This window comes from Kitasatospora sp. MMS16-BH015 (assembly GCF_002943525.1).
Classification (GTDB): Bacteria; Actinomycetota; Actinomycetes; order Streptomycetales; family Streptomycetaceae; genus Kitasatospora.
On sequence record NZ_CP025394.1, the window covers coordinates 8,825,656 to 8,938,587 of the forward strand.

At 73.5% G+C, this 112,932-nt stretch carries 100 protein-coding genes and 1 pseudogene (2 of these 101 cut by a window edge); 52 read left to right on the forward strand and 49 right to left on the reverse strand.

Going from position 1 to position 112,932, the window contains the following annotated elements; all coding sequences use genetic code 11:
* On the reverse strand, positions 1-1,946 hold the 5' portion of the coding sequence (locus CFP65_RS37975) for a M60 family metallopeptidase (protein WP_104820431.1). Its footprint begins 526 nt before the window's first position; 1,946 of the gene's 2,472 nt are visible here — the first part of the coding sequence; it begins with the start codon at positions 1,944-1,946; its stop codon lies off the left edge, out of view.
* A gap of 123 nt (positions 1,947-2,069) precedes the next feature.
* On the reverse strand, positions 2,070-3,026 hold the full coding sequence (locus tag CFP65_RS37980; RefSeq protein ID WP_217368232.1) for a hypothetical protein: 957 nt from the start codon (positions 3,024-3,026) through the stop codon (positions 2,070-2,072).
* Between the two features lie 211 nt (positions 3,027-3,237).
* On the opposite strand from CFP65_RS37980, the gene CFP65_RS41705 reads away from it, so the two are divergent.
* Together CFP65_RS41705 and CFP65_RS37985 are read left to right on the forward strand one after the other, a co-directional pair.
* Complete coding sequence (locus tag CFP65_RS41705) at positions 3,238-3,627, forward strand: hypothetical protein (protein WP_254552784.1); 390 nt, start codon at positions 3,238-3,240, stop codon at positions 3,625-3,627.
* A complete protein-coding gene (locus tag CFP65_RS37985) occupies positions 3,537-10,208 on the forward strand; it encodes a LamG domain-containing protein (RefSeq protein ID WP_254552785.1) in 6,672 nt (2,223 codons plus the stop codon). Before CFP65_RS41705 ends, CFP65_RS37985 begins: the two co-directional genes overlap by 91 nt.
* 73 nt (positions 10,209-10,281) lie before the next feature.
* Here CFP65_RS37985 and CFP65_RS37990 read toward each other — a convergent pair whose 3' ends face one another.
* Positions 10,282-12,237, reverse strand: a complete 1,956-nt coding sequence (locus CFP65_RS37990) for a protease pro-enzyme activation domain-containing protein (RefSeq protein WP_104820432.1) — start codon at positions 12,235-12,237, stop codon at positions 10,282-10,284.
* A gap of 322 nt (positions 12,238-12,559) precedes the next feature.
* Positions 12,560-13,489 carry a helix-turn-helix transcriptional regulator gene (locus tag CFP65_RS37995; protein WP_104820433.1) on the reverse strand — a complete coding sequence of 310 codons (930 nt, stop codon included), beginning with the start codon at positions 13,487-13,489 and terminating at the stop codon, positions 12,560-12,562.
* A gap of 162 nt (positions 13,490-13,651) precedes the next feature.
* Here CFP65_RS37995 and CFP65_RS38000 point away from each other — a divergent pair, with 162 nt between their 5' ends.
* Positions 13,652-14,431 (forward strand): NAD(P)H-dependent oxidoreductase, encoded by a 780-nt coding sequence (locus CFP65_RS38000; protein WP_104820434.1) that lies wholly within the window; start codon positions 13,652-13,654, stop codon positions 14,429-14,431.
* A gap of 78 nt (positions 14,432-14,509) precedes the next feature.
* On the opposite strand, the gene CFP65_RS38005 is transcribed toward CFP65_RS38000, so the two are convergent.
* From CFP65_RS38005 to CFP65_RS38015, 3 genes are all read right to left on the reverse strand, one after another.
* Entirely contained in the window at positions 14,510-14,977 is a 468-nt protein-coding gene (locus CFP65_RS38005; protein ID WP_104820435.1) for a calmodulin-binding protein, read from the reverse strand.
* 343 nt (positions 14,978-15,320) lie between these two features.
* A complete protein-coding gene (locus CFP65_RS38010) occupies positions 15,321-15,728 on the reverse strand; it encodes a ribonuclease domain-containing protein (RefSeq protein WP_104820436.1) in 408 nt (135 codons plus the stop codon).
* Between the two features lie 128 nt (positions 15,729-15,856).
* Entirely contained in the window at positions 15,857-18,217 is a 2,361-nt protein-coding gene (locus CFP65_RS38015; RefSeq protein WP_104820437.1) for a hypothetical protein, read from the reverse strand.
* A gap of 257 nt (positions 18,218-18,474) precedes the next feature.
* On the opposite strand from CFP65_RS38015, the gene CFP65_RS38020 reads away from it, so the two are divergent.
* A complete protein-coding gene (locus CFP65_RS38020; protein WP_104820438.1) occupies positions 18,475-19,131 on the forward strand; it encodes a tetratricopeptide repeat protein in 657 nt (218 codons plus the stop codon).
* Between the two features lie 53 nt (positions 19,132-19,184).
* Positions 19,185-19,448 carry a hypothetical protein gene (locus CFP65_RS38025; protein ID WP_104820439.1) on the forward strand — a complete coding sequence of 88 codons (264 nt, stop codon included), beginning with the start codon at positions 19,185-19,187 and terminating at the stop codon, positions 19,446-19,448.
* Between the two features lie 48 nt (positions 19,449-19,496).
* Here CFP65_RS38025 and CFP65_RS39545 read toward each other — a convergent pair whose 3' ends face one another.
* On the reverse strand, positions 19,497-20,702 hold the full coding sequence (locus CFP65_RS39545) for a streptophobe family protein (protein WP_158702578.1): 1,206 nt from the start codon (positions 20,700-20,702) through the stop codon (positions 19,497-19,499).
* 140 nt (positions 20,703-20,842) lie between these two features.
* Between CFP65_RS39545 and CFP65_RS38040 the strand changes: the two genes are divergently transcribed.
* A complete protein-coding gene (locus CFP65_RS38040) occupies positions 20,843-21,055 on the forward strand; it encodes a DUF2277 domain-containing protein (RefSeq protein WP_104820440.1) in 213 nt (70 codons plus the stop codon).
* Positions 21,056-21,134: 79 nt separating this feature from the next.
* On the opposite strand, the gene CFP65_RS42310 is transcribed toward CFP65_RS38040, so the two are convergent.
* The 3 genes from CFP65_RS42310 to CFP65_RS38055 form a co-directional block, all read right to left on the reverse strand.
* On the reverse strand, positions 21,135-22,607 hold the full coding sequence (locus CFP65_RS42310) for a copper resistance protein CopC (protein ID WP_158702579.1): 1,473 nt from the start codon (positions 22,605-22,607) through the stop codon (positions 21,135-21,137).
* Between the two features lie 11 nt (positions 22,608-22,618).
* A complete protein-coding gene (locus tag CFP65_RS38050; protein ID WP_104820442.1) occupies positions 22,619-23,104 on the reverse strand; it encodes a hypothetical protein in 486 nt (161 codons plus the stop codon).
* Positions 23,105-23,190: 86 nt separating this feature from the next.
* On the reverse strand, positions 23,191-23,904 hold the full coding sequence (locus CFP65_RS38055) for a hypothetical protein (RefSeq protein ID WP_104820443.1): 714 nt from the start codon (positions 23,902-23,904) through the stop codon (positions 23,191-23,193).
* Positions 23,905-24,394: 490 nt separating this feature from the next.
* Here CFP65_RS38055 and CFP65_RS38060 point away from each other — a divergent pair, with 490 nt between their 5' ends.
* The 8 genes from CFP65_RS38060 to CFP65_RS38095 all read left to right on the forward strand — a co-directional run bounded on the left by CFP65_RS38060 (position 24,395) and on the right by CFP65_RS38095 (position 32,478).
* Complete coding sequence (locus CFP65_RS38060) at positions 24,395-25,693, forward strand: cytochrome P450 (RefSeq protein ID WP_158702580.1); 1,299 nt, start codon at positions 24,395-24,397, stop codon at positions 25,691-25,693.
* A 93-nt stretch (positions 25,694-25,786) separates the two neighbouring features.
* Complete coding sequence (locus tag CFP65_RS38065; RefSeq protein WP_168219656.1) at positions 25,787-26,917, forward strand: acyl-CoA dehydrogenase family protein; 1,131 nt, start codon at positions 25,787-25,789, stop codon at positions 26,915-26,917.
* 4 nt (positions 26,918-26,921) lie between these two features.
* Positions 26,922-28,148 (forward strand): GNAT family N-acetyltransferase, encoded by a 1,227-nt coding sequence (locus tag CFP65_RS38070; RefSeq protein WP_254552786.1) that lies wholly within the window; start codon positions 26,922-26,924, stop codon positions 28,146-28,148.
* Positions 28,135-28,587, forward strand: coding sequence for a type II toxin-antitoxin system RatA family toxin (locus CFP65_RS38075; RefSeq protein ID WP_104820446.1), 453 nt, complete (start codon positions 28,135-28,137; stop codon positions 28,585-28,587). Before CFP65_RS38070 ends, CFP65_RS38075 begins: the two co-directional genes overlap by 14 nt.
* On the forward strand, positions 28,584-29,855 hold the full coding sequence (locus CFP65_RS38080) for an aspartate aminotransferase family protein (RefSeq protein WP_254552787.1): 1,272 nt from the start codon (positions 28,584-28,586) through the stop codon (positions 29,853-29,855). Before CFP65_RS38075 ends, CFP65_RS38080 begins: the two co-directional genes overlap by 4 nt.
* Positions 29,856-29,902: 47 nt before the next feature.
* On the forward strand, positions 29,903-30,157 hold the full coding sequence (locus CFP65_RS38085; RefSeq protein WP_104820447.1) for an acyl carrier protein: 255 nt from the start codon (positions 29,903-29,905) through the stop codon (positions 30,155-30,157).
* Positions 30,154-31,401, forward strand: coding sequence for a beta-ketoacyl synthase (locus CFP65_RS38090; protein ID WP_104820448.1), 1,248 nt, complete (start codon positions 30,154-30,156; stop codon positions 31,399-31,401). Before CFP65_RS38085 ends, CFP65_RS38090 begins: the two co-directional genes overlap by 4 nt.
* A gap of 54 nt (positions 31,402-31,455) precedes the next feature.
* Positions 31,456-32,478: an SDR family oxidoreductase gene (locus CFP65_RS38095; protein WP_104820449.1), complete on the forward strand. Its 1,023-nt coding sequence runs from the start codon at positions 31,456-31,458 to the stop codon at positions 32,476-32,478.
* A gap of 80 nt (positions 32,479-32,558) precedes the next feature.
* Here CFP65_RS38095 and CFP65_RS38100 read toward each other — a convergent pair whose 3' ends face one another.
* Positions 32,559-33,305, reverse strand: coding sequence for a FadR/GntR family transcriptional regulator (locus CFP65_RS38100; RefSeq protein WP_254552788.1), 747 nt, complete (start codon positions 33,303-33,305; stop codon positions 32,559-32,561).
* A 177-nt stretch (positions 33,306-33,482) separates the two neighbouring features.
* Between CFP65_RS38100 and CFP65_RS38105 the strand changes: the two genes are divergently transcribed.
* The 5 genes from CFP65_RS38105 to CFP65_RS38125 are packed head-to-tail and all read left to right on the forward strand — an operon-like array spanning position 33,483 to position 39,237.
* Positions 33,483-35,012 carry an amino acid permease gene (locus CFP65_RS38105; RefSeq protein ID WP_168219657.1) on the forward strand — a complete coding sequence of 510 codons (1,530 nt, stop codon included), beginning with the start codon at positions 33,483-33,485 and terminating at the stop codon, positions 35,010-35,012.
* Positions 35,009-36,367, forward strand: a complete 1,359-nt coding sequence (locus CFP65_RS38110) for a glutamine synthetase family protein (RefSeq protein WP_104820452.1) — start codon at positions 35,009-35,011, stop codon at positions 36,365-36,367. Before CFP65_RS38105 ends, CFP65_RS38110 begins: the two co-directional genes overlap by 4 nt.
* Positions 36,364-37,062, forward strand: coding sequence for a gamma-glutamyl-gamma-aminobutyrate hydrolase family protein (locus tag CFP65_RS38115; protein ID WP_217368233.1), 699 nt, complete (start codon positions 36,364-36,366; stop codon positions 37,060-37,062). Before CFP65_RS38110 ends, CFP65_RS38115 begins: the two co-directional genes overlap by 4 nt.
* A 28-nt stretch (positions 37,063-37,090) precedes the next feature.
* Positions 37,091-38,464 carry an aldehyde dehydrogenase gene (locus CFP65_RS38120; protein WP_104820453.1) on the forward strand — a complete coding sequence of 458 codons (1,374 nt, stop codon included), beginning with the start codon at positions 37,091-37,093 and terminating at the stop codon, positions 38,462-38,464.
* A 5-nt stretch (positions 38,465-38,469) separates the two neighbouring features.
* Positions 38,470-39,237: a 3-oxoacyl-ACP reductase gene (locus CFP65_RS38125; protein WP_104820454.1), complete on the forward strand. Its 768-nt coding sequence runs from the start codon at positions 38,470-38,472 to the stop codon at positions 39,235-39,237.
* Positions 39,238-39,258: 21 nt separating this feature from the next.
* Here CFP65_RS38125 and CFP65_RS38130 read toward each other — a convergent pair whose 3' ends face one another.
* Both CFP65_RS38130 and CFP65_RS38135 read right to left on the reverse strand, forming a co-directional pair.
* A complete protein-coding gene (locus CFP65_RS38130) occupies positions 39,259-39,945 on the reverse strand; it encodes a triacylglycerol lipase (protein WP_104820455.1) in 687 nt (228 codons plus the stop codon).
* 68 nt (positions 39,946-40,013) lie between these two features.
* Positions 40,014-40,934 (reverse strand): oxidoreductase, encoded by a 921-nt coding sequence (locus CFP65_RS38135; protein WP_104820456.1) that lies wholly within the window; start codon positions 40,932-40,934, stop codon positions 40,014-40,016.
* An 81-nt stretch (positions 40,935-41,015) separates the two neighbouring features.
* Between CFP65_RS38135 and CFP65_RS38140 the strand changes: the two genes are divergently transcribed.
* Positions 41,016-41,612, forward strand: a complete 597-nt coding sequence (locus tag CFP65_RS38140; protein WP_104820457.1) for a TetR/AcrR family transcriptional regulator — start codon at positions 41,016-41,018, stop codon at positions 41,610-41,612.
* Here the strand turns inward: CFP65_RS38140 and CFP65_RS38145 are convergent.
* A complete protein-coding gene (locus CFP65_RS38145) occupies positions 41,609-42,394 on the reverse strand; it encodes an SDR family oxidoreductase (RefSeq protein ID WP_104820458.1) in 786 nt (261 codons plus the stop codon). The genes CFP65_RS38140 and CFP65_RS38145 overlap by 4 nt on opposite strands.
* Before the next feature lie 184 nt (positions 42,395-42,578).
* On the opposite strand from CFP65_RS38145, the gene CFP65_RS38150 reads away from it, so the two are divergent.
* On the forward strand, positions 42,579-43,421 hold the full coding sequence (locus CFP65_RS38150) for a helix-turn-helix transcriptional regulator (protein ID WP_104820459.1): 843 nt from the start codon (positions 42,579-42,581) through the stop codon (positions 43,419-43,421).
* Between the two features lie 30 nt (positions 43,422-43,451).
* On the opposite strand, the gene CFP65_RS38155 is transcribed toward CFP65_RS38150, so the two are convergent.
* Positions 43,452-47,183, reverse strand: coding sequence for a SpoIIE family protein phosphatase (locus tag CFP65_RS38155; protein WP_104820460.1), 3,732 nt, complete (start codon positions 47,181-47,183; stop codon positions 43,452-43,454).
* A gap of 129 nt (positions 47,184-47,312) precedes the next feature.
* A complete protein-coding gene (locus CFP65_RS38160) occupies positions 47,313-48,236 on the reverse strand; it encodes an ROK family protein (protein WP_104820461.1) in 924 nt (307 codons plus the stop codon).
* 115 nt (positions 48,237-48,351) lie between these two features.
* Between CFP65_RS38160 and CFP65_RS38165 the strand changes: the two genes are divergently transcribed.
* Together CFP65_RS38165 and CFP65_RS38170 are read left to right on the forward strand one after the other, a co-directional pair.
* Positions 48,352-49,578 carry an MFS transporter gene (locus CFP65_RS38165; RefSeq protein ID WP_104820462.1) on the forward strand — a complete coding sequence of 409 codons (1,227 nt, stop codon included), beginning with the start codon at positions 48,352-48,354 and terminating at the stop codon, positions 49,576-49,578.
* 403 nt (positions 49,579-49,981) lie between these two features.
* Positions 49,982-50,776 (forward strand): transglycosylase family protein, encoded by a 795-nt coding sequence (locus tag CFP65_RS38170; protein ID WP_104820463.1) that lies wholly within the window; start codon positions 49,982-49,984, stop codon positions 50,774-50,776.
* A gap of 73 nt (positions 50,777-50,849) precedes the next feature.
* On the opposite strand, the gene CFP65_RS38175 is transcribed toward CFP65_RS38170, so the two are convergent.
* Positions 50,850-51,374, reverse strand: coding sequence for a GNAT family N-acetyltransferase (locus CFP65_RS38175; protein WP_104820464.1), 525 nt, complete (start codon positions 51,372-51,374; stop codon positions 50,850-50,852).
* 92 nt (positions 51,375-51,466) lie between these two features.
* Here CFP65_RS38175 and CFP65_RS38180 point away from each other — a divergent pair, with 92 nt between their 5' ends.
* Entirely contained in the window at positions 51,467-52,285 is an 819-nt protein-coding gene (locus tag CFP65_RS38180) for a hypothetical protein (protein ID WP_158702581.1), read from the forward strand.
* Positions 52,286-52,292: 7 nt separating this feature from the next.
* On the opposite strand, the gene CFP65_RS38185 is transcribed toward CFP65_RS38180, so the two are convergent.
* Positions 52,293-53,879 carry a M1 family metallopeptidase gene (locus tag CFP65_RS38185; protein ID WP_104820466.1) on the reverse strand — a complete coding sequence of 529 codons (1,587 nt, stop codon included), beginning with the start codon at positions 53,877-53,879 and terminating at the stop codon, positions 52,293-52,295.
* A gap of 194 nt (positions 53,880-54,073) precedes the next feature.
* Positions 54,074-54,238: a hypothetical protein gene (locus tag CFP65_RS39550; RefSeq protein WP_158702582.1), complete on the reverse strand. Its 165-nt coding sequence runs from the start codon at positions 54,236-54,238 to the stop codon at positions 54,074-54,076.
* A 215-nt stretch (positions 54,239-54,453) separates the two neighbouring features.
* On the opposite strand from CFP65_RS39550, the gene CFP65_RS38195 reads away from it, so the two are divergent.
* Together CFP65_RS38195 and CFP65_RS38200 are read left to right on the forward strand one after the other, a co-directional pair.
* Complete coding sequence (locus CFP65_RS38195; protein WP_104820468.1) at positions 54,454-54,981, forward strand: gamma carbonic anhydrase family protein; 528 nt, start codon at positions 54,454-54,456, stop codon at positions 54,979-54,981.
* Positions 54,982-55,133: 152 nt separating this feature from the next.
* A complete protein-coding gene (locus CFP65_RS38200; protein WP_104821419.1) occupies positions 55,134-56,030 on the forward strand; it encodes a diiron oxygenase in 897 nt (298 codons plus the stop codon).
* A gap of 142 nt (positions 56,031-56,172) precedes the next feature.
* On the opposite strand, the gene CFP65_RS38205 is transcribed toward CFP65_RS38200, so the two are convergent.
* The 5 genes from CFP65_RS38205 to CFP65_RS38225 form a co-directional block, all read right to left on the reverse strand.
* The gene (locus CFP65_RS38205) at positions 56,173-57,129 is read right to left on the reverse strand and encodes an SMP-30/gluconolactonase/LRE family protein (protein WP_104820469.1); all 957 of its coding nucleotides are present in this window, start codon (positions 57,127-57,129) and stop codon (positions 56,173-56,175) included.
* A gap of 50 nt (positions 57,130-57,179) precedes the next feature.
* The gene (locus CFP65_RS38210; RefSeq protein ID WP_104820470.1) at positions 57,180-57,710 is read right to left on the reverse strand and encodes a DUF4231 domain-containing protein; all 531 of its coding nucleotides are present in this window, start codon (positions 57,708-57,710) and stop codon (positions 57,180-57,182) included.
* A 136-nt stretch (positions 57,711-57,846) separates the two neighbouring features.
* A complete protein-coding gene (locus tag CFP65_RS38215; protein ID WP_104820471.1) occupies positions 57,847-58,629 on the reverse strand; it encodes an SGNH/GDSL hydrolase family protein in 783 nt (260 codons plus the stop codon).
* A gap of 134 nt (positions 58,630-58,763) precedes the next feature.
* Positions 58,764-61,610 carry a penicillin acylase family protein gene (locus tag CFP65_RS38220; protein WP_104820472.1) on the reverse strand — a complete coding sequence of 949 codons (2,847 nt, stop codon included), beginning with the start codon at positions 61,608-61,610 and terminating at the stop codon, positions 58,764-58,766.
* A gap of 149 nt (positions 61,611-61,759) precedes the next feature.
* Positions 61,760-62,692: a pseudouridine synthase gene (locus CFP65_RS38225; RefSeq protein ID WP_104820473.1), complete on the reverse strand. Its 933-nt coding sequence runs from the start codon at positions 62,690-62,692 to the stop codon at positions 61,760-61,762.
* 488 nt (positions 62,693-63,180) lie between these two features.
* On the opposite strand from CFP65_RS38225, the gene CFP65_RS38230 reads away from it, so the two are divergent.
* A complete protein-coding gene (locus tag CFP65_RS38230) occupies positions 63,181-63,714 on the forward strand; it encodes a DoxX family membrane protein (protein WP_104820474.1) in 534 nt (177 codons plus the stop codon).
* Between the two features lie 152 nt (positions 63,715-63,866).
* On the opposite strand, the gene CFP65_RS38235 is transcribed toward CFP65_RS38230, so the two are convergent.
* From CFP65_RS38235 to CFP65_RS38245, 3 genes are all read right to left on the reverse strand, one after another.
* Positions 63,867-65,396 carry a UDP-N-acetylglucosamine 1-carboxyvinyltransferase gene (locus CFP65_RS38235; protein ID WP_104821420.1) on the reverse strand — a complete coding sequence of 510 codons (1,530 nt, stop codon included), beginning with the start codon at positions 65,394-65,396 and terminating at the stop codon, positions 63,867-63,869.
* A gap of 296 nt (positions 65,397-65,692) precedes the next feature.
* Complete coding sequence (locus CFP65_RS38240; RefSeq protein WP_104820475.1) at positions 65,693-66,889, reverse strand: cytochrome P450; 1,197 nt, start codon at positions 66,887-66,889, stop codon at positions 65,693-65,695.
* A gap of 140 nt (positions 66,890-67,029) precedes the next feature.
* Entirely contained in the window at positions 67,030-67,221 is a 192-nt protein-coding gene (locus CFP65_RS38245) for a ferredoxin (protein ID WP_104821421.1), read from the reverse strand.
* 202 nt (positions 67,222-67,423) lie between these two features.
* Between CFP65_RS38245 and CFP65_RS38250 the strand changes: the two genes are divergently transcribed.
* Complete coding sequence (locus tag CFP65_RS38250) at positions 67,424-67,870, forward strand: TIGR03618 family F420-dependent PPOX class oxidoreductase (protein WP_104820476.1); 447 nt, start codon at positions 67,424-67,426, stop codon at positions 67,868-67,870.
* Positions 67,871-67,910: 40 nt separating this feature from the next.
* Here the strand turns inward: CFP65_RS38250 and CFP65_RS39555 are convergent, their stop codons facing one another.
* Positions 67,911-68,051: a hypothetical protein gene (locus tag CFP65_RS39555; protein WP_158702583.1), complete on the reverse strand. Its 141-nt coding sequence runs from the start codon at positions 68,049-68,051 to the stop codon at positions 67,911-67,913.
* Between the two features lie 189 nt (positions 68,052-68,240).
* Here CFP65_RS39555 and CFP65_RS39560 point away from each other — a divergent pair, with 189 nt between their 5' ends.
* Positions 68,241-68,798, forward strand: coding sequence for a hypothetical protein (locus tag CFP65_RS39560; RefSeq protein WP_158702584.1), 558 nt, complete (start codon positions 68,241-68,243; stop codon positions 68,796-68,798).
* 65 nt (positions 68,799-68,863) lie between these two features.
* On the opposite strand, the gene CFP65_RS42315 is transcribed toward CFP65_RS39560, so the two are convergent.
* Genes CFP65_RS42315 through CFP65_RS38270 form a run of 3 tightly spaced genes read right to left on the reverse strand, consistent with a single transcriptional unit; the run spans position 68,864 to position 72,689 of the window.
* Positions 68,864-71,374 (reverse strand): ABC transporter permease, encoded by a 2,511-nt coding sequence (locus tag CFP65_RS42315; protein ID WP_158702585.1) that lies wholly within the window; start codon positions 71,372-71,374, stop codon positions 68,864-68,866.
* Complete coding sequence (locus CFP65_RS38265) at positions 71,371-72,165, reverse strand: ABC transporter ATP-binding protein (protein ID WP_104820479.1); 795 nt, start codon at positions 72,163-72,165, stop codon at positions 71,371-71,373. Before CFP65_RS38265 ends, CFP65_RS42315 begins: the two co-directional genes overlap by 4 nt.
* Positions 72,165-72,689, reverse strand: a complete 525-nt coding sequence (locus CFP65_RS38270; RefSeq protein WP_104820480.1) for a PadR family transcriptional regulator — start codon at positions 72,687-72,689, stop codon at positions 72,165-72,167. The genes CFP65_RS38265 and CFP65_RS38270 overlap by 1 nt, the downstream gene beginning before the upstream one ends.
* 225 nt (positions 72,690-72,914) lie before the next feature.
* Here CFP65_RS38270 and CFP65_RS38275 point away from each other — a divergent pair, with 225 nt between their 5' ends.
* Positions 72,915-73,124: a hypothetical protein gene (locus CFP65_RS38275; RefSeq protein ID WP_158702586.1), complete on the forward strand. Its 210-nt coding sequence runs from the start codon at positions 72,915-72,917 to the stop codon at positions 73,122-73,124.
* A 246-nt stretch (positions 73,125-73,370) separates the two neighbouring features.
* Here CFP65_RS38275 and CFP65_RS38280 read toward each other — a convergent pair whose 3' ends face one another.
* Positions 73,371-74,315, reverse strand: coding sequence for an ABC transporter substrate-binding protein (locus tag CFP65_RS38280; protein WP_254552789.1), 945 nt, complete (start codon positions 74,313-74,315; stop codon positions 73,371-73,373).
* Between the two features lie 369 nt (positions 74,316-74,684).
* Between CFP65_RS38280 and CFP65_RS38285 the strand changes: the two genes are divergently transcribed.
* The 3 genes from CFP65_RS38285 (at position 74,685) to CFP65_RS38295 (ending at position 77,329) form a co-directional block, all read left to right on the forward strand.
* On the forward strand, positions 74,685-76,070 hold the full coding sequence (locus CFP65_RS38285; protein WP_104820482.1) for an amidase: 1,386 nt from the start codon (positions 74,685-74,687) through the stop codon (positions 76,068-76,070).
* Positions 76,071-76,141: 71 nt separating this feature from the next.
* Positions 76,142-76,702, forward strand: a complete 561-nt coding sequence (locus CFP65_RS38290) for a DUF4240 domain-containing protein (protein WP_254552790.1) — start codon at positions 76,142-76,144, stop codon at positions 76,700-76,702.
* 123 nt (positions 76,703-76,825) lie between these two features.
* Positions 76,826-77,329, forward strand: coding sequence for a hypothetical protein (locus CFP65_RS38295; protein WP_104820484.1), 504 nt, complete (start codon positions 76,826-76,828; stop codon positions 77,327-77,329).
* Here the strand turns inward: CFP65_RS38295 and CFP65_RS38300 are convergent.
* Entirely contained in the window at positions 77,316-78,200 is an 885-nt protein-coding gene (locus CFP65_RS38300; RefSeq protein ID WP_104821423.1) for an IS5 family transposase, read from the reverse strand. The two genes, CFP65_RS38295 and CFP65_RS38300, sit on opposite strands and share 14 nt — an antisense overlap.
* A 92-nt stretch (positions 78,201-78,292) precedes the next feature.
* Here CFP65_RS38300 and CFP65_RS38305 point away from each other — a divergent pair, with 92 nt between their 5' ends.
* Positions 78,293-79,546, forward strand: coding sequence for a hypothetical protein (locus CFP65_RS38305; protein ID WP_104820485.1), 1,254 nt, complete (start codon positions 78,293-78,295; stop codon positions 79,544-79,546).
* Between the two features lie 21 nt (positions 79,547-79,567).
* Complete coding sequence (locus CFP65_RS38310) at positions 79,568-80,434, forward strand: alpha/beta fold hydrolase (protein ID WP_104821424.1); 867 nt, start codon at positions 79,568-79,570, stop codon at positions 80,432-80,434.
* A gap of 33 nt (positions 80,435-80,467) precedes the next feature.
* Here CFP65_RS38310 and CFP65_RS38315 read toward each other — a convergent pair whose 3' ends face one another.
* Complete coding sequence (locus CFP65_RS38315; RefSeq protein WP_158702587.1) at positions 80,468-81,172, reverse strand: transcriptional regulator; 705 nt, start codon at positions 81,170-81,172, stop codon at positions 80,468-80,470.
* A 218-nt stretch (positions 81,173-81,390) separates the two neighbouring features.
* Here CFP65_RS38315 and CFP65_RS38320 point away from each other — a divergent pair, with 218 nt between their 5' ends.
* A complete protein-coding gene (locus CFP65_RS38320) occupies positions 81,391-82,074 on the forward strand; it encodes a DUF6445 family protein (protein WP_104820487.1) in 684 nt (227 codons plus the stop codon).
* Positions 82,075-82,160: 86 nt separating this feature from the next.
* The gene (locus CFP65_RS38325; protein ID WP_104821425.1) at positions 82,161-83,162 is read left to right on the forward strand and encodes a YdcF family protein; all 1,002 of its coding nucleotides are present in this window, start codon (positions 82,161-82,163) and stop codon (positions 83,160-83,162) included.
* 38 nt (positions 83,163-83,200) lie between these two features.
* On the opposite strand, the gene CFP65_RS38330 is transcribed toward CFP65_RS38325, so the two are convergent.
* Positions 83,201-86,062 carry a hypothetical protein gene (locus CFP65_RS38330; protein WP_158702588.1) on the reverse strand — a complete coding sequence of 954 codons (2,862 nt, stop codon included), beginning with the start codon at positions 86,060-86,062 and terminating at the stop codon, positions 83,201-83,203.
* Positions 86,063-86,299: 237 nt separating this feature from the next.
* Between CFP65_RS38330 and CFP65_RS38335 the strand changes: the two genes are divergently transcribed.
* Entirely contained in the window at positions 86,300-87,862 is a 1,563-nt protein-coding gene (locus CFP65_RS38335; RefSeq protein ID WP_104820489.1) for a hypothetical protein, read from the forward strand.
* Between the two features lie 7 nt (positions 87,863-87,869).
* Here the strand turns inward: CFP65_RS38335 and CFP65_RS38340 are convergent, their stop codons facing one another.
* Genes CFP65_RS38340 through CFP65_RS38350 form a run of 3 tightly spaced genes read right to left on the reverse strand, consistent with a single transcriptional unit; the run spans position 87,870 to position 90,323 of the window.
* On the reverse strand, positions 87,870-88,580 hold the full coding sequence (locus CFP65_RS38340; protein WP_371682507.1) for a rhomboid-like protein: 711 nt from the start codon (positions 88,578-88,580) through the stop codon (positions 87,870-87,872).
* On the reverse strand, positions 88,577-90,046 hold the full coding sequence (locus CFP65_RS38345; protein ID WP_371682508.1) for a chloride channel protein: 1,470 nt from the start codon (positions 90,044-90,046) through the stop codon (positions 88,577-88,579). The genes CFP65_RS38340 and CFP65_RS38345 overlap by 4 nt, the downstream gene beginning before the upstream one ends.
* 43 nt (positions 90,047-90,089) lie before the next feature.
* A complete protein-coding gene (locus tag CFP65_RS38350) occupies positions 90,090-90,323 on the reverse strand; it encodes a hypothetical protein (RefSeq protein ID WP_104820491.1) in 234 nt (77 codons plus the stop codon).
* A 16-nt stretch (positions 90,324-90,339) separates the two neighbouring features.
* Between CFP65_RS38350 and CFP65_RS38355 the strand changes: the two genes are divergently transcribed.
* Positions 90,340-90,993 (forward strand): HAD family phosphatase, encoded by a 654-nt coding sequence (locus CFP65_RS38355; RefSeq protein WP_104820492.1) that lies wholly within the window; start codon positions 90,340-90,342, stop codon positions 90,991-90,993.
* 131 nt (positions 90,994-91,124) lie between these two features.
* A complete protein-coding gene (locus CFP65_RS38360; protein ID WP_104820493.1) occupies positions 91,125-92,603 on the forward strand; it encodes a bifunctional phosphatase PAP2/diacylglycerol kinase family protein in 1,479 nt (492 codons plus the stop codon).
* 6 nt (positions 92,604-92,609) lie between these two features.
* Here the strand turns inward: CFP65_RS38360 and CFP65_RS38365 are convergent, their stop codons facing one another.
* From CFP65_RS38365 to CFP65_RS38380, 4 genes are all read right to left on the reverse strand, one after another.
* Complete coding sequence (locus CFP65_RS38365) at positions 92,610-93,857, reverse strand: cytochrome P450 (protein ID WP_104820494.1); 1,248 nt, start codon at positions 93,855-93,857, stop codon at positions 92,610-92,612.
* 235 nt (positions 93,858-94,092) lie between these two features.
* Entirely contained in the window at positions 94,093-95,187 is a 1,095-nt protein-coding gene (locus CFP65_RS38370; protein ID WP_104821427.1) for a Gfo/Idh/MocA family protein, read from the reverse strand.
* A 35-nt stretch (positions 95,188-95,222) separates the two neighbouring features.
* A complete protein-coding gene (locus tag CFP65_RS38375) occupies positions 95,223-95,885 on the reverse strand; it encodes a ThuA domain-containing protein (RefSeq protein WP_104820495.1) in 663 nt (220 codons plus the stop codon).
* Positions 95,886-95,962: 77 nt separating this feature from the next.
* Entirely contained in the window at positions 95,963-96,619 is a 657-nt protein-coding gene (locus tag CFP65_RS38380; protein ID WP_104820496.1) for a MerR family transcriptional regulator, read from the reverse strand.
* A 107-nt stretch (positions 96,620-96,726) separates the two neighbouring features.
* On the opposite strand from CFP65_RS38380, the gene CFP65_RS38385 reads away from it, so the two are divergent.
* Positions 96,727-97,227 (forward strand): DUF4188 domain-containing protein, encoded by a 501-nt coding sequence (locus CFP65_RS38385; protein WP_104820497.1) that lies wholly within the window; start codon positions 96,727-96,729, stop codon positions 97,225-97,227.
* A gap of 68 nt (positions 97,228-97,295) precedes the next feature.
* Here the strand turns inward: CFP65_RS38385 and CFP65_RS38390 are convergent, their stop codons facing one another.
* Positions 97,296-97,649 (reverse strand): VOC family protein, encoded by a 354-nt coding sequence (locus CFP65_RS38390; protein WP_104820498.1) that lies wholly within the window; start codon positions 97,647-97,649, stop codon positions 97,296-97,298.
* A 36-nt stretch (positions 97,650-97,685) separates the two neighbouring features.
* Positions 97,686-98,219, reverse strand: coding sequence for a GNAT family N-acetyltransferase (locus CFP65_RS38395; RefSeq protein WP_217368234.1), 534 nt, complete (start codon positions 98,217-98,219; stop codon positions 97,686-97,688).
* Between the two features lie 136 nt (positions 98,220-98,355).
* Here CFP65_RS38395 and CFP65_RS39565 point away from each other — a divergent pair, with 136 nt between their 5' ends.
* The 7 genes from CFP65_RS39565 (at position 98,356) to CFP65_RS38425 (ending at position 106,059) form a co-directional block, all read left to right on the forward strand.
* Positions 98,356-98,640: a hypothetical protein gene (locus CFP65_RS39565; protein ID WP_158702589.1), complete on the forward strand. Its 285-nt coding sequence runs from the start codon at positions 98,356-98,358 to the stop codon at positions 98,638-98,640.
* A gap of 52 nt (positions 98,641-98,692) precedes the next feature.
* On the forward strand, positions 98,693-100,006 hold the full coding sequence (locus tag CFP65_RS38400; protein ID WP_104820499.1) for a hypothetical protein: 1,314 nt from the start codon (positions 98,693-98,695) through the stop codon (positions 100,004-100,006).
* A 114-nt stretch (positions 100,007-100,120) separates the two neighbouring features.
* Entirely contained in the window at positions 100,121-101,395 is a 1,275-nt protein-coding gene (locus tag CFP65_RS38405; protein WP_104820500.1) for a MoxR family ATPase, read from the forward strand.
* Positions 101,392-102,741 (forward strand): VWA-like domain-containing protein, encoded by a 1,350-nt coding sequence (locus tag CFP65_RS38410; RefSeq protein ID WP_104820501.1) that lies wholly within the window; start codon positions 101,392-101,394, stop codon positions 102,739-102,741. Before CFP65_RS38405 ends, CFP65_RS38410 begins: the two co-directional genes overlap by 4 nt.
* An 80-nt stretch (positions 102,742-102,821) precedes the next feature.
* Entirely contained in the window at positions 102,822-103,700 is an 879-nt protein-coding gene (locus CFP65_RS38415; RefSeq protein ID WP_104820502.1) for an NAD(P)-dependent oxidoreductase, read from the forward strand.
* A complete protein-coding gene (locus CFP65_RS38420) occupies positions 103,697-104,464 on the forward strand; it encodes a metallophosphoesterase (RefSeq protein WP_104820503.1) in 768 nt (255 codons plus the stop codon). Before CFP65_RS38415 ends, CFP65_RS38420 begins: the two co-directional genes overlap by 4 nt.
* 119 nt (positions 104,465-104,583) lie before the next feature.
* The gene (locus CFP65_RS38425) at positions 104,584-106,059 is read left to right on the forward strand and encodes an MFS transporter (protein WP_104820504.1); all 1,476 of its coding nucleotides are present in this window, start codon (positions 104,584-104,586) and stop codon (positions 106,057-106,059) included.
* A 33-nt stretch (positions 106,060-106,092) separates the two neighbouring features.
* On the opposite strand, the gene CFP65_RS38430 is transcribed toward CFP65_RS38425, so the two are convergent.
* Positions 106,093-106,584 (reverse strand): DUF5709 domain-containing protein, encoded by a 492-nt coding sequence (locus tag CFP65_RS38430; protein ID WP_104820505.1) that lies wholly within the window; start codon positions 106,582-106,584, stop codon positions 106,093-106,095.
* A 275-nt stretch (positions 106,585-106,859) separates the two neighbouring features.
* On the opposite strand from CFP65_RS38430, the gene CFP65_RS38435 reads away from it, so the two are divergent.
* The gene (locus tag CFP65_RS38435) at positions 106,860-107,135 is read left to right on the forward strand and encodes a hypothetical protein (protein WP_104820506.1); all 276 of its coding nucleotides are present in this window, start codon (positions 106,860-106,862) and stop codon (positions 107,133-107,135) included.
* 23 nt (positions 107,136-107,158) lie between these two features.
* Here the strand turns inward: CFP65_RS38435 and CFP65_RS38440 are convergent, their stop codons facing one another.
* Together CFP65_RS38440 and CFP65_RS38445 are read right to left on the reverse strand one after the other, a co-directional pair.
* A complete protein-coding gene (locus CFP65_RS38440; RefSeq protein WP_104820507.1) occupies positions 107,159-108,151 on the reverse strand; it encodes a TIGR01777 family oxidoreductase in 993 nt (330 codons plus the stop codon).
* 143 nt (positions 108,152-108,294) lie between these two features.
* Positions 108,295-109,362 (reverse strand): annotated as a pseudogene (locus CFP65_RS38445) (family 2 encapsulin nanocompartment cargo protein terpene cyclase); the annotation flags it as partial.
* An 894-nt stretch (positions 109,363-110,256) separates the two neighbouring features.
* On the opposite strand from CFP65_RS38445, the gene CFP65_RS38450 reads away from it, so the two are divergent.
* Positions 110,257-110,973, forward strand: a complete 717-nt coding sequence (locus tag CFP65_RS38450; RefSeq protein ID WP_104820508.1) for a hypothetical protein — start codon at positions 110,257-110,259, stop codon at positions 110,971-110,973.
* A 105-nt stretch (positions 110,974-111,078) separates the two neighbouring features.
* On the opposite strand, the gene CFP65_RS38455 is transcribed toward CFP65_RS38450, so the two are convergent.
* The gene (locus tag CFP65_RS38455) at positions 111,079-111,543 is read right to left on the reverse strand and encodes a MarR family winged helix-turn-helix transcriptional regulator (protein WP_104820509.1); all 465 of its coding nucleotides are present in this window, start codon (positions 111,541-111,543) and stop codon (positions 111,079-111,081) included.
* 115 nt (positions 111,544-111,658) lie between these two features.
* On the opposite strand from CFP65_RS38455, the gene CFP65_RS38460 reads away from it, so the two are divergent.
* Together CFP65_RS38460 and CFP65_RS38465 are read left to right on the forward strand one after the other, a co-directional pair.
* Positions 111,659-112,519, forward strand: a complete 861-nt coding sequence (locus tag CFP65_RS38460; protein ID WP_104820510.1) for an SDR family NAD(P)-dependent oxidoreductase — start codon at positions 111,659-111,661, stop codon at positions 112,517-112,519.
* A gap of 68 nt (positions 112,520-112,587) precedes the next feature.
* Positions 112,588-112,932: the 5' end (the start) of a glycosyltransferase 87 family protein gene (locus tag CFP65_RS38465; RefSeq protein ID WP_104820511.1), read on the forward strand. The gene runs 939 nt beyond the window's last position; only the first 345 of its 1,284 coding nucleotides appear in the window; its start codon is at positions 112,588-112,590; the stop codon falls past the right edge of the window.

Consider the following 112,932-nt stretch of genomic DNA (forward strand, 5'->3'; position numbering starts at 1 on the left):
CCCATGTACCGGTCGGTGGCGAAGGCACCGCCGACCCGGCGCTCGACCTCGACGTAGTGGAACGGGAAGACGCCGGGGGAGTCCGGCCCGGGGGCGGTGGTGGCGTCTTCGGCGGTGGGTGCGGCGAGTCCGTTGACCGCGTCCTCGACGGCCCGGGCGCACTCCAGGTGGCGCAGCACGGCCTCCGGCGAGCTGTAGGCGTAGCGGGCGGCGGAGTCGCGCGAGAGCGTCACCACCGTGCGCCCGGCCAGGAGTTCGGCGTAGCGGGTGGGCCGCGCGGCCAGGTCGGCGCGCCACTGGTCGGGGGTGGAGCTGCCGAGGACGAAGACCGGGGCGAGCTGGGTGTCGCCGCTCAGGGTGAGGGTGACGCGGTCGGTCGGGGCGCCGTCGAAGACCAGGTGGACCATGCCGCCGCGGTGGTCGGTGATCCGGGTGCCCGTACCGGTGGTGACGATGGGGTAGCGGCGGGCTGCGGCCAGGCCGCCGGCGCCCACCGGCGGACCGATGAGCACGGAGAGCGCGCCGGTGCCGGCGGCGCCGGTGGTGGTCGCGGTGAGGAGGGCGTCCGGCGGCAGGTAGAGGCCGGTCGGGCGGATGTCGGAGGGGAGTTGGCGCAGGCCCTGGCGCTGCTGCTCGCGCTGGGCCGAGGGGCGCCCGGTCAGGGTGAGGGTGTAGGGCTGCCCGGCCACGGGCGGGAGGAAGGGGGCCGTGCCGTCGGGCCCGGTGGGCCGTGGGCAGGCCGGGGCAGTGAGCACGGTCTCGGCGCTGGGGGCCGATTCGACGCCGTCGGCGGAGATGGCGGTCACCCGGTAGCGGTGGAGGCCGCCGGGGCCGAGGCCGGGGTCCTGGTAGCTGGTGGAGTAAGTGAGGGCGATCCGGCCGCCGTCCTGGTAGACGGCGTAGGTGGCCGGGGCGGGGCCGGTCGGGGCGGTCCAGCGGAGGGTGGCGTCGGCGGGGGAGGTGGCGGTGGCGCTCACCGGACCGGGGGCGGCCTGGGTCCTGGCCGGGCCGGCCTGGTCGGCCACCGGACTCTGGGTCCAGAGCTGGTTGGGGCCGCCGTGTGAGCGGTAGAGGCCGGCGAAGGCAGTGGTGCGGGAGTGGTCGAGGGCGAGGGTCGGGTCGGCGGCCCAGAGCAGGGTGTGGGCGGTCGGGTCGTACTGCCAGCGGGAGCGGTCGGTGCCGTTGCCGACCGGGCGGGCCACCACGTACCGCGAGCCGGGGTCGCCCTGGACGTCCAGCACCGGGTACGGGGCGGCCGAACTCTGCACCTGGCCCTGGGCGGTGACGGTCCACCGCTGGGTGGCCGGGGTGGGGCGGCCGGCGGTGGAGGCGCAGGGCTCGACGGTGACCGAGCGGTTGGGGGTAGTGACTTGACTGAGCGTCAGGCACTGCCCTTCGGTGCGGAGTTCGGCGGCATCGGCTCCGGATGGGGCGGTGGTCGCCGTGTAGCCGGGGTCGAAGGACCACTTCTGGTTGTCGCCGGTGCCGGCCGTCCAGAGGGTGGCCAGGTCGGTACCGGTGTTGAAGTCCAGGGTGTAGCCGCCGCCCCGCCAGACGAGGTGGCCGGTGGCGGAGTCGTAGGACCAGGCACCGCTCGCGGTGGCCTCCGGGACGGCGGCGAGGCGGGCGCCGTTGGCGGCGGTGGCGCCGGGCGGGAGGCCGAGGGCGAGGCTGCCCGGCAGGGCACTGCGGAGCGTGCCCTGTCCGTCGAGCTGCCACCGTTGCCCGGCCGGGGTCGGCTCGCCGAGTTCGGAGGAGCAGGAGCGCAGGCGCACCTCCTGCGAGTCCCGCGCCGTCAGGCACTGGCCCAGGACGCGGAGTTCGGACCAGGTGCCGCCGGCCCGGCCGGGCGGGTGCGCGAGCGCGGGCGGGGCGCCGGTCAGCGGGAGGAGGAGGGCGGAGAGGGCCAGCGAGGCGGCGGTGCGCAGGGTGGCGGGGGAGGGCATGATCCGTCGGTCGCCTTCGGGGAGGGGGTCGGGCGACCAGGATGCGCACGTGGGTACGGGTACGAAGCGACTGCCACGCTGAGGGCGGGCCGCACAGTCACCTCGTTGGGGGTCGGAGTCGTGTCAGCTCGGCGGGGAGACGTCGGCCAGACGGTCTAGGCCGAAGCCGCCGATCAGCAGGCGCTCCTTGCGGTTGCCGGTGAGCTGCCGGGTCCAGTCGGTGAAACCGCCGTCGGCGATCTCGATCGGGAGGCCGTCCACCACCGCGTGGATCTTGTAGCAGAGGTCGGTGTAGTAGCCGCGGCCGGTGGCGCGGTCGGGGTCCTCGAGCAGGTCGAGCCCGGGGGAGTCGGCGAGTTCGGTCTGCAGGTGGGCCAGGACGGGAGCGGCGGACGGGTCGAGGGCGGTGAGGCGGAGCTCGGTGCGGCTGACGCCGGCGGCGGCCAGGGCCCGGAGGGCGAAGCGGAGGTGTACGAGCAGGTGGTGGCGTTCGAAGGCGTGGGTGCCGGTGTCCCGGCCGGCGGTGACCAGGCCGAAGAGCTGGAAGTGGGCGAGCCGGCCGGGCCCGGTGAACCGCTGGGCCCGGACCACGCGCTGGCTCGCGGCCAGCCGGACCGGTGCGGTGGAGCGCGGGTCGGCGGCCAGGGCCGCGGCGCGGCGGTGGGCGGCTTCGAGGGCCAACGCGTTGGTGGGGTCGGCGGCGACCTCGGTGCCCCGGATGGTGGCGACCACCTTGCGCGGGTCGACGGTGGCGACGGCCGTGTGGGCGGCAAGCGGGACCAGCGGGGCGAGGGTCAGCAGCTCGAAGCCGGCGGGCAGCGCGGCGATCAGCGCGTCCTCCGCGCGGCGCAGCCGGGCGTGGTCGGTCGGGGCCGGGGCCACGAAGCGGTCGGTGCGGTAGCGGCGGAGCACCTCGGCCGGGGCGAGGCGTTCGGCGCGGCGCCGGAAGACCTCCAGCAGGAGGGTGGTGAGGTCGGCGCCGCTCAGCTCCTCGGCGAGCAGGTCGAGCAGCTCGGGGCGGCCGGGCGTGGCCAGGATCCGGCGCAGGGCGGGGCCGGTGGGGTGATCGTCTTCCGTCATGGTGGGCCAGTGTGGCTGGTCCGGCGGGTCCGGGGCCAGCGGAAATTCCCCGGCGACTTCGCTCCGTACACATGATCGATACGTACGGTAATCAGCCTACTCTGGTGATGATCAAGCCAGTCTGATCACCGGGCGGACTCCGCTGGGGCGGGGGTGGGCAGTGTGGACCGCGCGACGGCCGTGGGTGCTGTTGCGGGAGGGGTATCCGTACATGTCCGCAGAACGACCCGCCGGCAGTCGGCTCAAGACGTACAGCGACCGGAAGTACCTGCACACCACCCTGGTGCGCCACCAGGGCACCACGGTCTCGCTCGCGCTCGACGAGGACCGGCGGATCTTCTACAGCGTGCTCGACTTCGACGCCGCCGTGACCGCGCCGAAGGACGGCGACGAGGAGAGCCGCGCCGATCTGGACGTGCACCACTGGTCGGAGGACCCCAAGGAGTTGGCCTTCCCCGGGAGATCACCCGGGCCGGGTACGCGCTGCTGGGGGCCGACGAGGTGCCGAGGGTGCGCCGCGGCGGGCGGGCCGAGGAGGGCCCGGAGGACGTGTTCCGGGAGGAGGAGATCGACCCGTTCCTCTCCGGCACGGCCCGGTTGACGGCGGCGGTGCCGTTCCAGGCGGTCTCGGACGGGCGGCACATCTTCGTCTTCCGCCAGGCCGTGGACGCCGGGCACGCCGACGCGCTGGTGTGGGACGAGGACGGGCAGCTGACCGGCAACGGCGCTACCGGCACCGCGGTGGCCGACGGCGCGCTGCTCTGCGACCGGTTCGTGCTGGCGGGGGGTGAGCTGCGGCCCGTCCTGGAGGTGCGCTACCGGCGCAGCCGGCACCGCACGCAGCCCGAGTCCGCCAAGGACAGCCTCGGCATCAAGGACATGGACGAGAAGCCGTTCCACGAGCCCACCCTGGAGCTGGCCTTCGCGGGGCGCCCCCGGGAGGGGCGGTTCAGCGTGCTGCTGCTGCCGACCGGGGTCACGGGAGTGAGCCGCTGGCAGTTCTTCGTGCACGGCAAGGCTTCGGGCGCGGTCGAGTCGATCAACGTGGAGCAGGGCGAGGACGGCCTGTTCAACACCCAGGGCAGCCGGCTCTGGACCAGCCCGGACCCGGCCTACCGACCGTCGGTGCTCGAACGCGAGCCCGGACTCTGCCCGTTCACCAAGGCGCCGCTGGTCCCGGTCGAGCCGGAGGCCGCGTACGCCGAATCCGCGCTGAGCCTGCCCGGCGGCACCGGCAAGGGCTACGGCGAGGCGGCGGCGCCGAGCGGGCTGGGCGCCACCGCGTACACCGTCGAGGCGTGGATCAAGCCGCAGGCGGCCGGCGGCACGGTGCTCTCGACCGGTGCGACCGGCGTCGGCCTGTCCGTCACCGACAAGGGCGCCCTGGTGCTCGCCCACGACACGGCCACGCTCAGCACCGCGGAGGGGCTCGTCAAGGCCGGCGACTACACCCACGTGGCCGCCGTCTACGACGGCAGCGCGGCGAGCCTGCTGGTGGACGGCGAGAGCGTCACCTCGGGCACCCTGGCCGCCGCCACGGCGCCGGGTGCCGCCGGCAAGCTGCTGCTCGGCGCGCGGACGGCGACCACCGGTCACTTCGCCGGCGTGCTGGACGAGGTGCGGCTCTGGGCCCGGGCCCGCCGGAGCGCCCGGATCGCGGCCACCCGGGGGGAGCGCCTGGTCGGCGACGAGCCGCAGCTGGTCGCGTACTACCGGTGCGACGAGGGCACGGGGACGACCGCGTACGACCAGAGCGCCAACAGCGCGCACGCGGCGCTGCGCGGCACCGTCGCCTGGGTCACCTCCGACGCGCCGGTGGCCGACCACCCGGGCATCCGCCGCGACGTCTTCCGGGCGACCGGCTACCAGGTCACCGGCGGCCTCTCCGCCGTGCTGCTGCACCAGCAGGAGGAGGGCACCGTCGGCGGCGGGGAGATCCGCCCGCTCAAGCGGCAGGCCCGGGTGCTGCTCACCTGGGCGGCGACGGCCACCGGTGCGACCACCGGTCGGATCGCCGCGCTGGACCTGGCCGTCGGGCGGGACGGGCGCCTGGCCCAACTGCCGGACGTGCTCACCCTGCCGGTGGTCGGCAGCGCCGTCCCGACCGCCGACCCGGCCCGGGAGAACGCGCTCGCCACGGCGATCGCCGCCGACACCGAGGCGGTCGCCGCCGTCCGGGTCCAGCAGCAGAAGCTGCTGAGCGACGCGCGCGGGCGCCGGGGGCTGACGGAGGAGCTGGCGAAGGCACGGCGGAAGTGCACCTCCGCCCTCTTCCGGGCCGACCTGGGCACGACCCCGGTGGTCTGCGAGATCTACACGACGGACGGCAAGCGGCTGGTCGTGGAGAAGGACGGCAAGGGCGTCTACCGTCCCGCGCTCACCTCCGCCGTGCCGAAGGCGGGTGACAAGACCGCCCAGTGGACGGTCAACGGAGCGACCTTCAAGAACCTCCAGACCGGTACCTTCCTGACCGACCAGGGCACCGACAAGGCTCTCGTCCTCGGCAGCTCCAGCAGCCTGACCCTGTGGCGGGAGGGCGGCAGCCCCTTCCCCCGGGACTACCGGCGACCGGGCAGTGCGCAGGAGGACGACGGCAGCTCGGTGTGCTTCCATGCTCCGGGCAAGTACGGCTGTGTGACGGTCGACCTCAAGAACGGCGTCCGGTGGGTGGACACCGCCAACCTCCTCAGGTTCCAGCTGGTGCCCGTCAAGCCCACCGGTGACGCCGTGCTCAAGGCCGTCGCCGACATCGCGACGGTCGCCGCCCGGATCAGGGCCGTCGAGAACTACACGACCACCCAGAAGGCGTTCAACGAGGAGATCACCCGCCTCACCAGCTCGATCCGGAGCAACGAGGAGGAGCTCGGCCGGATCACCGCCTACACCAAGGGCCGCAGCATCCACACCGAGCCGATGAAGCGGCTCGGGCAGGACCGCCTCGGCCTCGGGTACTCCGGCGCGGTGCTCGACTTCGCGGCGGCCAAGGGCTCGCCGTTCCTCGCCGAGAGCGGCACCGGGCACCTCGGCCTGTACTACCGGGACGACCAGGACCGGCTCACCGGGCTGTTCTACGACACCAACGTCGACCGCTCGACCAAGACGGTCACGGCCGCCGACAGCACCGAGGTGCTGCTGACCACCCGGGACGCGGGTGTGGACCTGGCGGACGTCACCGTCACGGTCGCCGCCGGGTCGGTGGCCGGCCGCTGCACGCTGACCCTGGCCGTCCAGGACGGGGACACCGAGACCTGGGCCGAACTGCCGCGCGACGCCGAGCAGTTCGCGGCCGCGCTGAACGGGGTGCGGGAGGCTCCGGTGGCCGTCGCCACCACCGCCTCGTTCAAGGACGGGGTGCTCACCCTGGCCGCGCCCGGCACCGCGCGGGCCCTGGAAGCGGGGGCGCTGCTGGACGTGGGCGGCAGCGTCTACGTGCTCTCCGCCGCCGTGGAGAAGGCCGCCACCGAGCTGCGACTGGTGTACGGCTCCCGGACGGCGACCATCGCGGCCGGTACCAGCGTGAACCTGCTCTCGTACACCCCGGCGCTGGTCACCCACACCCGGCCCGGCGCCGCCGCCCAGTACGGCTCGCGGTACGTCAGCGCCTCGGTGGTCAGCGAGGTCGGCTCCACGATCGGCGCGGTGGCCGACGGCGCGGCCACCACCACCGGAGCCGTCCGGCTGCCGCGCTGGTGGGCCGACCTGCCGGGCCGCGCGCTGACCTTCGCCGCCACCACCGAGCCGCCTGCCCTGCCGGCCGCCAAGCTCAGCCAGGCTCGGCAGAGCGACGACCTCACCATCGAGGCCTGGCTGAAGCCGGCGGCGGGCAGCACCGCCGAGGACACCCGGCGGATCCTGCACGCCAACACCGGGACGGCGGCGCTCGATTCGCAGTACGTGCTGGCGCTCGGCGGCACCACCACCAAGACCACGGCCGGCGAGCGCCCGCTGGTCGTCGGGGTCGGCAACCGCTTCGTCACCTCCAAGGCCACCGTGCCCGCCGACAAGTGGACCCACGTGGCCGCCGCCTTCGAGCAGTCCTGGGCGCTGCGGTTCGCGGACGGGGTGTACGCGCAGGCGCCGCACGCCGACGACCTGAACGTCGGCCGGGACCTGACGCTGGAGGTGTTCCTGCAGACCGACGCGCTCGGCAAGGCCCAGGGCGTGCTCGCCAAGGGCCGCACCGGCGACGGCCGGGGCAGGAGGGTGCCGTACCAGCTGGGCATCGGCACCGACGGCAAGCTGGTCTTCACCTTCGAGGACCGCGACGGCAACGAGGTGCGGTACAGCTCGACCGGCGCGGTCCGGGCCGGCACCTTCCACCGGATCGCCGTGGTGCGCAAGCTCGGTGACTCCCGGGAGGAGAAGAAGGGCACCAAGCAGCTCTCGGTGCTCGACGCGGCCGGCAAGGCCACCTCGATCACGGTGGACGCGATCGAGTCGTTGGTGGTGAGCCGCTGGTCCGACCTGACCTTCTACATCGACGGCGCCGAGGCGGGCAAGGTCCGCCACAATGACGCCGCCGACCTCGGCACCCCCGGCCCACTGGACATCGGCCGGGCCCGGCGCGGCACCGCCACCGAGGAGTTCACCGGGGTGATCAGCGAGGTGCGGGTCTGGAACACCGCCCGCCAGCTGAAGGACCTCGGCAAGGACCTGCCGGTGGTGCCGGAGCGCAGCCCCGCCGACACCAGCGTCGAGGCGCAGCTGCGCCCGGAGGGCCTGGTCGCGCACTGGCGGTTCGAGGAGAACGAGGGCAACGCCGCCCGGGACGAGTCCGGCAGCCACCCGGCCCGGCTGCACGGCCCCAAGTGGACCAAGAACCCCGACCCCAAGGGCAGCCGCTTCCGGCTCTACGTGGACGGGCGGCTGACCGAGGCGACCCCGCTGACCACCGCCCTCGCCTACGGCAGCACGGCCCAGTTCGCGCTCGGCGGCCGGACCGAGGGCTCGACCACCACCGACCGCTACCTCGGCGTGCTGGAGGAGGTGCGGCTCTGGCGCACCGCCCGCAGTGAGGAGCAGATCCTCGACAACCTCTTCGGCCGGCTCACCGGTGACACCGCCGATCTGCTCGGGTACTACCCGTTCGACGACGAGTCCACCGACGCCGCCGCGACCGAGCTGCGCGACCACGGCCCCCGCCGACTGCACCTGCCGCTGGGCACCGACGCAGCCAAGCGGCCCCAGCCGGGGATGTCCACCGCGCCGATCTCCTCCGAGACCCCCGAGGTGCGGCCGGCCTTCGCCACCGGCCAGCCCAGGTACGTGCAGACGATCGCGGGCACGCCCGCCGCGACCGAGTACGCCGACCTCCAGCGCGGCCGGGACGGAGTGAGCCGCGGGGTGCTGAAGCGCGCCTACGCCTACCTCCAGGGCGGCAGCTGGAACCTGATCACCGGCTACAAGCTGGGTGACCTGACCACCGAGTGGGTCGGCCAGGTGCAGTTCGCCCCGCAGCTGGTCGGCTACATCGAGGGCGCGCCGCCGGTGCCCTCGGAGAACCTGATCGCCACCCGGCGGCCCAGCTCGCTGAGCTACATCAACACCACCCAGGTGGAGTTCCAGCAGGCCGACCAGGTGGTGCAGACGCTCAGCTCGGGCAGCGAGTCCACGGTGGACACCGAACTGGCCTTCCGGTTCTCCAACGCCGCCGACGCCGAGACCCTGCTGATCGCCGCGCCGCTCGGCTTCGGCACCGCCAAACCGATCGTCAAGGGCGGCCACAACGTGTCGGGCGGCGGTTCGTTCGAGTTCTCCAACGCCTGGAGCAGCCAGACGGAGGTCTCGGAAGGGGTGAACACCGAGCGCTCCACCTCGATCGGGCTCAGTGGCGGCTGGGAGACGGACGACCCGGCGAAGCAGATCCACGCGGCCGGCGGCCGGCGCTTCCTGCCCGCCAACACCGGCTACGCGCTGGTGCAGTCCGAGACTGCCGACGTGTTCGCGCTGCGGGTGGCGCACTCCGCCGCGGTGGTCGCCTACCGGATGCTGCCCAACCCGGACATCCCCCGGGACTGGAACATGCTGCCGTTCGCGATCAACCCGCGGTACGTGAAGCAGGGCGTGCTGGACGGCATGGTCGGCTACGACGAGACGGTGGACCCGACCACCAACAAGGCCAAGGGCAAGATCCTGGACAAGGACTACCCCCAGGCCAAGGACTACGGGGAGTACAGCTACTTCAAGCCCCGCGAGGCCTACGCGCTCAAGCGCCGGATCACCGAGGCGATGCAGCGCCGGCAGGCGTTCTACGCGGGCGTCTCCACCGAGACCGCGAAGGCCGGGTCCTTCCCGGCGCAGGAGCGGGCGCAGAAGCTGCTCGACCGGTTCACCGGTCCGGTGCCCGGCAACGGCAAGGAGGAGCAGACCCGGAAGCAGGAGGCCGAGGGCTTCGCCCGCCGCGACCTGGTCAACACCTACGTCTGGACGGCCGACGGCGGCTTCTTCGCCGAGACCACCGCGACCACCGACGTGGTGACCGAGACCACCGCCGGCTCCTACCGCTTCCACGGCATGGCGGAGGCCAGCTTCGACACCAGCTTCAAGGTCTTCGGTATCGGCATCGGCTTCCAGCTGGACGGCGCGCTCGGCGGCGGGATCACCAGCACCCGGTCCAGGGCCAAGGAGGCGACCCGCTCCTTCAGCCTGGACGTCAAGGTGGACACGCCCGGGGACATGCAGAGGTACGACGAGCAGTCGAACCCGCTGTTCAACAAGGACGGCAGCCCGGTCGAGGTGCCGGGCCGGGTGGACGCCTACCGGTTCATGACCTTCTACCTGGACAGCGACAAGGCCAACTTCGAGGACTTCTACGGCAAGGTGGTGGACCCGGAGTGGCTGGCCGGCTCCGACCCCAACGCCATGGCGCTGCGGCAGGCCGACCAGGGCGAGCAGAAGCCGCCGTGCTGGCGGATCCTGCACCGGGTCACCTTCGTCAGCCGCAAGCTCCCGAAGGTGACCGGCGAGGCGGACGGCCCGCTGGAGCAGGCCATGCGCAGCGTGGACGTGGGCAGCAACTACGAGCTGCTGCGCCGGCTTGAGCCGCACGTGGATCCGGCGGTCACCGACCGGGACGGGCTCGCCGAGCAGGTGGCGGCGGCGATCGAGCTCGAACTCCCGGGCCTGAGCGCGCACGTGGAGACGATCACGGAGTACTTCGCGGCCTACTACGGGATCAAGTGACCCCGGTGGCATGACGGAGCGCCCGCCCTGACCTCGCGGTCGGGGCGGGCGCTGCGCGGCACCGGGGCTGGGGTCAGCCGCGGAACGGGTTGGCGAAGGAGGCGACGTAGCCGGGGGCGGGGGTGCCGACACCGGTGACGTCGTCGTAGCCCTTGGTGGCGCTCAGGGAGCTGTCGTGGCCGGCCGTGCGGACGGAGGTCACGGTGCCGCCGGAGGCGTCGGTGCCGTTGGCGAAGTCGACCCGGGCCTGGGCGATCGGGTGGTTCGCGCCGAGCGGGGTGTCGGTCACGTCGTGGATCACCCGGCTGTTGGCCCGCTCGTAGATCGAGGGGTTGGCGAAGCCGATCGGACGCTGCTTCGCCTGCTGCGCCAGCGCCTGGACGCCCGCGATGACCGGAGCGGCCAGCGAGGTGCCACCGATGCGGTACTGGTCGTAGCTGACCGACCCGTCGGCCCAGGTCTGGGTCTGACCGACCAGGAAGCCGGTGTTGGGGTCGGCGACGGCCGCGATGTCCGGGATGGTGCGCATCGCGGTCGGGCCGTTGGCCTTGGCGAGCGAGTCCGGCACGATGCCGCGCTGGTAGAACGGCTGCTTGACCGAGGTGCTGGTGCCACCGCCGGCGCCGCCGTTGAAGGCACCCGGCAGGTTGTCCCAGCCCTTGCCGTCGGCCGACAGCTTGGCCTTCAGGGTGCCCCAGCCGGTCTCGAACAGGTACTTGTCGTTCTTGCCGACCGCCAGCGAGGTGCCGCCGACCGCGGTGGCCCAGACCGAGTTGGCCGGGGTGGCGATCTGCTTGGTGCCGGTGTTGGCCGCCTCGTCGCCGTCGTCGCCCGAGGAGAAGTAGAAGCCGATGCCCTGGATCGCACCCATCATGAAGGTGTGGTCGTAGGCGGCCGCGGTGTCCGCGGTCTCGTTGGCCTCGACGTCGGCCCAGGAGTTGGAGACGATGTCGGCGAGGTGGTTGTCGACCACCTTGTTGAGGGCGTCCAGCAGGTCGGGGTCGTTGCAGGAGGCACCGGCCACGTAGACGATGTTGGCGTCCGGGGCCACCGCGTGCACGGCCTCGACGTCCAGCGACTCCTCGCCGTACCAGCCGGAGGCACCGCAGTCGGTGGTGCTGTTCCAGGCGGCCGGGAGCACCTCGGTGTACTGGCCCTTGCGGTAGGCCTGGTCGCCGTTGTTCTTGGCGTACTGGGCCGCGTCGGCCGCCATGGTCGGCGAGGCGTAGGCGTCCGTGATCGCCACGGTCACGCCCTTGCCGGTGAACTTGCCCGCGCCGTAGGCGGCACGGAGCTGCTTGCCGGTGTAGCCGTGGATCGCGTACGGGATCTTGGAGCCGTAGGCGTCCGGCAGCGTCTTGGCGACGTTCTGGCCGAAGTAGCTCGAGAACGGGCCGGAGTTGCGGAAGCCGGCGCCCGGGCCGGGCAGGGTGTCCTGCGGCTTGGCGGCGTGCGGCGTGTTGTCCAGGCCGGTCACGGTCAGCACGGCGTCGGCCAGCGCGGCCGGGGCCGAGGCGGCCTGGGCCGGGGCGTGGTAGGTGCGGCCGTTCTTGCGGAACTGGTGCAGCGTGGTGGCGAAGGCCGTGTGCACGGCGGCGGCGTCACCCGTCACGGATATGTAGTGCTGGTTGGTGCCGGTGACGGTCAGGCCGGCCGACTTGAGCCAGGCGGTGACGGCGTCGATCTGCTGCTTGGAGGCCCCGAAGCGCTGCTGGGCCTGGTCCGCCGACAGGTACTTGCCGTAGTGCGGCGAGTTCGGGTCGGAGACGGCCTGCGCGTAGGCGGCGAGCCCGGCGGCGTCCCGGCCGGCCAGGTAGACCCGGGCGCTGACCTGGGTGGAGTCGGCGGCGGCGCCCTGGTCGGCGGCGGCGTCGGTCCAGGCGGGCTTGGTACCGGCCAGCGCTGCGCGCCCGCCGGGCACGGTCTGTGCCTGGGCGACGGGAACGGCGGCGAGGGTGCCGACGAGCAGCGAGACGGTCGCGACCGCTGCCCGGATGCCCAGCTGGTGCCGGCTATGACGGTTGGACAAGGAGTCCCCCCTCAGGATGGACACACGGTGGTTCGTGCGTCTGACTGGAGCGGATCATAGCGGCGGGACAGGTGTGGTCAACAGGTATGGATCGGCTGAGTGTTCGGACTCAACCCGACGGTATGCAGAGGGTATTCCGACGCTTTGCATCCACTTGATGCTTTGTCGATAAAGTCCGCCGAATCGCTGCGTCGGCTGGGCCCGCAATAGCGCCCTTCCGGAGACCCTGCTGCTTCTTCACCGGAAGGGTCCCCGTTACGGTCGTCAGGAATCGCGGCGCCGCCGGTGTCGGCCGACACCGTGACCCCCACCGCCGCCACGCTCAACGTGCTGCCGGGGGCAGTACTCCGTCGCCCGCACCCGGGTCCTGGACAATGCCCGGATCCCCGCCGACGGTTCGCTCACGGTGAAGGCGGCCGGAGCATCCCCGCCCTGCCCCGCCGGTCTCCGCGCCGAGGGCGGCGAGCAGGCGCAGGCCGTCTTCGGCGGGGGTGCCGGGGAGGGCGGAGAGGACGACCAGCTCCAGGCCGGAGCCGTCGGGGAGGGAGAAGTTCTCCTGGTGGAGTTCGAGCCGGCCGACCATGGGGTGGTGGTAGGTCTTGCGGCCGTGGGTGCGCGCGCGGACGTCGGCGCGGGCCCAGAGGCGGCGGAAGCGGTCGCTGCCCATCGCCAACTCGCCGATCAGCGAGGCGAGTTTCCGGTCGTCCGGGTACTGGCCGGCGGCGAGCCGGAGGTGGCCGACCACGTCCAGGATGCAGTCGTCCCAGTCGGCGTAGATGCCGCGGTCGGCCTCCTCCAGGAAGATGTGCCGGGCGATGTTGAGCCCGGGCAGGTGCGAGCGGCTGTAGAGCAGCCGGGCGAGCTGGTTGCCGGCCAGCACGTCCAGCCGATGGTCCATCACGAAGGCGGCCGCGCTGGGCACCAGGTCGAGCACCCGCAGCAGCTCGGGCCGGACCCGCCCGCTCGGGGCCTTGGCCCGGCGGCGGGGCTGGCGGGCCAGCCGGTGCAGGTGCCCGCGCTCGATCTCGTCCAGGCCGAGGATGCCGGCCAGCGCGTCCAGCACCTGCTCGGAGGGCTGGGTGGCCCGGCCCTGCTCCAGCCGCACGTAGTAGTCGACGCTGACCCCGGACAGGTGCGCGACCTCCTCGCGCCGCAGCCCCTCGACCCGGCGCCGGCTGTCGGTGGTGATGCCGACCGAGGCCGGATCGACCCGAGCACGCCGGGTCCGCAGGAAGCCCGCAAGATCGTCCATGCGCTCCAGTATGACCGCGAACGGCCCCGCCGAAGGTGGCCCTGCCAGTACCAGGAACCCGGGTCCGACGGAAGCGGCGCCCCTGAACGGCGAGCCCCTCGGCACGAAGAATCGGAGCCGTCCTCGGAACGCTCCGGGGCCGACCCTGCGAAGGAGCCAGTCGTGAAGACCCTGATCGTGTACGCCCACCCCGAGCCCGACTCGCTCAACGGAGCGCTCAAGGACCTGGCGGTGAGCACCCTGGAGGCTGCCGGCCACGAGGTGCGGGTGAGTGATCTGTACGCGATGGAGTGGAAGGCGGTGGTGGACGCGGCGGACTACGGACCGTCCGCCTCAAGCCCGTTGAAGGTGGCGCGGGATTCGGGCCGGGCCTTCGACAGCGGCACGCTCACCCCCGACGTGCTGGCCGAGCAGGAGAAGCTGCGCTGGGCCGACACCGTCATCCTGCAGTTCCCGCTCTGGTGGTACTCGATGCCCGCGATCCTCAAGGGCTGGGTGGACCGGGTCCTCACCCGGCAGTTCGGCTACGGGGTGGGCGAGTACAGCGCCACCAAGTACGGCGAGCGGTTCGGCGAGGGCGCGCTGGCCGGGCGCCGGGCCCTGCTCTCGGTCACCGTCGGCGGCCCGGAGTCGCACTACGCCGCGCGGGGCATCAACGGCCCGATCGACGACCTTCTCTTCCCGATCCAGCACGGCATCCTCTACCACCCGGGCATCGAGGTGCTGCCGCCCTTCGTGCTCTACCGCGCCGACCGGCTGACCTCCGAGGAGTACCGGGACGCGGCCAAGGCCTGGCAGGAGCGGCTGCTCACCCTGGAGACGACCGAGCCGATCGCCTACCGGCGGCAGAACTTCGGCGAGTACGAGATCCCCGCGCTCACCTTGAAGGAGGGACTGGAGTCGACCGGGCGCAGCGGATTCGGGCTGCACGTGCGCAGTTGAGGGGTGGGGACGGGGGACGGGTGAGACGGCGGGCGGGTCCTTGGCCGGCACCGGTTCCGGCCAAGGACCCCGGCGGGATTACGGGTTCTTGATCTCGCGGGTCACCTTCGAGCCCCACGGGCACCAGCGGTTGCCGGGCAGCAGGGCGCCGCCGACCTCGCTCAGGTGGTCGTTGACGTAGGAGATGCTGGCGTCGCAGACCTCGGTGGCCATGCTGAAGAAGGAGATCGAGTTCGGGGCGAGCTGGTACTTCCAGGGCGAGTTGTACCAGGCCGGGGTCTTCACGACCGTGCCCATCACGCTGACGGCCTCGGTCTCGGTGCCGTTGACGATGTTCCGGGCCTGCTGGATCTTGGCCGGGTCGGTCAGCTTGATGACGAACGTCTCGGGACCGTCGACGAATTCGAAGTAGGCGGGCGCCGCGGTGGCGGCCGGCTGGGTGGTGGCGTTGGTGCTGGTCTGCGCGGCGATGGCGGGTTGCGCCAGCGCCAGGGTGACCATCGAGACCGCCGCGAGGGTACCGGCCTTGGTGAGGGTACGTCGCATTGTCTGGACCTCCTGTGAGTGGCGGGCCGCGTCCACGACCCGTCTGCCACGAACCGTAGGCAGCTCGGAGATCGAAATGCGAGGGAGATCGCCAAGACTTCCCCTCCGTACGCCAATGCCTTGGCAAAGCCTGCCCCATCGGGCCGTTGTCACCGGAGTCGGAAACCGGCGGAGCTGACCGGACGTCAGTAGTCGTTGGGGTGGAGTCCATCGTGCCCGGGCGACAGGAATTCACTTCGCGGACGAGCTGTGGCCACCTCCCTTTCACGGCACTGCCCGCCGACCGTGGTCGACGGGCAGTCACCGCGCGTAGAATCGAGCGCCGAAGAAATCAGGGCCGAGATCAGAGCTGGTAGAAGTCGGCGTAGTGGTCCGGGGAGTAGTAGACGGCGCCGGTGGTGAAGTCGACGACGATCCGGACGGCGTCGCGGTGGGCGCCGCAGCTGCGGGGGTAGACGTCGTACTCGTAGTAGGTGTCGCCGGAGGGGAGTTCACCCTCGTAGTTGGAGAACTGGCCGCCCGCGTAGCTGCACTGGCCGTTCGGCCAGTCGTACCAGCCGCGGCTGGTCGGGTAGCCCAGGTCGGACCAGGTCGAGTTGGCGTTGGCGGCAGTGGAACAGCCGGAGACGTTGCAGGAGCCGTAGACGGCCGCGTTGGCCGCCGGGCTGGCGATCACCGAGAGGCCGAGTACGGACGTGACGGCGGCGAGCATGACGCCGGCGCGCTTGGACCAAGAGAGCTGGGTGGACATCTGTACCTCCGAGTAGCTTTGCGGACTGACCGTCACCCTCCCGGCTGATTCTGGCCTTTCGATGTACCGCCGGTTACCGGTTGCGGTCGGTTGGCCCTCGAATTCGCCATGCTCATGCCGCGATCTGGTCAACGGCGGGTGGGCGGCCGTGGCTGCTGCTCGTTCTGGTCGGTGGCGAAGTGCCGCTTCGAGCCGCGGTGCCAGAGCAAGAGGAGAGCGGTGAGCGCGGTGAGGGCGAGCACCGCGCAGCAGGCGGTCAACGGGAGGTCGGCGGGTGTGAGCAGGGCCCGGAGTGAGGCGGCGACCGTCATCAGGCTGCCGGTGACCGTGGCGGCCACCCGGCCCCGAGGGTGGCCGCGCCGGCACTGCGTGGCCACCCAGACCCAGCAGGCCAGCGCGATGACCGCCGTCAGCGCGACGGCGACCGCACCCAGGGCGCTGGACGTCTGCCGGAGTTGCCCGTTGATGTCATCCGTGGAGGCGGCGGGGGCCTGGGCCGCGTGCAGGAGGCGGAAGGTGAGCAGGTACCCGGCCAGCGTGAGGGCCGCCATCCCGGCGGCCATCAGCAGGACGGCGGCCTGCACCGTCCGGGGCACCTCTCGCCAGCTGGTCCGGTGCCGCTCCGGTCCGAGCTTCGGCAGGGTGCCGGGCGGCGGCTCCTCGGCAAGTGGTGGCGGCTCCGCGGCGGGTGGGGGCGGAGCCGTCGGCGGCGGCTCCCGGGTCGGATCGAAGTACCTCAGGGACTCGCCGCGCCAGAGCAGGACGACCGAGGCGAGGGCGGGCGCGAGGAAGAGGACAGTGAGCGCGCGCGGGCCGGCGCCCTGGATCCGGCCGATGACCAGCAGCGTGACCAGGAATCCGATGCCTAGCGCGACGGTGGCGGCGCTGCGGGCGCGGGCGCTGCCGCGCGCGCAGAGCCAGGTGATCGGCAGCCAGCCCGCGAAGGAGACCGTCAACTCCACGGCCAGCAGCGCGGCGAAGGAGTCGACGGTCTGCGGGTAGGTGGCCAGTTGCTCGCTGCGGCGGACCAGGTGGGCGAGCTGGACGGTCGCGGGGAGGTAGAGCAGCATCGCCGACACCATGAGGCCGATCGCCCAGCGGACGGTGGCGGGAGTGGCCGGCCGGTGCGGTGCCGTCGGCTGGATGGCGGGGGAGACTTGCCGGTCCGGGTAGCCGCGCTCGGCGTGCGCCATCGCCCGCATGATCGCGACGGCGTACGTCCACTCCGTGCGCTGCGCGGCGCCCCAGACCGACCAGCCCTCGTCGGGGAGGTACAGCAGTACGTGCGCCGCGCCTGTCGGGTTGAGTTCGTAGATACCCTGGAAGACGGGCCAACCATTGACGAAGCAACAGAACTCGCCCCACCGTTCGGCGACGTCGGCCTGCGGCGGGCGACGCAGCAGGAGGCTGCGGATCGTCGTCCACGGAGTCCACGGGCGGTCCGGCGGGACGAGCAGGACGAGGGGGTGCGGCGGCATCCGCTCACCGATCATCTGTAATTCGTACTGGAAGCCGTCCCCCAGCTTCACCGGCGCGGCGGAGAGCACCACGGCACGGCTGGCTCGCGCGTACTGCTCGATCTCCACCTTCCACCGGTCTCGTGGGAAGGTGGAGAGGAACAGCTTGGCTGCGCCCAGGCTGGCCAGCCCGGCGGCGCTCGGGTCGTTGCCGGCCACCAGGGGGCCGAAGTGCTGGAAGCGCCAGGCGACCACCTCCTCGAACGGGAGCCGCCGCCGGAAGGACAGCGCGGTGATCAGGCCGCGCCGGTTGACCGGCCCGGCCCGGAGCTCGACGGCGTCGTCCTGGAAGGTGCGCAGGTAGAGGAAGTAGGGCCGCGGATCGGCGGCGAGCACCGCCGTGACCTGGGGCGAGCGGTGCCGGAGGGCCCACTGGTCGATCCGGCGGAGGACCCGGGCGTAGGCGAGGAGCAGCAGCCACCCCACGGCCACCGCGAGCAGGCCGAGGAGGTCGAGTGAGCCGCTCAGGAGTCCCAGGACGGGGACGGCGGTCAGGGCCGCCACGACCGGCACCAGGTAGACGAGCACCGGATAGAAGATCAGCCCGGCACCGGTCCGGGCCAGTGAACCGCTCAGGGAGTGCCGGTCCCGTGCCCCGCTGCCGCGCGGCGGGGAGTACATGGGGTGGGCCAGCCGGCGGCAGAGCGGCGTGAGGGCGAGGCCCAGCACCACCGAGCCGGGCACCAGCAGGTACCACGCGCCGCTGCCGTCGCCGTCCGGCTCACGGAGCCGGGTGACCAGGAAGAAGAAGGCCAGATAGCCCCCGGCGATCAGCAGCCCCCGCCGGGTCAGCACCACCAGACGCCAGCGCCGGGCCCGGCGTCGCAGCTCTGCCGCCTCGGGTCCGACGTCGTGCCAGTGGGGGGCGGGCCTGGGCACGTACCTCACCCGGTGCCGGTAGCGGCCGCCGGCGTAGAAGAGCAGGATCCCGGCCGACAGCGCGGCCGTGATCACCCGGCTGATCACGGCCACCCGCCGCTCCCCGGGCGCCCGGCCCGGGGAGGAGCAGTACGCGGAGCCCGTCTCGGCACATCGGCAGTCTCGCAGCGGCCGCCCGGGGCTGACAAGTATCAACTTCCCCGGAGGCAGGGGGAGATGGGAGTCTCAGAGGGCGAGGACCGGCCGGGTGGAGAAGTCTTCGTACATGCTCTCGCGGTCGGGCCCGTGGACGAAGTGAGCGGTGGGAAACGGCTCACGCTGAAGGTGAGCTGGCTGGATATGATCAAGGGATGACGACTGATCAGCGCCTCAAGGAAGCCGAACTCCACTACCACCGGGCCGTGTTCGGCGGTGAGAAGGCGGCACTGGCCTCGGCCGAGCGGCGGCTCGACGAGGTGGAGGCCGAGCTCGCGCTGACCCGGGGCAAGGTGGTGCACGCCCGCTTCCTCGCGGAACGGGTCGAGGATGCACGGGAGTTGGAGCTCTTCGAGCGGGCCGCCGAGCTGTATGCGCAGGTGGGTGACGTGCGGGGCGAGGGTGAGGCGGTCCTCTGGATCGGCATGTTCCACCAGGTCGTCCGGGACGCGGAGGAGCTCGCGCTGCCGTACTTCCACCGGGCACACGAGCTCGCCGAGGCAGCGGGGGACGACCTGACCCGGTCCTACGTCCTGCGACACCTCGGCTTCGCCGCCCACATGGCCGGCCGCCTGCCCGAGGCCCGCGCCCACTTCGAGGAGTCCACCCGGCTGCGCCGCGAGCTCGACTTCCCCGCCGGAGTCGCCGCGAACCTGATCGGGCTCGCGTACCTCGCCGCCCAGGAGGATCGCCGGCCGGAGGCGGCGAGGCTGCTCGCCGAGGCCACCGAGTTGGCCACCTCGGCCGATGCGCACGGCGTCCTGGGATGGATCGCCGGAGCCCGGGAGGAGCTGGGCCTGGCGGCCGGCTGAGCAGCGCGCTGCGGTTGGATGGACGGATGGGACGTGAACGGGGAGGTAAGCGGGTGCCGTTCGGCAGACCGGCGTGGATCGTGGTGCTGGCCACGCCGGACGGCTTCCGTCAGAGCATCCGGACCGTGGACGGCGGGTTGGTCTGCGGGAAGCTGCCCGGGCTGCCGGTGGACGCGGCGGAGGTGCTGGTCCTGGAGACGGCTGCCGCGATGGTGCGGGAGCTCGGGACGGAGTTCCACGGGGAGGTGCTGGACGTGGTCTGGGAGGCGGACTCGGCACCCGGCTACTGGCGCGGGCAGGTGCGGCAGCGTTCCTGACCCCGGGAGGTGTCGCTCGGCGGGGTGCCGGGACGAGCGTTCCGCCGGTCAGGGCTGCTTCGGGCGGGTGAGGAGGCGGCCGGCCAGACCGGCGGCTGCGCCCCAGAGGGCGGCGAGGGGGACGGTGATCAGCAGGTCGGGGGTGAGGGAGAGGCCGCCGGTGCCGCCGAGGCCGAGGAGGGAGAGGCCGACGGCGGCGTGGAGGCGGGTGAGGTGGCTGATCAGGAGCATGGCGAGGGCGAAGGCTGCCGCGAGGTGGGCCGCGTGGCGCCAGTGGGGGAGGGCGAGGGGGCGGGCATGGCGGGCGGCGGCCAGGCCGGTGAGGAGGAGGGCTGCGGCGGCGAGGGGGAGGAGGAGCCAGGTGCGGGCGTCCTGCTGGGTGAGGGTGGCGAGGTCGAGGGTGACGTCGCGGGAGTCGGAGGTGTGCAGGACGGCGGCCAGGGCGTGCGGCATCGGCAGGCCGAGGGCGTCGTCCACGTGGCCGTGCCAGGAGCCGCCGAGGCCCAGGCCGAGGGCGAGCCAGACGAGGTTGGGCAGGCCGAGCAGGAGGACGGCCAGGGTCTCGCGGGGGTGACCGTCGACGGCCATCGAGACCAGCCCGGCCAGCAGGCCGAGGCCGCAGTAGGCCAGGAGGAGCTGGAGCACCGCCCGCCCGGCCGGCTGGACGGCCGGCCGATGGTGCACCCAGCCGACCGGCAGCCCGGCCCGGCGGCTGACCGCGAGGGCGAGCAGCAGGACGACGGCCAGCCAGAACAGGCCGTACCCGAGTGTGGCCGGGAGGCCCACCCGGAAGCCGACCACGGGCGCTGCGCCGAAGGCGCCGCCGAGCAGGTCGAGCAGCTGGTCGCCGGTGGAGATGGTGAAGCTGTGGTGGGCCGGGAGGCGGAGCAGCAGGAGCAGGGCCAGCCAGAGCAGGGCCGTGCGGGCGGCGCGGAGCGCCAGGTCGCGAGGGGGGACCACGGCGTGCAGGCGGAGCGGGCGGAGGAAGAGCGCGCCGGCGGTGAGGGCACCCGTGAGGGTGACGGAGAGCGGCATCGCGGTCAGCCCGCCGTTGGCCGAGGCGACGAAGGCGGCCGAACCGGTCACGTCCACCGGCACCCCGAGCGCGGTCAGCACGGTGGTGGCCAGCATCGCCGGGAACGCGCCGCCCGGTAGCTCCCCGGCATGGGCGGCCCACAGGCCGAGGGCGGCGACGGCGGTCATGGCCAGCAGCGCACCGAGGGCGGTCAGGAAGGCATCGGCCCAGGCTCTCACCCCTCCAGCCTGGGCCAGCGCCGGTCCGTCGGCGACTGGCGGGGGTGAGGAGGGGGCGTTCGGCTGGCGGTGGTCCCGGTTGTCGGTGGCTCTGGCTGGCGGTCGTCCCGGCTGTCGGTGGTCGGGTGGAGACTGGGGGCATGTGCCGGAGCATCAAGACCCTCAGACCGCCGATGGCCCCCGAGGTCACCGAGGATGACATTCACGCGGCGGCGTTGCAGTACGTTCGGAAGGTGTCCGGCTTCCGGGCGCCGGCCGCGCACAACCAGGAGGCCTTCGACCGGGCGGTCCTGGCCGTTACGGACGCGACGCGGGAGCTGCTCGCCGATCTGGTGGTGCGGGGCGCCTCGTAGCGGGCGGCGGCGCCGAGGGCCGCAGTCGGCTCCACCGACCACAGAGGTGTGGGCGGTGAGCCGGCTGCGGCCTTTGGCGTCATGGGCCCTGGGAGTGGGGGACGGTGCGGGCGGCGCCGGGCGAGGGGGCCGGGGTGGTGGCCGGGGCCGTGCCGATCAGGAGGACGGTGGTGATCAGGACGGCCGTCACGCCCAGGAGTTCGAGCAGGACGGCGCGGCGCAGGGCGTCGACGCTGCGCCGGCGGGCGCGGTTGGCGCCGGCGGCGGCTGCGGCGAGGAGAAGGACGAAGAGGGCGGTTTTGAGCAGGAGCAGTCGGCCGTAGGGGGTGTCGGCCAGGTCGGCGGGGGCGCCGACCTCGCGGAAGGCCTGGTAGAGGCCGGTGACGGCGAGGGTGGTGACGGCGCCGAGGGCGAGCAGCGAGAAGCGGGGGGTGGCGGTCGCGGCGGCGAGGGGGTGGTGGCGGAGTAGGGCAAGGGTGCCGTAGAGGCCGCCGGCCCAGAGGGCCATTGCGGTGACGTGGAGGGTGGTGGCGACCAGGGCCGGGGTGTTCGAGGCGTGGCTGGTCGCGCTCCAGGTGCCGGCCAGGGCCAGGGCGAGCAGGCCGGTCGGGAGGAGGCCCCAGCTATGGCGGAGCAGGGGTTCGCCGCAGGCCGCGACGACGGCGAGCAGGAGGATCCGGACGGCCAGGGTGTGGCCCTCGTGGGTGGCGAGGGTCGCGGCGAGGGGGCTGCGGTCGGTGAGGTGGGCGAGGGAGAGCCCCTGGGTGGCGGGGCCGTGGAGGAAGAGCTGGAGCAGGGCGCCGAGGAGGGCGGCGGCCCAACCGACGGCGGCGGCTCGGTGGAGGGGCAGCAGGCTGGGGGTGAGGCCGGGGGCGAGTGGCTGGGCGGTGAGGGTGCAACCGGAGTGGTCGGGCGTGCGGGTGTGGGGTGGGGCGGGGGCCCGGTCGGGGTGCCCGGGGGTGGGGAGGCAGAGGCGGCGGAAGGCCGTGGTGCCGAGGAGGAGGGCCAGGCCGGCTAGGCCGAGCCAGGTGGCGAGGTCGAGGGTGGCGTTGGTGAGGCGGTTGCGCGGGGTGTAGGTGGCGGTCTTGGTGGGCGGAGCGGAGCCGCCGACGGAGAAGACCACGGCGCCGGAGGTGGCGTGGCCGTCGTCCTCGGCGGTGACCAGCCAGTCGACGACGAAGGTGCCGGGGCGGGCGCCGGGGGAGAGCGGGACGGCGAGGGTGGTGCCGTCGGAGCCGGTGGCGTGGGCCGGTCCGGTTTCGACGCGGCGGCCGTCGGGGCCGATCACCTTGATGCTGCTCAGGCGCAGGGTGACCCGCTCCGAGAAGTGGAGGGTGATCTGCTGCGGTCGGACGGGGACCACGGTGCCGGCGGCGGGGGTGGCGGAGAGCAGGTCGGCGTGCGCCGAGGCGGGGAGGGCCGGGAGGAGCAGCGCGGCGAGAGTGAGGCCGAGGGTGAGGAGGGCGCGCAGGACGGAGCGGGGCAGGTGGGGGCGAGCGGGGTTCGGGGCCTGGCTGGGCGGGCGTGGCGCTCCAAGTACGTTCTGCTGCACGGCAGATGGGCTCAGTGGCATGAGCCTGCGGCCCTTCGCTGACTGATCAGCTGGTCGACGCCGAGGCGGTATGAGGTGAGGGTGGCCGGGTCGGGGGTGAAGTGCCAGCGGCCGTCCTGGTGGACCACGGTGTTGCTGCCGGTGGTGTCGGCCCGGTGCCAGTCGACCCGGACGGTGTCGGGGTCGAGCTTGGCGGTCTGGTCGATCACGTAGGGGAGGCCGAGCAGGGGGCGGCACTCGGTGTTGAGCCGGATGAACTCGGCCTGAGAGAAGGCCTGTTGAGCCGTGGTGGGCCAGAGGTTCCAGGCGGCGGCCCAGCCGCCGCCGGCGAGGAGGCCGAACTCCTGGGTGGCGACGGCCTCGGCGGCGAGGGTCTGCGGCATGGGCGGGGCGGCGGCGCGGCGCGGGGCGGGCGCGGCGGAGCAGCCGACGGCCGCCGTGAGGAGGGCCAGGGCCGCCAGCCGCGGAAGGGAACGCCGGTGGGGGTCGCGGCGCAACGTCCGCTCCGTTCTTGGTCGTTGCAGGAGGCCTGGGGGAGGGGCGGACGCCGGTGGGAGGCGCCCGCCCCGGGGGTGCGGGTGGGTCAGTTGGTCAGGCGGTTGGTGCCGTAGTGCGCGACCAGGGAGTCGTTCGCCGCGAGGGTGAGGTCGGCGGTGAACTTCAGCGAGTCGCGGATCTGGGTGAGCGAGATCGCGGAGTTCGGGGTGCCGCCGAGCGAGTAGGTGAAGGACTGGCCCGGCGCGACCTGACGCTGCGCCAGCGGCACGTCGTGGAAGTCGACCCGGGCGATGTAGAAGGACGTGCCGTCGCCGCGCGGCACCTCCAGGTAGTCCTGCTGCGGGTGGCCGTACTGCTGGGTGGCGGTGTAGCCGTGGTTGTCCGAGCCGGACGGGGCGCGGAAGACCAGCACCGCGCAGTCGGTGGAGAGGGTCTGGGTGGAGGTGTTGGTGAAGACGAAGTTCCAGTTGCCGTAGTACTGGTTGCCGTTGAAGGTCACGTACTCCGACAGGCCGACGTTGCTGGCGAACTGGGTGGTGACGGGCTCGCTGAGCACCGGGTTCGCGCCGCTGATCGGGTGGTTGACGCCGTTGGCGCAGCGCTCCAGCGGGGCGTTGTACTGCGAGGGCTGCCCGGTGGGCACCGCCTGGGTGAAGGTGGCGGGGCCGGCGCTGACCGCCGTGGTGGTGTTGGGGTCGGCGACGGCCGGGCTGCCGCCGGCGAAGGCCGCGGCGCCGGCGAGCAGTAGGACGGTGGCGAGCCCGGCACCTAGGCCGCGCTTGCTGTGCTTCACGTGCATGGTGGTTCGGTCCCTTCGGTCGCGAAACAGGCCAACGACCCACGGCGGGCCCGGTGTTCGTGCCGGAGGGAGGCGCGACGGAGCGGCACGCGCCGCATCGTTGCACCTTGCTGACACGTCGGCTCGGGACAGTGGGGGGACGCGCCGAGACGACACCTTCGGGATGCCCGCAGAGGGCCGGGTCTCACGGTGGCACCGGCGCCTCGCCGGGTCAAGGGTCTGGACCAATAAGGTCTAGTCCACCAGCTGACAGTCCGTCGGGCGTGGCGGGTCCCGGCGGGGTGGGTGACTGACTGGCGGTCAGGTCTGGAGGTGGGTGGCCAGTATGGTAATCGGCGGTCATTACATCTGGTAATTCGTATGGACAGATGGATGCTTCATTGAATGCACGGTGCGCACACGATTCGGGATCGGGTAGTCTCCGATTGAACGGTTCGGAATTCGCGATCGAGAGCGGGTGAGATCGGTGAGCAGTTCGACGGATCATCAGGTGAATGCCGAGCAGCTCCTCTGGTCACTGTTCGCCCCCGAGGCGCGGGAGGATCCGTATCCGCCCCTGGCGGCGCTGCGCAGGGTGGCGCCGGTGTACCACCAGGAGGAGTTGGACACCCGCTTCCTGACCAGGTACGCGGACTGCCAGGCCGTCCTCACCGGCTCGGCGTTCGTGGTGCCGGACGGGGCCTGGCTGGCGCGCGAGCGGCCGGAGTGGCTGGCGCATCCGGCGGCGGATTTCTTCTACGCCTCGCTGCTCGGTACCAACGGCGCCGCCCACGAGCGCCTCCGGCGCCCGCTCGCCGGGGCGTTCGGGCCACGGCGGGTGGCGGAGTTCGCGGCGGGGGTGGAGAAAATCGCCGAGGAATTGCTCGACCGGTTTGCCGATGCCACCTCGGACGGTGGATCAGCGGATTTCCAGGCGCTGGTCGGATATCCCCTCCCGGTGGCGGTGGTGGGCGAGTTGATCGGCGTGCCCAGGGAGGACCAGGAGCAGTTCCACCGGCTCGGGCAGGGTGCCACCCGGCTGCTCGAACCGGTCCGCTCGGCCGAGGACTGGCGGCGGGCGGACGAGGCGGTGGTCGAACTGCGCGCCTACTTCGCCGAGTTGCTGCGCGAGCGGCGGGCCCGGCCGAGGGAGGACCTGGCCTCGGCGCTGCTGGCTCAGGTCGAGGCGGCTGGGGGTGAACCGGCTCGTGCCGAGCCGGCTCGTCCCGAGGCGGCCCGGGGTGGTGCGGGCCAAGTCGGGTCGGATCGTCATGAGTTGACCGAGCAGGAGCTGGCCGACCTGCTGGTGCTGGTGTTCGTCGCCGGCTTCGAGACCACCACCGGGCTGCTAGGGCTCGCGGTGCACGCGCTGCTGACCCACCCCGAGCAGGCAGAGCTGCTGCGGGAGGACCCGGGGTTGGTGCCCGGTGCGGTGGAGGAGTGCCTGCGCTGGGACGGGCCGGTGCTGATGACCGAGCGGTTGACCGTCCGGCCGGTCGAGGTCGGCGGGGTGCTCGTCCCGGCCGGGGCGAGCGTGACGACGGTGCTCGGTGCGGCCAACCGTGACCCGGAGCGGTACCCGGACCCGGACGCCTTCCTGGTCCGGCGCAGACCCGAGGCGCGGGGGCTGAGCTTCAGCAGCGGTCCGCACTACTGCCTCGGCGCGGCGCTCGCCCGGCTCGAAGGGGCGGCCCTGCTGGGGGCGCTGCTCGACCGCTTCCCCGGGCTCGCCCTCGCCGGGCCGCCGGTGCGGCGCGATTCCGCCTGCCTGCGGTCCTTCGATGCACTGCCGCTGAGCACCAGAGGCTGAGCACCAGCGGCCGATTACCAGCGGCCGAGAAGCTCCGATTGTGGCCGGTCCGGCCGCCCCACCACGTACCGTCACCTTCCGAAGGACGTGCCCGTGAAGTTCCTGCACCGTGAACGCGCCGAACTCGAAGCACTGATGCCCGGGTTGGACGAGGCCCTCGCGCAGTACCCGCTGGCCGAGCTGGAGCGCACGCCCAGCCCGGCGATCGCCGAGTTCAGACGGGCGGGCGGGCCCGGCCTGCTGGTGCCCACGGCCAACTCCGGTGCCGGGGCGAGTACGTTGCAGGCCGTCCGGGTGCAGCGGGCGGTCGGCGCCCGCTGCCCCTCGCTGGCGGTGGCCACCACGATGCACCACTTCTCGATCGCGGGCCTGGTCGAGGCCGCCAAGTACGGTGGTGGGCTGGAGGGTCTGCTCCTCGAAGCGATCGCCAAGGACCGGATGCTGGTGGCCTCCGCCTTCGCCGAGGGGCGGCCCGGGCAGAACATCCTCACCCCGCACATCACCGCCCGGCGGCGCGGCGACCGGATCGTGCTGAACGGCAGCAAGATGCCGTGCAGCCTCTCGCGCTCGATGGACCTGCTCACCGCCTCGGTCGCGCTGACCGGGGAGGACGGGCTGGAGCGGCTGGCCGTGGCGCTGATCCCGGCGGCCACCCCGGGGGTCTCGGTGCGTCCGTTCTGGGGCACCCCGATCCTGGCGGGCGCCGAGAGCGAGGAAGTGATCCTCACCGAGGTGGAGCTGGACCCGGAGATGGTGGTGCCCACGGAGGTCACCGCCGATGCCGTGCCGGACGCGCTCAACCTGGCCGGGTTCCTCTGGTTCGAGGTGCTGCTCACCGCCGGGTACCTCGGCGTGGCGAGCGCGCTGGTGGAGCGGACGCTGCACCGCCAGGCCGGCGGCGAGGAGGACCCGACCCCGTACCTGGTGCCGGTCGAGGCCGCGATGCTCGCCGTGGAGGCGGTGGCTCGGGCGATGGCCGAGGAGGAGTGGAGCGAGGCACTGCTGGTCCAGGCGCTGACCGCGCGGTACGCCGCGCAGGAGGCGATCGACCGGACCACCGGGGCCTGCCTGGCGGCGCTGGGTGGGATGTCCTTCATCGGCTCCCCGGACGCCTCCTACCTCGCCTCGGCCGCCGTCGGCCTGACCTTCCACCCGCCGGCCCGCGCCAGGATGGCCCGCCCGCTGCGGGAGTACCTGGACGGCCGTGCGCTGCGGATCGGCTGAGCCGGTGGGGTCGGGCGAGCGGGTGGAGATCCTGCGCGGCAGCGGGGGTGAGAGCGTCGAAGTGCTGCGCAGCGTCGAGGAGTTGCCGGACGGGGTGTGGGAGCGGCTGGCGCCGGCGGAGGACCCGATGTGGGCGCGGGGCGTGTTCACCGCGCTGGAGCGCAGCCGGGTCGGGCCGGAGGGCTACGCGTATCTGACGTTACGCCGGCGGGGCGAGCCGGTGGCGGTGCTGCCGCTCTGCCTCTTCCGCGAGCTGCGGCTGGACCGGATCGTCGGGCCGCGCGAGCGGCGGCTGCTCGACCCGGTGCGCAGGCTGGCGCCGCGGCTGCTGCGGGTGCCGATGCTGTTCTGCGGCCACCTGCTCGGGCAGGGGCACGTGTTGGCAGCCGAGCTGCTCGGGCCTCGGGCCGGGCGGCTGCTGGTCGCGGCGGTGCTGGAGTTCGCCCGGCGCGAGCGGCTGGGCACGGTGGTGTTCAAGGACTTCGCCGGGCCGGATCTCGCCCCACTGCGGGAGTCGCTGTCGGCCGCCGGATTCTTCCCGGTGCCCAGTCTGCCGGACACCGAACTCGACCTGAGCGCAGGGTCGTTCGAGGCGTACCTGGCCGCGCTGCCGGCCAAGCCGAGGCGCAACGCCCGGGCCAAGCAGCGCCGGTTCGCGGCGCAGCCCGGGCTGCGGATCGAGGTGCTGACCGAGTTCGAGCACCTGCTGCCGGAGCTGCTGGCGCTCTACCGGCAGGTGATGGACCGGGCCGATCAGACGCTCGACCTGCTCGACGGGGCCTTCCTGGCGGAGCTGGCGCGCGGGGAGGGCCTGGACCGCCGGTTGGTGGTCTGCTTCGAGCAGGAGCGGCCGGTGGGATTCCTGCTCTGCCTGTTCGCCGGCTCGGGCGCGATCGGGGCCCGGATCGGGCTGGACTACCGGATCGCCCACGAGGCCGCGCTGTACCACAACCTGCACTACGCCGCCGTCCGGCTGGCGCTGGAGCGCGGCTGTCGGCGGATCCGGTTCGCCCAGACCGCGTACCGGCCGAAGACCGAGCTGGGCTGCGCGCTGGTCGAGCAGTGGTACGCGATGACCCACGTCCGGCCGCTGCCCCGGGCCGTGCTGCGGCGGGTGCTGCCGCCGGCGCTGGCCACTGCGCGGGCGGAGGCGCTGGCCGAGCACAGTCCTTCCAGAGCAACAGAACTGACTATCCGTCAGAGAATGGAGTCGCGCCATGCCCCGTGTTGAGGTGGAGTTGCCGATCGCCGTGGCGCCGGAGGTGGCCTGGGCGGCGGTGGTGGACGTGCTCGGCTACCCGGAGTGCATGGAGAGCGTCGACTCGGTGGAGATCGTCGAGCAGACGGACGAGCGGCACCGGACCACCGCCTGGTCGGTGCGGCTCAAGGGGTCGGTGCTGCGGTGGGTGGAGACCGAGGTGATCGACCACGCCGGGCGCCGGTTCGACTTCGAGCAGATCAGCGGCGACCTGGGCGCGTTCGTGGGCCACTGGGCGGTGGCCGAGGCGCCCGGCGGGGGCAGCACGGTGGAGCTGCACGTGGACTTCGACATCGGCATCCCGCTGCTGGCCGAGATGCTCAACCCGGTGGCGGCCGACGCCCTGCGGGAGAGCGCCGCGCAGATGCTCGGCTCACTGGAACAGCGGCTGCTCGAGGGGGCCCTCCGGTGACCGCCGTGACCGAGGGCAGCGCGATGGACACCGCCGAGGTGTTCGACCGGCTGCGCCGGCACTTCTCACCGAAGCTCGCGCTGACCGGCGGCTTCGCCGGCCGGGGTGCCGTGGAGGTGGCGGCGGAGGGCTGCCGGGTGCGGCTCTCGGACGGCCGCAGCGCGCTGGACTTCGGCTCGTACGCGGTGACCCTGCTCGGCCACCGGCACCCGGCGGTGGCCGAGGCCGTCCGGCAGCAGCTGGAAGCGATGCCGACCGCCACCCGGAGCCTGGCCAACCCGGTGGCCGCCGGGGCCGCTGCCCGGCTGAGCGGGTACCTGGGCGATGCGCTGCCGAAGGTGTACTTCGGGCTGAACGGCGCCGACGTGGTCGAAGTGGCCGTCAAACTGGCCCGGTTGGCCACCGGCCGGAGCCGGGTGGTGGCGGTGCGCGGCGGCTTCCACGGCAAGTCGCTCGGTGCGCTGGCGCTGACCCACAGCCCGCTCTACCGAGCCGGGCTGCTCGGCAGTGCGGTGGACGTGGTGCACGTGGCAGCGGACGACCCGGCGGCGGTCTGGCGGGAGGTGGCCGGCGGCGAGGTGGCGGCCGTGGTGTTCGAGCCCGTGCAGGGGGAGAACGGGGCCGTGCCGCTGGACGGCGCGGTGCTGCGGCAGTGGTGCGAGGACGCGGCCCGGCACGGCTGCTTCGTGATCGCGGACGAGATCCAGTGCGGACTGCGGAGGTGCGGGGAGCGGTCGGTGGCGCTGGCCGACGGGCTGCCGGTGGACGCCGTGCTGCTCGGCAAGCCGCTGGGCGGCGGGGTGGTGCCGCTCTCGGCGTTGCTCTGCAGCGAGCGGCTGTACGCGCCGCTGGCTGCAGACCCGTTCCTGCACTCGGCGACCTTCGGCGGCCACCCGCTGAGCTGCGCGGCCCTACCCGCCGCGCTCCACGCGATCGAGGAACTGGCCGGTCACGGCGAGGAGTTGGCTGGTTGGCTGGACGAGATGCTGGACGGACTACGGGCCCGGCACCCCGAGGTGGTGCGGGCCGTGCGCGGCCGGGGGCTGCTGCGGGGGATCGACTGCGGCTCGCCGCAGGCGGCCGGCTCGATGGTGGTCGAGCTGGCCGGGGCCGGGCTGCTGGTCTCGCCCTGCCTGAGCCGCCCGACCACCATCCGGCTACTGCCGCCACTGGTGGCCGGCCCGGCCGAGGTGGCGGAGGCGGCGGAGCTGCTGGACGCCGCGCTCGCGACGACCGGGCGCACTCTGCGGCGAGGTGGCGCCGGCTGACCACGGCCGGTGCGAGGGCCGCTGCGGCGGCGGAAGGAGTGAGCCACGTGCCCACACGCGAAGAACTGGCCGAGACGGTCCGCACGGTGATCTCGGACGTGCTCGGCACCGAGCCGGACGAGGTGCAGGAGCGCACCAGCCTGGCCGAGGACTACGGCATCGACAGTCTCGAACTCATGGAGATCGGCGCCCGGTTGGAGCGGACCCTGCAGCTGCGGATCGAACTGACCGACCTGACCTTGGCCCGGGACGTCGGCCATGCCATCGACCTGCTGACCACCCGGCTCGGCGGTGCCGGGTGAGCGCCCGGCACCGCTCGGGCGGCCACCGGGTGGCCGTCACCGGGATCGGGGTCAAGTGCCCGGCGGGCAACGGGATCGAGGAGGTGTTCAAGGCGCTGCTGACCGCCAGCCCGGCCGCCGCCCGGGTGGAGCGACTGGTGGAGGCCGACCTGCCGGTCCAGATCGCCTGCCTGGTCCCGGAGTTCGAGGTGGACGCGTACCTGAGCCGGCGCGAGTCGCGGCAGATCGACCGCCCGGCCCTGCTGCTGGTCTGCGCGGCGGCGGACGCGGTGGCCGAGGCCCGGCTGCCCGCCGACCTGCGCGGCGACCGGGTCGGGGTGCAGATCGGTACCGGGATCGGCGGCCTGACCAGCATGGAGGAGGCCACGGTCGGCTACGCGCACCAGCCGAGGCTGCTGCCGGTGCACACCGTGCCCCGGACGATGGCGAATTCGGCCGCCAGCCGGCTCGCGCTGCGCTACGGCTTCCAGGGCGCCTGCACCACGTACGCGAGCGCCTGCGCGAGCGGCGCCACCGCGCTGGGCGCCGCGGCGCGGAAGATCCGCTACGGCGAGCTGGACGTGGCGGTGGCGGGCGGGGTGGACGCGGCGGTCAGCACGGTGGTGGTCGGCTCGTTCGCCCGGATGCGCGCGCTCTCCACCCGGAACGAGGCACCGGAGCTGGCCAGCCGCCCGTTCGACTCCGAGCGGGACGGGTTCGTGATGGGCGAGGGCGCGGCCGTCCTGGTGCTGGAGCGCTGGGACCTCGCACTGGCGCGCGGGGCCGTGATCCACGGCGAGATCGCCGGGTACGCGGAGAACTGCGACGCGTTCCACATCGTGGCCCCGCACGAGGACGGCGAGGTGGCCGGTCGGTGCATGCGGGAGGCGGTGGCCGACGCCGGGCTGGCCTTCACCGACATCGCCCAGGTCAGCGCGCACGGCACCTCGACCGTCCCCGGCGACCAGGCGGAGGCCCGGGCGATCGAGCGGTGCTTCGCCGGGCAGTCGCCGCCGGTCACCGCGGTCAAGGGCGTGACCGGTCATCTGATCGGCGCCGCAGGCGCGTTGGAGGCCGCCGTCGGCCTGCTCTGCGCGGCCCGGGGCGTGGTGCCGCCGATCGCCAACCTGCGCAGCAGCCCCGAGGCCGACCGGCTCGACCTGGTCGCCGGAGTGGCGCGCGGGGTGGCCCCCGGGCCGGTGCTCTCCAACTCCTTCGGCTTCGGCGGGCAGAACGCCTGCCTGGTGCTCGCCCCGCCGCCGTGAGAGCCATCAACTCGGGTGTAGGGGAACAGATTTGTTGATCCAGGAGAGGTGACCATGCGAGTCCTGCTGACCGGGGCGACCGGAGTGGTCGGCACCGAGCTGGTCCGGCAGCTGGGTGCCGCCGGGCAATCCGTGGTGCCGGTGGCCCGGCGCGGCGAGGGGGTGGTGCGCTGGCGGATGGGCGAGGAGCCGCCGCCCGCCGAGCTGGGTGGGCACTGGGACGTGATCGTGCACGCGGCGGCCAGCACCCGGTGGACGCTGGGGCGGGCCGAGGCGGTGGCGGCGAACGTGGACCCGCTGCGGGCCGTGCTGGCGCTCGCCGACCGGGAGACCCACCTGGTGCAGGTCTCCACCGCGTACGTCGGCGGCAGCCGGAACCCCGAGGACCTGCGCGGCGCCGAGTTCGAGGGCTACCGCAACGGTTACGAGTGGTCGAAGGCCCGCTGCGAGGGGCTGGCGCTGGCCGAGCACCCGGGCCCGCTGACGCTGGTCCGCCCGCCACTGGTGGTCGGCCGGCGGGGGAGCGGGGAGATCTCCCGGTTCTCCGGCCCGTACACGATGTTCCAGGCGCTGGTCTCCGGCACGGCCGCCGTGGTGGTGGGCGACCTGGCCGGGTACGCCGAGATCAGCCCGGTGGACGAGGTCGGCGCGGTGCTGGCCGGGGCCGTGCTCGGCGCGCCGCCGGAGCGGCCCCGGACGGAGGTGATCGCGGGCGGGGCGGGCAGCCTGAACCTCGATCAGCTGCTGGAGGTGGTCTGCGGCACGCTCAACACCTTCCGCGCCGAGCACGGGGCGGACCCGATCGCCCGGCCGCCGCTGGTCGCGGTGGACAGCTGGAACCGGTTCTTCCTGCCGCTGGCGGACGAGTGGCTGTCGCCGGTGCAGAGCCAGGCCGTCAAGCTCCTCGCGATGTTCCAGAGCTACACCAGCATGGCCCGCCCCTTCGACCCGACCCACCCGGTGGCCGACCCGGCGGCGGTGCTGGCGGCCTCGGTCCGCTACTGGGCCGAACGCAAGCCCCGGCTCGCGCTGGCCCGTCCCCAGCCGTGGACACTGCTGACACCCGTCGGGGTCTGACCACCCGAGTCGCCGGCGCTGCTGACACCCGTCGGGGTCTGACCACCCCGGGGGGCCTTGGTGCCGCCCGTCGAGCGCGGTCAGCCCAGGAAGCCCCGGAGCAGCGCGGCCGTGGCCTCCAGGTGCTCCTCGGTGGCGCGGCGGGCGGCCTCCGGGTCGCCCGCCAGGATGGCCTCGGCCATCGCGCGGTGCTGCTCGCAGGCGTGCTCGATGTTGCGCTCCAGCATCGGGATGGCGTTGAGTAGGTCGTTGAGCCGCATCCGGCTCTCGGCCACGCCGGCGGCCAGCGAGTGCGAGCCGGTGAGCTCGGCGATGGCCAGGTGGAAGCGGGAGTCGAGCTGGCGGTACTCCTCGGGGGTGGCCCGGTCGAGGTCGGTGAGGCGCTGGGTGAGGTGGGCGCGCTGCTCCTCGGTGAGGGTGCGGCGGGCGGCGGCCTCGGAGGCGCCTACCTCCAGGGCCTGACGGTACGTCAGGGCGTCCTCCAGTTCGGCGCCCATGTCCTGGACGGCGCGCCGGAGTTCGCCGAGATCGGGCGGCGGCAGTCGGTAGGTGACGAAGGTGCCGCCGTAGCGTCCGCGCCGGGATTCGACGCAGTGCGCCTGCTGCAGCGAGCGGATCGCCTCGCGCAGCGTCTCCCGGCTCACGTGCAGCCGGGTGGCCAGCTCCCGCTCGGCGGGCAGCCGGTCGCCGTACCCGAAGACGCCGAGCTTGATCGCCTCCAGGATCCGCTCCACCGTCTCCTCGAAGGCGTTGCCGGTGCGGACGGGCCGGAAGATCGCGCCGCCCTGCCAGTCGATCTGCGTCTCGTGCTCCGCTGCCTGGTCCACGGGGGAATCGTAGCGAGGTGTGGTGGCCCGGCCCGGGAGGCGGGTACCCCCTTGACGGGGGGAGCGCCCGGGGTGAAACATGCACACCACGTCAATGGTCTGGTTCCGGTCCATTGGTGGACCACAGTGTCGTGGGCGCACGTTTCGGCCTCCCCCACCGAACCCCCAGGGGTGCGCATGTCCGCAGTACCGACCTCCGCAACACCGACCTCAGACGAAGAGCGCCTGCGCGAACTCGGCTACACCCAGGAGCTCGCCCGCTCCATGTCCGGGTTCTCCAATTTCGCCGTCTCCTTCTCGATCGTCTCCATCCTCTCCGGCTGCCTCACCCTCTACGGCTTCGGCATGACCACCGGCGGCCCGGCCCTGATCACCTGGGGCTGGCCGGTGGTGGGCGCGATGACGCTCTGCGTCGCCCTCGCGATGGCCGAGATCTGCTCCGCCTACCCCACGGCCGGCGGGCTCTACTACTGGGCCGCCAAGCTCTCCCCGAACCCCAAGCACGGGCCGGCCTGGAGCTGGTTCACCGGCTGGTTCAACTTCATCGGCCAGGTGGCCGTGACGGCCGGCGTCGACTTCGGCGCCGCGTTCTTCACCAACGCCTTCCTGGAGATGCAGTGGGGCTTTGCCGCCACCCCGGCGCACACCGTGATGATCTTCGCGGTGCTGCTGGTGGTGCACGGCCTGCTCAACACCCGCGGCGTCAAGCTGGTGGCGCTGCTCAACACCGTCAGCGTCTGGTGGCACGTGGTCGGCGTGGCCGTGATCGTCGGCGCGCTCGCCCTGCTGCCGAGCCACCACGCCTCCGCCTCCTTCGTGTTCACCAAGTTCGTCAACGAGACGGGCTTCCACAACTCCGCCTACGTCGCGCTGCTCGGCCTGCTGCTCGCCCAGTACACGCTGACCGGCTACGACGCCTCGGCCCACATGACCGAGGAGACCCAGGACGCCGCCCGCTCCGGGCCCAAGGGCATCGTCAACTCGGTGCTGGTCTCGCTGGTGGCCGGCTGGATCCTGCTGCTCGGCATCACCTTCGCCATCCAGGACTACGACGGCGCGCTCGGCAGCAAGACCGGCGTACCGCCCGCGCAGATCTTCCTGGACGCGATCGGCCCGACCGGCGCCAAGCTGCTGCTGCTGATCGTGATCGGCGCGCAGTTCTTCTGCGGGATGGCCTCGGTCACCGCCAACTCCCGCATGATCTACGCCTTCTCGCGGGACGGCGCACTGCCCGGCTCGCGGATCTGGCACCGGATCAACCCGCGCACCCAGACCCCGACGGCGGCCGTCTGGCTGGCCACCGGCGGCGCCTTCCTGCTCGGCGCCCAGGACCTCTGGAACGCCACCGCCTACGCGGCCGTCACCTCCGTCTCGGTGATCGGCCTCTACCTCGCCTACGTCATCCCGGTGTACCTGCGACTCCGTCAGGGTGACTCCTTCGAGCGCGGCCCGTGGCACCTGGGCCGCTGGAGCAAGGTGATCGGTAGCGTGGCGGTGGGCTGGACCGTCCTGATCACCGTGCTCTTCATGCTCCCCACCGTCAGTCCGATCACCGCACTCAGCTTCAACTACACACCCGTCGCGATCGGCGCCGTGCTCGGCTTCGCCGGGGTGTGGTGGCTGGTCTCGGCCCGGCACTGGTTCACCGGCCCCAAGGTCCAGAACCTGTCCCCGGCACCCGAGTCGAGCGAACTGGAGACCCGATGACCGACCCTCGCCTCACCCTCGACCGCCTGCGCGTCCTGATCGCCGAAGGCGCCGTGGACACCGTGATCCTGGCCATGACCGACATGCAGGGCCGCCTGCAGGGCAAGCGGATCGCCGCCGAGTACTTCCTCAGCGACGTGGTGGCCAACGCCGCCGAGGGCTGCGGCTACCTGCTGGCCGTCGACGTCGACATGAACACCGTGGAAGGGTACGAGAGTTCGTCCTGGGAGACGGGCTACGGCGACTTCGTGCTGACCCCCGACTTCAGCACGCTGCGCACCATCCCCTGGCACCCGGCCACCGTGATGGTGCAGTGCGACGTGCACGACCACCACGGCGCCCCGGTGGCCGTCTCGCCCCGGCAGGTGCTGCGCCGCCAGCTGGAGCGGCTCGCCGCCTACGGCTGGCAGGCCTACGCCGGAACCGAGTTGGAGTTCATCGTCTTCCGGGACAGCTACGAGCAGGCCTGGGACAAGGACTACCGCCAGCTGGTGCCGGTCAACCAGTACAACGTGGACTACTCGATCCTCGGCACCTCCCGGATCGAGCCGCTGCTGCGCCGGCTGCGCAACGAGATGGCCGGGGCCGGCCTGATCGTGGAGTCGGCCAAGGGCGAGTGCAACCTCGGCCAGCACGAGATCGCCTTCAAGTACGGCCCGGCGCTGGTCACCTGCGACGACCACGCGGTCTACAAGACCGGCGCCAAGGAGATCGCCGCCCAGGAGGGCGTCAGCCTCACCTTCATGGCCAAGTACAACGAGCGCGAGGGCAACTCCTGCCACATCCACCTCAGCCTGCGCGGCGAGGACGGCAGCCCGGTCTTCGCCGGGGACGGCGAGCACGGCTTCTCCCCGCTGATGGAGCACTTCCTGGCCGGCCAGCTGGCCTGCCTGGCCGACTTCTCGCTGCTGCTGGCGCCGACCGTCAACTCCTACAAGCGGTACGTGCCCGGCTCGTTCGCCCCCACCGCGATCGCCTGGGGCCGGGACAACCGCACCTGCGCACTGCGGGTGGTCGGCCACGGCCCCTCGCTCCGGTTCGAGAACCGGGTGCCCGGCGGCGACGTCAACCCCTACCTGGCGGTGGCCGCGCTGATCGCCGCCGGTCTGCACGGGGTCGAGCAACAGCTCACCCTGGAGCCGGAGTTCACCGGCAACGCGTACGCCTCCGACGCGCCCCGGGTGCCCAGCACGCTGCGCGCGGCGGTGGACGCCTTCGAGGCCAGCGAGGTCGCGCTGGCCGCCTTCGGCAAGGACGTGGTCAAGCACTACACCCACGCGGGCCGGGTCGAACTGGCCGCCTTCGAGGCGGCGGTGACCGACTGGGAGCGCCGGCGCGGATTCGAGCGGCTGTGACCGCCCGCCCGCTGGTGGGGATCACCAGCTACCTGGAGCCGGCCGCCTGGGGCGTCTGGGAGACCAACGCGGTCATCCTGCCCGGCAGTTACCTGGACGCGGTGACCCGCGCCGGCGGCATCCCGGTGGTGCTGCCGCCGCACGGCAACGGCGCCGGCGCGCTGCTTGAGCGCCTCGACGCGCTGGTGCTGGCCGGCGGTGCCGACATCGAGCCCAGCCGGTACGGCGCCGAGCCGCACGAGCGCACCGGCAAGCCCCAACCAGGCCGGGACGGCTGGGAGTTGGAGCTGCTGAACGAGGCGCTGGCCCGCGACCTGCCGGTGCTCGGGGTCTGCCGGGGCATGCAGCTGCTCAACGTCGCCCTCGGCGGCGACCTGATCCAGCACCTGCCCGAGCGCACCGGGGACGAGAGCCACCAGATCGCCCCCGGCACGTACCACGAGCAGGGCGTGGTGATCAGCCCCACCAGCCGGCTCGGCGAGCTGCTCGGCCACGCCGCCAAGGTGCCCTGCTACCACCACCAGGCCGTCGGCCGGCTCGGCACCGGCCTGAGCGCCAGCGCCTGGGCCGGCGACGGCACCGTGGAGGCCGTGGAACTGCCGGGCCACCGCTTTGCCCTGGGCGTGCAGTGGCACCCCGAGGCCGACCCGACCGACACCCGGCTCTTCGACGCCCTCGTACTGAGCGCCAGTTGAGCCCTCAGGGCCCACCAAGGAGTGTGAAGTGACAACCAGCCCCGACCTCTTCGAGGTGGTCAACCCGGCCACCGAGGAGGTGATCGAGACGGTGGCGATGGCCGGCCTCGCCGAGACCGACGCCGCCATCGCCCGGGCCAAGGCCGCCTTCCCGGCCTGGCGCCGCATCGCCCCCGCCGACCGGGCGCGACTGCTGCGCGCCTTCGCCGCCGCCGTGGACGCCGACCGGGAGCACCTCGCCCAGCTGGAGGTGGCCAACGCCGGCCACACCATCGGCAACGCGCGCTGGGAGGCGGGCAATGCCCGCGACGTGATCGAGTACTACGCGGCCGCCCCCGAGCGGCTGTTCGGCCGGCAGATCCCGGTGGCCGGCGGCCTGGACGTCACCTTCCAGGAGCCGCTCGGCGTGGTCGGCATCATCGTGCCGTGGAACTTCCCGATGCCGATCGCGGCCTGGGGCTTCGCCCCGGCGCTGGCGGCCGGCAACACCGTGGTGCTCAAGCCCGCCGAGCTCACCCCGCTGACCGCGCTGCGGCTGGCCGAGCTGGCCCGGCAGGCCGGCATCCCGGAGGACGTCTTCCAGGTGCTGCCCGGCCGCGGCCCGGTGGTCGGCGAGCGGTTCGTCACCCACCCCGACGTGCGCAAGGTCGTCTTCACCGGCTCCACCGCCGTCGGCAAGTCGGTGGCCCGCGGCTGCGCCGAGCAGGTCAAGCCCGTCACCCTCGAACTCGGCGGCAAGAGCGCCAACGTCGTCTTCGCCGACGCCGACCTCGCCAAGGCCGCCGCCACCGCGCCCTACGCCGTCTTCGACAACGCCGGGCAGGACTGCTGCGCGCGCTCGCGGATCCTGGTCGAGCAGAGCGTCTACGAGGAGTTCCTCGGCCTGCTGGAGCCCGCCGTGCTGGGCGTCAAGGTCGGCGACCCGCGGGACGAGCAGACCGAGATGGGCCCGCTGATCTCCGCGGCCCAGCGGGCCCGGGTGGCCGGGTACGTGGGCGACGGCTCCGCCGTGATCGTCCAGGGCAAGGCCCCCGAGGGCCGCGGCTTCTGGTACCCGCCGACCGTGCTGGCCGTGGAGCCGAGCGCCCCGGCCTTCACCGAGGAGATCTTCGGCCCGGTGGTCGCCGTCCTCCCCTTCCGGGACGAGCAGGACGCGCTGCGGATCGCCAACGACACCGAGTACGGCCTCTCCGGCTCGATCTGGACCAGGGACGTGGGCCGTGCCCTGCGGGTGGCCCGAGGGGTGGAGGCGGGCAACCTGTCCGTCAACTCGCACTCCTCGGTGCGCTATTCGACCCCCTTCGGCGGGTTCAAGCAGTCCGGCCTCGGCCGGGAGCTCGGGCCGGACGCCCTCAACGCCTTCACCGAAACCAAGAACGTCTTCATCTCGACCGAGGAGTGAGCACCATGACCAACCGACTCGAAGGCCGCGTCGCCGTCATCACCGGCGCCGGCAGCGGCATCGGCCTGGCCACCGCCCGCCGCCTCGCGTCCGAGGGCGCGAAGGTGGTCTGCGCCGACCTCGACGAGCGCAGCGGCAAGGCCGCCGCACTGGAGGTCGGCGGCCTGTTCGTCCAGGTCGACGTGACCGACGAGGAGGCCGTCAAGGCCATGTACGAGACGGCCGTCGCCGAGTACGGCAGCCTGGACATCGCCTTCAACAACGCGGGCATCTCCCCGCCGGACGACGACTCCATCCTCACCACCGGTCTGGACGCCTGGAAGCGCGTGCAGGACGTCAACCTGACCAGCGTCTACCTGTGCTGCAAGTACGCTATCCCGCACATGCAGCGCCAGGGCAAGGGCTCGATCATCAACACGGCCTCCTTCGTGGCCGTGATGGGCGCCGCCACCTCGCAGATCTCCTACAGCGCCTCCAAGGGCGGCGTGCTCTCGATGTCCCGCGAGCTGGGCGTGCAGTTCGCCCGCGAGGGCATCCGGATCAACGCGCTCTGCCCCGGGCCGGTCAACACCCCGCTGCTCCAGGAGCTGTTCGCCAAGGACCCGGAGCGGGCCGCCCGCCGCCTGGTGCACATCCCGCTGGGCCGGTTCGCCGAGCCCGAGGAGATCGCGGCGGCCGTGGCCTTCCTGGCCAGCGACGACTCCTCGTTCATGACGGCGAACACCTTCCTGGTGGACGGCGGCATCTCCGGCGCGTACGTCACCCCGCAGTAGGCGCGGCCGACCCCACCGTGCTCAGCCGGCGGCGAGGATCTCGCCGACCCGGTCGAGCACGGTGGGGTCGCTCAGGAAGTCGTTGTGCTTGAGGCAGGCGGCCTGGGTGTTGACGGCGCCGGCCAGGGGGGTGCTGGTGGCGGGGAGGATCTGCTCGTCGCAGGAGGACCAGAAGGTCCAGTAGTGCACCGGGCCGGGGGTCTCGCCGTTGGCGTTGAGGTGGCTGACCACGTAGGAGCCCGGGGTCATGTCGCGGCAGCCCTGGTCCCAGAGGGCGCAGGCCCAGGCGAGGTTGGTGCCGTGGTTGGGGCCGGCCAGGGAGATCCAGTTCCGCACCGTGCGGGCGCCGTTGCCGTACTCGGCGTACCAGCGGGTGGGCAGGCTGCCGAGGCTGTGCGCCACCAGGTCGACCCGGGTGGCGCCGGTCCGGGCGAGCACGCCGTCCACGTAGGCGGAGAGCTGCCCGGCCAGCGTCTCGTTGGTGGAGGCCGAGGTGTCGTAGGACCAGGTGAAGAGCCGGTCCGCCGGGTACCCCCGGGCCTCCAGCCGGCTGATCGCCGTGCCCCAGACCCCGCCGTCCGCGTTGCGGCCGTGGACGAAGACGACCGGGACCGCGGTGTCGGCGCGGGCCGGGGTGACGGCGCCGGAGGCGGCCAGGAGCGCGGTGGTCGCCAGGGTGGCGAGGGCGGTGGGGACGGTGCGGCGCACGGTGCCTCCTGGTCGTCGAGTACCCCGACGGTCCCGCAGTTGACCTGCTCCTGGCAACCCCTCCGACGCTAAAGGCCGTTGACCGCGTCCAGGGTCGGGAAGGCGGTGCCGGTCAGCTTCTCGGACTCAGTCCAGAGGCGGGCGGCGGTCACCGGGTCGCTGGCGGCGGGGGTGCGGCCGACCAGGGTGGGGTGGCCGCGGTTCTCGGCGAAGCCGTCGGGGCCGAGGTAGCTGGCGCCGGGCAGGTCCATGGTGGCGGCGAAGAGGGTGGGCAGGGCGCCGGCCCGGCTGTCCTGGGCGATCACCTTGTTGCCGAGCACCATCAGGGCCCGGCGCACCGCGCTGGCGTCGTGGCTCTGCAGACCGGTGGCCGCGTAGCCGGGGTGGGCGGCCAGGGCGCGGACCGGCGAGCCGGCCAAGGTCAGGCGGCGCTGGAGTTCGAGGGTGAAGAGCAGATTGGCGAGCTTGGACTGGGCGTAGGCCCGGATCGGGTGGTACTCGCCCTTGAAGTCCAGGTTCTCGAAGCGGATCCGGTTGCCCGGGTACTTGTGCATCCCGGAGGCGACGGTGACCACCCGGTCGGTGATCTGCGGGAGCAGCAGGTTGGTGAGGGCGAAGTGGCCCAGGTGGTTGGTGCCGAACTGGGTCTCGAAGCCGTCCTTGGTGGCACCCTCGGGCACGTTCATCACGCCGGCGTTGTTGACCAGCACGTCCAGCCCGCCCTCCCAGCCGGCCGCGAACTCGCGGACCGAGGCGAGGTCGGCCAGGTCGAGCCGCCGGACCTCCAGGGTGCCCTTGGCGCCCCGCACGGTCGCGGCGGCGGCCTCGCCGCGCTGCGGGTCGCGCACCGCGAGGACGACGTGCGCCCCCGCCCGGGCCAGGGCCTCGACGGTCGCGATGCCGAGCCCGCTGTTGGCGCCGGTGACCACGTACCGGCGGCCGGTCTGGTCGGGGATGTCGCTCGCGTTCCACTTCGATGAGTTCGCCATGGTGACGAATGTAGGCATCGACAACAATGATGTCAATGCCAACAATGTAGCCAGCGGTCACATCCCCGGTAGAGTGCGGACATGCACGCACGTCGCTACCACCACGGAGACCTCCGCGCCGCCCTGCTCGAGCGGGCCGAGCAGACCCTCCGGGAGAAGGGTCCGGCCGCGCTCTCGCTGCGCGAGCTGGCCCGCGACCTCGGCGTCAGCCACGCCGCCCCCAGCCGCCACTTCAAGGACAAGCAGGCCCTGCTGGACGCCCTCGCGCTGGCCGGGTTCGAGCGGCTCAACCAGGCCTTGGCCGAGGGCCCTGGCCCGCACGGCCCGTTCGCCGAACGGCTGGCCGCGCTGGCCCGTGCGTACGTCGGCTTCGCCACCGCCAACCCCGAGCTGCTCGACCTGATGTACACGGTGAAGCACGACCCGGAGGCCACCGAGGCCCTGGTCGCAGCCGCGCACCAGGGCCTCACCCAGGCGGCCGCCCTGTTCGCCGACGCCCAGCGCACCGGCGAGGTCCGCCCCGGCCCGGTCGAGCAGATCTGCCTGCCGGCCCTGGCCACCGTGCACGGCTTCGCCGACCTGGCCGTCGGCGGCCTGCTCTCACCCGAGCAGGCCCGGGCCGGGCTGGAGGAGGTGATCGCGTACGTGCTGCGCGGCTGCGCACCCGACCGTCCCTAGCTGGGCTGGCCGGTCGGCATCAGGGTGACCTGCTGGAGGTTGGCGCGCGGGGGCAGGGTGGCCAGGAAGGCCACGGTGTCGGCCACGTCCTGGGCGGTGAGCCACTCCATCGCGGCCTTGGACCCGGCCAGCCACTCCTGGGCGGCGGCGTCCGTGACGTGGCTCTGCAGCTCGGTGCCGACGATGCCCGGCTCCAGCGCCGAGACCCGCACCCGCTTGGGGCCGAGCTCGGTGCGCAGGTGGCGGGAGAGGTGCGAGACGAACGCCTTGCTCGCGGAGTAGACGGCGAAGCTCGGGAAGACGCTCTGCGCCGCGATCGAGGAGGTGTTGACCAGATCGGCCACGCCGCGCTCGGCCGCAGCGGCCACCAACTGCGGGGTGAAGGCGCCGATCACGTGCATCAACCCGCTGATGTTGAGGTCGATCTGACGCTGCCACTGCTCGAAGGCCAGCTCCTCCACCGGGGCTGCCAGCATGACCCCGGCATTGTTGAACAGCAGGTCGGCGTCGCCGAGTTCGGCCCGGACCCGCTCGGCGGCAGCCCGTACGGCGGCCTGGTCGGTGACGTCCACGGGCAGCACCAGACCAGTGCCGCCGTTCTTGCGGATCCGCTCGGCCAGCTCGGTCAGCCGGCCCTCGCGGCGGGCCAGCAGGGCGACCTTCGCGCCGAGCCCGGCCAGGGTCTCGGCGGTGGCCTCGCCGAGCCCGCTGGAGGCGCCGGTGATCACGGCGACGCGACCGGTGAGCGGGTGGGTGGTGGTGGTGGCGGTGGAGACGGACATGGTGTGAAACCCCTTGACAGAGAGTGGAGTTGCGAGTTCGGCGGCTGACGCTCCGTCGGCCGCAGATCCATCTCACCACCGTCCTGTCTGCTCGGGAGGGCCGTGGCTGGCCCGACGCAGACAGGTACTGGCAGGGCCACCCTGGGGTGGTCGGCGGCGCCGGTCGAGGCCGGAGAATGGGGGCATGGACCGTAGCAGCGAGCTCGCCGACTTCCTCCGCTCCCGCCGGGGCCGGATCAGGCCCGAGCAGGCGGGGCTGCCGTCCGGGGGCCGGGCCCGCCGAGTGCCCGGCCTGCGCCGGGACGAGGTGGCCCGGCTGGCCGGGGTGAGCACCGAGTACTACACCCGGCTCGAGCAGGGCCGCTCCGGCCGTCCCTCGCCCGAGGTGGTGGAGGCGCTGGCCGGGGCGCTGCGGCTGGACGTGGTGGAGCGCGAGCACCTGACGGACCTGCTGGCCCGCCCGGCGGCGACCCGGCAGGCGGTGGCGACACCGCAGCGGGTGCGGCCCGGGCTGCACCTGATGCTGAGCACCCTGGAGCACGTCCCGGCCCTGGTGCTGGGCCGACGCACTGACGTCCTGGCCGCCAACCGGCTGGCCCGCGAGGTGCTCACCGACTTCGAGGCGCTGCCCGCCACCCGGCGCAACATCGCCCGCTACTACCTGCTCGACCCGGCCGCCCGGGAGCGGGTCGGTGACTGGCCCCGGATCGCCGCCGAGACGGTGGCCATCCTGCGGCTGGAGGCCGGCCGGCACCCGCAGGACCGCAGACTGGCCGAGCTGATCGGCGAACTGACCCTGCAGTGCCCCGAGTTCACCACCTGGTGGAACGACCACCGGGTGCTGCGCCGCACCCACGGCAGCAAGACGTACATCCACCCCGAGGTGGGCGAGCTGCACTTCTCCTACGAGTCCTTCCTGGGCCCGGGCGACCCGGACCAGACGCTCTGCGTCTACAACGTGGAGCAGGGTTCGCCGACCGCCGAATCGCTGCGCCTGCTGGCCAGTTGGACGGCCGCGTCGACCTAGGGGCTGGTCGGCGCTGTCCTGGTCGGCCGGCTAGTGTGGTCCGCCGGGGCTGCCGGGCGGGAGCTCGAGTTCGTACCAGACCACCTTGCCGTCGGTGGTCGAGCGGCTGCCCCAGCGGTGGGCGAGTTCGTTGACCAGGTGCATGCCGCGCCCGCCCTCGTCGGAGTCCTCGGCGCGGCGCAGGGTGGGCGGGTGGCTGTCCACGTCGGCGACCTCCACGGTGAGCAGCCGGTTGCGGAAGAGCCGCAGTTCGGTGGGGGAGCCGGCGTGGGTGAGGGCGTTGGTGATCAGCTCGCTGGTGAGCAGTTCGGCGAGGTCGGTGAGGGCGGTCAGGCCCCAGTCGGCCAGGGTGCTGCGGGTGAAGCGGCGGGCGTGGCCGACCATGGCGAGGTCGTCCGCCAGGGGCAGGACGGCGAGCTGGTAGGACTCCATCGGGTGGACGTGGGCCATGATGACGGCGATGTCGTCCTGGCCGGTGTGCGCGCCGAGGGTCTCCAGCACGGCGTCGCAGGTCTGCTCGAGAGTCGGCCGGCGCTCGGCGACGGTCTGCCGGAGCACCTCCAGCCCCTCGTCCAGGTCCTGGTCGCGCCGCTCGACCAGTCCGTCGGTGTACAGCACCAGGATGCCGTCCTCGGGCAGTGAGAAGCGCACACTCTCGAACGGCACCCCGCCGATCCCCAGCGGCGCCCCGGCGGGCAGGTCGAGCAACTGGGCGGTGCCGGCCGCGGTGCCGACCACCGGTGGCAGGTGGCCCGCGCAGCAGGCGGTGCAGCTGCGGTCCAGCGGGTCGTAGACCACGCAGACGCAGGTGGCGAACTGGCCCTCGCCGACGGCCGAGGCGGCCTCGTCCAGGCGGCGCATCACCCGGACGGGGTCGATGTCCATGGTGATCAATGTCCTTGCCACCGTGCGGAGTTGGCCCATGGTGGCGGCGGCCCGGATGCCGTGGCCCATCACGTCGCCGACGATCAGGGCGACGCGGCCACCCGAGAGCGGCACCACGTCGAACCAGTCGCCGCCCACCTCGCTGACCACGCTGCTCGGCAGGTAGCGGTAGGCGATCTCCAGGCCCAGCGAGCGGTGCACCTCCTGGGGCAGCAGGCTGCGCTGCAGGGTCAGTGCGGTGTCCCGCTCGCGGCGGTAGAGCCGGGCGTTGTCGATGCAGACGGCCGCCCGGGCGGCCAACTCCTCGGCCAGGGCCACGTCCGCGGCGCCGAACGGCTCCGGATTGCCGGTGCGGATGAACTCCGCACCGCCCAGCACCACGCCGCGGGCCAGCAGCGGCACCATCAGGTACGAGTGCACCCCGGCCGCCAGGCTCGGCTCGACCCGGTCCGGGGAGGCGACGATCCGGTGCAGCGCCGCCTCGTCCACCTCGGACACCAGGATGGAGCGGCCCGAACGCAGGCTCTCCGCATACAACTTGGCCGATCGGGAGGCTTCGCCGACGCTGTCCGCCGCGCCCGCCATCACCCCGGACTCGCCGATCTCGCCCACCGCCACCGCCCGCAGCAGCGCCGGGCCGTCCTGTGGGATGGCGCCAGGCTCCTCGCCCTCCACCACCGTCTCCAGCAGGTCGACGGTGACGAAGTCGGCGAACCGCGGGATCACCGTCTCCACCAACTCCATGGCGGTGCGGTGCAGATCGAGGGTGGTGCCGATCCGGGTGCTGGCCTCGTTGAGCAGCGCCAGGCGCTGCTGGGCGGCGTGCGCCTCCTCCAGGGCGACCTGGCGCTGACGGGCCGCGTCGCGCTCGCGGGTGTAGAGCAGGGCGTTGTCGATCGAGACGGCGGCCCGGGCCGCGAGTTCGGCGGCCAGCGCCAAGTCATCCTCGGTGTAGGGGTGTTCGGTCACGTTGCGGTAGAAGGCGGCCACCCCGACGGCCGCGCCGCGGGCGATCAGCGGCACCACCATCAGCGAGCGCACCCCCTCGCGCTCGGCCGCCGCCGCACGGACCGGGTCGTCGGCGAACCAGGTCTTGGCCGAGTCGTCCCAGCGCGGCACCAGCAGTGGGCGGCGGTGGGCGAGCGCCCAGGAGTACGGGGTCGAGGGGTGGAAGCGGTGCACGCTGCCCACCGCGGCCACCGGCTCCATGCCGGAGGCCGGGGTGGTATGGAAGGCCATCCGGCGTAGCACCGCCGAGCGGTCGGCCCGCCCGGGCGGCTGGGTCTCCTCGCCGCGGATCAGCGTGTCCAGCACCTCCACCACCACGGTGTCGGCCAGCCGGGGAGTGGCTACCAGCGCCAACTCCCTTGCAGTCTGGGCCAGATCGAGGGTGGTGCCGATGTTGGTGGAGGCCGCGTTGACCAGGGCCAGCCGCTCCTGCGCGGCCTTGGCCTCGCGCAGCGCGTGGGCGCGGGCCAGCACGATGTCGTGCTGGCGCTGGTAGAGCCGGGCGTTGTCGATCGCCACCGCCGCCCGGGAGACCAGCTCGTCGCCGAGGGTGATGTCGGCCTCGCCGAAGGACTCCCGCTCGCCGCGCCGGGAGTACACCACCATGCCGAGCACCGCGCCGCGCGCCACCAGCGGAGCGATCCGCACCGAGCGTGAGCGCTTGCCCCGGTAGGCGGGCATCCGCTCCTCGGGGATGCCCGGCCCGAGCAGCGGCAGCTCCCAGCTCGGCGCCACCACGGTGCGGCCGGCCGCCATCGCCTCCGCGTACGCGGTGTCCGGGGGTATCCGGTAGACCGCCTCGGTGGGCAGGTGCTCGACCGGGTACTCCGGGTCGACGGTGGAGAGCGCGAGGCGGCGCACCCAGCGGTCGCCCGAGGCATCGTCGGGTTTGCCGGAGACCAGGCGCTCCAGCGCGTACACCCCGCTGACGTCGCAGACCCGGGGCACCATGGCCTCGGCCAACTCCCTTGCGGTGCGGCGCAGATCGAGGGTGGTGCCGATCGAGGCGGTGGCGTCGACGAGGAGGGCGAGGCGCTCGGTGGCGCGGGCCGCCCGGGCCTCGGCCAGGTAGTGCTCGGTCACGTCCACGATGGTCGAGCTCACCCCGAGCACCTCGCCGTCCGGGCGGTCCAGGCGGAAGTAGGAGGCGGACCAGGCGCGGTCGTGGTCCGGATCGCCCGGGGTGCGGCCGTGCGAGCGGGTGTCGATCACGGCTCGGCCGGTGTTGAGCACCTGACGCATCACCGTCTCCACCTCGTCGGCGTTGATGCCCGGGAGGATCTCGGAGACGCGGTGGCCGATGTGCTCGTCCACCGGCATCCCGTTGACCTGGGCCAGGGCGTCGTTGAGCCGGACGAAGCGGAGCTCGGGGTCGTAGACCGCCATCCCGACCGGCGACTGGGTGAAGAAGCCGTCCAGCACGGTGAGGTCGGCCTGGAGGCGGCGCAGCGCCGTCACGTCGGAGGCGACCGCCAGCACGAGGGGGCGGCCGTCGGCGCCCGCGATGGGGTGGGTGCGGAACTCCAGGTTCACGTGGTGGCCGGCCCGGTGCAGCACCGGGAAGACGCCGGACCAGGCCCGGCCGGCCACGATGCTCTCGAAGAGCTCCAGCACCTCGGAGCGCTGGTCCTCCGTGACCAGGATCTGGGCGGCGAGGGCGCCGACCGCCTCCTCGGCGGAGTAGCCGAGAAGGGATTCGGCGTCGGCGCTCCAGTGCAGGATGCGGCCGTCCTCGGCGATCAGCGCCGTCGCGATCGGCACCATCAGGAGGCCGTCCTGCTCCTCGCCGTCTGGGTCCTGCTGCTCGTCGGTCTGCATGTCACGCAACCCGCTCGGGACTCGGGAGAGGATCGGTACTCGCCCTGTCATCGTATGGAGCTACGCGGGGGAGGTGCACCTTCAAGAGGTTCTCGAACGTTGATGGTGCAACGGGCCCCCAGCGGTCGGTGCGGGGCGGTCTCTTCCGATCTCGCGCAGTTCCCCGCGCCCCTGGTGGTACTAGCCCATGGCGGCTGCGGCGGCGCCGATCAGGCCGGCCTCCGGGCCGAGGTTGGCCTGGTGGACGGTGAGGTGGGTGGTGAAGGGGAGGGCGGCGTAGGTGGCGAGGTGGCTGCGGAGGGGGGAGAGGAGGAGGTCGCCCGCTTGGGCTACGCCGCCGCCGATCACGACGGCGTCGAGCTCTACCAGGGTGGCGGTGGCGGCGATGCCGGCGGCGAGGGCGCGGCCGGCGCGGTCGTAGGCGGCGAGGGCGGCGGGGTCGCCTGCCGCGGCGGCGGTGGCCACGGCGGCGGCGGAGGTGTCGGGGCCGAGCGGGTGCCAGCCGAGGGCGGCGGCGTGGCGGGCGATGGCGGGGCCGCTGGCGAGGCGTTCGAGGCAGCCCCGGGAGCCGCAGGGGCAGGTCTCGCCGTCCAGGTCGACCGAGATGTGGCCGATGTGGCCCGCGTTGCCGGTGCGGCCGGAGTGCAGGGCGCCGTTCAGGATCAGGCCGCCGCCGACGCCGGTGGAGACCACCATGCAGAGGGCGTTGTCGTAGGGGCGGGCGGCCCCGAAGCGGTGCTCGGCGGCGGCGATGGCGATGCCGTCGCCGGTGAGCACCACCGGCAGGCGGTGGCCGAGGTGCTCGGCGACCCGGGCAGCGACCGGGAAGCCGCGCCAGCCGGGGATGTTCACCGGGCTGACGGTGCCGGCGGCGGTGTCCACCGGGCCGGCGCTGCCGATGCCGACCGCGGTCACGCCGGCCCAGGCGGGGTGGGCGGCGAGCTCGTCGAGGCCGGAGAGGAGGGCCTTGAGCACCGTCTCGCCGTCGGACTCGGCCGGAGTGGGGCGGCGGGCGGTGGCGAGCAGGGCGCCGTCCGAGGCCACCAGGCCCACCGCGATCTTGGTGCCGCCGATGTCGACCGCCGCGATCGTGCCTGTAGCCACGGGTTTCTCCCTCCCACCGCCCCGGCCGCTCGGCCGGGCGCAGGGCAAATTCTGGCATCCGCCGGGCCGGTAGACTCACGCCGCTCCCCACCCCCTCCCCCCGGAGTCGTCCCCCATGCCCGTGGCGCTGCTCGCCCTCGCCCTCACCGCGTTCGCGATCGGCACCACCGAGTTCGCCGCGATGGGGCTCGTGCCGCAGATGGCCGAGGACCTGGGGGTGTCCATCCCGCAGGCCGGGTGGGTGATATCCACTTACGCGATCGGGGTGGTGGTCGGGGCGCCGCTGCTGACGGCGGCGACCGCGCGGCTGCCGCGCAAGGCGGTGCTGACCGGGCTGGTCGGGCTGTTCACCGTGGGCAACCTGCTCTGCGCGCTGGCGCCCGGGTTCGGGTGGCTGCTCGGGGCGCGGCTGGTGACCGGGCTGCCGCACGGGGCGTTCTTCGGGGCCGGGGCGGTGGCCGCCGCCGAGCTGGCGGCGCCGCAGCTGCGGGCGCGGGCGGTGGCGGTGATGTTCTCCGGGCTGACCATCGCCAACATCGTGGGGGTGCCCGGGGCGACCCTGCTGGGGCAGCACCTGGGCTGGCGGGCCGCGATGCTCGTGGTGGTCGGGATCGGGGCGCTGGGCACGGTGGCCACGGCCAAGCTGGTGCCCGCGCTGCCCAGCCACCCGCAGGCGGGCCTGCGGCGCGAGCTGGCCGCCTTCCGGAGCGGGCAGCTCTGGCTTGCGCTGGCCACGGTGGTGTTCGGCTGCGCCGGGCTGTTCGCCTGCTACAGCTACATCGCGCCGCTGCTGACCGAGGTGTCGGGCTTCGCCGAGGGTTCGGTGACGCTGGTGCTCGCGCTGTTCGGGGTGGGCATGACGCTGGGCAACGCACTGGGCGGGTACGCGGCGGACCGGGCGCTGCGGCCGGCCATCTGCCTGGCCTTCCTCTCGATGGCGCTCTCGCTCGCGCTGCTCGCGGTGGCGGCGCGGGCCGAGTGGTCGGCGGCCGTCGTGGTGGTGCTGGTCGGGCTCTGCGGGTTCGCCACCGTGCCCACGGTGCAGACGCTGGTGCTGAGCAAGGCGCGGCAGGCGCCGACGCTGGCCAGCGCGACCGTGCAGGGGGCCTTCAACCTGGCCAACGCCCAGGGAGCCTTCCTCGGCGGGGTGGCGCTGGACGCCGGGCTCGGCTGGGTCTCCCCGGTGCTGGTCGGGGCGGCGCTGGCGGGGGTCGGCTGCGTGATCGCGACGGTCTCCTGGGCGCTCGACCGGGGGCCGGAACGGGGGTCGGAGCGGGCGGCTGTGAGCGGGGCCACCGGAGCGGCGCCGGCGGGGGCGGAGAATCCGACCGTCCGTGCCTGAGCCGTGGCGCTCGGTGGAGAAGGTGACCGGGGTCACGGCCGGGAGCGGGTGACCGGGGGCACATCGGGGCCCTGGATGATCTTGCCGAATGGGCGGTCGGCCCTTGAAATCGGGGGGAACGGACCGGTCGTACCTTCGGTAACACTGCTCTGAGCTGGCATTTCGCCGAAATGCTTGTCAGGCCCCCCGGACGGCTCGTAGCTTCGTAACCAGTGCACAGCGCACCACCCGGGTTCACCCCCGCAGCCCCCCGCCACTCAGGTGGACGGCGCAGGCGGGCCGGTGACCGGGGCGGCAGACCGCGTCAGACGCGTGAGCAGCCGCCCGCTGCGTGCGACACCCGAGGACACCCCTACGTGGGTCTTCTTCGTGCTGTCCGCCCGGGGCTTCCGAGAGGATCTGTATGACCTTCCGTAACGAGACCACCGCTGCCACCACCACCTCCGCCAAGCGCAACCGCCTGCGGATGGTCCTGATGGGCGGCGCTGTGGCCGCTCTCCCGGTTGCGGGCCTCGTCACGGCCACCTCGGCCTCTGCCGCGTCCACTTCCACCTGGGACGCGGTCGCCCAGTGCGAGAGCACCGGCAACTGGAGCATCAACTCGGGCAACGGCTTCTACGGCGGCCTGCAGTTCACCCCGAGCACCTGGGCCGCCTACGGCGGTACCCAGTACGCGGCCTCCGCCGACCAGGCGAGCAAGGGCCAGCAGATCGCCATCGCCGAGAAGGTGCTCGCCGACCAGGGCCCCGGCGCCTGGCCGGTCTGCTCCGTCAAGGCGGGCCTGACCGCGGGTGGCGCCGCCGCCCAGGTCGACACCTCGTCCTCGGCCGGCACCAGCACCAAGTCGGACAAGTCCGCCGACACCAGCACCAAGTCCGCGCCGAAGAACGACACCTCGGCCGCCTCCCGTGGCACCGAGCGTCAGACCCTGACCACCGAGCAGTCGACCCCGAAGGCCGACGCCCCGAAGGCCGCTGCCCCCAAGGCCGCCGCCCCGAAGGCTGCCGAGGCTCCGGCGAAGAAGTCCGCCCCGGCCGCGAAGAGCGCCGGCGGCAACTACACCGTCAAGAGCGGCGACACCCTGAGCGAGATCGCCGCCGCCCACGGCGTCGACCTCTCCACCCTGTACAGCCACAACGCCAAGGTCATCGGGGGCAACCCGGACCTGATCCTGCCCGGCCAGGTGCTGAGCATCTGACCGTACGGTCGAACGGCGAAGGCCGCGCGAGCACTGCTCGCGCGGCCTTCGCGCATGTCCGCGGCCGCTGGGGTCAGGGCTTGAGGCGGTAGACCACGCTGGCGCGCAGCGGGCCCTCGATCTCGGGCTCGTCGAAGTCGTCGGCCGGGTCGTAGCTCATGCCGAGGCGGGCCATCACGGCGCGCGAGCGGTGGTTGCCCACGGCGGTGACGGCGAGGATCTCGGGCAGGCCGAGCACCTCGAAGCCGAGGGCGAGCACGGCCCGGGCGGCCTCGGTGGCGTAGCCGTGGCCCCAGGCGGTGCGGGCCAGGCGCCAGCCGACCTCCACGCCGGTGAAGGGCATGCCCTCGTCCACCGGGTCGAGCCCGGTGAAGCCGATGAACTCGCCGGTGGCCGCCACCTCGACGGCCCAGAAGCCCCAGCCGCGCTCCTCGATGTCGGCTCGGAAGGCGGCGAGCGAACCGGCGCTCTGCTCGGCCGTGAGCACGGTGGGGAAGTACCGCCGCACCTCGGGATCGGCGTTCATCGCCGCCCAGGGCTCGAGGTCGCTGTCCCGCCACTGGCGGATGAGGAGGCGGTCGGTCCGCAATTCGGTCATGGCCGCACCGTAAGCATGCCCGGCTCGGCGGGTCGAGCGGATTTCCGGCCGGTCGGGGTGGGTGGGGCGCTCGGCGGGGTAGGCGGTGGGGCATGGGATGGAAGCGTGGGCGTGACAGCGAGCAGCCGGATCCGGAGCAGGTGGCCGAGGAGCTGGCCGCGCTCGCGGTGCAGATGGAGCGGGGGCCGGCCGGGGAGCCGGTGGTGGTCTGGCACCAGCGCGGGCGGCAGCGGGCCCGGGAGCTGACCACCTCGGTCGGCGGCCTGCTGGCCAAGGGCGGGGTGGCGGCCGGCCGCGGCGGCAAGGCGTTGGCCGACCGGCTGCTGGAGGCGGCGCCGCGGATCCCGGTGCGCGACCTGGCCACGCTGCGGGCCCAGCACCCGGACGCCGCCACCCCCGAGGAGTTGGCCGACCGCCTGGTGCTCGGCGCCTGCCGGGCCGCCGGGGCGGTCGGGGCGAGCATCGGCGCGGCGGCGATGCTGCCGGTGCCGCCCGCGATGCCGGTGGAGCTGGCCGCCGAGGCGCTCGCGGTGGCGGCCGTGGAGATCAAGCTGATCGCCGAGCTGCACGAGGTCTACGGCCGCCCGCCGAGCGGCACCCGGACCCAGCGGGCCGGGGCGTACGTGACGGCCTGGGCCGAGCGGCGCGGGATCGACGGCGCGATGCTGGTCGCCCCGGCCAGCCTGGCCGCCGTGGCGCTCGGCGCCGAGGTGCGGCAGAAGGTGCGCAGGCGGCTGGTACACAGCTCACTACGCCGGCTGCCCTCGCTCACCCCGCTGCTGGTCGGCGCCGGGGTCGGCGCGGTGGTCAACCGGCGGGACACCCGCAAGCTGGCCGGTGAGGTCCGGGCGGACCTCACCGGCCGGGAGCCGCTGCAGCCGGACTACTGGGCGGCGGCGCTGCCGGGCTGAGTGTTCGTTACCGGGTGGGCGCGATGCCGGGCTGGGCCGGCGGCCACTGGGTGGCGGGCTGAGCGGGCTGGGCGCCCTGGGCGGGCGGCCACTGGGTGGCCGGCTTGGCGGACTTGGCGGGCCGAGGGTGCTCGGCGTTGCTGGCCTGGATCTGGGCCCAGGAGCGCGGCTGGGGCGCCGCGAGCTTGGCGGTGGCGCCGGGCAGGGCCGGCTTGCCCTTGGTGTAGAGCCAGGTCTGGAAGAGCGGCCCGAGCTGCTTGCCGGAGATCCGCTCGGCCAGCGCCCGGAACTGCGCGATGGTGCCGTTGCCGTACCGGTGCTCGGTGGGCCAGGCCTTGAGGATCTCGAAGAACTTCTGGTCGCCCACGGTGTTGCGCAGCTGCTGGATGGCGAGCGCACCCCGGTCGTAGACCGGCAGGGCGAACGGGTCGTCCGCGCCCGGGTCGCCCGGCTCGATCTGCCAGAACGCGTCGTCGGCCGGGTGCGAGGCGTAGACGTAGTCGGCCAGTTGCTGCGCCGTGCCCTCGTCCTCGTGCTCGGACCAGAGCCACTGGGCGTAGGTGGCGAAGCCCTCGTTCAGCCAGATGTCGCTCCACTTCTCCAGCGAGACGCTGTCGCCGTACCACTGGTGCGCCAACTCGTGCACCACGACGGAGGTGTTGGCGCCCTTGGCGAACTGCTTGGGGCTGTAGAAGACCCGGGTCTGGTTCTCCAGCGCGTACCCGGTGGTCACGTTGGGCACGTAGCCGCCGACGGTGGCGAAGGGGTAGGGGCCGAAGTAGGTGCTCAGCCAGTCGACGATCTCGCCGGTGCGCTCCAGGCTGGCCCGGGCGGCGCCGTCGTTGTCGCCGAGGTCCTTGCTGTAGGCGTTGATCACCGGGATGCCGGTGGCGGTGGTGGTCGCGGTGGAGAGGTCGAAGTGGCCGACGGCCAGGGTGGCCAGGTAGGTGGCCTGCGGCTTGTTCTCGCGCCAGTTGAAGCGCGTCCAGCCGAGCTTCGAACTGCTCGACACCAGCGTGCCATTGCTGATCGCCTGAGTGCCGTCGGGCACCAGGACGGAGACGTCGAAGGTGGCCTTGTCCAGCGGGTGGTCGTTGCTCGGGAACCACCACCAGGCCATCTCGGGCTCGTCGGCCGCGACGCCGCCGTCCGGGGTGCGCAGCCAGGCGTCGAAGCCGTACCGCTTCACCTTCGAGGGGGTGCCCGAGTAGCGGACCACCACGGTGATCGGCTGGCCCTTGGCCAGCGCGGCGGCCGGGGTGACCTCGAGCTCCTGCTCGCCGGTGAAGGCGTACGTGGCCGGACGCCCGTTGACCCGGACCTCCTGCACGTCCAGGGCGAAGTCCAGGTTGAACCGGGAGAGCGCCTGGGTGGTGGTGGCCAGGATGGTGGCGGTGCCCTCCAGGAAGTCGGTGGTGGGCTGGTACTTGAGCCTGAGGTCGTAGTGCGAGACGTCGTAGCCGCCGTTGCCGTACGTCGGGTAGTACGGGTCGCCGACGCCCGGCGCGCCCGGGGTGGGGGCGGCGGCCGAGGCCGGGACGGCGAGCAGCAGCATGACGGCGCTCGCGGCGGCGGCGATGATCCTCTTGCGCACGAAGGTCCTCCGGTGCGGGTGGTCGGTCGACGGATGACGTCAGCTTCGCCCGATGGCTGTCCGGTGGGGAGGTGTTCCATGCGTGCTTTGTGAGATGTTCATGCTGGGAAATCTGACGGAGTGCAGGGGACGCGGCGCGGGGCATGCGGAAGGCCCCCGCCCGGTGAGCCCGGCGGGGGCCTGTGCGTACGTGACTACCGGCCCTCGGGCCGGTGGGTGACCGGGTCGCGCCGGCGCTCCGGGGCGTGGCCGGTCGCGTCGCAGCGGTCGCAGGGCATCTTGAGGTCCGGGTACGGTCTCCCGGTCACGGGGTCGAACATGTCGGTGTACCCGGTGCCCTTGCACGTGGGACAGAACATCTGCGCTCCCTGCCTAGCTCACGGTGATGCGGCCCGAGCCCCCGCACGAGGAGCAAGGGTACGTGAGCCCGTCCCGCTGCACGTAGCCCGTGCCGCCGCAGGCGGAACACGGGTACGAGCCGTCGAGGAGGATGATTCCCATGGCGCTGCTCCCGGTCTGTGTGGTGTACGCGCTGAGAGCAGTCTGCCGGTCGGTCGAGGCGAAGGAGAGCGAAATGACGGAACCGCTGGTCAAGGCGGTGGGTCCGATGGTGCCCGAGGTGGACCCGGCGGCGTTCCTGGCGCCGAACGCGGTGGTGGTCGGGGCGGTGAGGCTGGCCGAGGGGGCGAGCGTCTGGTACGGCGCGGTGCTGCGCGGGGACGCCGAGCGGATCTCGGTCGGGCGGGGCAGCAACGTGCAGGACAACTGCACCCTGCACGCCGACCCGGGCTTCCCGCTGGTGGTCGGCGAGCGGGTGACGGTGGGGCACAACGCGGTGCTGCACGGCTGCACGGTGGAGGACGACGTGCTGGTGGGGATGGGGGCGGTGGTGCTCAACGGGGCCCGGGTGGGCACCGGTTCGCTGATCGCGGCCGGGGCCGTGGTGCCGCAGGGCAGCGAGATCCCGCCCGGCTCGCTGGTGGCCGGGGTACCCGGCAAGGTGCGGCGCGCGCTGACCGAGGAGGAGCGGGCCTCGATCAAGCTGAACGGCGAGGGGTACCTGCTGCTGGCCGCCGCGCACGCCGAGGCGTTCGAGGGCTGACCGGGGCCGTCGTCGCGGGGTCCGCGCAGGTTCTCCGCGAGGTCTTCGCGACGGTGGCTGTCGACACTATTGACTCGATGTCTAATAGTCCCTAGCTTCATGAGGTAGTGGGCCGCAGCGGGCCCGGCGGCGAGGCAGAGGGGCAGGGGCAGATGACCACCACCACCGAGGAGCGGGCCAGAGACCGGAAGAAGACGGCCGAACGGCTGCTGGCCTCCAGTGCGAAGCTCTCCTTCGACCCGCTCAAGGAGATCGACTGGGAGGCCGAGCCGGTCGAGGGCGCGTACTACCTGCCGCCGCACCGGGTCTCGCTCTACGGCACCGCGCTCTGGGAGACGCTGACGGAGGCCCAGCGGATCGAGCTCAGCAAGCACGAGGTGGCCAGCGTGGCCAGCGTCGGCATCTGGTTCGAGGAGATCCTGATGCAGATGCTGCTCCGGCACGCCTTCGACCGGGACCCGACCAGCGCGCACGTGCAGTACGCGCTCACCGAGATCGCCGACGAGTGCCGGCACTCGGTGATGTTCGCCAAGATGATCTCCTGGATGGGCGCCCCTGCCTACGGCCCCGGCCGGGTCTCGCACGAGCTGGGCCGGTTCTTCAAGGCCACCTCCACGCACAGCCAGACCTTCGGCGGCACCATGTACGTCGAGGAGATCCTGGACGCCTTCCAGCGCGAGATGATGAACGACGAGGCGCTCCAGCCGATGGTGCGTCAGGTCTCCCGGATCCACGTGATCGAGGAGTCGCGCCACATCACCTACGCCCGTGAGGAGTTGGTGCGCCGCGACCTCGGCCCGGTGCGCCGCCGGTACGAGCAGCTGCTGCTCGGCCTGGTCATCTTCCGCTCCACCAAGAGCCTGATCCACCCCCGGGTCTACGCCGCCGTCGGCATCGACCCGGAGGTGGGCCGCCGCGCCGCGCTGGCCAATCCGTACTGGCGGGCCACCAAGGTGGAGATGGCGGCCAAGGCGATCGGCGTGCTCGACCGGGCCGGCCTGGTCGGCCCGGCCAACCGCTGGCTGCTGCGCCGGGTCGGTGTGATCTGACCGGATCCGGTGGCGGTGCGGGACTGTCGGTGGGGCCGTTGGAGAGCGGCCCCACCGACCGACTGCGTCAGCCGCCCGTCAGCCGCCCGGCCGGCGGCTCGGGTCAGCTGCTCAGGTCAGCGGCTCGGGTCAGCGGCTCGGGTCAGTGGCTCAGGTGGGCGGTGAGCAGGTTGGGGTCGGTGCCGCCGTAGGCGGCGTCGGTCACGTAGACGGTGCCGCCGCGGACGGCGACCGAGGTCGGATTGGTGAGGCCGTCGGCGGCGGTGAGCACGATGGTGTGGCTGCCGTCGGGGCGGACCAGGGCCACCTCGGCGAGCGGGTTGAGGGTGGCCAGCAGGGTGTCGCCCTGGCCGGTGAAGGCGAAGTCGTCGATCGAGGTCAGCCCGGTGGCGCGGACCTGCGGGTCGCCGGCCTGGCCGTGGCAGTCGACCGGGTAGCGGACCAGGGTGCCCTTGGCCATGTTGGAGGCCCAGAGCGCGCCGTTGTGCAGCTTCAGCCCGTTGGCCCCGAAGGGGTTGTCCGCCGTGCCCGACAGTTCGGGCGTCCGGGCCCAGACGGTCGGGGCGCCGCCGTGCAGCGGGATCCGCCAGATCAGGCTGCGGGCCGAGTCGGTGGCGTAGATCAGGCCGTGCAGCTCGTCCAGGGCCATCCCGTTGGCGAAGGTGTCGGTGGGCAGCGCGGCCACGCGGCTCGGGGCTCCGCCGGGGGGCAGCCGCCAGATGCCGGTCAGGTCGGCGGTGCCGGTGCTGTACGCGGTGTACAGCGTACCGTCCCAGGCGCGGACCAGACCGGTGATCAACTGCTGTCCGGAGAACGGGGTGTTGACCCCGCCGTCGGCCGGCGCGGGCAGGGTGGCCAGCACGGTGGTGTGCCCGGTGCGGTCGACCCGGGCGAGCTGGTCGGAGTAGGAGAGCGAGAGGTCGATCGAACCGTCCGGCTCCAGTGCGATGTTCTCCGGCATCTGGAGCGCCGACTGGTCGAAGTGGGTGAGGATGTGCGGGTCGGAGACGGGCGCGGTGGCCGCCCCGGCCAGACCCGGCAGACCCAGGGCGAGCGCGGCGGCCAGCAACAGTGGCAGCGCCGACTTCCTCGACAGCATTCGGTTCCCCCGTTCGGCTGTGGGCCGCAGGCTTGCGGCCCGCGCCAACTCTAGGGGGAGGGAGGCGAGTTGCGGGAGGGCTCGGTGGGTGGATGACGGGAGGGGTCGGTCAGCATGCCGACCCAGTCGCCGCTCTCGGCGCGGACCAGCTCCTCGACCCGGGTGGTCAGCAGGGTGCCCGCCGTGGCCCGGTCCTGGTACGGCGCCGCGCCGGTGCTCCAGGCCACCACCTCGCCCTGGAGCTGGACCAGGTACCGGCTGTGCCGGATCCAGTTGTCGCCCCAGCGGAAGAGCTGGCGGGCACCGGTGCCCGCCGCCACCAGCGCGCCGAGCACGGCGGGCACCACGGCGGGTGCGCCCGCCGCGATGGTGGCCGGCACGGCGGCGCCGAGCAGCAGCACCGCCGCCTCGGAGAGGTGGTGGCCGAGGCGGTGCCGCCGGGCCTGGATCTCGTACCAGCTGATCCGCTCCGGCACGCTCGGCGGCAGCCCCTCGCCGTGCGGCCCGCGCAGCCGGGCCCACCAGTGGTCGGCTGCGGAGGAGTGGGCGGCCGGGTCCGGGCCGAAACTGGCGATGGTCATGGCGCAGACCTTACCGCCGGGGCGCCGCACCGGTGTTGGCGGGTGCGGCGCCCCGGCGGGGTGGCCCGACGGCGGGCTCGGCTCCCGGCGGGGTGGGTGCGTCCTCGGGCGGGTGCGTCCTCGGGCGGGTGCCGGGTCAGAGCGGGAGCAGGTCCGGGCGCTTGGCCGAGAGGTTGTCGCCCGAGGACTCGCCGCGCAGGCGGCGGGTGACCCAGGGGAGCAGGTGCTCGCGGGCCCACTGGACGTTCTCACGGCGGGCGTCGGCCGCGGTCTGCTCGGCCTGGGCCGGCCAGGGGGCCTCCGGGTCCTCCTCGGTGGTGAGGCCGAGCGAGCGGGCGGCCAGCAGGGCGACCCGCTGGTGGCCCTCGGGGGAGAGGTGCAGTCGGTCCTCGCTCCAAGCCCGCTTGTCGTGCACCGACTTGAGCGCCCAGAGGTCGGCCACCACGCAGCCGTTGCGGTCCGCGATGGCCCGCAGGTGGCCGTTGTAAGTGGCGATCTTGCCGCGGAGCAGGCCGAGCACCGGCACGCCGCGGGTGTCGAAGCCGGTGGCCACCAGCACCGTGCCGGCCTGCTCGCGCAGCCGCAGCACGGCGGTCTCGAAGCGCTCGGCGACCTCGTCCGGGTCGCTGCCCGGGCGCAGGATGTCGTTGCCGCCCGCGCAGAAGGTCACCAGCTCGGGCTGCAACTGCTCGATCTGGGGCACCTGTTCGGCGACGATCTGGTCGAGCAGACGGCCGCGCACGGCGAGGTTCGCGTAGCGGAAGTCGCCGTCGGGGCGCTGCCCCGCGAGGAGGCCGGCCAGGCGGTCGGCCCAGCCGGCGTAGCGCCCGTCCGGGCCGGGGTCGTTGAGGCCCTCGGTGAAGCTGTCGCCGAGGGCGGCGTACGAACGTGGGGCAAAGGTCTCCTGGTGGTCAGCCATGAGCTGAATAGTTCACTGTTTGAAGTGACCTACGCCACCGTAGGTGGGCGATTGCGCAGGGTGAGATTGGCCACGGCGGCCGACCGTGTCAGGTCAGGGCCGGCCACCGTGGAGTTCGGGGGTGTCTGCCGGTTCTACCGGTGGCTCGCGAAGGAGACCACCTGCTGGTAGGTCGGGCGGTTCTGCCAGGTGGTGCGGTTGTCGGTGACGCCGCCGAGCGGGCGCTGGACGATGGTGTCGGCGCACCACTGGTCGCCGGCCGCGCAGCCGCCGTCGTCGCCGGGGTAGACCTGGGCCGGGGTCTGGGCGGCGGCCTGGCCGAGGGTGGTCAGCAGCACCGTGCGGCAGGCCGCCAGGTCACCGCCGCCGCAGTACGGCTGGGCCAGCGGGCCCGCGACGTGGTCGCCGAGCAGCGAGCGGAGGTCCTTGTCGACATAGCTCCACCAGCCGTACTGGAAGGAGGAACCCTTGTGCGGGATCGACTCGTTGGCGCTCACTCCGCCGCTGGTCGGGCCGGTCTGGCCGCCGGAGGGCGACTCGTTGATCTGCAGGGCGCCGGTCAGCGCGCCGAACAGCTGGTCGCCGAGGCCGGGCCGGAAGACGCCGTCGGCCAGCAGCGGCCACCAGGCGTCCATGGTGCGGATGGCGTCGGCGTTCGCGTACACGTGGCTGCCCGCCGTGGTCTCCCGGCGCTGCGAGCCGGCCGTCTCCCAGTTGGTCAACTGGGCGACGAGGGAGGCGAGTTTGGGATCCGTGACGGGAGAGCTGGTGATCACCCGGAGGATCTCCGGCAGCACGTCCTCACCGCGAAGGTCGGCCACCGCCGCGCCCTCCATCGCCTGCACGAGGGTCGAACGGGTCACCTTGGCACTGCCCTTGAGCAGGTCCTTGACCCGGTCGTCGAGCAGGTTGCCGCGGTGCACCGAGCCGTTGCCGAAGCCGGCGGAGGTGTACTGGGAGGCCTGCTTGTTGTTCCAGGAGATGTAGTAGTCCTGGTCCACCGACTGCGGGTGCTGGGCCGGCGGGGTGTACTGCGCGGTGTTGCCGGCCGGGCTCAGGCCCTGCCACTCGTAGGCCGGCAGGCCCCAGGTGGGCAGGCCGCCGTCCACCCCCGGGGCGCGGACGGGGTTGCTGCCGGAGTTGTAGTAGGCGATGTGCGCGGAGTCGGCGTAGAACCAGTTGAAGGTGTAGTTGATGTTCTGCGCCGCCTGCTGGAAGCTCGCCGGATCGTGCACCGCACCGGGGTCGTTGAGCATCTGGAAGCCGATGATGGAGTCGGCCTCGTGCCGGTAGGTGGAGCGCAGCGAGGTGAAGGCGACGGGCTTGCCGCCGACGGTGCCGCGGGCCTGCACCAGGCCGTAGTTCGACCGGTACATCACCAGCGAGTACGACCCGGCGGCGGTGGAGTCGGCCGTGGTCGGGCTCCAGGAGTCCTGCCGCACCAGCTTGTCGAACGGGGTGCAGGTGCCGTGCCAGAGGTAAGAGTTGGAGGCCAGTGTCGCCGGCGAACCGTCGGTGGTGCAGAGCGGCACCGCGTAGGTGTCGGTGATGTCCTGCCCGGCCGAGGTGGCGCTCCAGGCGTAGTCCTGCCCGCGCCCGAGCTGCACGTAGAAGCTGAGCCCGGCGAAGGCGGCGCCCCGGGCGCTGATGCCCGGGCCCTGGAGCTCCTCCAGCATCAGCAGCTGCGGCGCGAAGTACCCGGTCTGCGGCCCGAAGACGGCCACCGGGTGCCCATCGGCGGTGTGACTGCCGCCCACCAGCAGCGCGTTGGACATCCCGTGCTTGGCCGTCAGCAGGTTGCCCGGCAGCACGCCGGGGGCCTTGGTGCTCTTCAGCCCGGCCGAACCGGTGGCGTCGTAGATCAGCTGCTCCGGCACCACCGAACCCGGGTCGGGCATGGCCACGCCCTGTGGGTCGTCCGGCACGGTGGCGTACGGGAACTGCTGGCCGTCGTGCAGGGTCTGCACGGCCTCCGGGTCGTCCGCCTCGCGCAGCGACTTCCAGGCCGCGTCGCCGGCGTCCTTGCCGTAGCGCGCCTCGGCGGCCAGCTTGACCTGGGCGGAGGCGAGTTCGCCACCGCCGCCGGCGCCGAAGAGCGCGCCGACCACGGAGGCCAGCGCGACCAGGTCGGTCAGCTTGAACTGGTCGATCCCGCCCGCGTTGGTGATCGGGTTGATGTGCCCGGTCAGGTCGTACTCGCCGGGGAAGTAGCGGCCGTTGTACGACTGCGAGATGTACAGGTTGATACCGTCCAGGTAGGCCTGGGCGTCGGACAGCGCCTGCCGGGCCCGGTCGCCCTGGTTGGAGATGGCGTCGATCTGGCTCTGCAGCTCGGCCTCGGTGTACGGCGCGGCCTGCCAGAAGCTCTGCTCCAGCTGCCGGTTGGCGGCGGCGCCGCCCGCGAAGCCGGAGAGCTCGCCGCGCCCGACGTGCCGGAACAGGTCCATCAGCCAGAGCCGGTCCTGCGCGGCGGCGTAGCCCGCGCCGAACTCGGTGCCGGAGCGGGTGGTGCCGGTGATGTGCGGGACGCCGGTGGCCTTGTCGCGGACGATGGTCACGTCGGAGCGGGGCGAGGTGGTGCTGGCGACCTGGGCGGCCGGCACGCCGAAGGAGGAGTCGTTGAAGAAGCTGTTCAACTGACTGTCCGTCAGGGACGGGTAGGCGGCGGCCAGGGCGGCGTAGGGGCCGAGCTGGTCGTCGGTGTGCGCGGGGCGGGTGCCGAAGGCCTTGTTGCCGAGGATGTCGGCGAGGGTGGCGTTGCCGTTCTCGCCGGGCGGCAGGATGTCGGAGCAGCGGCCGCCGCAGTAGTCCAGGGTGGTGGCGTGGCCGGTGGCGGCTCCGGCCGGTACGGCGGCCAGGGCGGTGGTGGTGAGCAGCGCGCCCGCGAGGACGGCGGCCACGAGCTTGAGCCTGCTCGGCCGGATTCTCGCGGTGAGTCTCGGCGGGATGGTGAGGGTGCGTGGGCGGGTGCGTGGGGGCATGCCAGCTCCTCCGTTGAGGCTACGGGGAGTTGAGACGGTAAGTCGGCTACTGGCCGGTTGGCTAGTGGCGTGCATGCCATTTCTGAGGATGGCTCATGTTTGTCGAATCGCCGCCGGTCGGCGGTGAGTTGGTGATCGACCCTGATCGGTCAGTGCTTCGGGGTGGTCGGCCAGGCGCTCAGCTCCAGGCGGCTGCGGAAACTCAGCTCCACGCCCGTCACCGGGTCGGTGAACTCGAGTTCGGCGGCGAGGAGTTGGAGCGGGTCGCGGAAGTCGTCCGGGGCGGTCTCGGGCAGCACCTCGGGGTAGAGCGGGTCGCCCAGGATCGGGATGCCCAGGCTGCACAGGTGGAGCCGGAGCTGGTGGGTGCGGCCGGTATGGGGGAGCAGCCGGTAGAGGCCGAGGCCCGCGCGGTGGTCGAGCAGCTCCACCCGGCTCTCGCTGTTCGGCTCGCCCGGCACCTCGCGGGCGGCCAGCTCGCCGCGCTCCTTGAGGATCCGGCTGCGCACGGTGCGGGGCAGCTCCAGCTCGGGGCGGAAGGGGGCGACGGCCCGGTAGGCCTTGCGGACCAGCCGGTCCTGGAAGAGGCCCTGGTAGGCGCCGCGCAGCTCCGGCCGGAGCACGAAGAGGGCGAGGCCGGCGGTGAGCCGGTCGAGCCGGTGGGCCGGGCTGAGCGCGGGCAGGTCGAGCTCGCGGCGCAGCTTGGCCAGCGCGGTCTCGGTGACGTGCCGCCCGCGCGGGGTCATGGCGAGGAAGTGCGGCTTGTCGACGACCAGGATCCGCTCGTCCCGGTGCAGCACGGTGAGCGGGAAGGGCACCGGGGTCTCCGGCGCGAGCTCGCGGTGGTACCAGAGGTGGGCCCCCGGCACGAAGGGCGCGTCGACGGCGAGCGGCCCGGCCACCCCGTGCACGGCTCCCTCGGCGAACATCGCGTCGATCAGTTCGGCGGGCACCGGCAGGCGCTCGACCAGGTGGTCCCGCACGGTGACCCACGGTCCCTCCCAGGGCAGGCGCAGCCGCACGGGGTCGATCCCGTGCCGCTGCGGGAGCGGCGCGGGGGGCACGGCGGATCTGCGTCTCATGCGCTCCACCCTAGGGCCTCTCTTGCGGAGCACGCCGGGCGGCCGCCGCCGGGACGATCCGGAGCATTCCGAGGTGGCCGGTGGACGGTGGACGGTGGACGGTGGCCGGTGAGGCGGAATGGGGAGGATGGGACCGCAGTGGAATGGAACGCCGTCGAACCTTCCTCGTACGGATCAACTGTTGTACTATCACCGGTAGTTGTCTGACGTGTGCACAGCCACCTGGGTACCGGTGGGTGCATCGGACCCCTCGGGTGCGAGGGGTTGTCGGTCCGGGATTGAGTGTGATCGGCCGATGTCGTGTGGAGATCCGACGGAGTAACCGGGCTGCTCGATCATGTGTTCGGCCCGATGTTCGCGAGAAGACCACAATCCAGCTGCCGCCCTCGTCCGGCGTGCCCGGTGGTCACACCGCCTGCACGGAGTCCGTCAGGGGGGCGAGGAACGTGGACGGATATCGGACCGAAAGCTCAACGGAGGTAGCCATCATGGCGCAAATCCAGTCCCTGGCGGGGCTGCAGAAGGCCATCCACCGTCAGGTGCGCGCCCGCGCGATGACGGTGCTGCGCTGGACGGTCGGCGTGGTGTACATCTGGTTCGGCGCGCTCAAGCTCTTCAACGTGACACCGGTCGGACAGCTGGTCAAGGACGCCGTGCCCTTCCCGACCCCGAGCTGGTTCGTCCCGGCGCTGGGCGCGCTGGAGATCGTGATGGGCCTCTGGTTCCTCACCGCGCGGCAGCTGCACCGGCTGCTGCCGCTGTTCGTGGTGCACATGCTGGGCACCTTCTCGGTGCTGATCTTCCTGCCAGGTGTGGCCTACCAGCACCACCAGCCCTGGGAGTTGAGCATGACCGGCGAGTTCGTGGTGAAGAACATCGTGCTCCTCACCGCCGGGCTGATCGTCTGTGTGCAGCCTCGGGGGATCCTGCCGGGGCTGCCCGCGACGGCGGCCCACGCGCAGGGTCCGGCCGGGGCGGAGCAGTCGCGCGGCGAGAAGGTCGGGGTCGGCGCCCGGCACTGAGCGCTCCCCTCGAAAGCCGCACGGTGGTGGCCCGGGACCTGTTCCGTCCCGGGCCACCACCGTGTCCGCGCTGCCGTCCGTCGCCGTGTCCGCGCTGCCGGCGCCGCGGACGCGCTGCCGGCGCCAGGCCGGTGCCGCGCGTCGCCGATGGCTCAGATGTCGCGGAAGGTCTCGATCCGCGCGCCGATCGAGTTGAGGCGCTCGGCGAGGTCCTCGTAGCCCCGGTTGATCACGTACACGTTGCGCAGCACCGAGACGCCCTCGGCGGCGAGCATCGCGAGCAGGATCACCACGGCCGGGCGCAGGGCCGGCGGGCACATCATCTCGGCGGCGCGCCAGCGGGTCGGGCCCTGGACCAGCACCCGGTGCGGGTCGAGCAGCTTGACGTCCGCGCCGAGGCGGGTGAGCTCGGTGAGGTAGATCGCGCGGTTCTCGTAGACCCAGTCGTGGATCAGCGTGGTGCCGTGCGCGGCGGCGGCGATCACCGCGAAGAACGGGATGTTGTCGATGTTGATGCCCGGGAAGGGCATCGGGTGGATCTTGTCGGTGGGGGCCGTCAGCTTGGAGGGCCGCACGGTCAGATCGACCAGCCGGGTCCGGCCGTTGGCCGCCGGGTACTCCTCGGTGCGGTCGTAGTCGAGGCCCATCTGCTCCAGGACGGCGAGCTCGATCTCCAGGAACTCCACCGGCACCCGGCGGATGGTCAGCTCCGAGGAGGTGGCCACGGCGGCGGCCAGCAGGCTCATCGCCTCCACCGGGTCCTCGGCGGGGGAGTAGTCCACGTCGCAGTCGATCCGCGGCAGACCGTGCACCGTCAGGGTGGTGGTGCCGATGCCCTCGATCTTCACGCCCAGCTGCTCCAGGAAGAAGCAGAGGTCCTGGACCATGTAGTTGGGGCTCGCGTTGCGGATGACGCTCACGCCGTCGTGCCGGGCGGCGGCCAGCAGCGCGTTCTCGGTCACCGTGTCGCCGCGCTCGGTCAGCACGATCGGGCGGGCCGGCGAGACGCCGGGGGTGGCGGTGGCGTGGTAGCTGCCGCTGGTGGTGGCCACCTCCAGGCCGTACTGCTGGAGCGCGTGCAGGTGCGGCTGGACGGTGCGGGTGCCGAGTTCGCAGCCGCCCGCGTACGGGATGGCGAACTGCTCGGCGCGGTGCATCAGCGGGCCGAGGAACATCAGCACGCTGCGGGTGCGGCGGGCCGCCGCCACGTCCATCGAGGCCAGGTCGAGCTCGGCGGGCGGGGTGAGCTCCAGGTCGCGGCCCTCGTTGATCCAGCGCACCTTGACGCCGATGCTGGAGAGCACCTCCAGGAGCCGGTAGACCTCCTCGATCCGGGCCACCTGACGGAGCGTGGTGCGGCCGGTGGTGAGCAGGGAGGCGCAGAGCAGCGCCACGCAGGCGTTCTTGCTGGTCCGCACGTCGATGGCACCGGAGAGCTTGGTGCCACCCGTGACGCGCAGGTGCATGGGGCCCGCGTAGCCCAGCGAGACGATCTCGCTGTCCAGGGCCTCGCCGATCCGGGCGATCATGTCGAGGCTGATGTTCTGCTTTCCCTGCTCGATCCGGTTGACGGCGCTCTGGCTGGTGGCCAGCGCCTCGCCGAGCTGGGCCTGGGTCAGGCCACGGTGCTGGCGGGCGTCGCGGATGAGCTTGCCGATGCGCAGGAGGTAGTCGTCGGTCACGCGGAGCACTGTATCTCACGTGTGAGATGTGGGATGTGGCGAGGGTGTGGGTCTGATGTGACGTCGCTGGTCAATGGGGGTGCGATCGGCTCCATGAGTATGCGTCTGGTGATGTTCGGGCGTTTCGGTGTGCGTTCGGTGATGGTCGGCCGTCCGTGGCGCGGTGCGGCGCGGTGCGGCGTGGTTTGGTGGGGCGTGGTGCGGCGTGGAGCGGCGTGGTGTGGTGCGGCGTGGTGTGGTGCGGCGTGGTGTGGTGTAGTGCGGCGGTGCGGTGCGGCCTCGGTGGATCCCGGGGTTCACCAGGCGACGGGGAGGGAGTCCACGCCGTGCACCACCATCGTGGTGCGGTAGGTGAGCTCGGCCTCGTCCACGGCGAGCCGCAGGCCGGGCAGGCGGAGGAAGAGGGTGCGGAGCGCGATCTGCAGCTCGGCGCGGGCCAGCGGCTGGCCCAGGCACTGGTGCACGCCGAAGCCGAAGGCCAGGTGCCGGCGGGCGTCCCGGTCCAGGTCGAGCTCGTCGCCGTCGGGGAAGACCTCGTCGTCCCGGTTGGCGGTGGAGAGCATGCAGAGCACGCCCTCCCCGGCGCGGATCCGGGTGCCGCCCAGGGTCAGGTCCTCGATCGCCGCCCGGGGCACCCCGATCTGCACGATCGACAGGTAGCGCAGCAACTCCTCGACGGCCGCCTTCGCCGTGGTCTCCCCGGAGCGGAGCCGGGCGGCCTGCTCGGGTGCGCGGAGCAGTGCGAGGGTGGAGAGCGCCGTCATGTTGGCCGTGGTCTCGTGCCCGGCGACGAGTAGCAGCAGCGCCGAGGCGGCCGTCTCGCGCGGGCTCAGGTCCTCCCGGTTGGCCAGTCGGCTGAGGATGTCGTCGGCGGGCTCGCGCCGCTTGTGCTCGGCGAGTTCGGTCAGGTACGACCGCAACTCACGCTGAGCGGTGCCGACTTCGAGCTCCGACTTGGAGGTGTCGAGCAGGGTGCGGCTGAGCTGCTGGAAGTGCTCGTGGTTCGCGTAGGGCACGCCGAGCAGCTCGCAGATCACCAAGGACGGTACGGGCAGCGCGAATTCGGTGACCAGATCGGCTGGAGAACCGCCCGCGACCATCCGGTCCAGCGTCTCGTCCACGATCCGCTGGATCGCCGGACGCTGCTCCTCGACCCGCTTCACCAGGAAGTCGCCGGTGAGCATCCGCCGCAGCCGGGCGTGGTCGGGGTCGTCCATCCGGAGGAACACCGGGTTGTCGACGACGACTTGGCGCCGGCCCGGGGTGAGGAAGGGGAAGCCGGGGCGGTGCGGCTCGGCGCTGAACCGCTGGTCGCCGAGGACGGTCCGCACCTCGTCGTGGCCGGTCACCAGCCAGCAGATCGAGCCGTCCCATAGCTCGGTCCGGGTGACGGACGCCGCGGCGGCGGCCTGCTGGTAGGCGGAGGGGGGATCGAAGGGGCAGCGGTCTGCGGGGGCCGGGAGGACGAGGACCTTGCCGTCGGACGGAGGCATGGGGTGGGGTTCCCTTCCGGGGGGGTGGGTGAACTGCCGTGCTTCCTTGCTGACTTGGAGACTTGGCTTCGCTGTGCTTCGTGGCGCTTCGGTGGCCTGGTGCGGCTGGGGCTCGGGGTGGAGCGGCCTGGGTGCGGGGCTCAGGTGACGGTGATGGCCCGACCGGGGCACAGGGTAGCGGCGAGGCGGACGTCGGGTGCGAGGTACGCCGGAGGGGTCGGCTGGAGCACCTCGACCAGGCCGTCCTCGTCGCTCTGGTCGAACACCGTCGGGGCGGTCAGCACGCACTGCCCCGAGCTGCAACAACGACCCCGGTCCACCGTCACGAGCATCGCGGCCACCTTCCTGAGGGTGAGGTTGCCCAGGGCAACCAACTGGCTTGACTCCAACCTAACCCCTGCTCAGTCGCACACGAAGAGCCACTGGTCGATCGACTACAGAATGGCCGATTCCGACCCCCGGAACACCTCCTTCCGCCAACCGTTGCGCGCGGTGGTCCCGGTTCCGCGGCCGCGCGCTGGGTAGCCTCCGGGCATGTCCGTAACCTTCGATGACGCGGTCCGGGCGCGGCTGAGCGCCGCCAACATCTGGTACGTCGGCACCGTCTGCCCCGACGGAGCACCACAGGTCAGCCCGATGTGGGTCGACCTGGAGGGCGAGGAGGAGCTCATGTTCAACACCTCGGTGGGCCGGGTGAAGGAGGAGAACCTGCGCCGGGACCCACGGGTCTACCTCTCCCATGCCGACGCGGCCGATCCGTACGACCGCGTGCAGATCAGCGGCGTGGTGTCCCGCTTCATCGAGGGCGAGGAGGCGCGCGACCGGATGGACGGGCTGGCCCGAAAGTACCTGGGTGTCGAGCGCTACGAGTGGGGCGTGCCCGGGGAGCAGCGGGTGGCGGTCCTCGTCCGCCCGACCAAGGTGCGCCACATCATCGGCGTCGAGCGATTCCGCCGGGGCGGTCCGGTCTCCGGAGCCTGACGGTCCGTCATCTTCTTGGTTCTGTCGGCCTGATGGTGCATCACCCCGCCCGGGGCGAGACCCGGGCGGGCAGGCGCGGCAGCGCGAGGGTGAGCGCCATGCCGCTGGGGGTGAAGGGCGCGCTGCCGCTGCTGCGGTGCAGAACGGTCCGTCGGGCGGGTTGCCCGCGCGTGCAGTCCACTGCTGGTTCCAGCGAGCACGAGGACCGGTTCCCGAAAGAGGCGGACCGGTTCTCGAGAGAGGCGATCACGAAAGGGCAGGTAGGTGCTACCCCTACCTGCAATGACGGGTGTAGGCACGACTGACATCACCTCGGGTCGGGAGCAGGATCAGACCTGTCGGAACAAGTCCCAGCTACGAGGTGATCCTGATGACGACCACTCGATCCCGAGGCGGCGGTGTCCGCCGCCCCGAGAGCGCCCGTTCCTCCGGCCGGCTCTGGCGCCGGCACGCCTATGCCCTGCTCTCTCTGCCCGTCGGTCTCGCGGCCATCCCGATGGCGCTGGCCGGTCGTTCGACCGCAGTTCGCCAGCGCCGGTTCGTACTCGCCATGTTGGGGCTGCCCGTTGGCCGGGCGAGCCATCTGCCCCGCCGAGTGCTGAGCCACGGCCTGCTCAGCACTCCGCTGAATCTGGTGGCGACCGGCGTCACCGCCTGCGGGTGGTCGATCGTCCTCACCGAGGTCTCCCGGCTGCTCCGCCCGGTGCTGCGAGACCCGGAGCTCCCACGTCCGCCCGCCACCCAGCAGGTCCAGCCCCCGGCCCTGCACTTCGCCACGGGCCTGGCGGCCCTGCTCACCACCGTCCTGGCGGCCCAGGCCATCACCGCCCTGCAGCGCCAGCTCGCCCGCCATCTCCTCCTCAGCCCCGCCGAGGTCGGCCGCACGGCAAGCCGTAAGGGGCCCCCGTCCGAAGACAGGAGCCCCTGATGGCTCCTCACCTCACCCTCGTGACCCCGTCCCAATCCCAGTTCCGGGCCGTGAGGTCGGGCGGGCTATTCGTGCCGCAGTCCGGTCGCCCGGGTGCTGCGCCAGAGCACCGGCAGGCTCAGCACCGTCGTCGCCAGTACCAACCCCAGGCCGGTGCCGGTCATGACACCGATCTGGCCCCAGTCGAAGTTCACCGGCAGGTGGGCCAGGTCCAGCAGTACCCGGGCCAGGCCCACCCCGGCCCCGACGGCCAGCGTGAGGCCGATGAGCACCGGGGCCAGGCTCTGCCAGAAGACCGACCAGGCGAGCGTCCGCCGGCGGGTGCCGAAGGCCGTGAGCACGGCCAGGTTCCGCCTCCGGTCCCGCAGCTGCTCCACGGTGGCCACCAGCATGCTCGCGGCGATGAGCGCCAGGGTGGCCGCCACCCCGGCGGTCAGCGCCCGCCGGATGCTGAGGAACACCTTGTCGGGCCCGGGAGTGTCCCGCGCCACGACGTGGGCATGACTGTCCATCAGCGCCACCGAGGTGCGGATGTGCTCCGTGTAGTCCGGGGTGGTGGGGTCGACGCGGACGAGGATGTGCCCGCCGCTGCCCTTGAGGAGGGCGGCGGGCACCGCGCCGGTCGTGGCGTACAGCGTGGCGCCCTGGTCCTCGTACATCGACCCGCGCGGGTCGGGCAGCGGCTCGACCGCACCTCGGAGCGCGGGCAGCCGCCACGGCACGGCCGGCCCCGTGCTCAGTCCCGGCGGCTCGGAGACCGTCACGGTCCGTCCGCCGGGCTGCTCCCCGGCGGCTGGCCACTGCGCGGCCAGGTCGGGCGAGGCGAAAAGGTCGCCGTCCTTGCAGTCGCCGACTCGGGCGAAGACCCGCAGTCCCGCGCAGTCGGAGATCCGCACGGCCAGCAGCCGCGTGTCGGTGCCGCCGACAGCATTGGTGCCGCCGAGGCCGTTGCCGGCGGCGGCCCCCGTTCCTCCGCCGGCCGCAGCGGGATGCGCCTGGCCGGCGGTCGGCGGGTTCACGTAGAACTGCTGGTAGCCGGTGGTGCCCAGCACACCGGGCGTGCCGCGCAGCTTCGCGGCGTACGGCATGGCGAGCTCCGCGCCGCCGGGCACGTAGACCTGCATCATCGGCTCGCCGGCCGGGGAGCCGGGCAGGCTCGGAGTGCGGGCCGCGGCGAGCGTGCCGAGCAGGGCTTGGAGCGCGACCGCTCCGGCGACGGCCACCACGATGCCGCTGACCGGGCGGGCGGCGGTCTCCGGGGCCAGCTGGATCCGGCGGACGGCCAGCTGCCAGGAGGGCGGTCCGGCCCGGCCGAGCAGCCGCGCCGCACCGTCGAGCAGGGGCGGCAGCAGAGCCGTCGTGCCCACGAGCAGCAGGAGGAGACCGGCGATCAGCTGGGCCAGGCCTGCGGTCTGGCTGACGCCCTGGAGGTCCGCGCTCTGCCGGTACAGGACGAAGGCGCCGACCACGGGCAGGGCGATCCGCCACCAGATCCGACGGCGCCGGGCGCTCCCGGTCCGTACGACGGCCAGCGGTTCGGCGCTGATCCGCCGCATCGCCAGCAGGGTCACCACCACCGAGAGCACGGGCACCGCGCCCAGCGCGAGCGCGCCGAGCACCGGGTCCGGCTCAAGGTCCGAGGCGAAGACGCTCAGCCCCTGGAAGGTCACCAGCTCGAGCAGCTGACACCCCACCAGGAAGAAGACCACGCCCAGGGCCAGGCCGAGCGCCGCTCCCGCGAGGCTTTCGCCGGCCGCGATCCGGCGGATCGCCGCCCGGTCGGCGCCGACCAGGCGCAGCGCGGCCAGCCTGCGGTCCCGCGCCTCACCGCCGAAGCGGGCGGCCGCCGCGACGAACACCCCGACGGGCGTCAGCATGATGACCACGCCCACCACACTGAGCAGCAGCAGCACGGCCTCCAGCGGCTTCGGGTCCTCGGCCTGGCCGAAGTGGTCCAGCCGCAGCGCCTCCGGGTCCTTCGCCAGCTGGTCGCTGCCCAGGTAGAAGGCGTAGTCGTTGGGGCCGGCCAGGCCGTCCGGTCCGATCGTCCCGGTCACCGGGTGGTCGATGCGCTGTTTGAGGAGCAGCCCGTCCGGGCTGTCGAGCAGCTCGGCCAGCGCGGGGGAGACGGCCATTGCGCCCGGCGCGGGGTAGGTGCGCAGCCCGGGCGGCAGGGCCGCGTCCGGGCCGTCGGGCTGGACGGCCCGGCCGCGCACCGCACGGCCGTGGTAGGTGGTGCTCAGATCCGTCATCAGCAGGCTGTGCGCGGAGCGCGGTGTGTCGTTCGATCCGTTGAGCAGGTCCCGCTGGGCGTGGATCCGGTCGTCCCGGTGGTGCTTCATCACCGGGAAGGAGGAGGCGAGCAGCAGCATGGCGACGCCGAGCCCGACGCCGGTGGCGGTGAGCAGGGTGCGGGCCAAGTTGGCCCGGCCGCCCGCGAAGGCGAGCCGCAGCCCGAGGCCGAGGTCGGCCGCCCACCGGGCGGCCCAGGCCCGCCGGGCCGGCCGGTCGGCGGGCGGGGTGGTGCCGGTCGGCGGCGGGGTCGGCCGGCGGCCGGTCAGCTGGGGCGCGGTCATCGCCACGCCCCCGCATGCACGGAGGAGGGGCGGACGGTCCGGCCGTCCCGCACGGTCACCTCGCGGTCCGCGTACGCGGCCACCCGCACGTCGTGGGTCACCAGCACCACGGCGGTGTCGTTCTCCCGGGCGGCGGCGGTCAGCAGCGACATCACCTTCTCGCTCTGCAGGGAGTCGAGCGCGCCGGTCGGCTCGTCGGCGAAGAGCACCGCCGGGCTCGCGACCATCGCGCGGGCGATCGCCACCCGCTGCCCCTGGCCGCCGGATATCTCCCCCGGCAGCTTGCGGGCCAGCTCGGCCACCTCGAGCCGCTCCAGCCAGCCGAGCGCCTGTTGCTGCGCGGCCTTGCGGCCGGCGCCGCGCAGCCGCAGCGGCAGGGCGACGTTCTCCACACAGGGCAGCTCCGGCACCAGCTGGCCGAACTGGAAGACGAAGCCGAACTCGGCCAGGCGCAGCTCGCTGCGGCGGGCGTCCGAGCCGGTGGTCAGTTCCTCCCCGCGGAAGGTGACGGAGCCCTGGTCGGGCCGGACGATCCCGGCCAGGCAGTGCAGCAGGGTCGACTTCCCCGAGCCGGAGGAGCCCATCACCGAGACCATCTCGCCGGGCATCACGTGCAGCGAGGCCCCGTTCAGCGCGGGGGTGGGCCCGAAGGCCTTGTGCAGCCCGCGGGCGGCAAGGAGCGCACCCTCGGGCACGGACTGCGCCGCCTCGGCGGCGGCAGCCGCAGCGGCCTCGGTGGTCGCGGCGGAGGCGGCCTCCTCGGCCGGTGTTTCGAGCGGGGAGACGGGCATCAGGGGTTCACCTTCCGGGCGAGCTCGTCGAGGCGGGCGGCCGTGATCTCCAGCCAGCGCAGGTCCGCCTCCAGGTGGAACAGGGCGTGGTCGCAGACGAGTTGGTCCACGAGGTCGCCCGAGGTCTTGCGGCGGGTCAGTTCGCGCATCCGGCGCAGGTGCTCGGAGCGCTGGGTGTCCAGCACGTCCACCGCCGGGCGGCCGGTGAGGAGGGCGAGCACGACCTTGGTGTACAGGGTGTTCTGGAGGTAGGGCTCCGGGTCCTCCGGCCGGTTGAGCCACTGCTCGACATCGGTGATCCCGGCATCGGTGATCACGTACCGCTTGCGGTCCGGCCCGTCCCCGGGTTCGGTGCCCACGACCTCCACGAGGCCGTTCTTCAGGAGCCGGGACAGGGTCGCGTAGACCTGTCCGTAGGGCAGCGAGCGGCTGTGACCGAAGCGCTCGTCGTAGGCGCGTTTGATGTCGTAGCCGTGGCGCGGCTGCGACTCCAGGAGCCCGAGAATCGTGTGACCCAGTGACATGCGGCTGACTATACACACGGTGTACACCCGCGATGCATACCCCCGGTGCATACCGCCACGGGCTGCGCCCGCACCTGCCCTGACCAGCTCCGACCGCTCGCGGCACCACTCCTGACGGCACGTGGACATCCCGGAAGGACAGCACGCGCGGCTCCCACCGGGGCATCAGATCGGCCGTGACCTTCCCCGAGTTCGGGCGTTGGGCAAGGCATGAAGAAGCGCAGCATGCTCGCCGTCGCGTCCCTGGCCGCCGGGGTCGTGGCCTCCCTCACCGCCCCGAGCGCCCACGCGGCCCCGGGCCTCGGCGGTGGGCTCGTCCCGACCGCACCCAGCATCCTCAACACCGCCGGCCTGCTGGGCGTCCTGGGTTCGCCGGACGCTCCCGACGCCCCGCACGACTCCGCCGAGGGCCACCCGGACCGCCCGTTCCGCTGACCCGCCCCGCCGAGTCACCCCAGCTCACCCCGGCTCACTCCCCGCTCGGCTCCGCCCGCCCCCGGCCACGTTGCGGACTGCCGAGGTCCGGCCGGGGGCAGTCGGCTTCGCCCCGCCCGCCGACCCCGGACTGCCCCGAAGGGCAGCCCGGGGTCGGCCCGCCGGACCCCCACCCGGTCCGCATCGCGCAGGCCACGCGCCCCGGTCGGTCGGGGCGGTCACGGCGTCCGGGGCTCCGGCGTAGGGTCAGTGACCGCCGTTGACCACGGCGCCCTGAACGGCACCGGGGTTGATGCCCCACTTGGTGAGGATCTTGTCGTAGCTCCCGTCCCGGATCAGCTGGTCGAGCGCCTTGGCCAGGACGTCCCGCAGGGCGGTGTCGGCCTTGTCGAGGGTCAGGCCGTAGGGGATGGACTGGAGCTGGGCGCCGGTGAGCTCGAAGGAGCTGCCGCCCTGGGAGGTCCGGGTGTTGTAGGCGGCGGTCGGGTAGTCGTTGAGATCGGCCGCCGCCGCGCCCGAGGCGACTTCGGCCAGGGCCTGCGCGTCCGTGTCGAGCCGGTGGATGGTGAGCGGCTTGGCGACCTTGTCGCAGGCGGCGGTCTGCCGGGCCGCGAGCTCGTCCTGGATGGTGCCGCGCTGGAGCGCCACCGTGTGCCCGCAGAGGTCGTCCAGTGAGGAGATGCCCAGCGGGTTGGAGTGCTGGACCAGGATCGACGTGCCGGTGATGAAGTAGTCGACGAAGTCGACGCCCGGGTCGGCCGGTCGGCCGCTGTCGTCGAGTCCCTCCTGGCGCTGCTTGGTGTCGATCACCGCCGACATCGCGAGGTCGATCTCCTTGTGCTGCACGGCCGGGATGAGCTTCTCGAACGGCAGGTCGACGAACTCGACCCGCAGTCCGAGGTAGGAGCCGAACGCGGCGGCGAGCTCCGGGTCGAGCCCGGCCGGCGTACCGTCCGCGTCCTTGAAGTCGACCGGGGCGTAGTGGAGGTCCGAGCCGATCCGCAGCTTTCCGGCGGCCCGGACGGCCTGCGGGAGCCGTTCGCGCAGAGCGCTCGAGGTCTGGGAGGCCGGGTCGGCGGTGCTGCCGCACCCGGTGAGCAGCAGCCCGCCGAGGGCAGCCACCGCGGTGCGGGAGACGGGGAGGCGGCCGGGGGCCGTCCGGGCGGGTGAGGGCATGGCGTTGACGTGCACGAGAGTGGGATCTTCCTGAGGGGGGAAGTGAACGAGGGGACCACGTCGCCGGGCTGCTGGGGTCGCGCAGAAGGCGGGCCTCGTCCGGTCGCCTCGGGGCCGGCCGCGGAGGGATGACGCGCGGCAGGTCGGGCTCAGGACCGCCACCGGGGACGGTTCCCGGATCATCGCACCCACCGCCCGACCCCGGCACTCACCGTCCGCCTGTCGGGCAGTACCGCCCGGTAGCCACCGCAGCACCCCTCCCCTCCGGCCGCCGGCCGGGCGGTGTCCACGGTGCGGAGCGGTCTTGTCCGGCCCGGGCCGGGTGGCTAGCTTGGGGCCCGCACACGGAGCGTGGGCAGGCACGCGAGGCAGGGAGCAGCACGGATGACCACGGGGTGGGCCGGGCGTACGGCCGTCGAGATCGCCGCAGCGGTGCGCGGGGGAGAGGTGAGCCCGCGTCAGGTGGTGACGGACCACCTGGACCGGATCGCCGCCGTGGACGGCCGGATCGGCGCCTTCCGCACGGTGCTCGGCGAGCGCGCCCTCCGGGAGGCCGAGGCCCTCGCCATCCGCGCGGACCTGGCCGAGCTGCCGCTCGCGGGCGTGCCGGTGGCGGTGAAGGACAACCTGGCGGTGGCGGGCGAGTCCAGCCGGAACGGTTCGGCCGCCACCCCCGACACGCCCGCCGCCACCGACCACGAGACGGTCCGGCGGCTGCGCGCGGCCGGCGCCGTGGTGATCGGTCTGACCAACGTGCCCGAGCTGTGCGTGTTCGGCACCACCGACGGAGTGCTCGGCACCACCCGCAGCCCCTGGGACCTCTCGCGCAGCGCCGGCGGTTCCTCCGGCGGCAGCGCCGCCGCCGTGGCCGCCGGGATGGTGCCGATCGCCCTCGGCAACGACGGCATGGGTTCGATCCGGATCCCGTCCGCCAACTGCGGGGTGCTCGGCCTCAAGCCGGGCCGGGAGGTGATCCCCGCCGGGCTGGGCGTGGACGGCTGGTTCGGCCTGGCGGAGAACGGCCCGATCGCGAGCAGCGCGGCCGACGCCCGGCTGATGTTCGAGGTGCTCGCCGACCGCCCCGTCACCACCGGCGCCGACCCGGGCGACTCGCAGGATCCGGCGGATCCGCTGCGGATCGCGCTCTCGATCCGCTGCCCCACCCCGGGCATCCCGGTGGCCCCCGCCTACGCCTTCGCCGTCGGCGACACCGGCCGGGTGCTCGCCGCCGCCGGCCACCGGGTGGCGCACGCCGAGGCTCCGTACCCGGCTTGGCTCGGCGCGGCCTCGGTGGCCCGTTGGCTGGCCGGCACCGCCGCCGACGCCGCCCAGCTCGACCCGGCCCGGCTGACGCCGCGCACCCGCCGCCACGCCGCGATCGGCCGGGCGGTGGCCCGGGCCGGGCTGGTCCGCCCCGGCCAGCGGGACGCCTGGCGCGCCCGGCTGGAGCGGTTCTTCGCCGACCACGACGTCCTGGTCACCCCGGCCCTGGCCCGCACCCCACCGCTCGCCGAGCCCTGGCACACCCGCAGTTGGGCCGCGAACGTGCTGAGCAACACCCGCTACGCCCCCTTCAGCCACCCGTGGAACCTCGCCGGCTGGCCCGCCCTCACCCTCCCCGGCGGCGACCACCCCACCACCACCGCCCGCATCCCGCTGGCCGTCCAACTCGTCGCCCCACCAGGCTCCGAGGACCGCCTGCTGCGCCTCGCCGCCGACCTCGAGAGCCGCCGCCCCTGGCCGCGCACCGCCCCCGACCAGCCCGCCTGAGGCCCCGTCCCCGCCGCTCCTGTCCGATCCGGCTGGCAGGCTGTCGCGTCATGGACAGGGTGACGAGCAGGGTGGCTGATCGCGTGGCGGACACCGAGGCGTTCTGGGAGCTGATCGAGGCCGCCCGGGCCGAGACGGCCGAGACGGGTGACACGGGTGACGGCGAGGCGGTGGCGGCCTGGGCGAGCGAGCTGCTGGCCGCCCGGCCGGTCGGCGAGATCCTCGCGGCCTCGCAGGCGTTGTGGGGCCTGCTGGCCGAGTCCTACCGGAGCCCGCTCTGGGCGGCCGCCTACCTGATCAACGGCGGCTGCTCGGACGACGGCTTCGACTACTTCCGCGGCTGGCTGATCACCCAGGGCCGTGCGGTCTTCCAACGCGCCGTCAGCTCCCCGGACACCCTCGCCGACCTACCGGTGGTCCGTGCCGTGGCCGAGGAGCGGGAGGAGCTCGCATGCGAATCCACCCTGGCGATCGCCTGGAACGCCCATCGCGCGGCCACCGGCGAGGAGCTGCCCGCAGGTTCGTTCACCGTCCGGTACCCGGCGCTGGACCCGGACTGGGGCTTCGACTACGACGACGGGGAGGAGATGGCGCGCCGGCTGCCCCGGTTGAGCGCGCTGTACGCTGCCTGACGCCCCGTCGGTGCGGGTCCGTTCGGCCGGCCGGGTGAACCGGTGGGTATATCGCTCGACAGGGTGTTTGCCCGCGGCCAGACTTTTCGCCATGGACGATGCGATCGGGCACCCCACCGCCGAGTGAGCGGGCAGGACGCGGCAAGTCGGTACGAGCGGGCGCTTGGTCTGCTCGCCGCCTGCGGCGAGGGCCTGCCGCCCCGGCGCGGCTTCGAGCCGGCGGCTGAGCCCACCGAGCCTGCCGAGCGCGGCGCCGCGCGGCGCGGTCCGGCAGCGGTGGCCGCCGTCCGGGCGGCGCTGAGCCCGCTCCCGGCGGAGGAGCTCGAGTTGGCGCGGCGCCTCGCCCGGCACGGGGTCGCCACCGCGCACCCGGTGGAAATCCGAAAGGCCGTCGACAGCCTTGCCGCAGACGGCGAGCTGCCGGACACGGCCCACCACCTCGCCCGCCGCCTGCTCCGCCACGGCAGGACACGGGCGGAGGTCGACATCGGCCTCGCGCTGCTCCTGCACGGCCGCGCCGATCGCGGATCCGCGGTCGGGGAGGTGGGGGTCTTGTCCGTGCTCGGACTCTGTCGGGAGTTCACCCCTCAGAAAGTGTTGGGTAAGCGGGTGACTACTCGTTCTTGAGGTCATCGGCGAGGCGGCGGGCTGCTTCGGTCTCGATGGGGCCGCGTGGTTCGACCTCCTCGCCGGCGAGGCGGGCGGCCATCAGGCGGATCATGGCGACCTTGATCATCGCTTCGGCGTGCGCGGTCTTGCGCTCGTAGTCCCGTGCCAACCGTCTGCACCGCCCCAGCCAGGAGAATGTCCGCTCGACCACCCACCTGCGGGGCAGCACCTGGAAGCCTTTCACATCCGCGTTGCGCGGCACCGCCACCACCGTCAGGTTCTCGTGCGCGGCAGCCCAGCCGACCAGACCGGCATCGATCGCGTTGACGTAGCCGCCGTCGACCCAGACCAGCCCGACCCGCGGGAACAGACCACGGATGCCGGCCAGGACCAGCTTCGCGCCCGCCCGCTCCTGGACGGACGCGGAGTGCACGACCGCCTTCAGGACCAGTCCACAGCTGTCCACCAGCAGGTGCCGCTTGCGGCCCCGGACACGCTTGCCCGCGTCGTAGCCGATCGCCTCGCCGCCCTGGTGACTGCGTACGGACTGGGAGTCCAGCACCGCCGCCGACGGCTGCGGATCCCGACCGTCCGCGACCCTCACCCGGTCACGCAACACGTCGTGGACCCGGTCCCACGTCCCGTCGGCGCTCCACGTACGAAACCATCGGTAGGCCGCGTCCCACGGCGCCAGGTCGTGCGGCACCAGCCGCCAGGCACAACCACTGACCAGGACGTACAGAACCGTGTCGACGACCAGGCGGCGAGGGAACTTCAGCGGCCGGCCGCCCCTGCGCGGATCCCGCCCCGGCAGCAGCGGCTCGATCACCGCCCACTGAGCATCCGTCAACGACGAGTCGTACGAAGGCTTGCACGAACAGACACACATACCGGTGATCCTCGCGGGCTCCTCGACCACGAAGATCACCGGCCGCACATCACACCAAGCAGTCGATCAATTACCCAACACTTTCTCAGGCGGTGGCGGTGCTCGACCGGTCGGACCGGCGGGCCGCCGCCGTGCTCTGGCTCACGGTGACGGTCCGTCGGCCCCACCGAGAACCGCTGGTGGCCGCGCTCCGGGCCGGGGACGGACCGGCCGTGCGGGCGGCGCTGCTGGCGCCCGGGTCGGTGCCGTTGGTCGGCAGCGCGGTGGAGGCCCGGCGGATCGTGGAGGCGACGCGGTTGGCGGAGTTGCTGGCGGATCGGCCCACCGATCCGGCGCTGGCCGCCGTCGCGCTGCGGCTGCTGGTTCGGATGGGGCGGGCGGGGGAGGACGGGTCGGTGCTGCGGGCCCTGCCGGAGGCGGCGGGTCTGTACGAGACGGTCATCGGGCGGGCGGGGTCGTTGCCGCCGGACGTGGCCCAGGCCGCCGCACTGCTCTCGCTCGCGCAGGACCTGAGCAGCGGGACGGGCGCCCTGCTGCCGTGGCCGCCGGGGCGTAGGGAGGGGCTGCTGCGGAGCCTGGGTGAGGCGGTGCAGCGTTGCGGTGCGGCGGAGCCGACGACGGAGTCGCGCCGCCGGGCCGAGTGGATCCGGCGGACCGGGCGGCGTCCGTTCGAGCTGGTGGGGGAGGCCGGTCGGAGCGGGTTGCGGGTCGAGGTGGTGGTGGCCGATCCGGCGTTGGGCGGGGAGGTCGAGGCGCGCCTGCTGGTGGACGGCCGTCCGGTGGTGCCCGAGCACTTCGGCGCCGGCCCGGCGCTCACGCCCGAACGCTTGCTGGACAGCGCTGCGCTGCGGGCCACGGAGGAGCCCCGGGAGGTGGTGCTCGCCGAGGCCTCCTGTGCGCCCGGGTGCTGCGGCGAGCTGCTGGTGACCATCCGGCGCGAGGGCGCGGAGGTGGTGTGGGAGCACCTGCACCGCACGATGGGCCGGCCCCGCCCCGGCGGCCCCGCCGAGTACCGCTTCTCGGCTGCCGCGTACGAGGCCGAACTGGCCCGGGCCGAGCGGGACCGGGCCTGGTCCTGGCCGGCCCGCACGGTGGCACGGCTGATCGCCGAGGGCCTGCGGGAGCGCCCCGAGCTGCTCGCCCATTGGGAGCTCGAACTCTGCTGGGCCACCACCAGCCACTCGGACCCGGACACCGCCGTGCTGATGCTCGGAAACGTCGGCAGTCGAGCCGGAGCGGACTACCCGAACCGGTACGAGTGGACCGTCCCGGACGACGGCACCCCTGCGGAGGCCCAGGCGGCCGCCGCCCTGCGCCGGCTCGGGGAGGCGGATCCGCGATGGTGAGTGGGCTGGCAGACTGGTGCCGTGTTCACTGAGACCAGGGTGCGGGTGGCGAGCGAGCCGCCGGTGGAGCTCTTCGTGGCCCGGAGCAGGAACAGCCGTCGTGAGCCTCTTCTGGTGATCCACGGTGGTCCGGACTGGGACCACACCTACTTGCGCACGCCGCTGAGCCGACTCGCCGACCGACGGATGGTCATCCTCCCGGATCTACGGGGGTGCGGCCGGTCCACGCGTGGTCTGACGGACGAGCACTACACGCCGAAGGCTGCCACCGAGGACCTCGCTGCCCTCCTCGACGCGCTGGAGGTGGAGCAAGCCGACGTGCTCGGCTTCTCGTACGGGGGCTACCTCGCGCAGCGACTGGCCCTGTCCGCGCCCGAACGGGTCCGCCGACTGATCATCGCGTCCAGCAGTGTCCTGCCCGTGCCCGAGGACGCCTTCGACCACTGGCCGGAACGGACCGAACGCCTGAAGGCGGAAGCCGCGGTCTGGTCGGACCCGAGCCTCTCGGGGATGGAGCTCACACGGGCTGCGGCGTTCGCGAGCGCGTCGGCGAACGTCTGGCGAGCCGAGGTGCTCCCCGAGTACCTCGAGGTCTTGCACGAGGTGCGCTTCTCCGGCGACTGGCTGCGCGGTTGGCAGGCCGGGACCCTGCCCAGCGCCCGGCTTCCCGACGCGCCGCGCGAGCTCGCCGCGCTTGGCATCCCGTTGCTTCTGCTGCACGGCCGTCAGGACATGACCTTCCCGGTCGAGCTGGTAGCCGCGGCGTTGGAGCGGATACCGACGGCACGGGGTGTCGTCCTGGAGGAGGCCGGCCACATGGCACACATCGACCAGCCCGCTGCCTGGCTCGATGCCCTCGAGTCGTTCCTCTCGGTGGATGCGGGCTGACCGGATGAGCTGGACTTCGGCGCGTCCGCGACCTCAGAGCACGGCCGCCCAGAAGGCCGCCTCGTAGTGCTGCATCAGCACGGCGGCGTGGTGGGCGTCGGCGGCGGAGTCGCCTGCGTCGAGGGCGGCCTGGAGGAGGGTGAGGGCGGTGGATTCGAAGTCGGGCGGGAGTTCGGCGAAGTAGTGGAAGAAGGCCGTGGCTTCGGGGGAGAGGCCGTACCGGCCGGGGAGGGCGGCGGCGAGGCGGGCGCAGTAGCCGCCCCAGAAGCCGAAGTTGGCGAGCAGGGCGAGGACGGTCTCGGCGAGGGTGCCGGACTGGGCCAGCCAGGCGAGGTAGTGGGGGTACTGCTGCGCGGCGGGCCGCGGCCGGTAGGCGGCCAGGTCGGCGGGGGAGAGGCCCACGGCTGCGGCGAAGGGCGTGAGCAGGTCGAGGGCCCGGCCTTCCCCCGCCGCGAGCCCGAGGAAGAACGCCCCGGCGGCCCCCGGCTCGGCCGCACGCACTCCCGTGACGGTCCCCAGCACGGCCGGAAGCCCCGCCGGGGCTTCGGCGAAGCGGGCGGCCAAGAAGGCGAAGCTGCGGCGGTCGCTGCGGATGATCCGGTACTCCTCGGCGGCCACCCGGGCGAGGGCGGGGACCGGGGCGGTGCCCGCCTCGACCAGCTCGACCAGGGGGTTGGTGGCGGCGGCCGGCGCGAGGTCGGTGACGGTCCGTCGGTAAAGCTCCTGTGCGCGGTCCATGTGCGGCACCTCCCGGGCTCCCGTCCACGGTAGGGGCGTCAGGGTGCGCCGGGCCCGGTGCCACGCCGGGGCTGAAGGGGCCGACGGGAGGAGCGGGTTGACGGGGAGTCGGCCGGGTCGACGCAGGTCAAGGTGATGCATGTGCATGCCATTGATTTGGTGAAACGTTGACCAAAACGCGGGAGAGAGATGGCAAAAGCCGACTGTACGGTCTGCGCATGCCTCCTCAGCTGCGCAGGCCCGCTGGCCTCCCGGTGCTCCCGTACCGCAAGCCGACGCTCGGCCGGGACTACTGGGTCTTCGACGACGTGCTCCCCAACGTGGACGAGGTGCGGGCCCGCTGCCTCGCCAAGGACGACTGGACCGAGGGGTACCCGTACAAGCCGGAGAGCTGGCCGGGGCTGCGGACCATGCCCGGGCTGGAGGCGCCCGAACTCGCCCGGGTCGAGGGCCTGGTGCGGAAGGCGACCGGCGCGCAGAAGCTCTGGGTGCAGGAGGCGCCCGGCGGGGGCGGCATCCTCAACCACAACTGCATCCAGGTGGTGGGCGAGAACGAGTGCGAGCCGCGCCCGCACACCGACTCGCGCGCGCTCTGCCGCTACGCCGCCGTGCTCTACCTGACGCCCGGCGCGCCCAAGGGCACCGGCACCAGCTTCTACCGCCAGTCGATGCCCGGCGGGATGCTCGGCGGCAACATCGTGCAGGCCCCGCACACCAATCTGGTCGAGGCGCTCGGCACCCGGTTCGTGCCGCAGGACTCCTTCACCGAGGACCTGCCGGTGGCCAACAAGTACAACCGCCTGCTGCTCTACAGCGCCAACCTGATCCACACCGCGACCGCCTACTGCGGCTCCACCCTGGAGGACAAGCGGATGACGGCCGTCTTCTTCTGGATGGCCTGACCTTTGGATGGCCTGACCTTCTTCCGGGCACCCGGACGGTTCGGCGGCGCCGAGGGCAAAGCGGACATATCGGTACGATGGCGGGCGTGTTCGCCTACCTCGCCTCGGCCGTGTTCTTCCTCCTCTTCCTCGTCGGCGTCCTGCGGGACAGACGCCGGTTCAGCAACGCCGTGCTGCTCGGGCTGACCGTCGCGCTGCTGACGATCGGTCTGCTCACCGAGCTGGACCGGGTGCCGGGGCCCTGGCTGGAGCTGGCGGTGATCCTGGTGCTGCTGGTGCCGGCGGTCGGGGTGCTGGTGCTGGCCGGGTTGCTGGTGGCCAACGGGATCGAGATGGTGCGCAGGGAGGGGCGCAGCCTGGCCAACCTGCTGTCGCTGCTCGCCGGGCTCGGCATCCTCGGGGTGGTGGGGCTGATGGTGGCGGCCGTGGCGGTGGCCTCCCGCCCGCTGGAGCTGCTGGCCGGGACGATCCTGCTGGTGGTCGGCTACCTCGCCTTCCTCTTCCTCTGCTTCGTCGGCTACGCCTTCCTGTACGGGCGGCTGCGGGTGGCCACCGACGTGGACTTCGTCGTGGTGCTCGGCGCCGGGCTGCTCGGCGGGCGCCGGGTCTCCAAGCTGCTCGCGGCCCGGCTGGACCGGGGGCGGGCGGTGCTGGAGGAGCAGCTGGCCCGGGGCGGGGCGCCGGTGCTGCTGGCCTCCGGCGGACAGGGGCCGGACGAGGAGCTGCCCGAGGCGGAGGCGATGGCCGGGTACCTGATCGACCGGGGGTTCCCGCCCGCGCTGGTGGCCCGGGAGAGCCGGTCGCGGACCACCGAGGAGAACCTGCGGTACAGCCGGGAGATCATGGAGCGGGCCAAGCCGGACTACCGCTGCGTGATCGTCACCAACAACTTCCACGCCTTCCGGGCCGCCCTGACGGCCCGCCGGCTGGGCCTGGACGGCCAGGTGATCGGTGCCCCGACCGCCGCGTACTTCTGGCCCAGCGCCACCATCCGCGAGTTCGTCGCCGTGCTGATGGAGCACAAGGTGGTCAACCTGGGGATCTGCGTGCTGCTGGCGCTGTTCGCGCTGAGCACCGCCCCCTCCTGAGCACCGCCCCCTCCTGAACAGTCCCTGAGCAGCGGGCGTCACGGTCTGCAGTCCGTCAGGTCGTCGGTGGTGCCCGCCGGGCGGCCGCAGACCCGGGTCACCTCGATCGGCTTGCCGGCGCTCTGGCGGGCCCGGAGCAGGGTGATGCCGTGGCCCGGCTGGTCGGCCAGCGGCGGGTAGCGGGTGAAGTCGACGGTGCCGGTGGCCGCGTTGGCGAGGCTGACCGCCCGCAGGCCCGCCATCACCGCCGCGATGCCGCCGAGCTGGGAGGCCCCGGCCCGGCCCGCCCCCACGTGCAGGGCCAGCGCCGCGTCGTGGCCGAGCGAGATCGCGCCGTCCGAGAAGAGGTCGTCCTGGTACGGGTCCGGGCCGGCGACCTGGAGGCCGAGGTCGGCGGCGGCCGTGCCGGCCAGGCCGGAGGGGCCGGCGGTGGCGGCCGGGTCGGTCAGCGCGACGTAGTAGACCGTGGTGCCGGGTGCCAGGTAGGCGTCCGCGCGGTGGAACCGGGCCTTGGTCAGGTCGTCCCCGGTGAGCACGGTGTGCACGCCCGCGCAGGCCGGGTCGTTGGCGAGCTGGTGCATCAGCTGGTCGAGGTCGTCGGAGCGGCCGGCCAGGTAGAGCACCGAGGCGGGCCGGGCGGGCGGGGTCGGCCGGCAGGCCGCGCGCAGGGCGTCGCCGAAGACCGGGTCCCCGTTGGCGGTCAGGTCGTAGACCAGCGGCTGGTCGGCGACGAGCGTCAGCTTGCCGTCCACGAGCAACTGCCGGCCGTACTTGGCCTGCTCCTGGCTGTACTGGTCGTCGTCCCGGCCCGACGGACGGGTGAGCACCGCCGCCGAGGTGCCGGGCCCGGTGAGGCCGAGACCGGTCAGCACCTCGGCCAGGGCGTGGGCCTCCTCCTCGTCGGTGGCGGAGAGGCCGAAGTAGTTGAGGTGCCGGCGGGCCAGGTCGGTGGCGGAGTTGCTGGTGTCCACCACGGCGAGGCCCGCCTGCTGGAGCAGGGCCACGGCCTCTTCGCTGTGCGTGGTGTCCCGGCCGAGGCCGACCACCCCGGCGATCGAACGGTCGTGGGCGGCCAGCGCCACGATCCGCCGCACCATGTCGATCTGGTGCCGCATGTCCTGCCCGGCGTTGGCCACCAGCACCCGCAGCTTCAGCGGGTCGCTCACATTGGTGCTCAGCTGGGCCAGGTACACCCCGGCCAGCTCCTTGAGGCTGTTGAGCGCGCGCGTCTCCTGGCCGTCCGAGGCGGTGAGCGAACCGGCGTACACCACCGTCACGTACCGCACGTCCGGCAGCGCCAGCACCCGGTCGTTCTCCTGCCGGATCGCGCTCTCCAGCTCGGCGAGGCCGGTCTGCGCCCCCGGCGCCTTGGGGTCGCCCTGCCCCGGCAGCGCGCCGCTCAGGCGCACCCCGCTCGGCCGGGCGAAGCCCACCCCGCCGGTGGCCACCCCGATGCACTCGGGCCGGCCGGCGGGGTCGGGGCGCCAGACGGTGTCGTGGTTGGAGCCGAGCAGCCGCCCCGCGCAGTACTCCCCGGCCAGCTGCTGGTTGCGCAGCAGCCCGCCGCAGGCGGCCAGCACCAGCACGGCCAGCACCGCCCAGCGCGACCAGAGTACCCAGGCCGTCCGGCGCACCGGCACCGGCGCGAGCGAGGTGGTGGCCTCGGCGCCCAGCTCGGCCCGGGAGAGCCGCACCGGCAGCGTCCAGGCCAGCGCGCGGCCCCCGCTCGGGGCCTGACGGACCCGCAGGTTGCTCACCCAGTTCTCGTACGGGCCGCCGCGCCGCCCGTCCTCCGCCGGCCCCGGGCCGCCCGCCTCCAGCCAGAGCGCCACGTCCGCGTGCCCGATGCCCGCCACCACCAGCAGCGGGTCCTGCTCGCTGCGGCGGCTGCGCACGTCGCTGATCGCGCCCAGCACCCGCAGCCCGCCGTTGGCCGCCCCGGCCCGGGGCAGGAAGACCACCGGCGGCACCCGGCGCTTGCGCCCGCGCAGATCCGGCGCCCAGGCCCGGTGCGCCACCCGCAGGTCCTCCAGCAGCGCCAGGGTGCGCAGCTGGAGGTGGAACTGCTGCGCCCGGTCCCGCTCCTCGGCCGGGGTGGTGTCCAGCTGCGCCTTGATGATCTCCCCGGCCACCTCGCGGGCCCGGGCCTGGGTCACGTCCCAGGACATCCGGGGCCGCCAGAGCGACCAGGCCGCCGCCTGCCGCCCGGAGGCGGCCAGGAAGGTGGTGGTGGCGAACCAGCGGCTGGCCTGGCCGAGCCAGGAGAGCGGCGCGGTGTTGCGGCGCACCCAGCCGGTCAGCAGCAGCACCAGGAAGGAGCCGAGCACCACACTGAGCACCACCTCCCAGTGCGCCTGGGTGAGCAGGGTGGTCAGCCCGGCCAGCACGAAGGCGCCGATCAGGGTGGTGGAGTTGAAGAGGGGCGAGAGTGCCTGCTGGAGCCCGGGCGTGCGGCGGGCCGGCCGCCAGTGCAGCTCGCGCAGCCGCACCAGCACCGCCTCCACCCGGTCCTCCGGCGGCAGCCCGGCCGGTTCGGCGGCGAGCACGTGGTGGGCGGCCGCCTCGATCGCGGCGACCAGCCGTGAGCGCGGGGTCGGGTATCCCCGGTACCAGGCAGGGCCCCGGCGGGCCCAGGGCCCGCGGGCGATCGCCTCCAGGGCCGCGATCGCGTTGCGGTGCGGATCGCCGTCCTCGGGCGGGACCACCAGCCGGTAGGGCAGGCCGCCGCTCTCCTGCGCCTCCTGAACGGCCGTCACCACCGCCGCGACCTCGGCGTCCAGCGCCGGGTCGGCCTCGGCCGCGTGCAGCACCACCACCGGCATCGGCAGCCGGGCCCGGGAGAACTGGTCGATCAGCCCCCGGAAGAGCGTGTCCACCTCGTACCGCGCGGTCGTGCGCACCCCGCCGACCGCCTCGCCACTCCGTGCCGAACCGAGCGCCACCGCCACCCCCGCAGGTCCGCCGCGCCGCTGCCGCGGCACCCGCGAGTGTAGAACGCCGCACCCGTTCCGCGACACGGATCCGCAGGAGTCGGGGCCGCGCTCCGCGACACGGATCGGCACAGGTCGAGGCTCCCTTGATCACGATGGTCCGGTCTGCTTTGCTGGCCCGGTTCGACGAGGGGGAGTGACAGGATCATGCGGATAGCCGACGGGCCGTCAGGCCGGGGCGGGGTCGATGCCGCCGGGACCGGCGGGTTCCTCGACCGGGGGGCCGGGACCGGGCGGGCCGAGACCGCGCTCGCGCTGGCCTTCCGCCGGATCGCGATCGCGTTGGTGCTGCTCGCGCTCGGGCTCACCCTCTCGCTCTTCCACCACCCCCGGCCGGTCTACGCGCCGCCCGTGGTGCTCGCCCTCGCGGCGGTGGCCGGCCTCGGCTGGAGCATCGCCGTACGCACCCCGGCCGCGGGCCCGGCCGCCCGCCCGAAGGATGGCCGCCTGAAGGGTGGCCGCCCGGCGGATGGCCACCCGGCGGAAGTGCCGGCCGGCCACCCGCAGCCGCCGGCCCGGCTGCCGCTGCCCCGCTCCGGGGTCGGCTGGCGGCACCGCACCTACCTCGCCACCCTGCTGCTGCTCGCCATCGCGGTGCTCGCCACGCTGCCCAGCAATGCCGAGGACGGCCGCTACCGCGCCTTCCAACGGGCCGGCGCCGCCGTCACCCAGGGCAGGATCGCCCAGCGCCCCGAGCACCAGAAGACGGTGGACCACAGCGGCGGCAAGGGCCAGCAGCGCTACCAGCACTCCACCGCCGACCTGGTGGTCGCGCTGCCCGGCCGGGACGGCCGCAGCGAACTGGTCAAGGTGCGCGGGGCCTCCGCCGACACCATCTTCAGCAGGGGCGGCACCGTCACCGTGCTGTACGCGCCCGGGGCGCCCTGGCTGGGCGGGGTGGTAGACGACTCGGAGGACCTCTCGGCCTACCTGCCGGGCCTGTTCCGGCCCCCGGCCGCGCCGGTGGCCGCGCTGCTCGGGGTGTACGGCTTCGTGATGTTCGGCTGGATCTTCACCGTGCTCAACCACCGGGGGCGGGCCAAGGCCAAGGTGGTCCGGGCCGACAGCGCCGCCGGGGCCGTCCCGGCCGTACGGGCCGAGGTGGTGGCCGCCGTCCGCGAGGACACCACCGGGCCCGGCAACCGCCCGGGCACCGCCGCCGTCAGCTCCCGCCACTGGCTCGAGCTGCGCAGCGGCGCCACCACCGTGCAGCTGGCCCTGGCCGACCCGCACTCCGGCCCCTTCCTCGCCGAGCGCCTGGCCGGCCGCCCCGGCTGGCTGGTCTCCGCCCGCCGCTGGCGGCTGATCAAGGACGAGCAGCCGCTGGCCTTCGTCACCGACGACGGCGAGGTGGTCTGGGGCGCCATCCGCGGCTACGACGCCGGCTTCGACCGCCTGTTCGGCGTGAACCGCGACGGCGGCCGCCGGTCGGAGGAGCGCGAGCCGCAGCCCACCGACGCCACCCGGCCGACCCGGCTGGCCCCCCGGGTCGTCCACCCCGGCTGGGCCACCGACGGCCTGACCGCCCTGCTGCTCGCCCTCACCCTGGTCGCCACCGCCCCCACCCTGCTCACCGCCTCCCGCCCCTTCGACCACCCGTTCAGCTACGGCGCCCCGCTGCTGGTCGCCGCGCTGGCCGGCCACGCCCTCGCCTGGCAGTACCGCACCCGCCGCCTGCGGTGGACGGTCCGCACCGCCGAGGCGTACTGACCGGCGGTCAGCGGTGCAGCAGCCGCCGGACGGCGGTCACCGGGTCGAACGGCCCGCCCACCCCGGCCGTGGACCGCCCGCGCACCAGCGGGTAGCAGGCCAGCCCGAGCAGCACGGCGGTGAGGTGCCCGACATCGGTGAAGGTGCGCCCGGTCACCACCGCCGAGCCGTAGAACAGCAGCACACCGGCAAGGTACAGGTACCGCCAGGGCGTCACGATCAGGTACACCAGCACCGCCTCGACCCCGGCCAGCGCGTAGCTCACCCCGTAGTCCAGGGTGTACCGGGCCGATTCGGGCGCGTGCCCGTGGTTGATCGCCCAGAGCAGCACGCCCTCGCTGATGAAGGTCGCGCCCACGTGCGCGATCAGCAGCACCAGCAGCCACCGGCCCGTCCCGAGCCAGCGCTCGGCGGGCACGTGGAAGAGGTTGTACAGCAGGAAGTAGAAGAACCACCCGCCGCCCGCGATCCAGAGCGCACTCGTGATCAGCACCCGGACCGGGTCCCGGCTGAGGTACTCGATGTTGGTGGACCGCTTCTCCAGCATCCAGTCGCTGAGCTCCGGCGAGACGTGCCGCGTCACCTGCGTGGTGAAGAACAGGATCGCCAGCCAGACGAAGGTCCCCGGCGCCCGCCGCACGTACCGCCAGGCCCAGGCCGCCGCCCGCCGCACCCGCAGCCCGACCGAGGGCTTCGCCACCGCCCCGGGCCCGGTCACGCCGACGCCCCTTCCGCTTCCTCCGCCGCGTGCGGGGGCGCCGCCGCCTTCACGCCGGGGCGCCGGCCGCGCAGCAGCTCGCCGGTCACGAAGGCCGTCACGGCGGCCACGATCAGCAGCGGCGTCGAATCGGCCGCCTCGCCGCCGAGCAGCGCCGCGGCGAGCACCGTACTGGTGACGGGCAGTCCGGTGATGGCGGCGCCGGCGGCGGCCAGCCCGGCGGCCAGGCCCGGCTGGATGCCGAAGCCCGGCAGGCCGCCGCAGGCCACGCCGATGGCGGCGCCGATCAGCACGGCCGGGAAGATCGGGCCACCGCGCAGGCTGCCGAGGGCCACCGACCAGCCGAGGCCCTTGAAGGCCACCAGCGCGACCAGCGCGCCCACCGACCAGGCGTGCGGATTCGCCGCGAGCGCGCCCAGGGTGGCCTGCCCGGAGAGCGCCGCCTCCTCCGGCGAGCGCCCGGTGACCAGCGCGTACGCCGCGATGCAGGCGCCGACGGCCACCGCGCAGAGCACGATCCGCGGGCCCGTGGCCCGGGCACCGGTGAAGGCCGCCACCCGGTGCCCCACCCGCTGGCCGGTCACCACCACCACGGCGACCAGCACGGCCACCGGCACGCCCCAGAGGAAGTCCCCCGGATCCGGCACCCCGCTCGGCGGCTGGGCCGGCAGGGCCAGCGCCCCGACCGACAGGCCGGTCCAGTGCCCGAACCCGGTGAAGACCAGGGCCCCGACGCCGCTGGCCAGCAGACAGGGCAGCAGCAGGACGGCCAGCTGCGGGCCGCCCAGGCCCGCCGCCTCGATCACCATCACCGCCGCCACGATCGGACTGCCGAAGATGGTGGAGATCGCGGCGGTGGACCCGGCCATCCCGAGGATCACGCCCAGCTTCGGCTGCGCGGCCCGCTTGGCCGACCGCACGGCCAGCAGCGCCAACCCGCTGCCGATCGCCATCAGCGGGGCCTCCGGACCGAGCACCGTCCCCAGTGGCAGACAGGCGAGCGCCGCCAGCACCACTCCCGGCACCTCCAGCGGCTGGGTCGGCGGCCCGCCCAGCCCCAGCACGGGGGTGTGCCCGCCGTGCCCGGGCAACCGGGTGACCACCGGAGCCAGCAGCAGCCCGGCCAGCAGCAGCGCGGGCAGCGGCCACCACCAGGGCGCCCGGTCGAAGCCGGCCGCATCCGGGAGCGACTCCCAGACCCAGTGCTGGAGTTCGTGCTCCAGCCCGACGAACCCGAAGGCCGCCAAGGACACCGGCGCCCCCACCAGCACCGACACCCCGAGCATGCCCAGGTACCCACGGCTGGTCAGCACCCGCCGCAGCTGCCCCGCCTGATCGTCCGCGCCCGCCTGCGGCTGCTGCGCACCCACACCTCGCCCCTCACCCGGCCACCGACCCCTGCCGGGTCTCCCGGCCCGAGTCTTCACCGCCCACGCCCACCCCGCACGGCGGCGCACACCCCGCATCACCCGGCCGGGCGAGTCGGGAGCCGCTGCCGGAGAGCGGGGGTCAGGAGGCGGTCGGCACGCCGAAGTCGGCGCCGGAGATCTCGGACAGCTCGGCCACGATCGCGTTCGGCGGACCACCGAGCGCCGCCAACTCGGCTCGGAGCTCGGCGGCGAGTACCCAGGCCTGCTCGTGGTGCAGGGGTGGCACCCCCTCCGGCCGACCGGATTCGTGCACGCCCAGCGCCGGGTGCCGGCGGCCGAGGAAGGGCCGCACGCTGGTGCGACCGTGCCTCATACGGCATGATCATCCGGTGATAGGTCCATCTGAGCGGCTCGGCCGCACCCCCTACGTCCTGTTCGACGTGGACGGCACGCTGATCGACGCGGTGAGCAACCAGCGTCGGGTCTGGGCGGCCTGGGCCCAGCGGTACGGGTTGGACGGGGCGGCGGTGTACGAGGTGGCGCTGCGGACGCGGCCCGCCGAGACCTTCGCCGAGGTGGCCCCCGGGCGGGATCCGCAGGAGTGCCTGGCCCTGCTGCACGAGCTCGAGGACGAGGACGTGCGGACCGGGGTCTACTCGGCCTTCGCCGGCGCGGCCGAGTTGCTGCGCGCGCTGCCGCAGGACACCTGGGCCCTGGTGACCTCGAACTACGAGCACCGCGTGCGCGGGCGGTTCGAGCGGACCGGCCTGCCGGTGCCGGGCCTGATCGTGGACGCCGCGGCCGTGGTGGAGGGCAAGCCCTCGCCCGTGCCGTACCTGCGGGCGGCCGAGTTGCTCGGTGCGGAGCCGGCCGACTGCCTGGTGATCGAGGACGCCCCGTCCGGGGTGCGGGCGGGGGCCCGGGCCGGGATGACGGTGTGGAACGTGAACACCGAGGCCCCCGTCGAGGGCTCGCACCGTCACTTCACCACCCTGGCCGCAGCCGCCCCGCACATCCTCGCCTTCGCCTCCGGACGAGCCTGAGACGGGCGAAGGACCTGAAGCAGGGGAAGGGGCTGAAGCAGAGGAAGGGGTCGAAGGGCGACCGGGCCCCGGACACGCCCGGCCACGGCCACCGACGGGCGGCAGGGCCTGACGGGCCGTAGGGTCGGGGGATGGGAGCCGTAGCAGAGTACGACCGACGGCTGTTCGGCCGACTGGCCCGCAGCCGACGCGCGGTGCCGGGGCTGCGGCGGCTGAGCCGGGCCGCCGACCACGGGGTGTTGTGGGCGGGGGTGGCCGGGGCGCTGGCGGTGAGCGGGGACCGGACGGCGCGGCGGGCGGCGCTGCGCGGGATGGGGGCGCTCGGGCTGGCCTCGGCGGCGGCGAACGTGGCCGCGAAGGCGGCGGTGCGCAGGCCCCGGCCGCTGCTGGACGAGGTGCCGCTGGTGCGGCAGCTGCTCAGGCAGCCGCTGACCTCCTCCTTCCCGTCCGGGCACGCGGCCTCGGCGGCGGCCTTCGCGACCGGGGTGGCGATCGAATCCCCGGTGCTCGGGCTGCTGGTCGCGCCGGTGGCGGCGGCCGTGGCGGCCTCCCGGGTGTACGTCGGCGTGCACTACCCGAGCGACGTGCTGGCCGGCGCCGCGCTCGGCGGCGGCCTGGCGCTGCTCACCCTGCGCTGGTGGCCGCGCCGCTCGGACGCCCCGGCGGCCGTCGCCCCGCCGGGCCTCGCGGCGCCCGCGCTGCCCGGCGGCCGGGGCCTGACCGTGGTGGTCAACCCGCACTCGGGCCAGAACGGCCTGCCCGCCCCCGTCCAGCCCGAACCGGTGGCCGACCAGCTGCGCGAACTGCTGCCGGAGGCCGAGATCCTGGTCGCCGGGCCCGAGGAGGACTTGGCCGACCTGGTGAAACGGGCCGTCGAGCAGGCCCGCGGGGCGGGCGGCGCGCTCGGCGTCTGCGGCGGCGACGGCACGGTCAACCTGGCCGCGACCGCCGCCCACCGCGCCGAGCTGCCGCTCGCGGTCTTCCCCGGCGGCACGCTCAACCACTTCGCCGCCGACCTCGGCGTGCCCGACCTGCGGGCCGCCGCCGAGGCGGTGGAGAGCGGCAGCGCCGTCGGGGTCGACCTCGCGATGGCCAACGATGGCGAGGAGCGGGCGTACTTCCTCAACACCTTCAGCATCGGGATCTACCCGGAGCTGGTCCGGGTCCGCGAACGGCACGAGAAGCGGCTCGGCAAGTGGCCCGCGCTCGCGCTGGCGCTGGCCGAGGTGCTGCGCAGCGCCGAGCCGACCCACCTGAGCGTCTCCGGGGTGCCGCGCACGCTCTGGCTGCTGTTCGCGGGCAACGGCCGGTACGAGCCCGCCGGGTTCGCGCCGACCCACCGGGGCAGCCTGGCCGACGGCCGGCTGGACATCCGCGCGGTGGACGGCAGCGCTCCGTTCGCCCGGACCAGGCTGCTGGCCGCCTTCCTGACCGGCACCCTCGGCACCAGCCGGGTCTACCGCGAGGCCCGGCTGACCACCCTCGACCTCACCGACCTGCGCGGAGTCACCGACTTCTCGGTGGACGGCGAGGTGCGGCCGGCGCCGGAGCGGCTCCGGCTTACGAAGCCGGGCCGCCCCCTCACCGTCTACCGGCCGAGCGTGGAGTGAGCGGGCTCAGTCCCGGTGCAGCCGGACCGGCAGGCTCTGGTGCCCGTTGGCGATGAACGAGGCCAGCGGCTTCAACTCCTCGCCAGGGACGGCCAGTACGATCTCCGGGAAGCGCTCGAAGAGGGTCTGGAGCGCCAACCGGGCCTCGATCCGGGCGAGTTCGGCACCCAGGCAGAAGTGCGTGCCGTAGCCGAAGGAGACGTGGTCGGCCCGGGTCTGACGGCTCGGGTCGAAGACCGCCGCGTCCGTGCCGTGCACCTGCGGATCGCGCCCGGCCGCCGCGAAGTTGACCAGGATCGCCTCGCCCTGCTCGAAGACCGCACCGGTGGCCTCGTCGTGGATCCGCTCCACGGCGAAGCGCATCGGGATGTTGGCGATCGGCCCCTGCTGGCGCAGGGTCTCCTCGACCACGTCCGCCCAGGCCACCTCGCCGGACCGGACCTTGGCCAGCTGCTCCGGGTGGGTCAGCAGGTTGACCACCGCGTGGTCGATCAGGTTGACCGTGGTCTCGTGCCCGGCGCCGATCAACAGCATAATGCTGTCGAGGAGTTCGCGCTCCTCCAGCCGGGAGCCGGTCTCGTCGTCGTGCGCCTCGATCAGGCCGGTGGTCACGTCGTCGCCGGGGTGCTCGCGCTTGGCGGCGACCAGGGCGCCGATCTGCTCGTAGAAGGCGACGGCGTGCCGGGCGGCCTCCTCCTCGGAGAGGTCGGTGGCGAAGACCCCGGTGATGGTGTCGCGGAAGGAGTCGTGCATCTCCTCGGGCACGCCGAGCATCCGGTTGACCACCAGCAGCGGCAGCCGCCAGGCGAAGTGGGCCCGCAGGTCGACCACCTCGTCCGGGTGCTTCTCCAGCTCGTCGAGGAGCTGACCGATCAGGCGCTCGATCTCGGGCACCAGGGCACGTGCCCGGCGGGCGCTGAAGGCGGCGGCGATCAGGCGGCGCAGGCGGGTGTGCTCGGAGCCGTAGGCGGTGAGGGCGTTGCGCACGTCCACCCAGATCCGCAGCGGCCAGCCCTCGGGCATCTCCTGGTTGACGTAGGCGGGCCAGTGCCGGTGGGCGTCCTTGGAGACCCGGGGGTCGGTGAGCAGCCGCTTGACGAGTCCGGCGTCGATGACGTTCCAGGCGAGGACGCCGCCGGGCAGCTCGACCCGGACGGCGGGGCCCAGCTCGCGGAGGCGGGCGGCCTCGCCGTGCAGATCCCGGGCCTCCGGGTCGAGTCGGAAGGGACAGCCGGTGGCGGTCGACGTGTTCAAGGTACTTCCCCCTGTGCAAGTGTGCGGCGGGCGACTAGCAGAGAGCTACCCGCTGAGAGCACGACGGTAGACGGTCGGTATACGACTTCGCCACCTCTGGGGCAGTCCGAGGTGCGAGAACGGGCACTATGTCAGATTGGTGCCGGTCCGGATCGTGGACAGGTCCCCTGGTCGGCAGTTCAGGGGACCTGTCGGTTCGGTGACGCTCCGTCGGGTCCGAGCGGGCCCGTGGGGCTCAGCCCTGGAGCGGTACGGCCGCCGGCCGGGCGCAGCTGCTCGCCACGGTCACGGCGCGGCCGGTGGCGGCGGCGGTCAGCAGGCTCTCCATGGTGTCGAGCACGTGGTAGGCGAGCTCGCCGCCCGCCCGGTGCGGCTCGCCGGCCGCCAGCGCCTCGGCGAGGTCGAGCAGGCCGCAGCCGCGCCCGGCTCCCCGGTGGCCGGCCAGCACGGGGACGCTCTCCCAGCCGGGCTCGCCCGCGCGGCGCAGCCCGACCGGGCCCTCGAAGTCGTTCGGGTCGGGCACCGAGAGGGAGCCCGCGCTGCCGTAGAGCTCGATGTGCGGCAGCCGGCCGCCCCACACGTCGAAGCTCATCAGCAGGGTGGAGAGCGCGCCGCTCTCGTGCTCCAGCACCCCGGTGACGTGGGTGTCCACCTCGACCGGGAAGGTGGTGCCGGCGCGCGGGCCGGTGGCGATCGTCCGCCGCTCGGTCGGCCGGGCGGCCAGGCCGGTGACCCGGCGGACCGGGCCGAGCAGGGTGACCAGGGCGGTCAGGTGGTACGGGCCCATGTCGAAGAGCGGTCCGCCGCCGGGCCGGTAGTAGAACTCCGGGTCCGGGTGCCAGAGTTCGTGGCCGGGGGTGACCATGAAGGCGGTGGCGGCCACCGGCCGGCCGATCGCGCCGGAGTCGAGCACGGCCCGGGCCGTCTGCAGGCCGGTGCCGAGCACGGTGTCGGGCGCGCAGCCGACCCGCAGGCCCGCCCGTTCGGCGGCGGTGAGCAGCCGGCGGGCCTCGGCGGTGGTGGCGGCGAGCGGCTTCTCGCCGTAGACGTGCTTGCCGCCGGCGATCGCGGCCAGCGCCACCTCGGCGTGCGCGGCCGGCACGGTCAGGTTGAGCACCAGGTCGACGTCCTCGGCCGCGCAGGCCTCGGCGGGCGTCTCGGCCCGCGCCCCGGGCAGCTCGGCCACCGCCTGCCGGGCCCGGCCCCGGTCCAGGTCGGCCACGGCCACCACCCGCACCTCGGGCCGCCCGCGCAGCGTGCGCAGGTAGGCACCGCTGATCTTCCCGGCCCCGACCACGGCCACCCGGAGCGGGCCCCGGTCTGCCGCCATGGCGAGCCGCCCCCGGCCTGTCGTCGGCTGCCCGGTCATCGGGTCGCCCACACCAGCCCCTGGCGGATCGTGGTGGCCACCTCGGGCACCACCAGGTCGGCCGGCCGGTGGCCGATGGTGGTGACGAACACCCTCCCGGCACCCCAGGTCTGGGTCCAGGTGACCGGGACGAGGGCGCCCGCGAGGGCGGGTTGGTCCGGGTCGGCGGTGAACTCGCTGACGGCCAGCACCTCGATGCCGGGCGCGAGGTGGACGTAGTACTGCTCGGTGGTCACCCGGTAGGGCCCGATCCCGGCGGTGGCCGGGTGGACGGCCCCGGCGGGGGTGGGCCGCACCTCGTAGGTGACGAACTCCGCTGGGTGGTAGACGAATTGTCCACCCGTCATGAGCTGGTAGTCGGTGTCCTCACGGAAGGCGTCGACGATCCCGCCGTGCCAGCCGGCGAAGCCGGTGCCCCGGCGGACGGCCGTGCGCAGGCCCGCCGACTGGCCGTCGGTGAGCCGCCCCATCGTCCAGCACTGCACCACGAGGTCGGTGGCCTCGAGGAGTTCGGTGTCGAGGTAGCTGTCCAGGCTCCCCGACACGGTCACGTCGTACCCGGCCCCGCCCAGCAGTTCGGCGCACCACTCGGCGGCGGCGACGGGGGAGTGCCCCTCCCAGCCACCACGCACGATCAGCGCCCTCGGACCCCTCGCCATCCACGCCTCCGCCCTCGCAGCCGTCCCCCGGCCGCGCCCGCCGCACCTCAGGGGCTACCGTAGCAGTATGTGCAATGTCACACATCACAAATGCCGGGGTCGGCCGAACCGAACCGCCGGTGGGACTCCTGGGCCTGGGCGAGACGCCGCAGGCTGAGCAGCACCGGCTCGTACAGCACGGTGAGCGCCACGGCGGCCTCCACCTTCTCCAGGGGCGAGTCGTACGGGTCGAGCGAGTCGAGGTCGTGCTCGGCCAGCCGGACGGCGGCCCGGGCGTAGGGCAGCAGGTGGGCGAGGTCGTGCGGGTAGCCGAGCCGGGCCAGGGTGGCCAGGGCGGCCAGCAGATTCCGGTAGGCCGAGGGTGGCAGAGCCTCCTTGTGCCAGCCCAACTGCCCGACCAAAAGCTGGAGTTCGACCTCGGCCCGGGCCACGTCCGGATCGTCGGCGGCCGGCTCGGGGCCGGGCGGCAGGGCGCCCATGGCCAGGCCGAGCCGGCTGTTCTGGTCGAGCTCCTCGTTCTGGAGGGCGGTGATCACCTCGCGGGCGGTGGCCACCGGCATCCGCCCGATCTGGATCAGGGCCCGGATCAGCCGCAGGCGCCGCAGGTGCTCCTCGCCGTACTCAGCCTGACGGGTGCTCACCAGCGCCCCCGGCTGCAGCAGTTGCTCGCGCAGGTAGTACTTGATGGTCGCGGGGGAGACCCCGCTGCGCTCGCTCAGTTCGGCCAGTCGCATTCCTCTTGCGCCTTTCATTGGATAGCGGCACTATCTTACTGACGGGAGCGGCGGGCGGCGAGCGCGCCCCCGCTCGGAGCACGCCACACCTCCACGGGGAGAGCGCCATGGCGACACTGATACCCGGACGCGTCACCGCCGCCCACGAGGGCGACATCGTCGTGTTCCACATCGGCATGCGGTTCAACAACTTCCGTGCGGTGCGCAGCTGGTGGCCGGTCTTCACCGCCATGCCGCGGATGCTCGCCGAGCTGGAGAAGCACCCGGCGGCCGGAATGCTCGGCTACCGCACCCAGCTCAGCCCGCCGCGCGGCCTGGAGATCGTCCAGTACTGGGAGTCCCGGGAGAAGCTGCTGGCCTTCGCGGCCGCCACCGACCGCACGCACCGCCCGGCCTGGGCTGCCTTCAACCGGGCCGTCCACCAGGGTCACGGCAAGGTCGGCATCTACCACGAGACCTTCCTGGTCCCGGCCGGCAACTTCGAGACCATCTACTACGAGATGCCCGCCCACGGCCTGGCCGCCGCCACCGGCCACCTCCCGGTGGGCCGGCGCGGCGAGTCGGCGGCCGAGCGGCTGGACCGCCGGGAGGAGCAGCGGGCGAGCTGACGGGGGTGCCCACCCGCTACCGGGGACGCCCTCGGGGCTCCGAGGACGTCCCCCTTTTCGCTGGATGCTCAGGCGGGCTGCCAGAGCTCGACCCGGTTGCCCTCGGGATCGACCACCCAGCCGAACCGTCCGATCCCCGGGAACTCCTGTGGCTCCCCGGCGAGTTCGGCGCCCTTGGCCCGCAGCTGGGCCAGCATCGCGTCCAGGTCGCGGACCCGGAAGTTGAGCATGCTCTGCTGGGCGGGGGAGCCGAAGTAGTCCGTGCCGGACTCGAAGGCGGCGAACACCGTCGGCCCGGCCGCCGGCTGCCAGAGACCGTTCTCGTCGGTGTCCAGCCCCAGGCAGTCCCGGTACCAGGCGCTCAGCGCCGCCGGATCCGCCGCCCGCAGGAAGTACCCACCGATGCCAAGCACTCGTTCCATGCGGTCATCCTGCCAGCCCGGCCGCCCGGCGCGCGGTCAGACCGCGCCGAGGTACGCCGACCGGGAGAGCCCGTAGACCGTGCAGGGCCGCGCCAGCACCTCGTCCTCGCGCAGCCGGTCGAAGCCGAGCCGCCGGGCGACGGCCACCGAGCTCTCGTTCCCGTGGTGGATCATCGCCGTGATCAGGTCGAGCCCGAGCGTCTCGAACCCCCACTCGAGCATGCCCCGCGCCGCCTCCGTCGCGTACCCGCGCCCCCAGTGCTCGCTCGCCAGCGTCCACCCCAGCTCGGTCTCGCCGTAATCCGCCCACCAGTTGAGCCCGCAGCGCCCGATCCGCTCCCCGGTGGCCACCAGCTCGATCGCACAGAGCCCGTGCCCGCGCTCGGCCCACTGCCCCTCGATCAACGCCAACCGCTCCGCGGCCCGCTCCAAGGTGTAGGCCCCCACGAACCGGTTCACCTCCGGATCCGCGTGCAAGCCCACCCACCACTCGGCATCCGCCACCCCGAGCGGCCGCAACCGCAACCGCTCGGTCTCCACCACCACCGCAGCACCCAGTCCGTCGATCATGCCGCCACCCTACGACCACGCCCCCGAACCACCGGGCGGCGGCCCCGCTCGAACGGCTGGCCTCCCGGCCGTCGTCGACCAGCTACCACTGTCGTTGGCTGAGGTCATGCGTCCGGAGAGGTGGACATCGGCCCCGGTGAAGAGGGATGACTGGATCGACCATCTGCGGCGCACCGAGGCCCACGGCGGGTTCCGCGTCGAATGCCCTGGCTCACTGTCGGCGATCTACCGGCCGGCGCCCGATCGGCTTCAACTCCCTTCCGGTGACTGCCTCTTGATCGACGGCTCGCCCGTCAATCCGCCTGCCGCCCGTGCGCTCGGGCTGGCCGCGATCGACCACCACGAGGCCCCTTCCACGGTGCTGATCCTGGAAAACCTCTTGCGCACCGGGGAAAGGCCCGGGATACGATCATCCCGATGACTACTCAATCTCTCCGTGGATTGGGGGCTCCGTCCGCGCAAGGTGAGTGCTGATGCATCCTCACCTCCCGGACGGCGACCCTCACCTCTCCCGCTGGCTGCGCGTGCGCGAGTTCGCCGTGCCGCCCACCATGATCGAGACAGCGACGGCCCGGCGGCTCGCCGGTGACTGGGGCGGTGCCTGCGCCGCAGCCCGCTTCGACCTCGATCTCGACCTGCGTACGGTGGCCCGCGAGCACGGGCGGCAGCTCGCTGCCCAAGTCCGCAGCGACCTGAGGGTGTTGGCGCCCGACCTGCTGCGCTGGCACCTGCCCAGAACGGCCCCGGACGGACGGCTGCGCCCCGGCCTCAGCATCTCGCTGGCCAGGTACCAGCTGGCCGAACGCCCCCGTGGCCGACCCGAGTCGGCGTACCTGGTCGCGCGGACCCCGCCCGCCTGGGCGGACGCCGGCCAGCGGGTCAGCCTCGCGCTGCGCACCCCTGACTCGGCCCGGCAACGGTTCGGCCGCTACCCGCACCCCAAGCCCAGCCGGCGCTTCCGCCTGGACCTGCACCGCCATCTCTGGGACGCCGGCAGGTCGGGCGAACTTGCCTCCAGAGCAGGGGTGTTGGAGCCAGCAGAGAACTGTGGCCTGCCACCTGGGCTGGCCGTGGACCGGTGGGCCGAGGAGGCGGCGCTGCTGCTGAGCGCCGAGGGCCGGACGGACGGCACCGTCGCCGTCCGGCTCGGCACGCGCAGCCACCTCACCCTCCGGCACGGGCAGATCCAGCCCGGGGTCGAACCCGGCGCCGCACCCGTCCTGCCGGAGGCCGCCACCTGGCGGCTGCCCGATCTGGACCTGCTCCACCACGGCCTGATCCGCCCCGACCGCCTCCACCCGCTGGTGGCCGCCGCCCTCTGCCCGGATCGTTCGGCGCCCGGCACGGCGCACCCGTCCGACCGACCCGCCGCCTGGCTGGTCGAGTGCCGGGGCGCGACCCACCGGATCGACCTGGTGGACGGCGCCCTGGCCGTCCTCGACCACGCGCCGGAGGAGCTCCACCGGGAGGAGTTGCTGCTCGCCCTCGGCGGCCCGCCGCTGCCCTGCCTCCAGGCGATCGACCAGGCGCACCGCCACCCCGAGGACCTGGACGCCGTCCGCGCCCGCCTCGACCACGGGGATGCCGCCGGTGCCCTCGCCCTGGTGGAGACCCTGCTCGGCCCGGCGGCCGTGCTGCGCGCGGGCCCGCTCCGGGACGAGCTCGACACCGCCGTCCACCGCAAGCTCGTCCACGGCCTCTTCCGCGCCGGCCTCACCAGCCACACCCCGTACCAGGTCTGCCCGCGCACCCTGCGCCGCCCGAGCCGCCGCACCCCGCGCGGCTGACCGCCCCCGCGCACGACACCCCCGCGCCGTAGCGGCCCGGCCCCGCCGAGGGCTCCGCACCCATGCCCGCGAACCCCAGGCCAACGTGCCCCCGAACCCCGAAGGTGATCACCCATGCCCAAGCACAGCTCCACCCAACTCGAGCTGGCCGACGAACTGTTGACGCTCCTGCGAGCCGCCGGCACCGAACCCCGGGCCGACATCCAGCTGGAGGCGCTGACCCTGGCCGTCGCCGCCGACCTGCCCGTGCTGCTGCGGGGCGAGCCCGGCATCGGCAAGACCGCCGCGCTCAACCAGCTCGCCGAGGCCCTCGGCCTGCCGCTCACCACCGTGATCGCCAGCGTGCACGAACCCTCCGACTTCTCCGGCCTGCCCGTGATCGGCGAGGACCCGGCCCAGCAGGGCGTCCCGCTCGCTCCGCCGGACTGGGCCGTCCGCCTGGTCCGGGCCGGGCGCGGCCTGCTGTTCCTGGACGAGCTCTCCACCGCCCCACCGGCCGTGCAGGCGGCCCTGCTGCGGCTGGTGCTCGAACGCCGGATCGGCGCGCTGCAACTGCCCCCGGGCGTCAGGATCGTGGCGGCAGCCAACCCGCGCGCCTCGGCCGCGGACGGCTGGGAGTTGAGCCCGCCGCTGGCCAACCGGTTCGTCCACCTGCCCTGGGTGCACGACCCCGAGGTGGTGGTCCGCGGCCTCGGCGGCACCTGGCCCAAGGCCGTGCTGCCCCGGCTCGACCCCGACCGGCTGACGGAGGCGGTCGCCCACGCCCGCCGCGGCGTGTGCGGGCTGCTCACCGCCCGCCCCACCCTGGTGCACCGCCTGCCCGAGAACGAGACCCGCCGGGGCGGCCCCTGGCCGTCGCCCCGCAGCTGGGAGATGACGCTCCGGCTGACCGCCTTCGCCGAGGCCGCCGGGGCCGGCCGGGACGTGCTCTCCCTGCTGGTCCGGGGGACGGTCGGCGACGGGCCCGGCCTGGAGTACCTCAGCCACCTGGACCGGATGGACCTGCCCGACCCGGAGACCCTGCTCGCGGACCCGGCCGCCGCCGTGCTGCCCGAGCGCGGTGACCTGCAGCAGACCGCCCTGGACGGCGTGGTGGCCGCCGTCCGGAACCGGCTGGACGAGCAGCGCTGGGACGCGGCCTGGGCCCTGCTGGCCCGCGCCGCCGCCACCGGAGCCCCGGACGTGGTGGTCGTGCCCGCCACCACCCTGGCCAGCCTGCGCAAGCCGCACTGGACCGTCCCGCCCGTGATCGAGCAGCTCGCCGGGGCCGTCACCCTCTCCCTCGAGGCCGACCGGGCGGCCACCCGGGTGGCCGCCGCCGAGGCGGGCAGGGCCGCCGAAACCGCCCGCGCGGCCGAGGCCGCCCGCCTCGCGGGGTTCGCCCGATGACCCCACCCAGCAGCCTCCGTCCCCGACCCCTGCCCGCACCACCCCCGCGCCGCCCGACCGCCCCCGGTACCGTCCCCGCCCCGGGCACCGGTGCACCAAAGGTCCCGCCGCCCACCGACATCCTGCACCCGGGTGACCGGGCCAAGCTCCTCGCCGCCCGCCTCCAGGCGGCCCGGGCCCGGCCCTACCTCGCCACCGCGCTGTTCGCCCTGCACCTGGTGGAGTCCAGCCGCGTCCCCACCATGGCCGTGGACCGCTACTGGCGCTGCTACGCCTCCCCGCTGTTCGTCGCGCAGCGGTCGGTGGAGGAGCTGGCGGCGATCTGGGTGCACGAGGTCTCGCACCTGCTCCGCGACCACCACGGCCGCAGCGACCGCTACGCCCGCTCGCGCGGGCTGAGCGGCCCGGGCGAGCGGCTGCGGATGAACATCGCCGCCGACTGCGAGATCAACGACGACGTGTACGGCGACGGGCTGGCCGAGCCCGCCGACATCGTGCTGCCGGGCCAGCTCGGGCTGGCCGAGGACCGGTTGATGGAGGAGTACCTCGACCGGTTCGGGCTCGGCCGGTTCACCGACCGCTTCGCCTGGCTGGACTGCGGGAGCGGCGCCGACGGCGTGGAGCGGGAGTGGGAGCTCGGACCGCACGGCGCCCACGGGCTGAGCGAGCAGGAGCGGGACGCGGTGCGGTTCCGGGTGGCCGAGGGCATCACCGGCCGGCCGGGCAGCGCGCCGAGCGGGTGGCGGCGGTGGGCGGAGGAGGCGTTCCACCCGCCGCAGCCCTGGCGGGAGCTGCTGGGCGCGGCCGTCCGCTCGGCGGCGGCCGGCCAGGGGGCGGGGGAGGACTACAGCTACGGCCGCCCGTCCCGGCGGGCCGCCGGGATCCCCGGGGTGGTGCTGCCGAGCCTGCGGCGGCGGCCGCCCAGGGTGGCGGTGGTGATCGACACCTCCGGGTCGGTCAGCGACGCCGAGCTGGGCAGCGCGCTGCTCGAGGTGGCCGCGATCTCCCGGGCGGTCGGCGGGGCCCGCGACCGGGTGACGGTGATCCCGTGCGACGCGGCCGCCCCGGCCGTCCACGCGCTCTGCCGGGCCGAGGGCATCCCGCTGGTCGGCGGGGGCGGCACCGACCTGCGGGCCGGCTTCCGCCGGGCCCTGCGCGGCAACCCCCGCCCGGACGTGGTGGTCGCGCTGACCGACGGCCAGACCCCCTGGCCCGCCGAGCGGCCGCCCTGCCGGACGGTGGTCGGCCTCTTCCCCCGCCCGATCGCCTACACCGAGCAGGACCCGGACTACGTCCCGGACCGGCCGCCCGGCTGGGCCCGGGTGGTGGAGATCGACGGCAGGTGATCACACCGGAAAGCTCTTCAAACCGGAACCGGATCCCGCTACGTTCGAGGAGGGATCACCATGACCCGGGGAGTCAGCACATGCAGCAACACACCGCCGTGATCGGCCTCGGCGCGATGGGCGCCGCCGTCGCGCGGCGCCTGCTGGACCAGGGCCACCGGGTCACGGTCTGGAACCGCACCGCCGCCCGCGCCACCGCCCTGGTCGAGGCGGGCGCCGTCCTCGCGCCCACCCCCGCCGAGGCGGGCCGCGGCGCGGCGGCGGTGATCGTGGCGGTCACCGACCCGGCCGCGCTGCGCGAGGTCACCGAGGGCCCCGAGGGGCTCGCGGCCGGGGTCGCCCCGGGCACCGTGGTGCTTCAGCTCTCCACCGTCTCGCCCGCCGCCGTGGCCAGCCTCGCCGAGGTGCTCCCGCCCGGCGCCGAGCTGCTGGACGCCCCGGTGCTCGGCAGCGGCGCCGAGGCGGCCACCGGCAAGCTGCGGCTGCTGGTCGGCGGGCCGGCCGAGACGTACGCCCGCAGCCTGCCGCTGCTCGCAGTGCTCGGCACGCCCCTGCACACCGGCCCGCTCGGCACCGGGACGGCCGCCAAGCTGGTGGCCAACAACGCGATGTTCGGCGTGCTCGGCCTGCTCGGCGAGTCGCTCGCCCTGGGCAGCGCGCTCGGCCTGCCGCCGGAGGCACTGTACGAGGTGCTGGCCGTCACCCCGCTGGCCGAACAGGCCGCCCGCCGCCGCCCGGCGATCGAGGCCGGCACGTACCCGCCCCGGTTCGCCCTCCCGCTGGCCCGCAAAGACGCCGACCTGGTGGCCGAGGCCGCCGGTGCGGCCGGCCTCGGCCTGCCGCTCACCGAGACCACCCGGGCCTGGCTGGCCACCGCCGAGGCGGCCGGCCACGCCGACCGGGACTACACCGCCGTCCTGGCCCACATCATCCACAGCACCTCGGAGGCCCGCCCGTGACCGTCGTCATCGCCCACCTGAGCGACACCCACCTCGACGGCGGCCCGCGCAGCGCCGAGCGCACCCGGGCGGTGCTGCGCTACCTGGACGGCCTCCCGTACGACCTCGACCTGGTGCTGGTCACCGGGGACGTGGCCGACCACGCCACCCCCGAGGAGTACGCGCAGGCGCGCGAGCTGCTCGCCTCCCGGCACCCGGTGCTGATCGGCCCGGGCAACCACGACGGGCGGGCCGCCTTCCGCCGCCACCTGCTCGGGCTGCCGGAGTCGTCGGCGCCGGTCGACCAGGTGCACCGGGGGGAGGGGTTCGTGCTGGCGCTCTGCGACTCCTCGGTGCCCGGGCGCCACGAGGGCCGGCTGGAGCCGGCGACGGTGGACTGGCTGGCCGGGGTGCTGGCCGAGACGCCCGCCGAGCTACCGGTGCTGGTCGCCTTCCACCACCCGCCGGTGGAGCTGCACACCCCGTACGTGGACCCGATCCGCCTGCTCGACCCGGAGCCGCTGGCCGCACTGGCCACTCGCCACCCCAATCTGGTGGCCTTCCTCTGCGGCCACGCCCACACCGCCGCGGCCACCACCTTCGCGGGCCGCCCGCTGCTGGTCGCACCCGGCGTGGTCAGCACCCTGCGGCTGCCCTGGGAGCCGCAGGAGGGCCCGGAGCACCACGTCCACCTCGACCTGCCGCCGGCCGTCGCCTTCCACCTGCTGGAGCCCGACGGCCGCCTCACCACCCACTTCCGGGCGGTGCCGGTGCCCGGCTCCTGAGGTGCCGTCGGCGGAGCGGCGTGTTTGCCTGCTGATGGGCGCAGAGCCGGGCGGCCGGCCCCGAGGAGGCCACCCGGCACCCGCCCCGCCGCAGGGCCCCGGCACGCCGAAGGAGCGCCATGAACGCCACCCCGTCCGGCCGCACTCCCGCCGGAGCGACCGCCTCGGCGGCCGCCCCGGGCGCCGAGCAGGAGCGGGCCGCCGAGCGCCGCCGGATGCGGGCCCTGGCGGTCTGCCTGCTGGTCGGCTTCATGAGCCTGCTCGACGTGTCGATCGTCAACGTCGCGCTGCCCTCGATCGAGCAGGGCCTCGGGGCCAGCGAGGCCGACCTGGCCTGGGTGGTCTCCGGCTACGCGCTCACCTTCGGCCTCACCCTGGTGCCCGCCGGGGTGCTGGGCGACCTCTGGGGCCGCCGGACGGCCTTCCTGACCGGCCTGGCGCTCTTCACCGTCGCCTCGGCGGCCTGCGGCCTGGCACCCACCGCGCTGACCCTGGTGATCGCCCGGCTGGTCCAAGGCGCGGCCAGCGGTCTGCTCGGGCCGCAGATCTCCGGGCTGATCCAGGAGATGTTCACCGGCCCGGCCCGGGCCCGCGCCTTCGGGTACTTCGGCACCACCGTCGGCATCGCCACCGCCGCCGGCCCGCTGGCGGGCGGCCTGCTGATCAACGCCGCCGGGGCCTCGGACGGCTGGCGCTGGGTGTTCTTCGTCAACCTCCCGATCGGGGTGGTGGCTTTCCTGCTGGCCCTGCGGCTGATCCCGCACAGCGGCCGGCGGCTGGCCGCCGCCGAGGGCGCCCGGGGCCGGATCGACTGGGTCGGGGTGCTGCTGCTCGGCGCCGGGCTGCTGGCGATCCTGCTGCCGATGGTGCAGGAGCAGCAGTGGAAGAGCGCGGCCAAGTGGTGGCTGATCCCGCTGGGGGTGCTGTTCCTGGCCGGCTTCGCGCTCTGGGAGCGGGGCCGGGCGCTGCCGCTGGTGGACCTCTCGCTGTTCTCGATCCGCTGCTACCGGTACGGCGCGCTGCTGGGGATGCTCTACTTCGCGGGGTTCACCACGATCTTCTTCATCTTCACCCTCTACCTCCAGCGCGGCCTCGGCTACAGCGCCCTGGAGGCGGGGGCCGCGATCACCCCGTTCGCGCTCGGCTCGGCCGTCTCGGCCGCCTTCGGCGGGCGGCTGGTCAGCGAGCACGGCCGCACCGTGGTGATCGTCGGGTTGGTCGGGGTGATCGCCGGCACCGGCCTGTCCGCGCTGGCCGTGCACCTGGTGCCCGGTCAGAACGCCGCGTACGCCACCGCCGCGCCCCTGCTGCTGGCGGGAGTCGGCTCGGGCCTGGTGATCGCGCCCAACCTCAGCCTGGCGCTCTCCCGGGTGCCGATCGAGCGGGCCGGCACGGCCGGCGGCGTCATCCAGACGGCCCAACGGCTGGGCACCGCCACCGGGGTGGCCTGCGTCAGCGCCGTCTTCTTCGCCCACCTGGCCGACACCGGCAGCTGGTCCGGCGCGTTCCAGCTGGGCGTCCTGGTGGCGATCGCCTTCGAACTCTGCGCGCTGGTCTGCGCCGTGGCCGACGCCCGCAGCCGCGACCGGAACTGAGCCCGCGCGGGCCCGGTCCCGGTCGCGGGGTGCTCAGCGGTACTCGTCGTGCCCGGCGTCGCCCAGGTCGTCGAGGACGGCGTAGCCGACCGCCTCGTTCAGGGTCTCGTCCGGGCCGCCGTCGTCGAGCACGGCGGCCGCGTCCCGGTCGGCGTCGGTGAGGTGCACGGCGGCCTCCTCGGCGCTGGCCGCGCCGCCGTCCGGGCCCAGGTCGAAGCCGATGGTGTCGGAGGAGTCCCGGACGAGCCGGCCGGCCCGGGGAGAGGGCCCGTCCGCCCAGCGGTCGTCCACCGACTCCGCGGGCTCGTCCGGCTCCTCCTCGGCCAGCAGCTGGTCCAGCGACTCGCCCCGGCGGGCCTCCGCGGCCGTGGTGCCGAAGGCGAGCGAGGCCCGGTAGCGGTTGGCGGTGACGATCCCGGTGTCCAGCGGATCGTCGTCCAGCCGGTCGGTGAGCAGGGAGTCGGACGGCTCCAACACGCCGTCGTCCTCGGCCGGGGGCGCGTCCTGGTCGTCCCAGTCAGTCATGTCGGGCACCTCCGGGTGCGAGTCGGTCGCGGACGGCGGGGGCGGCCCCGCAGGTCACCCCACGGGCGCGCGCCAGTACCGGCCCGCAGCCCCATCGTTCGCACTCCCCGGCGCCGCCGCAACTGAGCGTGACGCCCGCGCCCGCCCGTTCGCCCGATCGACCGGGGTTGACCAGCGAAGATCACGCAGAGCGAAGGCCGACCGGCCGACCCCCTTGGCCCAGCCGGGTGGAGCCGGCTCGGCCGGTTGTCGGTGGTGGCTGCCAAGCTGACGCCATGGACGAGGAACAGCTCAGGAGAGGCCGCGTCTACGGCGCCGACCACGACAGCGCCGACCCGGGCCCGCAGCCGGGCCACAGCTACCGTGAGCTGGTGGCCGGCCCGCTGGACGGCCTGCTGCTGGACGTGACCGGCTGGCCGGCGCAGGACTTGGCCGACGGCGCCGCCCTGGCCACCGAGATCGGCGCCTACGGCTTCGGCGGCCGGGCCTGCTACGCCCCGCGCCCGGGCGACGCCCGCCACTGGGACTGGACGGGCGACACCGCGGGCTGACCAGGGCTCACCCCCTGGCGGCCTCAGACGCTGCTGCGTAGCGGCTCCCGCGGCTGCCCGACGGCCCGCACCACGCGGTCCGCCCGGGTCTGGCGGACGAGCGCGGCGGCGGCGCCCGGCCAGTGCGGGTGGGTGAAGGAGAAGCCGGCCGCCAGCAGCCGCCCGGGCGTCACCCGGCGGCTCTTCAGGAGCAGTTCGGTGTCCGAGCGGGCGGCCAGCGCGCCGAGCTCGGCCATCCAGCGGGTGGCCGGCAGGCCGAACGGCACGCCCGCCGCGTGCCGCAGCTCGCGGACGAACTCGCGGTAGGGCAGGGGAGCGGGGGCGGCCAGGTTGACCGGGCCGGTGAGCTCGGGGTGCTCGACCAGGAAGTCGAGGGCGCGGACGAAGTCCTCGCCGTGGATCCAGGACATGTACTGCCGACCGCCCGCCACCGGCCCGCCCAGGCCCAGCCGGGTGAGCCGCAGCAGCGCCTCGAAGGCCCCGCCCGGCTCGTGGCTCATCACCATCGAGGTGCGCAGCGCCACCTTGCGGGTGTACGGGGTGTCGGCCAGCTGCTGGGTGCGCTCCCAGGCCCGGGCCAGCCCGACGCTGCTCGACCAGTACGAGGGCACGTCCGGCTCGGCGCCGCCCAGCAGGCCGGTGTCCTCGTCGTTGGGGGCGTCGAAGCGGTGGGCGTAGATGGTCGCGGTGCTCATCTGGAGCCAGAGCTTCGGCGGCCGGTCGGCGATCGCGATCGCCCGGCCGATCGCCTCGGTGGAGTGGATCCGGGAGTCCCACATCTCCTGGACGTTGGCCTGGTTGTAGCGGCAGTTGACGCTGCGCCCGGCCAGGTTGACCACCAGGTCGCTGCCGTCCACGGTCTCCAGCCAGCGCCCGGGCCCGCGCCCGTTCCAGCCCACCTCGTTGGGCCGCACCGGCTGCCTGGTCAGCACGGTCACCTGGTGACCGGCGGCCGTCCAGGCCCGTTCGAGCAGCCTGCCCACATGCCCGGTGCCCCCGGGCAGCACGATCTTCATGCCCACTTCCCCCGTTCTCGGTGGCCACAGCCTACCTAGAATTGAACGCGTTCAAAACCGCCCCGACCCAGTCGGACCCGGCCCGGAAACGCCCCGGGGCGGCCCCTCCAGGAGGGACCGCCCCGGACTTCACTCACCAAGACTCACCAGAAGTCCGGAAGGTTGTACCGGTAGGTGTTGGTGGAGTGCCAGTGGTGGTTGCCGTCCACCCAGGCGGCCACCCCGCGCAGGAAGCGGAACACGCTCGGCACCGGGCAGGAGGCGGCCAGCGCGGCCGCGGCCGCCTCGAAGTCGTGCATCAGGTCGTTGTGGACCTCGATCGCCTTCAGGTACGCCTCGCGCTCGCCCAGCTGCTCCTGCTCGGCCAGCACCACCGGCAGGTTGAGGTGCTTGCCGGGGCTGGCGAGCTCCTTGGTGTACGAGTACAGGTCGTTGACGATGGTGGTGGCGTTGGAACCGAGCGCGATCACCCGCTGCATGGCCGGCAGGGCGTGCAGGTCGGCGGGCAGCTCGTAGCCGCCGACGGTGTCGGTGATGGTCGGGCAGGGGCGGAAGTTGTTGAACTGGCGCATCGCCAGGTACTCCCAGACCTTCGGCACGTACTCGGTCTGGCTCCAGGCCGCCTCGGCCAGGTAGCCCAGGTGGAGCCGGGCCATGTCGTGCCGGAAGCGGTCGGTCTGCGAGGGGGTGGCCGCCTTGCTGAAGTAGTCCATCGCCGAGCGGTAGGCCCGGCGCGGGGCGTCCTCGTGCAGCGACTCCTGCCAGTCCGGGTGGTACTGACCGGTGGTGTGCAGCGGGTCGAGCGTGGTGTGCGCCATCAGCAGGCGCCCGCCGAGCCCGATCGGGGAGCCGCCGTGGTCCTCGCAGTAGCAGTCGTCCACCACGTTCTCGGCCGCCATCAGGCGGGTGGCGAGCATCAGGTGGTCGACCGAGGGCGCGTCCGGGTGGCAGGCCACCATGTACCGCCCCAGCGAGAAGCCGTCGAACTGGTCCTCCCACTCCGGCGGGAAGAGCTGCACCTCGTCCACCGCCCAGGCCTTGGCCCGGCGGCCCACCTCCGCCACCCGGGCCTCGTCCGGCTCGGGGATCGGGTGGTAGTAGAGCCCGGGAATCGGCTGTCCCGCCGCCGGGGCCGGCTGCTCCGGGCGCCGGCCCAGCACGCTGGTCGTACCGAGCCCGCTGGGCCCGCGCATGATCCGGTCGATCGCGCTCGCACTCACGCCGCCACCCCCTGGCATTCGACCGTACGGCCGTTCGAGAAATACCGCCGACTTCCCACAGAGCACCCGCGATCGGGCATTTCGCTACTCCTTGCGTGCACTGGTCCGAGTCCTGGACCCACCCCACCAGCGCCTATGCGACAGGGTCTCGTTGATTCGCCTATGCGGCAGCAGGGCAGGCGAGTTGGACCCACCCCACCAGTCACGAGGACACAACTTACCCAGCAGCCCGCCGCGAAACCGCCGATCGCCGGGCGAATCGGCGCGCGGGGAGGGCGCGCACGCGGGGAAACACTTCATTTCGTATGAAGAGAATCATTCGTTGCTCCGTGGTCAATCCGACAGAAGTACGATCGAAAATCCCTTCGAGCCAGACCGCGAACGGAGACCGCCGACAGGAGACCGCCCCAGGGCACCGCCACAACGGCCCAGTCCGGCAGTGCCGCCGGCCCGGCCCTGTGGAAGGGTGGAGCGGGGGGCCGACCGTTCGCGAAGAGACTCACCACGAGGCTCGCGGAGAGAGGAGCCACGACCATGTCGTCGAAACGCCGCCGGAAGAAGAAGGCCCGCGCGCGGCGCGGCGCCAACCACGGCCGCCGTCCCCAGTGCTGAACCCTCATTCCTGACCCGTTCACTGCTCGGCCTGAACGGCCGCCGGCACCCCCGCCCAGGGGGTGCCGGCGGCCGTTGCGCGCGGTTGAGCCACCGTCAGCCGTCGAGATCGGCGCCCACCGCCCCACCCGGCGCTGACCCGGCGACACCCCCGGGCGCGGGGCGGCCGTTTCGGGACTCCGGCCCCGGGCGCGGTAGGGTCCGGCGCGGAGTGGGGCGGCGACCGGACCGTGGTCGCGGGTGCCCCGGTTGTCGGCAGTCGTGGAGGGTGTCGTGCGGAGCTGGGCTCGGGTGGGCTGTGCGGTGTTGGTGGTGCTGGCGGCGGTGTCCTGCTCGCCGTCGGCCAAGGGAGGGAAGTCGGCCGACAAGGCCGCCGCCTCGACCGCGGCGCCGAGCGGCGGAGGTGCGGGCATCGGCGGGGCGGCCATCCCGATCGGCGCGGGCCCGCAGGCCACGTACTCGGTGCAGAAGCAGCCGGCGGCCGGCACCTGCCACTACCACTACACCCCGGCCGGTCAGCCCCTGCCGGATCCTTCCTGCACCCCGGGCGCGCTGAGCCCGGCCGTGACGCAGGCGACGCTCGCCCAGACCATCTGCAAGCAGGGCGGCTACACCTCGACCATCCGCCCGCCGGTGAGCATCACCGGCAAGGAGAAGATCGAGAACGCCAAGTCCTACGCCTACACCGGCCCGATGGGTGACGCCGAGTACGACCACCTGATCAGCCTGCAGCTCGGCGGCGACCCGGACGACGCGCGCAACCTCTGGGTCCAGCCGCCGTCCCCGGGCCACGTCCCGGGCAAGGGCCCCAACAACCCGAAGGACTCCGTGGAGACCCACCTCCACACGGCCATCTGCAAGGGCCAGGTCCAGCTGGCCGCCGCCCAGCAGGCGATCGCCACCGACTGGACCACGGCCGAGGTCAAGCTCGGCATCAAGGCGGCCGGCTCCTCGGACGCCGCCGCCGCGGCCGACCCGGACGACAACTGACCGTCGGCTGAACCGAACGGCGCTCCCGAAGCGGAAACGTTCCGCCGGGGGCGCCTTCGCATGCCCGGCGCCCGGCAGTCGACCTGCCCCGGCGGGAGGTGCGGACTACTCGGCCGTCCCGGCCGCTTCGGCGGCTGCCGCCGTCGCGCTCCCTGCCTCGGCCTCGGCGACCAGGCGCAGCAGGTCGCGCAGCGCCGCGCGCTGCGGGGCAGTGAGCGGGGCCAGCGGGTCGGTGGCGAACGGCGTGCGGCCGCGCAGGTCGGCCGCGACGGCGAGGCCCGCCTCGGTGGCGGCCACCAGCTTGACCCGGCGGTCGGCCGGGTCGGGCCGGCGCTCGACCAGCCCGCGCCCGGCCAGCCGGTCCACGATCGCGGTGACGTTGGACGGCTCGGCGTGCAGGTACTCGGCGATCCGGCGCATCGGCACGGGCCGCTGCGCCGCGATGAGCGCCTTCGCCTGGAGCGCGGTGAGCTCGTGGACGGCGGCGGCGGCCTCGGACTCGCGCGCGTAGCGGCGGCTGATCGCCGCGAAGAGCCCGGCGACCTCCGAGGTCAGGGGATCCGGTGGCATGGTCACGGGCTCCAGTCTACCGATGTGCTTGACAGAGTGAAATATCCGGGAGCATAGTTATGAATGAAAGTAGTGATGATCCATAACAAATTCCGATGACCCCAGGGAGCCCGCCATGACCTCCACCTCCACCGCCTCCGCACCCGCCTTCGCCGCCGGCACCCGCACGGTGCTGATCACCGGCACCTCCTCCGGCATCGGCCTGGCGGCCGCGGTGGCCGCGGCCGGAGCCGGCTGGCGGGTGATCGCGACGATGCGCGACACCTCCCGCGCCGAGGCGCTGCTCACGGCGGCCGCCGCAGCCGGCGTCGAGCTGGAGGTCCGCACGCTGGACGTGACCGACCCGGCCTCGGTCGCGGCCTGCCTGGCCGGTCTGGACCGGCTCGACGCGGTGGTCAACAACGCCGGGTCCGGTCACGTCGGCACCCTGGAGCAGGAGGAGGTGGCCGAGGTCCGCGCGGTGATGGAGGTCAACTTCTTCGGCGTGCTGCACGTGACCAAGGCGGCGCTGCCGCTGCTGCGCGAGGCCGGCGGCCGGGTGGTGACGGTCACCAGCGTCGGGGGAGTGGTGGGCCAGCCGTTCAACGAGGCGTACTGCGCGGCGAAGTTCGCGGCCGAGGGCTTCATGGAGTCGCTGGCGCCGGTGGCGGCCTCGGTGGGCGTCGGGGTGTGCGTGGTGGAGCCGGGCGCGGTGGCGAGCGAGTTCGTGGCCAACGTCGGCGTGGCCGAGGACGCCGTCGCCCAGGCCGGCCCGTACGGCAAGGCGCTGGAGGCCTACCTGGCCCGCACCCGCAGCGCCTTCGCCGGCGCCCAGACCCCGGCGGAGGTCGGCGCGCAGATCGCCGAGCTGCTGAGCATGCCCGAGCTGCCCTTCCGGGTCCAGACCTCCGAGGTGGCCCGGGCGTTCACCGCCCTCAAGCTCGCCGACCAGGACGGTTCGGCGGTCCAGGCCCTCACCGGCAGCTGGGTCGCCTGACCGCTGGCCCGGGTGGCTCAGGGGGTACGGATGCGCTGGTCAGCGCCGTGGGTTGAGAGACTGACGGGATGTCGTCCTCCCTCGCGCGCCTCTTCCGCCCCCTCCGTACCTCCTGGGGTCCGCCGGTGGCGGTGTGGCTGCTGACGCGGTCGGTGCTGGTGGCGGGGGCCCTGAAGGTGGGGCCGTTCGCGACCTCGGACCCGCTCGACTACTCCGTCTCGCACGTCTACCACCACTGGTTCGACCAGCTGAGCCAGGGCCGGTTCCCGGTCGGCGACGTCAGCTGGCAGTACCCGCCGGGCGCGGCGGGCGTCATCCTCGCGCCCGCCCTGGTGCCCCTCGCCGGCTACGACCGCGCCTTCGTGCTGCTCTGCGCGCTCTGCGACGCCGCCGTGATGGCGGCCCTGGTGCGG

Coding starts and splice junctions, on each gene's coding strand:
- CFP65_RS38215 (WP_104820471.1), bottom strand. CDS start 58,629: ATGGCTGACCACCAGGAGACCTTTGCCCCACGTTCGTACGCCGCCCTC.
- CFP65_RS38315 (WP_158702587.1), bottom strand. CDS start 81,172: ATGGACCGCGCACAGGAGCTTTACCGACGGACCGTCACCGACCTCGCG.
- CFP65_RS38005 (WP_104820435.1), bottom strand. CDS start 14,977: ATGCGACGTACCCTCACCAAGGCCGGTACCCTCGCGGCGGTCTCGATG.
- CFP65_RS38095 (WP_104820449.1), top strand. CDS start 31,456: ATGCGAGTCCTGCTGACCGGGGCGACCGGAGTGGTCGGCACCGAGCTG.
- CFP65_RS38110 (WP_104820452.1), top strand. CDS start 35,009: ATGACCGACCCTCGCCTCACCCTCGACCGCCTGCGCGTCCTGATCGCC.
- CFP65_RS39550 (WP_158702582.1), bottom strand. CDS start 54,238: ATGTTCTGTCCCACGTGCAAGGGCACCGGGTACACCGACATGTTCGAC.
- CFP65_RS38405 (WP_104820500.1), top strand. CDS start 100,121: ATGCCCAAGCACAGCTCCACCCAACTCGAGCTGGCCGACGAACTGTTG.
- CFP65_RS38245 (WP_104821421.1), bottom strand. CDS start 67,221: ATGCTCGTGACGGTGGACCGGGGTCGTTGTTGCAGCTCGGGGCAGTGC.
- CFP65_RS38165 (WP_104820462.1), top strand. CDS start 48,352: ATGCCCGTGGCGCTGCTCGCCCTCGCCCTCACCGCGTTCGCGATCGGC.
- CFP65_RS38125 (WP_104820454.1), top strand. CDS start 38,470: ATGACCAACCGACTCGAAGGCCGCGTCGCCGTCATCACCGGCGCCGGC.
- CFP65_RS38075 (WP_104820446.1), top strand. CDS start 28,135: ATGCCCCGTGTTGAGGTGGAGTTGCCGATCGCCGTGGCGCCGGAGGTG.
- CFP65_RS38360 (WP_104820493.1), top strand. CDS start 91,125: ATGGGAGCCGTAGCAGAGTACGACCGACGGCTGTTCGGCCGACTGGCC.
- CFP65_RS41705 (WP_254552784.1), top strand. CDS start 3,238: ATGTCCGCAGAACGACCCGCCGGCAGTCGGCTCAAGACGTACAGCGAC.
- CFP65_RS38265 (WP_104820479.1), bottom strand. CDS start 72,165: ATGCCCGTCTCCCCGCTCGAAACACCGGCCGAGGAGGCCGCCTCCGCC.
- CFP65_RS38385 (WP_104820497.1), top strand. CDS start 96,727: ATGGCGACACTGATACCCGGACGCGTCACCGCCGCCCACGAGGGCGAC.
- CFP65_RS38410 (WP_104820501.1), top strand. CDS start 101,392: ATGACCCCACCCAGCAGCCTCCGTCCCCGACCCCTGCCCGCACCACCC.
- CFP65_RS38205 (WP_104820469.1), bottom strand. CDS start 57,129: ATGCTGTCGAGGAAGTCGGCGCTGCCACTGTTGCTGGCCGCCGCGCTC.
- CFP65_RS38395 (WP_217368234.1), bottom strand. CDS start 98,219: ATGATCGACGGACTGGGTGCTGCGGTGGTGGTGGAGACCGAGCGGTTG.
- CFP65_RS38040 (WP_104820440.1), top strand. CDS start 20,843: ATGTGCCGGAGCATCAAGACCCTCAGACCGCCGATGGCCCCCGAGGTC.
- CFP65_RS38220 (WP_104820472.1), bottom strand. CDS start 61,610: ATGCCCCCACGCACCCGCCCACGCACCCTCACCATCCCGCCGAGACTC.
- CFP65_RS38195 (WP_104820468.1), top strand. CDS start 54,454: ATGACGGAACCGCTGGTCAAGGCGGTGGGTCCGATGGTGCCCGAGGTG.
- CFP65_RS38200 (WP_104821419.1), top strand. CDS start 55,134: ATGACCACCACCACCGAGGAGCGGGCCAGAGACCGGAAGAAGACGGCC.
- CFP65_RS38140 (WP_104820457.1), top strand. CDS start 41,016: ATGCACGCACGTCGCTACCACCACGGAGACCTCCGCGCCGCCCTGCTC.
- CFP65_RS38020 (WP_104820438.1), top strand. CDS start 18,475: ATGACGACTGATCAGCGCCTCAAGGAAGCCGAACTCCACTACCACCGG.
- CFP65_RS38345 (WP_371682508.1), bottom strand. CDS start 90,046: ATGCGGGGTGTGCGCCGCCGTGCGGGGTGGGCGTGGGCGGTGAAGACT.
- CFP65_RS38375 (WP_104820495.1), bottom strand. CDS start 95,885: ATGGCGAGGGGTCCGAGGGCGCTGATCGTGCGTGGTGGCTGGGAGGGG.
- CFP65_RS38230 (WP_104820474.1), top strand. CDS start 63,181: ATGGCGCAAATCCAGTCCCTGGCGGGGCTGCAGAAGGCCATCCACCGT.
- CFP65_RS38400 (WP_104820499.1), top strand. CDS start 98,693: ATGCATCCTCACCTCCCGGACGGCGACCCTCACCTCTCCCGCTGGCTG.
- CFP65_RS38350 (WP_104820491.1), bottom strand. CDS start 90,323: ATGAGGCACGGTCGCACCAGCGTGCGGCCCTTCCTCGGCCGCCGGCAC.
- CFP65_RS38370 (WP_104821427.1), bottom strand. CDS start 95,187: ATGGCGGCAGACCGGGGCCCGCTCCGGGTGGCCGTGGTCGGGGCCGGG.
- CFP65_RS39560 (WP_158702584.1), top strand. CDS start 68,241: ATGACGACCACTCGATCCCGAGGCGGCGGTGTCCGCCGCCCCGAGAGC.
- CFP65_RS38285 (WP_104820482.1), top strand. CDS start 74,685: ATGACCACGGGGTGGGCCGGGCGTACGGCCGTCGAGATCGCCGCAGCG.
- CFP65_RS38250 (WP_104820476.1), top strand. CDS start 67,424: ATGTCCGTAACCTTCGATGACGCGGTCCGGGCGCGGCTGAGCGCCGCC.
- CFP65_RS38300 (WP_104821423.1), bottom strand. CDS start 78,200: ATGTGTGTCTGTTCGTGCAAGCCTTCGTACGACTCGTCGTTGACGGAT.
- CFP65_RS38055 (WP_104820443.1), bottom strand. CDS start 23,904: ATGCACGTGAAGCACAGCAAGCGCGGCCTAGGTGCCGGGCTCGCCACC.
- CFP65_RS38460 (WP_104820510.1), top strand. CDS start 111,659: ATGACCTCCACCTCCACCGCCTCCGCACCCGCCTTCGCCGCCGGCACC.
- CFP65_RS37995 (WP_104820433.1), bottom strand. CDS start 13,489: ATGGACGATCTTGCGGGCTTCCTGCGGACCCGGCGTGCTCGGGTCGAT.
- CFP65_RS38380 (WP_104820496.1), bottom strand. CDS start 96,619: ATGCGACTGGCCGAACTGAGCGAGCGCAGCGGGGTCTCCCCCGCGACC.
- CFP65_RS38170 (WP_104820463.1), top strand. CDS start 49,982: ATGACCTTCCGTAACGAGACCACCGCTGCCACCACCACCTCCGCCAAG.
- CFP65_RS38430 (WP_104820505.1), bottom strand. CDS start 106,584: ATGACTGACTGGGACGACCAGGACGCGCCCCCGGCCGAGGACGACGGC.
- CFP65_RS38425 (WP_104820504.1), top strand. CDS start 104,584: ATGAACGCCACCCCGTCCGGCCGCACTCCCGCCGGAGCGACCGCCTCG.
- CFP65_RS38180 (WP_158702581.1), top strand. CDS start 51,467: ATGGGATGGAAGCGTGGGCGTGACAGCGAGCAGCCGGATCCGGAGCAG.
- CFP65_RS38275 (WP_158702586.1), top strand. CDS start 72,915: ATGCTCGCCGTCGCGTCCCTGGCCGCCGGGGTCGTGGCCTCCCTCACC.
- CFP65_RS38440 (WP_104820507.1), bottom strand. CDS start 108,151: ATGAAGATCGTGCTGCCCGGGGGCACCGGGCATGTGGGCAGGCTGCTC.
- CFP65_RS38320 (WP_104820487.1), top strand. CDS start 81,391: ATGCCTCCTCAGCTGCGCAGGCCCGCTGGCCTCCCGGTGCTCCCGTAC.
- CFP65_RS38225 (WP_104820473.1), bottom strand. CDS start 62,692: ATGAGACGCAGATCCGCCGTGCCCCCCGCGCCGCTCCCGCAGCGGCAC.
- CFP65_RS38455 (WP_104820509.1), bottom strand. CDS start 111,543: ATGCCACCGGATCCCCTGACCTCGGAGGTCGCCGGGCTCTTCGCGGCG.
- CFP65_RS38240 (WP_104820475.1), bottom strand. CDS start 66,889: ATGCCTCCGTCCGACGGCAAGGTCCTCGTCCTCCCGGCCCCCGCAGAC.
- CFP65_RS38390 (WP_104820498.1), bottom strand. CDS start 97,649: ATGGAACGAGTGCTTGGCATCGGTGGGTACTTCCTGCGGGCGGCGGAT.
- CFP65_RS38145 (WP_104820458.1), bottom strand. CDS start 42,394: ATGTCCGTCTCCACCGCCACCACCACCACCCACCCGCTCACCGGTCGC.
- CFP65_RS38150 (WP_104820459.1), top strand. CDS start 42,579: ATGGACCGTAGCAGCGAGCTCGCCGACTTCCTCCGCTCCCGCCGGGGC.
- CFP65_RS38175 (WP_104820464.1), bottom strand. CDS start 51,374: ATGACCGAATTGCGGACCGACCGCCTCCTCATCCGCCAGTGGCGGGAC.
- CFP65_RS42315 (WP_158702585.1), bottom strand. CDS start 71,374: ATGACCGCGCCCCAGCTGACCGGCCGCCGGCCGACCCCGCCGCCGACC.
- CFP65_RS38415 (WP_104820502.1), top strand. CDS start 102,822: ATGCAGCAACACACCGCCGTGATCGGCCTCGGCGCGATGGGCGCCGCC.
- CFP65_RS38155 (WP_104820460.1), bottom strand. CDS start 47,183: ATGACAGGGCGAGTACCGATCCTCTCCCGAGTCCCGAGCGGGTTGCGT.
- CFP65_RS38270 (WP_104820480.1), bottom strand. CDS start 72,689: ATGTCACTGGGTCACACGATTCTCGGGCTCCTGGAGTCGCAGCCGCGC.
- CFP65_RS37980 (WP_217368232.1), bottom strand. CDS start 3,026: ATGACGGAAGACGATCACCCCACCGGCCCCGCCCTGCGCCGGATCCTG.
- CFP65_RS38435 (WP_104820506.1), top strand. CDS start 106,860: ATGGACGAGGAACAGCTCAGGAGAGGCCGCGTCTACGGCGCCGACCAC.
- CFP65_RS38135 (WP_104820456.1), bottom strand. CDS start 40,934: ATGGCGAACTCATCGAAGTGGAACGCGAGCGACATCCCCGACCAGACC.
- CFP65_RS38210 (WP_104820470.1), bottom strand. CDS start 57,710: ATGACCATCGCCAGTTTCGGCCCGGACCCGGCCGCCCACTCCTCCGCA.
- CFP65_RS38105 (WP_168219657.1), top strand. CDS start 33,483: ATGTCCGCAGTACCGACCTCCGCAACACCGACCTCAGACGAAGAGCGC.
- CFP65_RS38010 (WP_104820436.1), bottom strand. CDS start 15,728: ATGTCCACCCAGCTCTCTTGGTCCAAGCGCGCCGGCGTCATGCTCGCC.
- CFP65_RS38335 (WP_104820489.1), top strand. CDS start 86,300: ATGCGGATAGCCGACGGGCCGTCAGGCCGGGGCGGGGTCGATGCCGCC.